The following is a 96,509-nucleotide window of genomic DNA, read 5'->3' as shown; positions in this document are numbered from 1 at the left end:
GAAAATCAGACACACTTTTTGTCACTTAACCCGCACCAGGTTTTCTTGGTGCGGGAGTTTTTCTGTCGGCGCCTCTGCCCTTACGACAGCACCGTCCTACACCGAGCGCTTCGCAACAGCTGCTTTACGACGCGCATTCACACCACCAATGACAACCGGTAGCACGGAAATTGCAATGACCAGCAACATGATCTTGTCGATGGAACTGGTGATTCCCGGAATGTTGCCCAGCAGCACACCAACAGCGACCATACTGGCGACCCAGCCAATCGCACCGGTGACATTCCAGCCGATGAACTTTCCGTAGGGCATATTCGCAGTGCCCGCCGCCAGCGGAACGTAGGTGCGCACAATGGGAACAAATCGCCCCAGCACCAACGACAGTGGTCCGTACTTGGCAAAGAACTTCTCGGCCGCTTCCAGCCGATTAGTTCGGAGCACCTTGGCATTGTCGCTGAACAGTTTGCGGCCGAAGGAGTGGCCTAAGAAGTAACCGACTTGATCACCCAGCACCGCGGCAATAATACCGATAACCAGCACCTGCCAGGTGTGGACATCTAGCTCTGACCTTAAGACGGCAGCAGTGACCAACAGCGAGTCACCGGGCAGAAAAGGAAAGAGCACACCGGACTCAATAAAGATGATGAGTCCAAGCCCCGCAAGCACCCAAGGGCCAAACCCCTGGAGTAGAGCTTCGGGGTCTCCGATACCGGAGAGGAATCCAGAAAAATCCATAACGGCAATCTTTTCAGCAACAACTATCGATTCTGCTGAGCTAATTAGAGTATTTTGCTGAGAGTTTTTCTGGGTACTGTGTTTTAATCGCGCCCCTGATAGTCAAATACCGGCAGCGACCAGCCACGCCAAAGCGCCGCTAGTCGAATGAACAGTGCGGACAGCACCGCACAGATGATGTTGATGTTCTCGTGCAGGCCAACCATGTCGAGCACGTAGTAAAGCGTCGCCGCGACGACTGCGATGGAGGCATAGAGCTCCTTTTGAAACACCAGCGGGACGCGGTCACACATCAGGTCGCGGAGCACACCTCCAAACGCACCGGTAAGAACGGCGCCGACAATAGCGATGATGACGCCGTGCCCCATTTCCATGGCCACGCGGGCACCAATGATGGAAAACGCCGACAAACCGATTGCGTCAGCGACCAAGAACACGACCCGGAAGTGCTTCATCAGGAAGTCGGCCAACAGCACCGTGATCAGTGCTGCACCGACAATAACCAGCAAATACTGTGGGCTTGCAACCCACACCAACGGATAGTGACCGAGAATGACATCGCGCAGGGTACCGCCGCCGATAGCAGTCATGCACGCAATTGTTGAAACTCCAAAGAGATCCATGCGCATTCGACCGGCCGCTAGTGCGCCGGTGACGCCTTCGGCCGTAATTCCGATGACCCAGAGGATGTGGAGCAGCATGATAAGAAATATAAAGGACTTCGCCCGAATCGGTAGAACTATAGGCTAATATCCCGCAATCTTCGCCCCCTCGACTCGGCCCGCTTCATTGCTTCCCGGCTAGCCCTGATCGCGAATTTCCAGCACCGGAATCGAGCGACGAATCCGCTCCACCTCCGCTATATCCACATCGGCCACAAGCAACTGCGGGTCGTAGCCCGCCGAGGCAATAACTCCGCCGTCCGCATTGACCAACATGGAGTGCCCCGCGCCGGTCGGCCCCTCATCTTTCCCCGCGGCCTTCGCCCCACCAGGCCGGGCTGCATCGACTGCCGCAATCACACAAGTGCTATCCAGTGCGCGTGCCGACACCAGCGTCTGCCACTGCCTTACCTTGCCCGGGCCGTCATTCCACGATGCAGGCAGCGCGATGACCTCTGCGCCCAGGTTGGCCAGTTGAATGAATTGCTCCGGGAACCTGATGTCAAAGCATGTCGCAAGACCGAGGGCGACCGACGATCCGTCGGCAAGCGGGACATCACAGACCACGTGCGCGTTGCCCGGCGCGACAGTATCCGATTCGCGAAACCCAAAAGCGTCGAAGAGGTGGAGTTTGTCGTAGAACTCGACACCGGGGCCGTCCTCATCACGCCAAGCCAGAAGCAGCGAATTGAAGACGCGGTGCATCGTCTTACCGTCGCGCTCCACTTCATCTGCCGGCCGGAACATGCCGACCACCACGCTGATTCCGGCATCGTGAGCGGCCTGCGAGACCTCCGCTACGAACCTATCGCTGCTGGACTCCGCCACGACATCCAGGCGACCGGAATTGAACGCCTTCATCGTGGCCTCGGGGAAAACCACCAAATCGGCGTTGTCCTGTGCTGCCCGCGCGATAGTCACCTTCACCGCGTCCAGATTCTCTTCAACCGACGCTGACAATTCCAACTGAGCCAATGCAATACGCATGCCTAAATGCTACCGACTACCCCGGATTGACCGCCCTGAAGTTATCCACAGCGCGGCTTCCTGCGTTGCTTCCGCTCAGAGTTATCCACAGTTCGCTGAAGATGGTCTTCCGCTGCCTTTCGCCACCCAGCAGAATCAAAAACATGGCCGAACACATCACAGTCAATCCAGCTCAACTATCCGCCTTAAGCCGCTCTTACCAGCAGATCTCCACTCGTATTGATGGTCTTTCCACCATCGTCGCAGCTGCCCCGGGAAGTGCCGACCTCACCTCTGCCCTGCCCGGCTCACGGATTGTCCCCGCTGCCTCCACTACTTGTGGGAAGTGGTCGGAATCATTGCTTGCCGCGTGCACAAACATCGACGTTATTGCGCAGGCTGCCGATGCCCTCGCGGTCAGCGCTCTCGCGCACGAGCATGACCAGTCCGCCGCCTTGGAAAAGCCGTCATGGTCACGGTAGGCGAAGCGCTGCTGTGGCGTGTGGATTCGCTGGAGACGCTTGCCCGGGCGCTGCGTTCCGGGGCGCGCGCCCTCACCGATTCCGCCGACAGTTCCCAGGGCGCACTCAACGCGCTTTCAGAGGATGACTTCGCCGGCGACAACCGCAGCGCCGCCGAAGCTTCTGTCACCCACAGCTCCACGCGTCTGCGCCGGAGCAGCGTAGCGCTCGAACGTCTCGCCGCCTGCTGCAGCGATACCGCCGCCATGCTTAACGACGTCATCCGCGAACTTACCGACGCGGTAAACCAGGCAACCAACCTGGGGTTTCAGGTGAATCTGGTTTCTGGTGCGGTGACTCCGCCGGAGGGCATGCTGTCTACGATTGCGCGCAGCCTCGTTCATCCCAAAATTCCTTCCGGGCCTTTCACCATGGCCGAATGGCGTGCAACCTCGCAGCTTCGGATTCAGTCGGCCTTGGCTGAACTCAACCGACTCGATGAGAAGGCGGCGGGCGCAATCTCAGCTCTTTCACCACTGGTGGCAAGCGGAGCTAGTGGCTCGGGTAGATTGCAGCCATCGCAGGCTGGTCGTGGTACTGGCACCACTAGCGACAAAGAGATTGACGGTGGTTGGGACTTGGAAGTTGGGAGCAGATGGGCTGGGGCGTATTCGAGTAGCCCGCTATCAGAGATAGATGCCACCATGTCCGCTCGCGCCAGGGCTTTGGGGCTGCCTCCTGGACAACTATTGGAGTCCTCGCCTGGACATTCTGCGATTGCGTTCGGTGACGTTGAGCGAGCATCGACTGTGATTACTCTCGTCCCCGGCACCAGCTCTAGCGCGGAGGACGCTAGCAGGCAGTTCGAGCGCGTAGCCGCGACCTTCCACGCCGCCGGTGAAGATCCGGAGGATGTGGCGGTGGTGTTGTTTTCCTATGACGCGCCGCCCGACCTCCGTGAGGCCATACGCACCGAGTATCACAATTTTGCCGCTGAGCGCCTGCAGCACTTGCAAGCTGGTTTGATTGAGCGTTCCGGTGGCGTCGATAGTGGTGACACTGCGATCGCCGGTGGCCTTACTAGCCACGGCACGTCTTCTACTCAGCGGCACGTTGTCGCCGGCTATAGCTATGGGGCGACGGTGGTCTCGCAGGCTTCCCTTGGTAGTGGCCTCTACGCGGATAGGGTGCTGCTCATAGCTCCGCCAGGCGTTGGCCCCGGACTGGAGCGCGCAAACGACATGAAACTACTCAAGCCGGACGGCACAGTCCGACCCGAAAATGAGAATAGCCACCGTGTGGCAGTGGCGACGTCCCCGATGGACCCCATTCGTATTCCTGCCGAACTGGGGATTCATGGGAAAACCCAGCGGATAAGGATTTCGGCGCGTACACACTCAACCTGAGTGAGCATGGCCTGTCCATGCGAGATTTGACCGATTTCATGGTCACTCCCGTGCAGGATATTCCTCAAAAGTATCGGCACGTTCAGGGCAACCCGCACATCGAACACTACTTTGACGACGAAGTTTTCACCCGCGAGACCAACCGGTGGCTAACTGACAGCTGACCGGCGTCTCAGATCGGCGGTTGCGAATCCACGGCCCAAATTAACAAGCCAAAAGAAAACGGACTAACCAGGCGACGCTGGTTAGTCCGTTCACTCAGCCGTGTGGGATTACCTTTCCCCACCGCGGTTGTCTTTGTGCCGGCGTCGTGTGCGCGGCTCCCACATCACCACTGCCGTAGAGCGTGGGACGTGAACCAGTTCGCCTCGCGAACGACGAGCCTGTGCCTTTGCTTGATAGAGCTGCTCTCGCAGTTCTGCATTTTCCTGCTCAAGCGAATCCACCCGCTCAGTCAGGTCGATGATGGCCTTAATACCGGCCAGGTTGACGCCGTCTTCCTGACTCAGACGCTGAATCTCACGCAGCAGCGCCACATCGCGTTTGGTGTAGCGCCGACCTCCGCCGGAGGTTCGCTGCGGAGTTACCAACCCGAGTCGGTCATAATTACGCAGCGTCTGCGCATGCATGCCCGCGAGATTCGCGGCTACGGATATGACATAGACCTCAGTGTTGTCGGACATTATTTCGCACCTGCCCAACCCTCACGAGGATTGAACCCACTGGCACGTTCCGCTTCGACGTAGGAACGCAATGCCGAAGTGGCATTGTCGTCCAAATTGGTCGGCACCTTCACACGCACGGTTACCAACAGGTCACCCGGAGTGCCATTGCGCTTCGGGATTCCTCGACCGCGCACACGCAGTGTTCGGCCATCGGCTGTGCCAGCCGGGACACGCACGCGAATCTTGTCACCCAACGTCGGCACAGTAATAGTGCCGCCGAGCGCGAGCTCGCCGAAGCTCACGGGCACCGTGACCTCAAGGTCGTTGCCGCTGCGGGTGAAGACTTCATCCGGACGAACGTGAACGGTGACAAAGAGATCACCGGCCGGACGCCCCCGCAGTCCCGCTTCACCTTGGCCCGCAAGACGGACCTTCTGGCCGTCCACCACACCAGCGGGGACGCGAACGGTGATGGTACGACGGCGGGTGGTCACACCGGTGCCGTTACACTGCGAGCAAGGGTTCTCGATACGAGTGCCCTGGCCACCACAGTCCGCACACGGACTGGAGAAGCCGAAGGCCCCCTTTTGCTCCTTGACATATCCCGAACCATGACAGGTGGTACACGTCACCGGTGAGGTTCCCGGCGCTGCACCCGAACCATTGCAGTTCGTGCATGGCGACGGGTTGGTGAGCTGCAGCGGGATGGTGACACCTTGGGCAGCCTCGCGGAAATCGAGCGTAATCTCTGTCTCCACATCCGCACCACGGCGGGCCTTCTGCCGCCCGGCAGCACCAGCGCCACCATTGCGGTTTACGAAGCCGCCCAGGAAATCACCTAGGCCACCTGCACCACCAGCATTGCCACCGAATCCGGCACCTCCGCCGAAGAGATCCGACACGTCGAAGTCGAATCCACGTGCACCGGCAGCACCGGCTCCGCCGGCACCTGCGGCACCGGGGAATCGGAAACCACCTGCGAGAGCTGCACGCAGCTCATCGTATTCGCGGCGCTTGTCCTCGTCACCGACCACCGAGTATGCCTCGGAGATTCGCTTGAACTTATCTTCAGCGGCCTTGTTACCCGGGTTCTTATCCGGGTGGTTCTCCCGGGCTAACTTGCGGTAGGCCTTTTTAATCTCGTCGAGTGACGCAGACTTAGAGACGCCCAAGTCAGCGTAATAGTCCTTATCTGCCCATTCCCGTTGAGTCATGGTGCATCTCCTCCTTTCAGAAAAACTAATTCAAAGAAATCTGCGTCACTTGTGTCTCCGCTACTGCGGATCGCCGATGATTACCATCGCCGTACGAATGACACGGTCATTAATTCGGTAGCCCTTGCGCAGCACATTGGCTAGAACCTTGTCATCCCCTTCGGAGAGATCCTGGACAGCCTCGTGGATGTCCGGGTTGAACTCCTCTCCTGCGGCACCAAATTCCTCAACACCCTGTGCGGTCAGCACGCCACGGAATTTATCCGCGAAAGCCTTCAGCGGGGTGCCGTCTGCCAAGTCGCCGTGCTCTTCAGCCCGGTCGAGGTCATCAGCCAAAACCAGCAGTTCTCCAGCCAGCTTTGCCTTCGCCTGTACGCGCTCGGCTTCACGGTCTCGGTCAACTCGACGACGGTAGTTTGCGAACTCCGCCGACAGGCGCTGCAGGTCCTCCGTGCGCTCATCCAACTCACGCTGGATGGCTGCAACTGGGTCTGCAGCTTCCTCCGCGGCGGTGTCGCCGGCGGCACCTTCGGTCGCCGGCTCCACGTCGTCGTCAAGCTTGGCCTGCTCGAAGACCTCATTGACCTGATCGGCCAGGTTGGCCGGCTCCTCCGGGGTGGGCTGGTTTCCCTGATCCTGGTCAGTCATTCTTACTTGTCCTTCTCGTCCTCGTCGACGACCTCAGCGTCAACGACGTTGTCGTCAGCGTCAGCGGCCTCAGCACCCTCGGCTGCGGTTGCACCCTCAGCTGCCTGAGCCTCGTAGATAGCCTTACCCATCTCCTGGCTCTCGGTGGACAGCTTCTCGACGGCGGACTTGATGGCCTCGATGTCGGAGCCCTTCAGAGCCTCGTCGACTTCCTTGGCAGCCTCTTCAACGCGGTCGCGGATGTCCTGGGAAACCTTGTCCTCGTTCTCCGATGCGAACTTGCGGGTCTGGTAAGCCATGGACTCAGCCGAGTTGCGGACTTCCTGCTCCTCGCGGCGCTTCTTGTCCTCGTCAGCGTGCTTCTCAGCGTCCTTGATCATCTGGTCGATCTCCTCCTTGGAGAGGCCGGAGCCGTCCTGGATGGTGATCGTGTTTTCCTTACCAGTGCCCTTGTCCTTAGCGGTGACGTGGACAATGCCGTTGGCGTCGATGTCGAAGGTGACCTCAATCTGAGGAACACCACGCGGTGCCGGAGCGATTCCGCCCAGCTCGAAAGAGCCCAGCAGCTTGTTGGCAGCAGCCATCTCGCGCTCGCCCTGGAAGACCTGAATCTGAACGCTCGGCTGGTTATCTTCAGCGGTGGTGAAGGTCTCCGAACGCTTGGTCGGGATTGTGGTGTTGCGCTCGATCAGCTTGGTCATGACACCGCCCTTGGTCTCAATACCCAGCGACAGCGGGGTGACGTCGAGCAGCAGCACGTCCTTGACCTCACCGCGCAGAACGCCGGCCTGCAGAGCAGCACCGACTGCGACAACCTCGTCCGGGTTAACGCCCTTGTTCGGCTCACGACCACCGGTCAGTTCCTTGACCAGCTCAGAGACTGCCGGCATACGGGTGGAACCACCGACCAGCACGACGTGGTCAATGTCGGAAACCGGAACATCAGCGTCAGCAATGACCTGCTGGAACGGCTTACGAGTGCGGTCAAGCAAATCAGAGGTGATGCGCTGGAACTCAGTACGGGACAGGGTCTCGTCCAGGAACAGCGGGTTCTTGTCAGCATCAACGGTGATGTACGGCAGGTTGATAGATGCCTGCTGCGAGGAGGACAGCTCAATCTTGGCCTTCTCAGCAGCCTCACGCAGACGCTGCAGAGCCATCTTGTCCTTGGTCAGGTCAATGCCGTTGCTGGACTGGAACTTCTCAACCAACCAGTCAACGATGCGCTGATCCCAGTCATCGCCACCGAGCTTGTTGTCACCAGCAGTTGCGCGAACCTCAACAACACCGTCGCCAATCTCCAGCAGGGAGACGTCGAAGGTACCGCCACCGAGGTCGAAGACCAGAATGGTCTGCTCCTTGTCGGACTTCTCCAGACCGTAAGCAAGTGCAGCAGCAGTCGGCTCATTGACAATGCGCAGGACGTTCAGGCCAGCAATCTGACCTGCTTCCTTGGTTGCCTGACGCTCAGCGTCGTTGAAGTAAGCCGGAACGGTAATAACCGCATCAGTGACGTCGTCACCCAGGTAAGACTCAGCGTCGCGCTTCAGCTTCATCAGCGTACGAGCGGAAATCTCCTGCGGAGTGTACTTCTTGTCATCGATCTCGATGCTCCAGTCAGTACCCATGTGGCGCTTGACCGAACGAATAGTGCGATCAACGTTAGTGACAGCCTGGTTCTTAGCGGACTGGCCAACCAGGACCTCACCATTCTTTGCAAATGCAACCACCGACGGAGTGGTGCGCGAACCCTCAGCGTTCGCAATCACCTGAGCCTCGCCGCCCTCGAGGACGGAGACACAGGAGTTCGTCGTACCCAAGTCAATACCAACAGCGCGTCCCATGATGAACACCTTTCTAGAAGAGTAAAAGAATTGCCCTTAAGTCTTACGCGCTCAAGTCTGCATTGCCGTAGAAAATCTGTCAAGCAAACTTGAGTGTGTCCGACTCAATGTTTGTCATGCTGTGCAACGGACTATGGGGCAAAGTTATTCCCACCCAACTCAACTTTTCTAGAAAAACCTCCATCACCCCAGGTCAACTCGATAAAAGATTTTTGTAAAACTATGTTCTAAAGCTACTCGCGGTAGCCGACAGCGCAATTTTCTATACAAAATCCTGTCTTCGGCCTCCAGGGGGAATTTCTTAGCACTAGCCCTGGGAACTTTCCTGCAAAGCGAACCGACTAATCCCCTGACGTGTTTTGCAGCCACCGGCTCATCAACAGGCCATGCCCTTTGTTACCCCCCCCCATGACCTGCCACCGAATCAGCCCTGGCGGCTCCACTGATACATGTCTAACTTCTCCCCACTTACGGGGCGATTGAGCCAAGAATTCATCCCACTTTTTAGGAGTTTTTCGTGCCTCAGAATGCACAGCGACACCATTTCCCCTTTTTCCGTGGGCTCGCAGTAGCGTCGGCAAGCGCCGCACTAACCCTCGCCTTCCCTGCCATTGCATCCGCACATGTGCATGCAACCCCGTCGTCTGCCCCGATTGGCGGCTACGCAGATCTGGCTTTCGGGGTCGGCCATGGCTGCGACGGTTCGCCGACGACGAAGGTCGAGTTCACCATCCCGGAGGAGTTCGAAAAGGTTACGCCGAACATGAACGCGAACTGGGATGTCACGAAGGAGTCGACCGGCTCTGGCGAGAATGAAAAGGTGCAGAAGGTCATCTACACCGCAAAGACTCCACTGCCGTCGGACCTGAAGGATTCTCTGACGCTCAGCGTGAAGGTGGCTGATAATGCAAAGCCGTCGACGGTTGAGGTGCCGACGCTGCAAACCTGTGAAAAGGGTTCGATGAACTGGGCTGAAAAGGACCACGATAGCGATTACCCGGTTCCAACCGTGGAGCTGATTGAGAAGTCGGCAGACGATGAACATAGCCACGGTCACGACCACAGCCACAGTCATGGCACCGGCGAGACAGAGCACGGCGATAACCACTCGGGCAACGTGGAGCATTCCGCAGCTACTACCAGCGAGGACTCAAGCAGCACGCTTGGTGGCTGGGGCCTGGGACTCGGCCTCGTGGGCGCACTGACCGGTATTGCCGCATTGGTGATTTCACTGCGTAAGCGAGGTTAAATCGCTTTGACATTTCTTGAACAGTTTTCCCGCCTTTACCCGGCACGGACGAACCATTGAGGTTTTGAAACGGTTTTCTAAGCGAATAAGGATTCAAGGGTCTGGTTTCCGATAGCTAATTGGAACCAGACCCTTTCGTCATTCCGCGACCAAACACCCTCCGCTAGAAAGCTGCCGGACCTCCGGTCCAACCCATCAAGAGCAGCTCAACCTAGCGCGCGAGTCACTGGAGAATGGTCAAATTAAACTGCTTAATCAACGGAGATAGAGCTGCAGCACCATTTGAAATTGCGTCATGAGGGAAGCCGTAACTTGTCATCCCCACTGCATAAATCCGGTTTGGGTCTTCTGGATCCACAGCCCAAACTGCCCCGCCAGAATCGCCATGGTCCGAAATATTTCCGAATCCGAACATGTAACTCCCCACAGTCTCTTTGTAGGGGCCACATGAAAGCCCACTACGGTACCCAAGACGGCAAACGCGAGGTTGTTCTTGCTCGAGCCATTGAGGACTTGCCCAGCCAGCTAACTCCGCCCCCTTAAGCATGGGAGTGCCGTAAACATTCTTAGGGTTAACAGTCAACTCAATCAATGCATGATCTGTCGGGTTGTTCTTAGCCTCCAGGTCAAACGACCTCCAGACAAATTGTCCGACTTTATAGAACTTCCCTTTTTCATCCTCTACGTATACGCTGTCTCCCTTATTCCCGCAGTGCCCAGCACTTGTGATGTAGTGCCGCTGGGGTTCATCCTTGTTGTACACCCACCACGCAAAGGAACAGGATGAAGTCGAATCACCAGCCCCCTTCACAAGAAAACGAGCTCCCGGCGCAATAAGCGCTGAGTTTTCGAGGAACTCCCATCCTTGACTATTGCGGTAGATTTTCTCATTCTCTGGATTACTAGGCTCCAGTTTGGTCGAACCATCACCCATTCCCTCAACATCGGTGCCCGATTCCGCTGAACCGGTGTCCGATTTATCGGAACTATCATCGGGTTTTTCCATCCCCGAACTGGGCGCACTAGTCGAAGATTGGCTGTCATCCCCCTGAGACTGCCCTGCACTTTCTTCCTGCGAAGTTGATGTTGAAGAACTTTCTCCGACCCCCATAGCGTTTTTCAAAGAATCTGCATCGCATGCACTCAACCCCACTGCCAGCAAAGCCGCGATTGTGGAAGCCCAAACTCGTCGCTTGAATGACTTGCCCCTCTTACCGCTTCCCTCGGTAACCAAACCGACACTCGATGATGTAAGCGAGCGTGTCTCCATTTCCGGATTCATATCAATACTCCTGTGACGCTTAAGTCATTTCGATCGATGGACCCACATATGCCCGCGAGTGCAAACTTTTACGTAGGTTTTCGGTCATTTGATGAGCTTTTGTCGCGATTGGACTGCTAGCTTCGTCGTAAGTATAAGAAGAAACCTTCCATTCGGCATCAAAAGGTGAATAAGTTTTCGGCACTTTCTTATAACGTCGTTAGCCCAGCTCCGGCCACAAAACGCCACAAACACAGATTCCCGATCACACTGACCTACCCTGCCGTCGCTTTCCCATCCAGGAAAGCACCGATGTAATCGTCGTAAAGCCCCACCCAAATCCGGCCCCACGGGTAACCTCGCTTACAACCTGATTTCTATTACCGCTTTGGAGACACGAATATGTCCGAGTACACCAACATCCTTACCGAAACCCGAGGTCGCGTCGGCATTATCACCCTGAACCGCCCGAAGGCACTGAACGCCCTGAACCACAAGACCATGGAAGAGATCGGCGCAGCAGCCACCGCTTTCGACAACGACTCGGGAATCGGCGCGATTATCATCACCGGCTCCGAGAAGGCGTTTGCCGCAGGTGCGGACATTAAGGAGATGGCGGACAAGTCCGGCACCGAGATGTATGTCTCTGACTGGTTCGCACGTTGGGATGTTCTGACTTCCGTCCGAACTCCAGTTATCGCCGCCGTCAACGGCTACGCCCTGGGCGGTGGCTGCGAGGTCGCTATGATGGCGGACTTCATCATCGCTGGCGCTAAGGCCAAGTTCGGTCAGCCTGAGGTTAACCTCGGCATCTCTCCGGGCATGGGCGGCTCGCAGCGTCTCACCCGCGCAATCGGCAAGGCTAAGGCAATGGAGATGTGCCTCACCGGCCGCATGATGGGTGCCGAGGAAGCTGAGTGCGCAGGTCTGGTCGCCCGCGTCGTCGAGCCGGAGGCGCTTCTCGACGAGGCCCTGAAGGTCGCCGACACCATTGCGTCGAAGTCACTGGTAGCCACTACTCAGATTAAGGAACAGATCAACCAGGCCTACGAAATGACGCTGTCGCAGGGACTGCTCTTTGAGCGTCGCACCTTCCACTCCCTGTTCTCCTCCAATGACCAGAAGGAAGGCATGGCCGCTTTCACTGAAAAGCGCGAGGCAAACTTCACCAATTCCTAGAAACTGCTAGTTCACAGTCGACGGGACTGCCAGCCACAGAGCCGAGTTGTCGGCGGCAGCATAGGTGTCTCGTGCACGCGGTGTGTGCGTCGGAGAAGTCACAATGACAGCAGCACGAACGCCACGGGCTCCCGATCCTGCAAGGTATGCAGTGCCTGCCGCGTTTTCAACGGTGGAGTCTGAGTTTGTTTCCATCGTGATTCGTCGCTTCCACACTCCCATAGATGCAAGCGCATCACGCATGTACTCAGCCTCAGTCTGGCAGCCCGGCTGAGTACGACCACCCGTGACGACGACCGGGTTAAGCGGATGACGCAGCGCCAGCGAACGTGCAGTTTCCAATCGGGACGTCAAAACAGCAGGAGCACTGCAGTCGGGATTAAGACGGGCCCCGAGCACAATAATCGGCACCTGAGGATCAAGTAACGCAGTCTCCGCAGCTGCACGTCCGACCGGGGACACCACCACTGGAGTCACAAGCGAGCTATTGAACGCCTTGACTGCGACCGCACTGACCGGATTGGCGTTTGCCACTACACCCGAGCCAAAGACCGCACTCGCAGTAAGAATAAGGCCTGCTCCAGCCATAGCGATTGCACGGAAAGATCGCGCCATTAAAGTCCCTCTCAAGAAAAAGTGGCACGGAGAAATCCACACTCCACATGCCATTTAGAATCAGGCGGATAAATCCGCAGTATCACGCTGCTAATACTAGGCGCTACACAAAATGGCGCCTACATAAGAATTACGCGGGGGTGGCCAGGCACTTTCTTCGCCACCAAAATAGCACGCCGCGTACCAGGTAAATTGCGGACGTAGAGGCTTTTAAATCCACTTGGGATTCATAAAAGTGAGTTACATTTAATGACTTTTTCGTTAACTGCCAGCAAATCCCGGGATCCAATAGCAAATTATCCACCAAAACACAGGTACAGAAGTCACTATTGTTATTTATGTTAAGAATGTAACGCATGTGAATACATGTCTGCTTCAGTCAATTTTCGAAGGCCAACACACCACCGAGCACCCCCTCCGTCTCGCGACACAGTCCCGCCCCGACACTCCGGCACTACCCCCACAATGCGTCCGCAAAACATCGAATCGGCAACACTCGACAACTACATACACGCAACGCCGCCGCCACTTCCGCCCATAAAAGCGTGACGACGAAAGTGCCGCGCGCCGTCGTTAAGCGAAGGCGTTAAAACCCGTCGAAACCCTCTCGAATAAAACAACGATTTTTTTGCGTAATTCGTCAAATAACCGCTGGTTACACCGTGTATCGATGAATTCAGCACTATTTTGCACATTAGTTAGGTAAGCGTCCGCGGCTCGTGATAGAACTCACAAGAGAACTATTTTCACTCAGCCATCACCCTGGCTGAGCCAGCCTAGAAGGAACATTATGAGCGTGCTCAACCTCGCCGCGGCGACGGCTGACACGGCGATTCCGGAATCTACCGGATTCACCGTCGCAGTCGGCGTTATTGGCGTCCTGTTGTCCCTGCCCTGCTGGTTCATCTTTATTAAGGGATTCACCCATATGGTGAAGACCATCATGGTGGGCCAAAAGACGTACGGTCACACCGGTGAATGGGGAACCCGTATTTGGACCATGATCCGAGAGATCGTCGGTCACACCAAGATGGCCAAGAAGCCCGGCGTTGCTGTGGCTCACTGGTTCGTCATGGTGGGCTTCCTCCTCGGTTCCCTAGTGTGGTTCGAGGCGTACATTCAGACCTTCTGGCCAGCCGGTGGTTGGCCAATCCTCAGGAATCTGACCGCCTGGCACTTCATCGACGAACTGCTCGGCCTGGGCACCACCCTGGGCATCCTGGCACTGATTCTCGTCCGCCAGACCAACCTGGACAAGGAGCGTCTGAGCCGCTTCTACGGATCCAACGCCAAGGCTGCCTACTTCGTTGAGGCCGTCGTCCTCATCGAGGGCCTGGGCATGATGTTCGTCAAGGCTGCCAAGCTGGCTACCTACGGCGACCACGGTCACACTGGCGCCGAGGTCTGGACCTGGGCGAACTTCGTCACCGGTGGTATCGCACAGATTCTGCCGGCCTCCGAAGTCATGGTGTCCATCTTCGCGCTGATTAAGCTGCTGTCCGGTATGGTCTGGCTCTTCGTTGTTGGCCGCAACCTCACTTGGGGTGTCGCATGGCACCGCTTCCTGGCGTTCGCCAACATCCTGCTCAAGCGCAACGCTGACGGCTACAACGCCCTCGCTGGGGCTAAGCCGATGACCTCTAACGGCGAGATCCTGAACCTGGAAGAGGCTGACCCGGAGGTTGACTCCATGGGCACCGGCGTGGTTACCGACCACTCCTGGAAGGCTCTGCTGGACTTCACCTCTTGTACCGAGTGTGGTCGCTGCCAGGAGCAGTGCCCGGCCTGGAACACTTCCAAGCCGCTGTCCCCGAAGCTGCTGGTTAACCAGCTGCGTGACCACGCTTACGCTTCTGCCCCGTACCTGTTGGCTGGCGAGACCATCGAAACCGCTCGCGAGGGCGAAGGCGCTGGCGCAGCACTCCTGACCAAGCCGCTGGTTGGCGACGGCGATGAGGGCATCATCGACCAGGACGTCCTGTGGTCCTGCACCAACTGTGGCGCCTGTGTCGAGCAGTGTCCGGTTGACATTGAGCACATCGACCACATCGTCGATATGCGTCGTTACCAGGTTCTGGTCGAGTCGGACTTCCCGACCGAATTGGCTGGCCTGTTCAAGAACCTTGAAACCAAGGGCAACCCGTGGGGCCAGAACGCTTCCACTCGCGCCGACTGGATCAATGAGGTCCGCAAGGAAGGCGTCGTTGTCCCGATTTGGGGCGAGGATGTCGAGAGCTTCGACGACACCGAGTACCTGTTCTGGGTCGGTTGTGCCGGTGCCTACGACGACAATGCGAAGAAGACCACCAAGGCTGTTGCAGAGATGCTTTACACCGCAGGTGTGAAGTACGCTGTGCTCTCCCAGGCCGAGGGTTGTACTGGCGACTCCGCTCGCCGTGCTGGTAACGAGTTCCTCTTCCAGATGTTGGCTGAGCAGAACATCGAGCAGCTCGACGAGGTCTTCGACGGTGTGCCGCCGAAGCAGCGCAAGATTGTCGTCACCTGTGCTCACTGCTTCAACACCTTCAAGAACGAGTACCCGGAGCTGGGCGGACAGTACGAAGTTGTCCACCACACCCAGCTGCTGAACAAGCTGGTTCGCGCTAACCGCCTGCAGCCGGTTGCTTCGGGTCAGGGCCGCCAGGTCACCTACCACGACCCATGCTTCCTGGGCCGCCACAACAAGGTATTCGAAGCTCCGCGTGAGCTGATTGGCGCGTCCGGCGCCAACCTCGTCGAAATGCCACGTAATAAGAACACCGGCTTCTGCTGTGGTGCTGGTGGCGCTCGCATGTGGATGGAAGAGACCATCGGTCAGCGCATCAACGTAAACCGCACCGAAGAGGCTGTCGGAACCGGCGCTGAGGCAATTGCCATCGGCTGCCCGTTCTGTAAGACGATGATGAACGATGGCGTCAACAACGTCATCGAGGACGACGAGAAGAAGCCGGAGGTCCTGGACATCGCCCAGATGCTCCGCGACTCCGTGAAGGTCGACGGCGAGCTGCCGCAGGCACGCGAACCGGAGTGGATTGAGCAGCCGGAGCGTGGCTGGGTCGATCCAAAGAAGGCTGAAGAGGAAGAGCGTCAGCGCCTCGAGGAAGAGGAAGCTAAGCGCAAGAAGGCTGAGGCTGCCGAGAAGAAGAAGGCAGAGAAGGCTTCCGCTGCCGGCGCTGGTGCCGCAGCTGCTGGTGCTGCTGCAGGCGCTGCTGCCAAGGGTGGTGCTCCGAAGCCGGGTGGCGCCAAGGGCGGCGCACCGACCCCAGGTGGTGCCAAGAAGGGCGCTCCAGCTCCAGGCGGTGCCAAGGCCGGCGCACCAACTCCGGGTGGCGCCAAGAAGGGTGCTCCTGCTCCGGGTGGCGCTCCGAAGCCAGGCGGTGCCAAGGCCGGCGCACCGGTTCCAGGTGGTGCAAAGGGCGGCGCCCCGACCCCAGGCGGTGCCAAGAAGGGTGCTCCAGCTCCGGGCGGCGCTCCGAAGCCAGGCGGTGCCAAGGGCGGTGCCCCGGTTCCAGGCGGCGCTAAGAAGGGCGCTCCAGTTCCGGGCGGCGCCAAGGCCGCTAAACCGGCCGCGCAGGCAGAGCCAGCAGCTGCAGAAACCGAAGCTCCGACTGAGGCTCCGAAGGCAACGAAGGGCGCTCCGATTCCGGGTGGCGCACGCAAGGGCGCTCCGGTTCCGGGTGGCGCTAAGAAGGCAGCTCCGGCCGCGAAGCCGAAGGCCGAGAAAACCGCTCCCGCCGAGGAAGCCGCTGCTGAAGTAGCGGCCACCGAGTCCGAGCAGCCAGCAGCTGAGCAGCCGAAGACCGCATCCGGTGCTCCGGTTCCGGGCGGCGCACGCAAGGGCGCTCCAATCCCGGGTGGCGCACGCAAGGCCAAGCCAGTCGCTAGCACCCCTGCCCCGGCAGCAGAGGAAACCGAAGCTCAGGAGGCTCCTGCTCAGCCAGAGGCAGAGCAGGCTCCGGCGCAACCAGAGGTTACCGAACAGCAGTCGGCGGAAGATGCTACTTCCACCGAGCAAGCCGCTGAGGCCCCAGCCGAGGAGACGCAGGCACCGTCGGCAAGCGCTAAGAACCTTCCGCGCAACCAGCACGGAGTTCCGCTGCCAGGATCAGCGCGACGTAAGTAACGCTCGCTAAGTAAGCCAAAATCCGCCCGAGAGGTTATTCTTCCCGGGCGGATTTTTTGTGCTTTACGACGATCCCTGCGCCACGGCATTAATCATGCAAATGGCACTCTCAACCGCACTGACAATATATTGATTACTGCATCCCGTTAGAGATGACCGCGTTGTGGTGTGGAAAGAGGTCTTGGCGTAGTGATTAAGAAATCGCTGTCACAGATAAGAGACTTTCTGAGGACTCCGGGGTCAGTGGAGATGGTCATTGCGCTGATCCTCACTGCTCTCGATGCGCTAATTCTCCGCGAGAGCAACTCTGATCTATTGTTGCCAACCATTATCGGTGGCCTTCAGGTCATTCTTGTTGCAGTGGCGACGTATTTGCCGCTCTTTGCCATGGTGGTTGTCCCAGCGAATTTCTTGGCGTTGACTTTCCTTCCTACAGAGCAGGCTCCAATGCAGATTTTCTGCGCGCTTCTCATCGTGGAAGTGATGCGTGCTAACAACAACAAGATGCCGGCGAGAATCACTGCATTGCTCTTGTTGGTAATTTCAAACTACGACGTAAACACAAATACGTTCGCGCGCGACCACGTCGCGACCTTTGTGACAACGCTGCTTTTTGTAATTGCCTACGCCATCGGCATGATGCGCAGTCGCTACAAAGAGCAACGCCGGCAGGCAACGATTGAATCTAACCGCGCCCTGGAAGAACAACGCCTTGAGTTGGCGACCGTGCTGCACGACTCCACCGCCAAGTCCTTTACTCGCGTAACCATGCTGGCGCAGGCGCTCGCCATCGAGCGAGAAGGGACAGATGAAAAGCTTGAAGAGTCCCTGGAGGACATCGCAGAAACCTCCCGAGAAGGTCTGCTACAGCTTCGCCAGTTGCTTTCACTGCTGAAATCCGCTGACAAAGAAAGCTCTTTGACCTCGGCTATTGGCCAAGATGAGCGAGTTCCTAGCATGAACAGGGTGCTCCAACAGGCCAAGGATGAACTGCAGGAAGCTGGGTTTAACGTTTCGCTGGCCACGAGCATTGAAACCGAGCCCTCCTTGACGCAGATTTCAGAAGTTATCTCGCCGGCGCTGTCGGAGTTCTGCACGAATATTCAGAAGTACGGCGAGCCGCAAACGAACGTCCACATTCTGGCGCTGGGCAATGAGGAGGATGGCTTCACGCTCGACATCAGCAATCAGATATCGAAGGCGCTACCGCATTTTCTGCCGCGGGCGATGCTCTCGAGCGGTTTGGGGCTTTCCTCACTGCATCGGCGAGTGCGACCGTGGGACGGTTCCATCACATCAGAACGAGAAGGAAATGTGTGGAATACCAAACTCCACATGCCACCTACCAATCAGTAAGTTACGCTAGCGTAAGATTGGTGTAGTAACCGCCTGTGACGAAGATATCTCTCGAAAAGTCCTGGTTAGCGTAGTAATATCACACGATGACAGATATTGTTCGGTTTTTATAACTTCTATGAAAGGTTCGCGGATGTCTGACATTAAGGTGCTCATTGTCGACGACGACCCACTCGTACTCTCGACGCTGCGAACTTACTTCAAGAAGGCACCGCACATTACCGTGGTCGATGAAGCCAGCGATGGCCACGAGGCCCTCAATATCATTGCCCGCGGTGGCATTGACGTAGTTTTGACCGATATTCATATGCCCAACATGGACGGCGTTGAGCTGCTCGAGCGCATTAAGAAGGTGGAGAATCCACCGAAATTCATCGCTATCACCTCATTTGATACCGATGAAACAATGCTGAAAATCTTGAGTCTCGGCGGAAATGGCTACATTCTCAAAACTGCCCGCCCGGAATCCGTCATTGGCACCGTTGAAGATGTTTTCCAGGGCGGCACCGTCATCTCACCGATTTCTGCGACTCGGCTGATTAAAACCCTGCCGTCCCGCAACATTTCCTCGTACAAGATCACTCAAGCCGAGCGAGAGGTTCTCGGCCTGATCTGCCGCGGTAAGTCAAACCACGACATCGCCAAGGAACTCGGCAAGTCGCCGGGCACTATCAAGAAGCACCTCTCCAGCATGTTCAATAAGTTTGGAGCTACCTCTCGCCTGGACCTGGCGCTGAAAGCAATAGACGCAGGCTTCCACCCGCCGGCATCCGCTGCCGCAGAATAACCAGGGGCTCTGAGATTTGGCCGGTTAGCGGCTCTGAATTGAGCCTTTGCAGGCCCGAGATGGATAGCAAAAAGGGGCATATTCACTTTCGCGAATATGCCCCTTTTACCCGTGCTGAGTGTGGAGAGAGAACTGTGTAACTACTGGATGGTCACCTCGACATGTCGCTCGCGCGGAGCCACACCGAAGTAGGTGCGCCCAATTGGCTCCCACGTCTTCGAGTTGGCGTTGCAGCGAACAGTCTGTCCGGCGAACTCGTCAACCAGGAATCCCCAGCTCAGACGACCAGTTTCACCCTTGCGTACTTCGTATGGCCCGATCTTCTGCCCGAGGCTCCAAACCATCTCTCGGGAGTATTCCCAGGAGTACTTGCGGTTGAGCTCCTTGCTGACCTTCACACTGACAGAGATATTGGTCCACCACTTCTTGGTCTTGGACTCCTTGATGGTCTGCGTCAGCGGAATCGGCTCATCACCGATGTCATTCTTCGTAGAAACAACGCCCTCAACGTCGTAGCGAGAGCCGGTGATTTCCACGAACTCAGCCACCGAACCCGGAGCTTCACAAGTGGTTCCCGGTGCCGGACCGCGGTCAACTGCCGCCGGCTTGGGCACTGGTACCCACTCCTCCGGCGCGAACGGTTCACCGGCTCCTGGATTCGGGGCGGCCACCGCTGTCGGAGCACCGAGTCCGAGCGCAAAGACCGTCGTCAAGCACATGGCGACAACACGCTTTTTCATAACTGCTCCTAGTCGTTAATCGTGGCGGATGCCGGGCCGCCGTCACCGGAGTTACCGCTGACAGGCGCCCACTGCTGACGGTGCTCGCCCTCCTTGGTGGTCTTGTGCCAGACCACGAAGCGAGTCGACGGCCCCTTGCCGTTGTACTCACCGAAGTAGGGCTCACCGCGCCACAGGCCGGTCTTCTGGTCACAGGTGCGAACACGGCCAATGAAGGACTTCATGTGCACGCCGTAGTCTGCGCGAACGGTCTCACCGGGGTTGACGGTCACCGGGCCCAGCTTGTCGCCAACCGACCACTGACTGACCTCGACGATGCCGTACTTGTTCTTCACCCCGTGGAGGAACACGTCCCACATATTTCCGGAGCTCATGGCCTTCACAGACTCGTTGACTCCCTCTGTCACCTCGAGGGTGTACTGAATAGGGCGGTCAGTGCGGTTGGTGAATGAGTTAGTGCCGTTGTAGCGGTCCCATTCGTCGGTAATCCACTGTTCCCAGGGGTGACGCTTGGCATCCTTGACCGGGTCACATTTATCCGTATTGGTGAAACCGGTGTGGTGCTCATCCTGGTCAGGGGTCTGGGTCAGCGGGGTCGCCGCGGCCTGTCCAACGATGCCTGGTGCAAGAAGACTTGCACCCATCACCGCGCAGGCCAGGGCCTTCTTTTTCAGGCTCAACATGGAGAAACTTCCTTCTGCTTCGAGGTCTTAAAGAGGCTCAGCCCGTCTTAGACGGCGTACTCCTTGACCTGTGCCGGAGCAGCACCGTCGACGGAGCGATCAGCTTCGTTGGCGCGCATGGAAACGCGAATGTGGCGCTCCTTCGGGATGGTGCCCCAGTACGGACGACCTGCGTCGATCCACTTTCCGCCCTTACAGGTCAGGTGAGTACCTTCGAAGGACTGGTTCAGGAAGCCATACTCCAGAACACCGGTGTAGCCAGGCTTGACTGGGTACGGGCCGAGGGTCTGGCCAACTTCCCAGGTCTGAGTGGACTGGTAGCCGGCGCTAAAGGTGACATGGAAGAGCTTGAGCAGGTCGAAGTCGACCGAACCGCCGACATTCCAGGACTTGGTCTTGCCCTCCTTCAGGGTCTGGGTCAGCGGCAGGTCGGTGTCGCCGTAGTTAGCGACAGTCGCAGTACCTTCGACCTCGAACTTCGAGCCGGTGATCTTCAGGGACTGGCCGGACTGGCCTTCAACGGAGCAGGTGCCACCGACGGTGCCCGGGGTAGGGGCTGGGGCAGCTTCGGCCATCGGGGCGACAGCCAGCGAGGACATGGTAACCAGGGCTGCAATGGAGCCGGAGAGCAGGGTCTTCTTCACGGCGAAATCCTTTCAGGATGTGACGAGCAACTCGTAAGGAAATACTTGAACTGACACCTGCAAAGGTAAGTCGAAATTCAGCGTTTTGTAATGGAAAATTTTCGACTGGCTTTACGACGGCCGCAGCAATTATCCACATAGTAAAAATGGAATCTCACCGATTTCTGCCACGCGAAAATACGACATCTAATTGACCCTGACCAGCGATTATGGGCGCCACAATAAGATTTCGGCGATCAATTTAAACGCATTAGAACTACACCTTTTGAACCAATTCAAAAATGCCTCGGTCGGCCACTTGGTACTAGACAATCAACATTTCGGCCACTAGCCCACCTACATAAAGACACCAGAGAGTAGCCGAATGGCCACCCCCAGGCGCGGGCAGGTAGAGAGACCTCCACACTTCACACTCTTGATTAAATAGTTATGATTTCTTTATTAATCACTGGCGAAGTCCGGCAGTCCACAAAGCCCTGACACTTTGCCGAGGCAGATATCTTTCGGAGTACTACCTAATGTTTCGACGCACTTCTGTTCTTGCTACCACCATTGCATCCGCAGCACTTTCCCTGGGCGCGCTGACCGGCGCCCCGGCCGCTACCGCAGCACCGACAGCTACGACCAGCAGCGACGACCTGCAGGTTAAGGAATACGCTCTTTCCGATACCTTCTCTTGCGACTACTACAACCTGCCGTGGTGCCGCTAAAGAGCGCTGACGCCGCCCTCCCCTGCCCTCCCTTCACGTGAGCGCACGGCTACTTCGCGGTACCGTCGAGCCCCTCTAGCAGCGTGGCAAAATCCGTGACGTTAGTATCCACCCGCGTGTTTGTACTGCGTCGCCTGTTCGGCGCGCTGGCACCCTGATTCCCCTCGCTGGCCCCGCCCGCTGAATGCGCTGCACCCTTTTCTTCAGCTTCGTTCCCAAAATCTGGACCAAAACCGACTACTGCCGAGCGAACACCGACAAGGTACTCGGCAAGCTCACGAGCTGCACGCACGACGCGATTGTTCATCTCCGCGCCGGACACTCCGCCGGCGCCATTTCCGGCACCATCGCCAGCACCAAAGTCCTCAGTGGCTGCAAATACAGCAGTCGGCATAACCGTGCCGCGCAGGTAGCTAAACAGCGGACGCATCGCATACTCCAGCACCAACGAATGTCGTGCTGTGCCAGCCGTCGCAGCAATAATGACCGGCATAGAAGTCAGCGCATCCTTATCCAGGGCGTCGAAAAACATCTTGAACAACCCCGAGTAAGACGCTGCGAACACCGGGGTCGCGGCAATCAATCCATCAGCACCGCTGACAGTCTCGAGGGCGGCGCGCAATTTTTCGTCGTAAAGCCCTGTGGACATCACAGTGCCGAGGCTGACAGCGAGTTCGCGCAGCTCGACGTACTCAATTTGGAGCCCCTCGCCACGCTTGGAGACCTGCGCCTCGACGGCCTCCGCGATGCGGTCGGCAAGGATGCGCGTGGTTGATGGATCGGAAACACCAGCACTTACGACGACGAGCTTTTTCACTGCTGATTCCTTTCAGCCGGGCGGACGAGAAGGTGCGGGGAATCTACGCCTTCGGCAACCAGCGAGGCATGCGTCGGCGGGTCGGAAGGCACGTGCGCCGGGCGGCGGCGCTCAAACTCTTCACGCAGGACCGGAACGATTTCGGTTCCCAGGATTTCAACCTGCTCCAACGCCATTTCCAGCGGCAGGCCGGCGTGGTCGATGAGGAAGAGCTGTCGCTGGTAGTCGCCAACGGCATCTGCATAGCCCAGGTAACGTTCGATAATTTGCTCAGGCGTGCCGACGGTCAGTGGAGTGATGTTCTCGAATTCTTCCAGAGATGGCCCATGTCCATAGACCGGGGCATTGTCGAAGTATGGGCGGAAAATCTCCTTGGCCTTCTTCTCCGTCTCAGCGGCGAAGACCTGACCGCCAAGCCCGACGATTGCCTGATCAGCAGCACCATGACCGTAGTGCTCAAAGCGCTGGCGGTAGAGGTTGACCATGGCTGTGGTGTGCTCGATATTCCAGAAAATGTGGTTATGGAAGAAGCCGTCCCCATAGAAGGCGGCCTGCTCAGCAATCTCAGTGGAGCGGATTGAGCCGTGCCACACGAAAGGTGCTACACCGTCGAGCGGGCGCGGTGTGGACGTAAAGGACTGCAGCGGAGTGCGGAATTGACCTTGCCAATCCACATTCTCCTCACGCCAAAGAGTGCGCAGCAGGTGATAGTTCTCGATGGCCAGCGGAATTCCCTTGCGAATATCCTTGCCAAACCACGGATAAACAGGCCCGGTGTTGCCGCGGCCCATCATGAGATCAATGCGACCTTCGGAAAGGTGCTGGAGGTAGGCGTAATCCTCGGCGATGCGCACGGGGTCGGTGGTGGTAATCAGCGTTGTCGAAGTCGACAGAATCAGATTTTCGGTCTGTGCTGCGAGGTTGGCTAATAAAATCGGCGGATTCGCCGGTGCCACAAACGGTGGATTGTGGTGCTGGCCAGTAGCAAATACATCGAGGCCGACCTCTTCGGCCTTCTTCGCTAGGGCGACAGTTGCCTTAACTCGCTCATGTTCAGTAGGGATTTGTCCAGTCGTGGGATCTTTTGTGACGTCGCCAATTGTAAAAATTCCGAATTGCATAATTCTCAATCCTAAATAGCGGTTGTTGACATGTCAACGCCTGTTATGCTGGGCATAAGCACTTAAAACGACTCCATATGAACCGCCTCCAACCAAAGGAGCCTCGCCCAGCCATGACAAAACCCCGAACCGATCGCCCGACCGGATGTGCGCTTCTAAAAAATATTCGGCATTTTCTTTGAAATTTGTTGACACATCATCACATCTAGAGTTATCGTTGACACGTCAACACCGGAAGTTGGTTCCGGCGGACAAAAATACTTCGAAACATTCGAGATACTTTTAACTTTTAGGAGATTCACTATGGCTCTTCAGTCTGGCAACTACGTTCTTGATGCACAGCACTCCACCGTTGGATTCACCGTTCGTCACGCAATGATCACTAAGGTCCACGGTCAGTTCACTGAGTTTGAGTCCGTTATTAATTTTGATGCCGACAAGCCGGAGAATTCCACGGCAAAGGCGACCATTCAGGCGAACTCCATCAACACCAACAATGAAGAGCGCGACAACCACCTGCGCTCGAAGGACTTCTTCGGCACCGACGAAAACCCAACCTTCGAATTCGTTTCCACCGCTATCGAGCTCCAGAGCGAAGAAAAGGCCACCGTTACCGGCGACCTGACCATCAACGGCATCATCAAGCCGGTCACCCTGGATGTCGACATTTTCGGCTCCGCTGAAGACCCATGGGGGCAGACTCGCGTTGGCTTCGAGGCAGCCACCAAGATTGACCGCACCGATTTCGGCATCGATTACAACGCTCCTATTAAGACTGGCGGCCTGCTCCTTGGCAACGAGATTTCCCTGCAGATCGACGGCTCCGCAGTTAAGCAGTAACTAGCAGCCAGAACCCCAGCTGCCCGCAACCCAGTAAAGCGTCCTGCATCCTCATGCAGGGCGCTTTTGCGCAATTAATGTGCAATTAATCTGCCCCCGCTGTGAGAAAAGCATGGTGCGGGAGCAAAAAAGTGGCATGCTTAGACAGGTGAGTTCCAGTAAAGACACTTCCCAGGGCACCGAAACCACCAACGAGACAACGCAGGACGCTCAGGCTGCGCAGGCCGCTCAGGCCGAGCAGTCCCGTGCTGCCCGTGTTGCCGCCCGTCGTGGAAACATCAGGGCACCTCGCCGCACTCCACTGAAGACACTGGACCAATCCTCCAAGCTGCAGAACGTCCTCTACGACATTCGCGGTCCGGTGACTACTCTCGCCGAGCAGATGGAGGCCGACGGCCACCGCATCATGATGCTCAACACTGGCAATCCGGCGAAGTTCGGCTTTGATGCACCTGACACCATCGTGCAGGACATGGTCCGCGCTCTCCCCCACGCACAGGGCTATTCCGAGTCCAAGGGTATTTACTCCGCACGCCGTGCCGTCGTCACGCGCTATGAGATGGACCCGGACTTCCCCCGTTTCGACGTCAACGACGTCTGGCTGGGCAACGGCGTCTCCGAGCTGATTTCCATCACCACGCAGGCGCTGCTCAACGAGGGCGATGAGGTCCTCATTCCAGCTCCGGATTACCCGCTCTGGACTGCAGCAACCACCCTCGCCGGCGGCAAGGCCGTCCACTACACGTGCGATGAGGAGAATAACTGGGCCCCGGATGTCGAAGACATTCGCTCGAAGGTGACGGATCGCACGAAGGCGATTGTCATCATCAACCCGAACAATCCGACCGGCGCGGTCTACACACGCCAGACACTCGAAGCCATCGTGGATATCGCTCGTGAGCACTCGCTCCTGCTGCTTTCCGACGAAATCTACGACCGCATCCTCTACGACGATGCAGAGCACATTTCCACTGCCTCCTTGGCCCCGGATTTGCTCTGTATCACCTTCAACGGCTTGTCCAAGACCTACCGTGTGGCCGGTTACCGCGCGGGCTGGATGGTGCTGACTGGCCCGAAGCGCCACGCAGAGGGCTTTATCGAGGGCATCAACTTGCTGGCCAGCACCCGTCTATGCCCGAATGTCCCTGCTCAACACGGCATTCAGGTGGCACTCGGCGGCTACCAGTCCATCGAGGACTTGATCTTGCCAGGCGGTCGCCTGCTGGAGCAGCGCAATGTCGCCTACGAGGGACTGACCTCAATTCCGGGCGTAAGCTGCGTGAAGCCGATGGGAGCAATGTACGCATTCCCGAAGCTGGATCCGAACGTCTACGAAATTCACGATGACGAGAAGCTGATGCTCGACATCCTGCGTGAAGAGAAGATCCTGATGGTCGGCGGCTCTGGCTTCAACTACCCGACGCCGGATCACTTCCGGATTGTCACCCTGCCGTGGGCACGCGACCTGAAGGAAGCTATCGAGCGCCTGGGCAACTTCCTGGTCAGCTACAAGCAATAGCAGTACTTAAGGTTGCGCACGCTACTGGTTCTGCCCTTCTCACATATCGATGCGCTATTCACTTATGGACACACTGGAGCGCATCGATGAGTGAGTATTGCATCGATAGGTGGGCCATAGCGCTGATGACCACGGCTCGGCGCGCCGGAATGGCGGTACGCCTTCCGGTGCTGGTGCAGCTATTAGGTTATTAAGGGTGGGCAGGCATTCAAAAGATTCAATGAACTCTGACAACCAGCAACCTTTTCGCATTGCTGCGGGTTCCGACATAGGCGCGCATCTCGACGTACTGAAGAACTCGAACAGCGGCTCCTCTACCGGCCGGTTCCGGGCTGTCAATACCGCGAATCAACCCAACTCTGCAACCTCGGCTGCCCCAGCACGACATGCAGAACCAGCCGCACATTCAAAACCAGCACCGGTACGGCAAAACGAACCTGCACAAGCCAAACCAAAACCAACGAAACCGCGGCACAACCCCACAAGAGCACGTCGCTTACTGGCCACAGTTCTTACAGTTGCTGGTATTGCCACTTTCCTCGCAGTGATTGGGCTCTGGCCATCGGGTGAAGCTCCGAGCCCAGGGCCGGGATTCCTGCAGTCACAGACGTCAGCTGCAGAGACGGTCAAGGGAACCGTCGTAAAGCACAGCGTCGGCGCGTGCAATTCGCCTGACAACGGACGCGTCTTCGATGACCAGCCGCGGCCAGGACTGGCGGCCTCCCTCAATGACCCCGCGGCGCCGAAATGCCAGCTCTCGGTCATTGAGCTGACCTCGGGCCCAGACGAGGGCAAGAAGACGCTTCTGGAGGCATCCGGCCTGCCCGGAGAAATCGAGCTGGCGGAGGGCGACAAGGTCGTCCTGGCAATTCACCGTCCAAACGCGGCCGGTACCGGAGCTGTCGACAATGGTGCCGTGCCGGATCCGGGGTTGATGACACCGGCTCCCGGCGTTGTTCCCGCGCCTGCCCCTGAGGGCGCAGAGGGTGAGCCTGCTCCTGATGCAGAGGCTCCGGCACCAGCTCCAGCCCCGGAGCAGGAACCAGCACCTGAATCCGACGCAGAAGCCCCCGCTGCCCCCGCTGCCCCCGAAGCTCCTGCTCCTGCCACCGACACTAATGTCGTCGACCTCGCGCCCGATCAGGTTGTCGACACCGCTAGCATCGGCAACACCTACACCTTCCTGGACATGGATCGCACCACGACCATCTGGATGTGGCTCGGCGCAGCGGTGCTGCTCATCATCCTCGTCGGCATGACTCGCGGAGTCTTGAGCCTCATTGGTCTTGGCATCACGCTGGCCGCAGTGATGGGATTCCTGGTTCCGGCACTGCTACGCGGTGGCGATCCTGTGGCCTTAGCCATCACGGCGGGCGCGGCGATCCTCTTCCCGGTGCTCTTCCTCGTACATGGCATCAATTGGAAGTCAGCTTCCGCACTGGCGGGAACACTCACCACGATGGTGTTGGCGGCGGGCCTGGCCAACCTCGCAATCTCCACGTCACAGCTACGTGGTCTCGGCAACGAGGACAACCTGCTCATTCAGCTTTACCTGCCTGACGTCTCCGTCACAGGTCTGCTTCTGGCGGGATTCATCATCGGCGCGTTGGGCGTGCTTAACGACGTCACCATCGCCCAGGCATCGACCGTCCAGGAGCTTTACGAAGCAGCTCCGCGGTCGCGGCCTATGGAGGTCTTCCGCTCGGCAATGCGCGTCGGTCGCGATCACATCGCGTCGATGGTCTACACACTGGTACTGGCGTACCTCGGCACCGCACTACCGCTATCGATTTTGTTAAGCGTCTCCGACCGGCCGCTGATGCAGTCGTTGACCTCCGATGTCGTGGCCACAGAGCTGCTGCGTTCCACCATCGGTGCGGTGGCTTTGGTACTCGCAGTGCCGATTACCACCCTCATCGCCGCCTATACCGTGGCCCCGGAGGGTATGAAGTTTCCGAAGCGCTCGAGGGCGGCTAGCATTTAGCCGCGGCCGAGGCAGGTGACATCCCAGCCTGCGGCACGCCACTGGTCGGCTGGCAGGCAGTTGCGGCCGTCGAGCACTGCTGCACGCTTGACCAGCTTCTTCGCAGCCACCGGGTCGATGTCGCGGAACTGCTGCCACTCGGTGGCGACGACAACCATCTCCGTGCCTTCCAGGGCAGCTTCGATGCTCGGTGCGTACTCCAAGGTCGGGAAATTCTTCTTGGCGTTCTCCATGGCCTGCGGGTCATAAACACTCACCGAAGCGCCCGCCAGAGACAGCGAACCAGCAATCGACAGCGCCGGGGAGTCACGCACATCGTCAGAGTTCGGCTTGAAAGCCGCACCCAGCACGGTCACGGTGTGGCCGAGCAGCGAGCCGCCGAAGCTACCACGCACCAGGTCAACGGTCTTTTCACGGCGACGCATGTTAATCGCATCGACCTCACGCAGGAAGGTCAGCGCCTGGTCAACGCCCAGCTCACCGGCGCGGGCCATGAATGCGCGGATATCCTTCGGCAGGCAACCGCCGCCGAAGCCCAGACCCGCGTTGAGGAAGCGGCGGCCAATTCGGGCATCCATACCGATGGCGTCGGCAAGCGTAGTGATATCCGCACCTGTGACCTCACAGATTTCAGAGACCGCGTTGATGAAGGAAATCTTGGTGGCGAGGAATGCGTTCGCCGACACCTTCACCAGCTCTGCGGTGGCAGTGTCCGCGACGATAAGCGGCGTCTCGCGCTCGAAGATAGGACCGAAGCACTCGCGCAGGCTGTCCTCAGCGATTGACTCGACCTCCTGACCAGCACCATTGAGGATCATGCCCGGCTTCTGGGTGCCCAGCACCACACGGTCCGGCTCCAGGGTGTCCTTTACCGCGAAGCCCTCGCGCAGGAACTCCGGATTCCAGGCGATCTCGAGGCTGGTGTTCTTCAACTGCTCATCACCGGCTGCGGCGCGCTCACCGATCATCTTCGCAGCCAGCTCCTGCAGGCGCGGTGCGGTACCGACGGGCACAGTGGACTTACCAAACACTAAATGCTTGCCGACGACGCGCTTAGCCAATTCGGTAATAGCTGCGTCCACATAGCGAACATCGGCGGCGTACGAGCCCTTAACCTGCGGAGTTCCGACACCTACGAAGTGGACGTTCGCAAATTCAACGGCTTCGTCGTAGTTAGTGGTGAAACGTAGTCGCCCCGACTCAACGTGCTTCTTTAGCAGTTCGGGCAAGCCAGGCTCAAAGAAAGGAACTTGGCCTGCGGACAATGCCTCAATCTTGGCGGGATCAACATCTACGCCGAGAACCTCGTGACCTAACTCCGCCATCGCCGCGGCATGAGTGGCGCCAAGGTAACCCGTACCAATAACCGTAATACGCATAAGGGCTATTATTTATCGAAAGATAAAAGGCCATCAAGCCGATTTAACCCTTAAATGGTGTGAACTAAAGGCCCATATTTAGGCTTTTCACCTGCGAAAACTCTTTATTGAACAATTGTTTCCATTTCTTCACCGAGAATTCACTCGGGGCTATTCACAATTCATTTATATTCCGAGTTCATATCCCGAGTTTCAGGTGCCTTATTCCTCATCGCGGAAGTTCAGGTAAGCACGCGACGGCGTCGGGCCGCGCTGCCCCTGATACTTCGAACCGAGCTTGCCGGAACCGTAAGGCACCTCTGCCGGCGAGGACATCTTGAACAGTGCCAGCTGGCCGACCTTCATGTTCGGCCACAGTGCGATAGGCAAGTTCGCCACATTGGATAGCTCCAGCGTGATGTGGCCTGAAAACCCTGGGTCAATAAAGCCGGCGGTCGAGTGCGTTGCCAGGCCCAGACGCCCCAGCGAAGACTTACCTTCCAGGCGGCCTGCCAGGTGCGGAGGAATAGTGAAGTACTCCAGGGTCGATGCCAGGACGAACTCGCCCGGGTGAAGAATGAAGGGCTGCCCTTCTGGAACCTCGTGCGGGGACGTCAGTTCTTCCTGCGGCAACTTCGGATCGATGTGCGTGTACTGCGAGTTGTTAAAAACTCGGAAGAACTTGTCCAGACGCACGTCGATGGACGAAGGCTGAATCATCTTCGGGTCAAAAGGATCAATGCCGAGATGGCCGGAGCCTTCGGCATCGATAGCGGCACGAATATCACGATCTGAGAGCAACACATAGACCAGCTTAACCGCTCTGTAATGCACAGCGTGTGCGGGTTGCAGGATATGCCCGCACTGAATCCCCCGGGAAGGACTGGATAAGGTCCTACAAGGAGATCAGCGCTTAACCCGAAAAGACGGACAGAGGGTCTTCAAGACCAATTTTTTCGACACGAATCGAGAGTGCTACATTGAAGTTACAGAGGGCGACTGATTGCCTGCATGCCACACCTACTGTGCCAATCCCGTGGCGTGCTTTTAATCATTCCGCCTACTGTGTGCCGATGTAGTTCAATGGTAGAACTCCTGCTTCCCAAGCAGGCGGCGCGGGTTCGATTCCCGTCATCGGCTCCGCCAATGAGGCTCAGCGTCAAGCTGAGCCTCATTTTTGTTTCCGCTGCTTTTCGGCTACATCCCGCGGTGCCACAACAACCAAACAACTCCGATTAGCACATCCGAGTAACGCTTTTGCGCAGTACAACCTAAGCCGACGGCGATGGCGCGGTATATCTCAGCCACCGCAACACTGCTTTGACACGACGGTTGTTATCTTCCGGTTGGAAGCCGAGCTTTAAAAACACATTCGCCACATGTTTACTCACAGCGCCTGCGGTTAGTACCAGGCGTTTTTCCATTTCCTTATTACTGAGCCCCTGCGCCATCAGGTCGAGCACTTCGCGCTCACGTGGAGTCAGCTCGGCGATGCCGTCCTGCTTTGCGGCCAGTAGCGTCGAAACCACTTCAGGATCGACCACGGTACCGCCGCCGCGGACCTCTTCCAGTACTGCGACGAAGTGCTCGACATCTGAGACACGTTCTTTCAGCAAGTACCCAAAGCCACCATGCTGCAGCAGGCAATCCAGGTAGCTGGCCGCCACGTATTGGCTGAGCACGACAACCGGCTGGTCGGGGTTGACCTGGCGAAGTGTGGAGACCGCGAGCAGTCCGTCGTCACGCATGTTCGGCGGCATCCGGACATCGGTGACGATGACATCGAACGCCTGCTCTTCGGCGGTGGCGAGCAGCTGATCTGCATCGCCGACGGCGACAACCTCGTGCCCCAGCGCCCGCAGCAGGCCGGTCAGCCCCTCGCGCAAGAGTACGGAGTCCTCTGCCAGCAGTACTTTCATCGCGTCCTTCCTTGGCGAATCGGCAGTTCCAGCAGCAATTGGGCTCCACCGTCGGCGTTGGTGAGTTCCACGGTTCCACCGAGCGCTGCCGCCCGTTCGCGCAGGCCCGCAATGCCGGTTCCACTGTCATGCTTTACGACGTCTACAGCGTCTGCACTCGTTGGTTTTTCCAGGCCTTCGCCATTGTCGCGCACAGTGACCGTAAGCGTACCCAGATGGGACACGAGCGCCTTCTTCGGAGTCTGAACCGCGAGAGTGATATCAGCTCGATCGGCATGGCCATGCTTGGTGGCGTTGGTCAGCCCCTCCGCTGCGCAGTGGTAAGCGAGCAGCGCTGTGGTTTCATCAATCGGGCCGAAGTCGGAGACACCGTCCTCACGAACAGAAACCTCCATGCCAGAGTGCGCTGCCAATTCCTCTACTGCTGCGACTAGGCCATTTTCGAAAAGCACTGGCGGGGCAACGCCAAGCACCACGGAGCGCAGCTGCGCAAGAGCCTGCGTTGCATTGCGGTCGGCGGCGGAGAGTGCCTCGGCTACTTCTTCTTCAGTCTTACCCATGCGAGCAGCAGCGATGTTGAGTTTCAAGGCGGTCAGGTGTTGCTGTGGACCGTCGTGAAGCTCGCGCTCAATGCGACGGCGCTCGCCTGAGAAAGAGTCGATGAGCACATCGCGGGACTGGCTGACTTCCTCACTGGATGGTGCGAGGATGACGCGAGAGAGCCAAATGGACAGCAGGCCAGCACCGAGGTTGATGGCGATGGTCAGCACCAAAAAGACGATGGCGAAAACCCAGGCAACCCCGATTTTCTGTGTGGGGTCAGTCAGAGTCCAGCTGAAAAACTGCACTTCATCAACCAGGAATGGTGCAGCGAAGAGCACTCCGACAGTGAACCCGCCGCCGACCCACGCTGTGAAGGTGACAAAGCCAATGGCCAACTGCACGAGCAGGTTGACGAAGTTGCGGATGTCGAACCAGCGATTGGTCACGCGGTTGGCGATTGGGGTGCCGGACCACGATGCTGCCCACCGGGAGAGCCAATCGGCACCGCGGCCAATGAGCGGAATCCAGGGCAGAAGAAAAGCGGAGACAATCAATCCCGGAATGAACAGCAGTCCGAGAATAAAACTCCAGGCCAGCGCGATTAAATTCTTTTTCTTTGTCATAGTTTCAAAGCTAAGTTGGCCCGTGTCCAAATACAGTGGAGCTAACTCCCCTAAATTCAGTCGAGCTGAATACGTCCCGGCTTCTTTTCGCCGATACCACGGTCGGCCAGTTCGTCATCAATGTACGTTGGCCGACCGACAATCAACCCAAGCACTGCTAGCACCACCGTGGTGCCAAGCAGCACGACCAGAATCGGTGTCCATGTTTCCGCGGTTCCGGCGGCTACGCCTACCAGGAGGGGCCCGACTGCGGAGAAAACGTAGCCGATTGGCTGCACGAAGCCGGACAGTCGCGCGGTCAGCTCGTGACTGCGCGTGCGGCCCGGAATCAGTGCGATGGCCATGGGGAAACAAAAACCACCCACACCCAGCAGGAACGCAGCGCCAATCGCATACCCCACACCAGTTTCCGCCGCTCCCCGCTGGTCGATCAGAATCATCAACGCATACCCGAGGAAGAAAAGGCAGCCGAGAACAAAGGCAACGTAGGACATGGTGCGGAGCCGTGCAATCAGCGGCGGCATCAGCAGTCCGCCGATGATGCCCAACCCTTGAACAATCATGGACGCTGCAGTGGCTATGTTTACGCTGATACCTGCGTCGATAAGCATTTTCGGCATCCAGCCCATGAGCACGTAGGCGTTCATCGACTGCACGCCGAAGAAAACTGCCAGTGCAATGGCTGTCGGTGACTTCCAGATTGGTGTGCTTGCCGAGGCACTGACCGGCGCCTTCGGGTAGTCGAATCCGATGCGTGCACGCAGCGGCAACCACACGACGAGCTGCACCAGGGCGGTGATTGCCCATGCGGCAAGCGCCCAGCGCCACATTTCGATACCACCTGCAGATGTCTCGGGAGAATCGCTAATCAAAAATGCCGTCGCTGGCCCCAGTCCACCGCCGAGGGCGAGCATGCTGGAGTACAGCATCATCAGCACGACCGTATGGCGACCACCGTGCACCTTAATCCACGCAGGTAGCAGCACATTTCCCAGCGCAATGCCCGCAACCGATAACGCAGTAAACAACAGCAATAGCCAGATGCTGCTCACCCACGGGCGCACCGCAAGGCCGACAAATAGCAACGTCGCAGACAGTGTAAGCGCGCCGCTTAAGCCCATCCGCTTGCCGACGGACACCGCGGACAACCCAATCGCGAAAAACGCGAGCCCCGGAATGGCCGTAATCAGACCACCAAAGGCGGAGGATGCGCCGAGGTCGGAGAGGAGCTGATCGAGCACCGGACCGATCGACGCGATACTCGGTCGCAAGTTCAGCGCCGCAACGATTACGGCTATGACAAGGACGGGGACGCCGAGTGCAATGGCGTTCTTCGAGGACCCAGGAACTTTTGATTGAGGTTGCCCTGGATTTTGTTCTGCTGCCATAACAGTGGACGTTACCGCTTTCTGTTAATGACTCTCTATCTGATTCAAGCCGCTCGTTCGGAGTAGCTTTAAAGATTGACGTACTCGATGTCGCTGTTGTCCTATCCTGGACTACAGCGACATCTCTTTTTCTGTATCTATTGACAGTCTTTCGGCTATCTCTGACGTAAGGATTGAACTGAAAATGGTTGAACCGATTTCTGATTCCATGCTCATTGCCTATGACGGCTCCGACGAAGCCAAGCGGGCGCTGGCCTACGCCGGAAAACTGCTGCGCGTTAAGAAGGCCTACATTCTGACTGCCTGGGAGCCTCTACAGCGTGCTGCTGCTCGCACTGCTGGCGCCTCCGGCATGATGCAGCCCGACTGGGATGCCACTACTGAAGACGGCGATCCGGCACACGACGAGGCTGTTCGTATTTGCCGTGAGGGTGTGCAGATTGCCGCTGAGGCCGGCTTCGTCGCCGAGCCTTACTTGGTAGAGACCGAAACTACTATCTGGTCGGCCATCGTCGATGCAGCTCACGACCTCGATGCGGGCGTGATTATCTCCGGCACTCGCGGTGTGACTGGTTTGCGTGGTCTGTTTACCGCCTCGACCTCTGACGCGTTGCTGAAGAATGCTGGCCGCCCGGTCCTTGTCGTTCCGGGGGAAAAGGAATAATTTCTAGAAAATTTTTAAAAACTTACTTAGCTGATAGAAAATGGGTTAATCTCTCAACTAAGAAAACTCAATGACCGCTGAAACCACCCAAAATTCAAGGCAGGGAGAGATTCCCAGCTGTTCCACTGGTTTACAGATGTCACAGAGTGTAGTTTTATAAACAGTATTGACTTAATGCACACGAGGAGTCCTCAACATGGCATACGAAACTGATTCCGAGCAGCGTCGTAGCGTTGGCCCTGCCCTGGCCTCGGCGCTCATTGGCGCCCTTCTCGGTGGTGCCGCTATCTTCGGCATCGGCCAGGCTCTGACCGAAGACCGAATTCCGGAAGCACAGGCTGTTTCCACCGATGACGCTCTGCTTGGCGGTGTCGAGTACGGTCAGCGTTAAGCCCTTAACGCTAACCCTCCTTTAACGCTATGCCCACCTTTGTTCGAGCGCGTAAGCGCGTGCTTGTACCTTGGTGGGTTTTGCTGTGCCTGCTGGCATTCATCCAGTCCCCCGGCAAGACTGTCGCTGACACAAAGCACGACCTGACAGAAGACCCCATCGGGTTTTTGTCCGCCTCGCTCAACATGTGGTCAGACACCATGCCACTGGGACAGCTCCAAAACCAGGCATATGGCTATCTCTTTCCGCAGGGCGCATTCTTCGCGCTGTTCAGCTTGCTGCCCGATGTCCTAGCGCCCGGCTGGCTGATCCAGGCGCTGTGGTGGAGCCTTACTCTCTGCTTGGCTTTTACCGGCGCATATCGCGTGGCCGAAGCTATAGGCGTCGGCACGCATACCTCTCGCGTACTGGCGGCGTTATTGTACGCGTTGTCGCCGCGTGTGATTACGACGTTGGGCGCGATTTCGTCCGAGACCTGGCCCGTAGCGCTGGCACCGTGGATTCTGCTTCCGCTCCTACGGGTCGCGGCCCGGCGCGAGGAACTGCCCTGGCGTGCGACTGCCCGTGCCGTATTGCTGTCCGGTCTAGCGGTACTGTGCACTGGCGCGGTCAATGCGGTCAGTACAGCTGCGGCTTGCATCCCCGCAGGTCTGATGCTGCTCTTCTTCGCTTTTACGGGGCCTCGCCGCGGGCGTGCGTGGGCGATGCTCGGCGGTTGGCTGGCTGCGTGTGCAGCGGTCAGCATGTGGTGGATTGTGCCACTACTGCTGCTGGGCAAGTACTCACCACCGTTTACGGACTACATCGAGTCCTCCGGCGTGACCACTCGTTGGTTGAGTCTCGGCGAGACGCTCCGCGGCTCCACTTCGTGGACCCCGTTTGTCTCTTTCGAGCGAGTGGGCGGAAATGCGCTGGTCGCGGAGCCCATTCTCATTTACGCCACTCTGGCCGTAGCGGCGATTGGTCTGCTTGGCTTGGTCATGCGCTCACTGCCGCTGCGTCGGATGTGGCTGATGATGCTGCTCATCGGGCTTGTCATCGTGGCGGCCTGGACGGAGCCATTCGGGCTGGTGTGGGAATCGGCTCGAGAGGTGCTCGATTCCACGCTCGCAGCAGTACGCAACCTGCACAAATTCGACACAATTGTGCGCCTGCCACTTGTTATCGGCTTCGCTCATGCGACAGCCCAGCTGCCATGGCCGTGGCGAGAGCCGGCGAACGAGCACAAGAACGAGCGCGCTGACCAGTCGCCGAGCGATTCAGCAGCCACTGGCTGGCAGCAGTGGCTGCACCCTGAGAAGCACCCGCGCGCTATCGCATCGATGCTGGTTCTGGTGGTTATCGCCAGTGCCACCGCCCCTGCGTGGAGCGCCCGCCTCGCTCCGGCAGGCGGTTTTTCCGAGGTTCCGGGCTACTGGCACGAAGCTGCCGACTGGCTGAATGAGCAGGGCGAGGACACCCGCACGCTGGTGGTGCCATCATCGCCGTTTGCTGATCAGACATGGGGCAATACTCGCGACGAACCGCTCCAGCCGCTTGCCGACGTGCCTTGGGCCGTCCGCGATACCGTGCCACTAGTGCCCCCAGAGGCGATTCGCGGCCTCGATGGTCTGCGCGATTCGCTGACTCGGGGCCGCGAGGTACCGGCACTGGATGCCACCCTGCGCAACAATGGCATCGGCTATGTGCTGGTCCGCCACGACTTGAGAGTTACCTCGAGGGGCGATTCGCTGCGCGCCATCACCTCCACGCTGCAGGACTCCCCGACCATGGAAAAGGTGGCGGAGTTCACGGACGAGGACGGCCATACCGCTATCCAGATTTGGGGCGCGGGCCCGAAGGAGCTGCGCAATCACGCCCTTTCGCCGCGGTTGGTGGACACTACACAGGTGCCGCTGGTCGCCGGTGGTCCTGAAGTGCTCCCGCGGCTTGATGAGGTCGATTCCGATGCCCCGGTGCGCATCCTGTCCGGTAAGAACGCCGGCACTGTCACCGACACTCCCGCACGCCGCGGCCGCAACTATGGTGAAGTCGTCGGAGCGGAGTCGGCAATCCTGGCCGAAGACGAGGACTCATATGTCCGCAACCTCGTTCCGGACTACCCCGTCGCGGGACTGCCGCTAACCCAGACAGCAACGGGTCGCGCCACAATTGAGGTTTCATCGTCGGCCTCTGAGCCATACAACGTCGGTGGTGCATCGGCTGACCACTCGGTCAACGCAATGCTCGACGGCGACACCTCCACCTGGTGGGAACCCCTGGCAGGCAAGAGTCAGGCTGAGTGGGTCAAGCTGTCGTGGAAGGAACCGACCGATAACGCAGTGCTCAGCCTGACCGGTGCTCGCGTTCCGGCGCAACTGCGCATCCAGACCGATACAGCTTCCAGCTCCGTACAGTTGGTCCCGGGTGAGACGACCCGCATTCCGCTGCCCGGCGGCAAGACCACATCTGTGCTCATCACAGCAAAGATTGCTCCTGTGGGCTTTGCTATCTCCGAGCTAGGACTGGTGATTCCAAAGCGGGATACCGGCTTCGACGCATTCGAATCCAGCAACCCCGATTCCGATGAAGAGGCGGAACTTTCCGCCGAGGATATAGCGGAGGACCTCACGCCGGTTCGTGTCCCGGTGGTACCGAATTCCTCGTCGCTGGCTCAGCGTTGGGTCTTTGGCCAGGAGATTCACGAGGGCACGCTGGTGCGCCTGTTCACCGTTCCGAAGCCGGTAAAGGTGAAGGTCGATGCTGATACCTGCCGCAGCAGCATCGGAGACCCGTGGGCCAGCCTCCAACGAGGTGACGGTTCTGATCACCGCGAGCTGACCTGTGGTGAAGAGATTGAGCTCTCGCCGGGGCCATGGCGCATCGATGCCAAGTCCGATTGGGTGTCGCTCACCTCGACTGACTACTTTGCGCCGTCAGCTGAGCAGCAGAAGGTCACGCCAATCGACCTGAACAATCCCATTGAGGCTGCCGACCACGATCGCATCGTGTGGCTGCCAATCTCTGTCAATGCTGGCCACGAACTTCGTGTCGGAGGTGCCGCCATGAAGCCGGTAACGGTCTCTGGTTGGCAGCAGGGTTGGACGATTCCGGCTGGAATTGGTGGTGCCGTCGAGCTGACCTATCCACCGCAGCAGACCTGGCGTACTGGAATCCTCGCAGGCGGCGCACTCGCAGCCGTGTACGCGCTGGTCGCTGTGGGGCTGGCTTTCGCTTGGCGACGATTCGCTCTCACCACCCCGATTCCCGCATCTTCGCTGAGCAAGGACTTGCCGCGGGCGGCTATTGGCATTGCGGCTGCCGCGACAGTGACCCTGGTATCCAGCTGGCCTGGCGTGGTCGTTGCCCTCGTGGTGGTTGCCGCTACCCTTGGTGCGGTTTTCTGGGCACGGAAGCGTGGGGACGTCGTCAAGCCATGGCTGAACGTGCGAAACGGACTAATTGTGGCACTTGCTGCGACGATGTCGATTGCGGGCTTGGTGCTGGCGGCGAACCCATGGCCAAAGGATGACTACGCCGGTGCCGGCTGGCCGCTTCAGTTACTGCTGACGGCGGCGCTGACGATCGTGGCGTGCTGCTCGGTGCTTTCCGGTGGCGGTGCAGATGACAACACCGACAACACCGCTGATTAAAAGCCGTTAGCGGTTGACCCAGACGCGTGCGAAGAAGCGGCGGGCAGGTTCCTCGACGAGCGCGTAGGAGGCGGCGGCCACCGGAATCGACAGTGCGACCGTGACAATGGTGACACTGAGCAGATGTCCGGTGAACAGCTTCACGCCAAGCAGCGGGAATGCAATGGAGAGCATCGCCACGTGCCAGAGGAAGATACCGTACGACCAGCGCCCTAGCGCCTGCATGATGGGGTGTTCAAGGAAGCGAGACTCCGGCGCTATCGTCCAGGGGCCGATGATGGCGGCACCGAAGACCAGACCGCACAGCAGGCGGCGGGTGAATTCCCAGTTGGTGAGCTCGACTAGCCCTTCGGGACCCAGGTAGGAAGCCAGAACCAGCGCACCAACGGCGATCGCCAGCCACAGCGAACGGCGGCGTGCCCAGCGCTGCATGGTCTCCACCTTCGCGCGGGCGGCATCGGTATCGACGCCCTGGAGCGATTCCAGCTCGGCGAGAATCATGCCAGCTGCGAACCAGGAAAAGTAGGCAATCGGCTGAATATGCGGGTTAACGCCTTCTGGGTACGGCAGTGGCAGGTAGGGCCAGCCGAAGCTCAAGATCGCAAGCAGGGAAATTGCCACTATGCGGCGCCCCTGCTGGCGATGCGGGTCCAACCGGCTAAGCCCAATGGCAAACAGCGGCAGCGAGATGTAGAACGCGACCTCCACCGACAACGACCACAGGTGCGTCAACCCACCGTGCAGCGAGCCGGAGAAATACACCTGTGTCAGCGTCAGATTTGTTAGCCAAATCTTGAGATCCGCGCCGCGCCCCACCGGCAGTGCGATGAGCACAATAAGCACTAGCACCCAGTACGCGGGCATAATGCGCGCGACGCGCTTCTTGTAGTACTTCGCCCAGCTCTTCTTCCGTCCGCCGTCGGTATCGGACAATGCTTTACGACGGGGAATTCCGCCGTAACCCGAGCGGTGAGAACGCCACAACAGGAATCCGGACAGCACGAAGAAAACGGCCACGAAGAAGTCGAAGCGGCCGAGGATGCGCTCCCACAGGGCTCCCACATCATGCCCGGTCTGGAATGCGACGTGCGTGCCGATGATGCCCATCGAAGCCACAGCTCGCAGGCCCTCCAGCGAAGGCAGGAAGCCTGGGCGGAATGTGGTGGCAGAGCTCGATGCAGTGCTGGATCCCGAGCTGGATACAGTGTTCGGCGTAGAGTTCGGCACAGAGCTCGACACTGTGTCTTGCCCAGCGTTTGGCGCTGCCGCATATGCCTTGGACGTCATAGTACTTTCTTACACGGATACCGGAATGAGTAAAATCACTTGTATTTTATTATGAAATAAGTCCTGTTCAGGCCGGTTTTTCCAAAACTCTTTTGTTTTCCCGACAAGTTATTTTTAAAAAACACACCACATAACTCCTAACTTCCTGCTAGGTTTTGCAGCAGAAAGTTACGTACAGTTAAAGGACTATCCGCTGATGAAGAGAACTCTCGGACATGCACTGATTATTATCGGTGCTGCATTGATTGTCATTGCCGTCCTTCTGCCAACCTTCCTGGTGCCTCGCCTCCGGGTCATCCCACTTGACACTGTGAGCGATACCATCACGGAGGTGCGCGACGGCACTCTGTTGGACTCCAGCCAGCTGGGCAAGAATGAGCCAACGCCAAACCGCAAGAATGACCCGCGCTGCAAGGCAGAGACGGACGAAGAGAAGCGCGATCTCCCGGTCCACTGCTTCATCAACGACAAGACTCCGATGCAGTCGAAGCGCCACGTTGAGATTGAGGAGCCGGCTGACGACAAGATTGCAACCCTCCAGGTCGGTACCACTCTGCTGCGCGATGACCGCGAAGAGCCGAAGAACCTCATCAATGCGACCCTCGACCGCATCACTGTTGACCGCAGCACTGCGTACCCGGTAGATGACCCGATCTCCAGCGTTGCTATTAACGCACCGCAGGGTGGTTCGGACACCAAGCCGCCGACGTTCACCCGTCCGGGCATCCAGTACCAGTTCCCGTTTGGTGCTGAGAAGAAGTCCTACCCGTACTACGACGTCCAGGCGATGCGTAACTTCGAGATTGACTTTGTCGGTGAGGAAACTCAGGATGGCGTCAAGGTCTACAAGTACTCCATGACCATTCCGCCGCAGAACCTCTACGAGTCCCTGACCGAGCACTTCACTCGCGACGGCCGCAAGCTCACTGAGGCTGACAAGTCCTCGCTGGCTTCCATGCGCCTGAGCTTCCCGGCTCACAAGTGGGGCCTGGAGGGTGACGACGACGTCGAGCTGGATCGTTACTACACCAACGTCCGTACTGTCCGCGTCGAGCCGACTTCTGGCGTGATCGTCAACGGTACTGAAGAGATGTTCATGTTCTACGCCAAGGACGACAAGGAAGCTGAAGAAATTGCTTCCAAGGCTGGCCGTGAAAAGGAAGCCAAGGAGCAGAACCGTACCGCGATGAAGTACACCGCTCAGTGGGACGAAGGCTCCAAGGGCCGCCAGATGGACCGCGCTAAGGAAGCACGTAAGTCGCTGACTATCGGCGGCACTGTCGCACCGTGGATCCTCGGTATCCTCGGCCTGGTTCTCATCGTGATTGGCTTCCGTGTTCGCAGCAAGTCCGCCTAAGACGCGAAACTACGGTGCCACAGGCTCTCGCTTACCCTAAGTTTCACTGAGGAAAGCGAAAAATAATTTAATATAGGGCACGTGACACAACGTTTCCGCACTACTCTGACCCAGTCGGCTCACTCTCATTCGGAGCGAGTCGCCTGGGTTTTTGTGTTGTCGTGGATTCTCCTGCTGACCGCTGCCGTGTGCTGGCCGCTCTTTGTGCCCCACAAGGCCCCGGCCGATGGTCGCTTTGGGGCACCGATGTTTCTGCTGCGCGACATGGTCATCCCCAATCACCCACCGCTTACCGACGCGGCCCTGGGACTCGGCCCCGCTGCGGCACGAGCTGTTCCGCAGGACACCGCACTGTGGGCACTGGGCTACTTTGTGGATGCCAGCCATTGGGTGCGCTTCGGCATGGTGGGCGCCTGTTTGATTGGTGGTCTTGCAGCTGCTGAGCTCGCCCGCAGGTTCACTCGCCACGGCTCGGGCACCAGTAGCGCATCCGGTGCGGGCCTTGTACCCATGACTCCGAGCTTAGCCAGCCAGCTGATTGCACCGACGATGCTGCTCTGGAACCCGTTTGTGGTCGAGCGTTTGCTCCAGGGACAGTGGTCACTGGTCATCGCCGTATTGCTGCTTCCGGCAGTTGTTCTGGCAACGCAGATGGGTAGTGCCTTGTGGCGCACCAGCGCAATTGCCGCTGCGGGTCTCACGCCGACCGGTGCCCTTTTGGCTGGTATCACCGGCATTGTTACCGCTCGCAATAGCCGCGACCGCGCTTGGATTGTGGCCACAACAGTAGCGGTCAGTTCACCGTGGCTAGTGGCATCTTTGCTGAACCCGAGTGCAGCTGGGTCCTCCGATGCGGCTGGCGCTGCCGCATTTGCGGCCAGAGCAGAGGCACACGTCGGCACGCTCGGCAGCCTGTTGGGATTGGGTGGCATCTGGAATAAGCAGGCTGTGCCACTGACGCGCGAGGTTGGTTTTTCGGCGATTATGGTGCTGGCACTCCTGGTGCTTATGGGTCTGGGATTCCGTCGTGCCTGGCATTCGCAAGAGCGCTGGCGGGGGCTGATTATCACTGGCGCCACGGCCATCATGCTCGTCGCTCTCGCCGCAACAACGCCGGGCATTTTGATGATGAGTTGGGCGCTGGAGCACATCCCGGGCGCGGGCCTGCTTCGTGATACGCAAAAGTGGATCGCGCTCGCCGTCCCCGCCTATGTCATCCTCGCCGCAAGCGGTGCGGAATACCTGGCACGCCGCGCTCGCAGCGCCACCGCCAACATCGGCCAGTGGTTGGCTACTGGCGTCAGCGCGCTCATCATCATCGCCGCTGTCCCCACGCTGCCCGCCGATGTCGCTCCACTCCGCCCCATTCCGTCATGGGAAGGCTGGTCGGCGGTTTCCGGTGTCGTCGCGCTTGACGACGATCGCGTTGCGGTTCTACCTGCCGGTTCTTACCGCATCATTAATGGGCGCCCTGTCCTCGACCCGGCTACGAAGATTTTGCCCGCTCCGGTGGTGAGCTCCGGCGAATTGATCGTGTCTGGGCAGTCGGTGTCTGGCGAGGGAGCCACAACCGTTGAGCGCACGCTGCTCGGCGGTGCAAAGAGGCAGGAGGAGCTTGCGTCTGCGCTCCAGAGCCTTCGGGACCAGGGCGTTGGCTGGGTCCTAGTGGAGAATTCGCCCGGCAACTTCGGCGATTCAGCTGACATTGTGGCCGCGCTAGATCCCGTCTATGAAACACCTGACCTGCAGCTATACCATGTTCCCGGCGTTATCAATCCGACCACAGAACCAAGCCAGGGGGCCTATGCAGCTGCGTGGATAGCCTTTGGAATCTGGACTCTTTGCCTGCTCGCTGGGCTACTGGCGGGACTATTGGCTGGAGTAAAGGAAGCGCTACTGCCCCGCCGCAGGTAGCAGATTGTCCAGAGTTGGGTTTTCCAAGACATTCAGAACTGCCTCGCCGGTTTTGTCCCAGCCAAATTCTGCGGCACGGGCGACGCATGCCTTGGACATGGCGCGATGCAGTTCGCCGTTATCGAGAATCTGTCGTGTCTTGGCAATTAGGTCAGCTTCATCGCTGGCCAGCAGGCCAGTTTCACCGTCGTTGACCGAGTCGCGCAATCCCGCCGAGGAACGGTAACCGACCGTCGGCACGCCGTGCTGCGCCGATTCGATGACGGCGAGCCCCCAGCCCTCCTTGCGGGAAGGCATCAGATGCAGACACGCCTTGGAGAGGATGCGGTGTTTATCCGCCTCTGTGACCTGCCCGTGGAAGACCACGTGATCCGAAACACCCTTGTCACGGGCATATTCCACGAGGTTGTCGTGCCACCACCCCGAGCCAATAACATCGAGAATCGCACCTGGACGATCCTGCACAAGATCTGCGAGCACATCGATGGCGTGCTCAATCTGCTTATGCGGGACCAATCGCGACAGCGTCACCAGATGCGCTGCCGGACCGTCGCACTCGGATAGATCTGCCATGATTTCGGTCGACTGCAACTCCCCCGGAATCGGGTCCACACCATTGCGAATCACCGCGATGCGCCCCGGCGACACTCCGAGTTCTACCAGTTCAGCGGCACTTGGTTCGGAAACCGTGATGTAGCGGCTGCGGCGGTGAATCATCGGCGACAGACGCGACTCGATGAACCACCCCAGCTGGCTAATAATCGGCCCCGCCACTGGCCACTGCTCGCGGTGGCAGTGATGTGTCAGGAGCACCGTCGGTGCGCCGGAGAAAATCCGCGCGAAAAAGGGGACACCGTTTTGGGTATCGACCACGACATCCGGCTTGCCGCCGAGCGCCTTGGCAAGTGGCCCCACGCCAAATCTAGCCCCCAGCATCGCGGTCCAGGAACGCACGTAGACGGAGAAGTTTCCACCAGCGCGGGAGAAAGTCACGCCGTCACGACGTGAAAGGGCCGGTGCGCCTGGGTAGCTGGCCGTGCGGAACACCACAGTGTGGCCTTGGTCGGCAAGGTAACCTGCGACGCGCTCCAAATAGCGCTCACTACCTCCACCTTCGGGATGACCAGTGTCGCGCCAACACAACAATAAGATTTTCATAACAATATGAGCCTAACGCTCGGCACGGCTTTCGTTGCCGCTTTAGCTCAAATCCATACTCCCAGACCCAACCAGTCCATTAGATTGTTTGACGTGACCAGCTTTCGCTTTCCCGCTTTTATCGTCCCGCCCGCTCTGAAAGAGCTGCGCAGCTTTGCTACACTGTCGCGCTCATTTGAGCTGCTCAACGACTTCAAATACGAGCAAACCGATCCCGATATCTTCTACGGGCACCTTGCCGAAGACACCATCGGCCTCCTAGAAGGCATCGCGGCTGGCGCGGATGGTTCAGTGGGCGCGGTGGATGCGAGGGGCACCGCCGGTACGGCGGAGCCGCCGGGCGCAGGGGGGCCGGCGGGCACGTCGTCAAGCGTTACGACGAATACCGCACTGCGTGGCAATCGCATCCTTGATGTCGGCGGCGGACCCGGGTACTTTGGCCGAGCATTTGCCCAGCGTGGCGTGGAATATTACACCTGCGAACCAGATGTGGGCGAGATGGCGGCGGCGGGTATCAAGCTGGAGTCATCGGTACGCGGATCGGGGCTGGAACTGCCGTTTCGCGATGATGCTTTTGACCTGACATACTCATCGAACGTTGCCGAGCATGTGCCCGAGCCATGGACGATGGGCGAGGAAATGCTGCGTGTGACCAAGCCGGGCGGGCTGGTCGTCTACTCCTACACCATTTGGTACGGCCCATTCGGTGGTCACGAGATGGGGATGACACATTACCTGGGCGGCGACCGCGCGCGGCGCATGTATGAGAAGAAGCACGGCAAGCGACCGAAGAACTACTTTGGCGAGTCCCTGTTCAAGGTCGGTTGCGGTGAAGGGTTGAAGTGGGCGCGCGCTGCGGCGGAGGCTGGCGACTGTGAACTGCTAGCCGCGTTTCCGCGTTACCACCCGTGGTGGGCCTGGTGGATGGTGCACGTACCGGGGCTGCGCGAGTTCGCGGTGTCGAACCTGGTGCTGGTGCTGCGGAAGCGGTAGGGGGCCAGTTTCTCTCGGAGCGTGCTCCCCTGACTTCGTATCGTCTGCCACTAGACTGGGAGCTCAAGCATTTTTACTGATTGAGCGGGGATTTTCACTATGAGCGACGCGGACCGGGCACAGCTGCACAGGACTATTTGGAACATCGCCAACGACTTGCGTGGCAGCGTGGACGGTTGGGATTTTAAGTCTTATGTGCTCGGCATGATGTTCTACCGCTTCATCTCAGAGAAGCTCTCCGAGTACATCGATGACGGCGAACGTGACGCCGGAAATGAGGACGCGGATTACGCTTCCCTTTCTGACAAGGATGCTGAGTGGGGACGCACCAGTATCGTCGAGGAAAAGGGCTACTTCATTTTGCCCTCTGAGTTGTTTACGAATGTCTGCAAGCAGGCGGCTGACGAACACTACCGCGAGAACCTCAATGAGCGACTGCAGCAGGTATTCAAAAATATCGAAGCATCTGCAAAAGGCACCGCTAGCGAAAGCGATCTTCAAGGGCTTTTCGACGACATCAACCTGGACAGCAACAAGCTTGGCAACTCGGTCATCGAACGCAATAACAAGATCTACGATCTGATGAAGCATATCGGCAATATGCCTCTCACCGTTAAAGCCGATGACAACTCCATCGACCTATTCGGTGATGCCTACGAATACTTGATGGGCATGTACGCCTCTCAGGCAGGCAAGTCCGGTGGCGAGTACTACACGCCGCAGGAAGTCTCTGAGCTGCTGACTCGAATCACTGTGGTGGGCAAGAAGAGTGTGAACAGGGTGTATGACCCGGCTGTTGGCTCCGGTTCGCTGCTGCTGAAATTCAAGAAAGTGCTTGGCGAAGGCGGCGTCCGCGAGGGCTACTACGGCCAGGAAATCAACCTGACCACCTATAACCTTGCGCGCATCAACATGTTCTTGCACGATGTGAACTTCAACAATTTCGACATTGCGCTGGGCAATACACTCACTGAACCTGCGCACTGGGATAACCAGCCGTTTGAGGCAATCGTTTCCAATCCGCCCTACTCCATCAAGTGGGAGGGCGATAACAATCCTCTGCTGATTAACGATCCGCGCTACGCACCGGCAGGCGTCCTGGCTCCGAAGTCGAAGGCTGACTTGGCTTTCACGATGCATATTCTCTCCTGGCTTGCGACGAATGGCACTGCCGCAATTGTTGAGTTCCCCGGTGTGCTTTACCGTGGCGGCGCGGAGAAGAAGATTCGCAAGTACCTGGTGGATAACAACTATGTGGATACGGTTATTCAGTTGCCGCCGGATCTTTTCTTCGGCACCACCATCGCGACCTGCATCATCGTGTTGAAGAAGTCGAAGAAGGACAATTCGGTTCTCTTCATTGATGCCTCCGCAGAGTTTGAGCGCAGTGGCAACAAGAACCGACTGAATGACAAGAACCAGAAGAAGATTCTGGATGCCTTCACTGCCCGCGAGGATGTGGAGTATTTCACCAAGCTGGTGCCCGCTGAGGAGATTGCAGAAAACGACTACAACATCGCAGTTTCCTCCTATGTCGAGCCCGAGGACACCCGCGAGGTCATTGACATCGTAGAGCTGAATAAGCAGATCGTTGGCATTGTGGAGCGCCAGCGCCAGCTGCGCGAGGCAATCGATGAGATTGTGGCAGATCTTGAGGGAACCCGCACCGATGTCTGACACGAACGGCGACATGAGCATGGCGTCTGCGGGCGAGCTGGTGATGTTCCGCACGGACGACGGCGCTACTCGCATTGAGGTACGGCTTGTCGACGAAACCGTCTGGCTCACCCAGGCCCAAATGGTGGAGCTGTTTCAGTCGTCGAAGGCGAACGTCTCCGAACATATTAGGAATGTCTTTGCGGAAGGCGAGCTCGAAGAGGATTCAGTTGTTCGGAAATTCCGAACAACTGCGGCCGACGGAAAGAATTACCAGGTCAAACACTACAACCTCGACGTGATTATCTCCGTGGGCTACCGAGTGAGGTCCTTGCGGGGTACTCAGTTCCGACAGTGGGCACTAGGCGTTTTGCGCGAATACCTGATTAAGGGCTTCGCCATGGACGATGAGCGCCTGAAAGAGGGCGGTGGCGGAACATACTGGCGTGAATTGCTGGAGCGCATCCGCGATATTCGCTCTAGTGAGAAGGTCATTCATCGCCAGGTTCTAGATTTGTACGCCACCAGCGTGGATTACGATCCGCGGGCTGCTGTGAGTAAGCAGTTCTTTGCGACGGTCCAGAATAAACTTCATTTTGGTGCTCACGGCCACACGGCAGCCGAGGTGGTTTACGAGCGTTCGGATGCCACAAAGCCAAACATGGGGTTGACCAATTGGAAGGGCGAGCGCATCACCAAGGCCGAGGTGGAGATTGCCAAAAACTACCTTGCCGAGGATGAGCTAAAACGCCTAAATACCTTGGTTTCTGCCTACTTCGATGCGGCAGAATTCCGTGCGCAGATGCACCAGCCGACGTATATGACGGACTGGATGGATCACCTCACCACAATGATTGCGGCCATGGGCGGTAAATCCTTGGAGGGAGCAGGAACGGTTTCCCACCGCCAAGCAGTACAGAAGGCCCATGAGGAATACGAGAAGTACAAAACTGTGATGGATGCCCAACCCAGTGATGTGGAGCGGGACTACCTCAAGGAAATCACTGCAGTTCAGAAACAGATTCAGCAACCACCGAAGGAGCAGAAGTGAACCAGATCGAAAAACTCATCGAGGAACTCTGCCCGAATGGTGTGGAGTACAAACCGCTGGGCGAATTAACGATCGCACTACCCGGCCTCAAAGGTAAAAAGAAAACAGACTTTTCAAACGGAAACGCACCATTCATTAGTTACAAGAATGTATTTTCCAATATTTCTACTCAGTTAGATTCTTCTGATTACGTTAAAGTAGGAAATCAAGAAAAGCAGAATCATCTGCTTTTAGGCGATATTCTCATCACAGGGTCATCAGAATCCACTGAAGATGTAGGACTTACATCAGTCGTAACTAAAGCGCCTTCGAAACCAATTTATCTCAATAGTTTTTGCTTCATACTTCGTCCCATAAGTAATGAATTTTTCAACCCTGATTTCGCTAAGCATCTATTCAGATCGGAGTACATAAGACAGCAAATTAGAAGGTGCTCGAACGGTGTCACCAGGATAAACATCTCCAAACCCCGCCTCGCGAGAATAACAATCCCGGTTCCACCTCTAGAAATTCAGAATGAAATTGTAAAAATCCTCGATACCTTCCAATCGCTGGAAGCGGAGCTGGAAGCGGAGCTGGAAGCGGAGCTGGAAGCTAGGAAAAAGCAGTATGAATTTTATCGTGACCAACTGCTGACATTTACCGAGAGAGAGAGAGTCCGGTGGGCAACATTAGGCGAGGTTTCCCAGCGGGTCAGCTCAGGCGCAACTCCGGCAAAATCAAACAGAGGTTTTTACCAAGGTGGAAAGATACCTTGGCTTCGAACTCAAGAGGTCGTTTTCAACGAGATTTACTCAACCAACGAATTCATTACCGAGCAAGCTGTCGCGCAAACAGGGGCGCACTGGATTCCAGAAAATTGTCTGATTGTTGCAATTTCAGGAGCAAGCGCCGGCCGTTGTGCAGTGAATAAAATCCCCCTAACCACTAATCAACATTGTTGCAACATAGAACTCGACGAAACAGCTGTTAATTTTAAGTTCGCTTTCTACTGGACAGCTGCTCACTATGAAGAATTGAAGGCATTAGGACGCGGTGCGCGTTCCGACCTTAACTCCAAAATTATTAAGAACTTCCCCATCCCCGTCCCTCCCCTCGAAGAACAGCAGCGCATCGTGAATATTCTCGACAAGTTCGATGCACTCGTGAACGACCTCACCTCCGGTCTGCCTGCCGAAATTGAAGCTCGCCGGAAGCAGTACGAGTTCTACCGGGATCAACTACTCACATTTAAGGAGCTTTCGGCATAAACCAGGACGGCGTCGGCGAGTCCCAGCGGGACGTCGGACTTCCCTCGCTCCATCAGGTCAGCAATACTTCCGCATTCATCGCCCACCTCCGGATTGTCAGATTAGGCAGTGCCTAATCTGACAATGATTTCGGTTTCTACAGGGACCTTGACGGATTAGTGAGCCGATACCTGCGCGATCGGCCGTTGCCAATGGCAGTGACAATGCCGGTTTCTACCATGACGTCGATACAGGCCTTCACTGTGCCGCGGGAGCTTCCAGACAGAACCATGAGGTCACTTGTAGCGATATCCCCAACCTCACACAGCCACAACATCGCTGCTTTCTGGAGTTCATCCTGATCGGTGGTGAGGTACCGCGCAGGCAAGAATGGCGTCGGTTCAGCTTTGCGCAAGATTGCTCGGCATGTTTCGCCAAGCACCCACACTCCAGCATGGGGGACAATCAGCGGTTCACCCAGTACCGTCGTTTGTCGGGCTGCATCCAGGGCATTGTGAGCCGATTCAGGCCCGGCTTGCAGCCCACGCGCTACCTCCGCAACCGTGACAAATGGGCGCTGAAAAAGTAGATACAACACGATTGCAATGCGGTAATCTTCCTGCCGTGCTTGCGGGATTATCCTTGACATCAGCTCAAGAACGGGCAGCACGGGACTGCCACCCACCAAAGTCGTTTCCACAAACGGGCCCGCTACTTCTTCAATGGTGGGCGGCCGATGCCCCAGGGCAATCATCGATTGGTACATGCGATCCACCCCAACACCCTGCTTGTCTACGAGCCCAATTGCGCGATACACATCAGCCAGAGCGGGGTAACGAGCAGAACGGTTACTTAACACATTGTTTTCGGTGATTGCTCCTGGAAAACCACCGGGGCTTCGCACAATCAAGGTGCTGTCGAGCTCAATCCATCGCACATCAATGGCTTCGCTTCGATTCCAATCGCGGTGAATCATGGCATTTAGCATCGCCTCACGCACTGCACCGCGTGGAATCTCTGGTACCGGCTTATGTACGAACCCCTCCACCACAGTGTTGTTTTTATTCACCACATTCAGAGCCTGCTCTATGTACGCAAGCTGCTCAAGACACGACTTCTCAGGTTCCGGCACCACTCTGTTAAGCACCTGACCACCGTGAACATCAAAAATGCTGAGCTCAATAACCATACGCCCCGCCGAAGTAAATAGCTGCTTTCCTGCCATTGATAGGAATCCATTGGCATCAAGAGCACCAATACCGTGCAGCACTTCTTGGTCGGTAAGCTCGGCAAACACTGGGTCCCATTTCCTGGCCAACGCCAGGGCACCGGGACGGACATCGGAAAGTGTTGCGGCACTAACCTGCGCCATTGAATCAAAGCCGTCCTGTGCACGCCGATACTCCCACCATTCCGACCGGTCCACCGGCTTGCACGAATCACCAACACGCCAACGCAGCCTGTTCCCAGTATCTTCAACGGGTTCAGAGGCTGCCGCAACATAGATGACAAGCACTCGCTGGCCCTGCACACGCTTTTCGACAACATCAGGCGCAATATCAATCCGGCTATAGATAGCCTGCCGCAACCAATCTATGTCCAGTTCGGTACCGATAATCCGCCCTGTTTTATCCTCGATTCCAACAATCAAGGCACCGCCACCAGGAGTATTGGCCATGCAGGCCACTTCGTCGGCAAGTTTGTCGGCAGCTGTCGGATTCTCCGACTTACCAGGTTCAATCTGGGAACCTCTACGTCGGCCAGCTTCCTCTTTGAAATCAATCGACTGGGTCTCTTTGGTTTTACGCACACAATCGTCGATTGCCGACTCCAAAATAGCGTCAACTTGAGCTATCAGCTGCTCCCGGCGAACTTCCATTCCCGGCAAAGTCGGAGCCACAGCGAACCACCACCTGGGGATTGTTAGATTAGAGCCCCCTTATTCTAACAGCGGTTGTGGTTTTTGTGGGAACCTTGGTGGATTAGCTGCACGACCCCGTGCTACCCCGGACTCTCTAAGATAGAGACTCATAAAAGTAACGATTCAAATTAACACTATGGAAAAGGTGCTGGCAGCATGAACCAGGACGGCGTCGGCAAGCGACGAGTAACCAAGTACGACCCGATCGCTGTCGGTGAGCAGAGCACCGTCGTCGCGGAGTACCAGGCCGAGGAGCGCACCTCGGAGGACTACCAAACCGAGGCGCAACTGGAGCAGGAACTCATCGACATCCTCCAGTCACAGGCCTACGACTACCTGCCTATCCACAGCGAAGCAGATCTCGTTGCCAACCTTCGCCGCCAACTAGAAACCCTCAACCACGTCACCTTCAGCGACGCGGAATGGGAACGGTTCTATCGCACCTGCATCACCAGCGCCAACGACGGCATCAAGGAAAAGACCCGTCGCATCCACGAAGACCACATTCAGGTTCTTACGCGTGACGACGGCACGAGCAAAAACATCCGACTGCTGGATAAAGCAAATATCCATAACAACCGGCTGCAGGTCATTAACCAGTACGAGGTGGAAAAGGGCGAAGGTGGTGCGAAACACTCCAATCGTTACGACGTCACCATCCTGGTCAATGGCCTTCCCATGGTGCATATCGAACTCAAGCGTCGTGGCGTAGAGCTGCGTGAAGCCTTTAACCAGATCAGGCGCTACCAGCGCGACTCTTTCTGGTCTGGTGACGGTTTGTTCGATTATGTGCAGCTGTTTGTCATCAGTAACGGCACTCTGACCAAGTACTACTCCAACACCACCCGTGAACTGCACATCAAGGAAACGGGAGGAAAAGGCCGCCCAGCACGCGGTGCTAAGAGCTTTGAATTCACATCGTGGTGGGCTGACGCAAACAACCAACCCATCCGGGATCTTGTTGGCTTCACTAAGACATTCCTGTCCAAGCACTCGCTTCTCAATATTCTGACTAAGTTCTGCGTCTTCACCGCTGCGGAAGAACTACTGGTGATGCGCCCGTACCAGATCGTCGCCGCTGAGAAGATTCTGCAACGAATTGAGATTTCCAATAACTATCGTGAACGCCTGGGCACCACGGAGGCCGGCGGCTACATCTGGCACACGACCGGTTCGGGGAAAACCCTCACCTCATTCAAAGCCGCACAGCTGGCTAGCAAACTTTCGCATGTCGATAAGGTCCTTTTTGTCGTCGACCGCAAGGACCTCGACTACCAAACCATGCGTGAGTACGACCGCTTCCAAAAGGGTGCTGCCAACTCCAACACCTCGACCGCCGTGCTGAAGAAGCAGCTGGAAGACGACGATGCGGCCATCATCATCACCACAATTCAGAAGCTGTCGAACTTCATCGCAGGCAACAAGCACCACGATGTCTACAGCAAGCACGTAGTCATCATCTTCGACGAATGCCACCGCTCCCAATTTGGCGACATGCACACTGCCATCACTAAGGCATTCAAGAAGTACAACCTCTTCGGTTTCACCGGAACGCCCATCTTCGCCGACAACTCCACCAGCGGCACCAAGGCCAACCTCAAAACCACCGAGCAGGCTTTCGGCAAACGACTCCACGCCTACACCATCGTTGACGCCATCACCGATAAAAATGTCCTGCCCTTCCGGATCGACTACGTCAACACCATCTCGGTTGGAAACGTTAAAGACAAGGAAGTCACAGGCATCGACACCGAAGGCGCACTCCTGGCGGAACCACGCCTGAAAAACGTCGTCGACTACACGCTCGAACACTTCGCGCAGAAAACGAAGCGGGAAACCTTCTACGAACACCGCGTTGTCGAGAACGTATCCGCCTCAGCAAAGGCCCGACACCGCGGTCGAATCAAGGAAATAAAGAAAAATCAACGAGTTCGTGGCTTCAATGCTATCTTCGCCACCGCTTCTGTTGAGGCTGCCTACACCTATTACAACCTCTTCAAAGAAGCGCAAGCGTCACTGCCGGAAGCAGAGCGGCTGAAGATCGCCATGATTTACTCATTCGCGCCAAATGAGGCCGAAAAGGATGAGTCACCGACGATTCCGTCGTCAAGCGAAAAGAAAAGCGCTGCGGCAGCTACTGCCGTGGCCGACGAGACAGGCTTGCTCCTTGAAGAAGACATGGAGCCCGAGCAGCTACCCAAGGTTGCGCGCGATTACCTGGAAGCGGCGATTGCCGACTACAACGGGTATTTCAAGACCAACTACGACACCACTGCCGAGAAATTCCAGAACTACTACAAAGACCTCTCCCTGCGAATGAAAAACAGGGAAGTCGATATGACCATCGTGGTCAACATGTTCCTCACCGGATTCGATGCCACCACCTTGAACACCCTGTTCGTGGACAAGAACCTGAAGTACCACGGATTGATTCAGGCATTCTCGCGTACCAACCGAATCCTCAACTCAGTCAAGACGTACGGCAACATTGTCTGCTTCCGAGACCTCGAAGATGCCACGAATGAGGCGCTGCGGCTCTTCGGCGACACCGATGCGCAAAGCGTAGTGCTGCTCAAGCCCTACGCGGATTACTTTGCGGAATACGCCAAGTTGGTGAATCAGCTGCTCCAGGAATATCCACTGAACAAGGTCATTGTTGGCGAGAAGGCGAAGAAGGAGTTCATCAAGCTTTTCGGCGCGATTCTGCGTGTCCAAAACATCCTGACCTCCTTCGACCAATTCGCCGATGACGCGCTGCTGACGCCTCGCCAGGAGCAGGACTACCGCAGTATCTACCTCGACCTTTTTGCGGAATTCCGTACTGAAAGCGACGGGGAACGGGAGTCCATCAACGAAGATGTGGTCTTCGAGATGGAGCTGATTAAGCAGGTAGAGATCAATGTCGACTACATTCTCATGCTCGTCGAGCAATACCGCGAAACCCACGGCAGTGACGAGAGAGAAGAAATTCGTGCCCAGATTTCTCGCGCTGCAAACTCCAGCCCATCACTGCGGAACAAGCGCGATCTGATTGAAGAATTTGTCAACACCGTGAGCCTGACACAGCCCGTTGACGAGCAGTGGGAAGAATTCATCAGGACCAAACGCACGGAAGAACTCAATGCGATCATCACTGAAGAAAAGCTGCGGATGCCCACTGCGCAATCTTTCATTGAAGAGGCGCTGACCACCGGCATTGTCAGCACGCTTGGCACCGGAATTGTTCGAGTTCTTCCGCCAATGTCGCGGTTTACTCCAGGTAATGAGCGCGAGAAGGTCAAGACGCGGGTGCTGCAGCGCATCCAGGCCTTTGTCGAGCGCTATCGGAACTTGGGGTTCGCGCAGGATGATGGAGAGGCGGCTTGATGGTTGCGGACGGGCGTAACGATTGGGCCTTCACATGGCAGACCGTTACCGCCTCGCTTCCGCGAAGCTGTGTTTAAAAATACTTATGTAATTACCCCCGGTTTCTCCCATAACCGCAGGTGAAATGGTGCGGTTGGCCGCTTTTCCCTACAACACCCCTCAAATCACCCCCGCCAGTCCGCCTTTCGTTATAGAGTGACGCACGACACTTTACGACGAATCTGTGAGGTAAAAACACATGACTTCCGCCACCATTCAGCCGGGCGGCGAAGCCTTCATCTACGAGGCAATTCGCACCCCGCGCGGCAAGGGCAAGAAGGACGGCTCCCTCCACGAGGTACGCCCGGTATCGCTTCTCGTCGGCCTCATCGACGAAATCCGCAATCGTTTCCCTGACCTGGACGAAGAGCGCATCAGCGACCTCATCGTGGGCTGCGTCAGCCCAGTCGGCGACCAGGGTGCGGATATTGCCCGTACCGCAGCACTCACCGCAGGTCTGCCGTACCGCACTGGCGGTGTCCAGATCAACCGCTTCTGCGCTTCCGGCCTCTCCGCCATCAACCTGGCTGCTCAGAAGGTCCGCTCCGGCATGGACGAGCTCGTTCTCGCCGGTGGCGTGGAGTCCATGTCCCGCGTGCCAATGATGTCCGACGGTGGCGCAATGGCAATGGACGCACAGGTCTCGTTCGCGACCGACTTCGTCCCGCAGGGTATCTCCGCTGACCTGATCGCATCGCTCGACGGCTTTGACCGCGAGTCCCTCGACGAGATGGCAGCACTCTCCCACGCTCGTGCTGCAAAGGCATGGTCTGAGGGTCGCTTCGACCGCTCGGTCGTCCCAGTCAAGGACGCTAACGGTCTGACCATCCTCGACCGCGATGAAACCATTCGCGAAGGCGTCTCCGCAGAGTCCCTCTCCGGCCTGCGCGCAGCCTTCACCATGATGGGCGAGCAGGGCGGCTTCGACGCAGTTGCTCTGAAGAAGTACCCGCAGCTCGAGCGCATCAACCACGTCCACCACGCAGGTAACTCCTCCGGCATCGTCGACGGCGCTGCACTGACCTTGGTTGGTTCTGAGAAGGCCGGCGCAGACATGGGTCTGACCCCACGCGCACGCGTTGTCGCCACCGCAGTCAATGGTGTCGAGCCGACCATCATGCTGACCGGCATCGAGCCGGCTGTCCGCGAGGCTCTGGCCAAGGCAAACCTGACCGTCGACGATATCGACGTGTGGGAAATCAACGAGGCGTTTGCCGCCGTCGTCAAGCACGCTCAGCAGAACCTGGGCATCGACTACGACAAGCTCAACATCAACGGTGGCGCAATGGCCATGGGTCACCCGCTGGGTGCAACCGGTGCCATGATCACCGGCGCCGCAATCGACGAGCTGCACCGCACCGGTGGCCGCTACGCCCTCATCTCGCTCTGCGTGGCTGGCGGCATGGGTGTTGCAACCATCATCGAGCGCGTCTAAAGCAAACCGGAACGAAACTCACAGCGACAATTGCCGCGGTCACACCGCGATAACCACAAAGGACTGACTGATTTATGAGCACAGATAACATGTTCCGGTGGGATCAGGACGACGCCGGAATCGTCACCCTCACCATGGATGACCCGAATGCACCGGTCAACACCATGAACCAGACCTTCCAGGACGACATCCGCGCCACCGTGGAGCGCCTGGAAAACGAAATTGGCGACGGCTCTGAGACCTCCATCAAGGGCATTATCATCACCTCTGCGAAGAAGACTTTCTTCGCAGGTGGCGACATCAAGCAGATGTCCAAGGCCACTGAGGACGATGCAGCTGACATGTTCAACATGGTCGAGGACATGAAGGCTTCCCTGCGTCGCCTGGAGAAGCTCCCGGTGCCGATTGTTGCTGCCATCAACGGCGCAGCACTGGGCGGCGGCCTCGAGGTCGCACTGGCTGCTAACCACCGCGTTGCTGCCGATGCCCGCGGTTCCAAGATTGGCCTGCCGGAGGTCACCCTCGGTCTGCTGCCGGGTGGCGGCGGCGTCTCCCGCGTCGTTCGCATGCTGGGCATTCAGGACGCGCTGATGAAGGTCATTCTGACCGGCGCGCAGATGAACCCGGGCAAGGCTCTCGCAGCTGGCCTCGTTGACGAGGTTGTTGCTCCGGAGCAGCTCATTGACACTGCTCGTGCATGGCTGACCAGCGAAGATGCCAAGGCAGCACAGCCGTGGGACGAGAAGGGCTTCAAGATCCCGGGTGGCGACCCGAAGACTCCTAAGTTCGCAATGAACCTGCCGTCCTTCCCGGCAAACCTGACCAAGCAGCTCAAGGGCTCCCCGATGAAGGCTCCGCGCCTTGCTATGCAGGCTGCCATCGAGGGCTCTCAGGTCGACATCGACACCGCACTGCGTATCGAGTCCCGCTACTTCACCGAGCTGGTCACCGGTACCCAGTCGAAGAACATGATGCAGGCGTTCTTCTTCGACCTCAACCACGCTCAGGGCGGCGGCTCCCGTCCGCTGCAAGCTGACGGCACCCCGTACCCGAAGCGCGAGTTCAAGAAGGTTGCCGTTGTCGGCGCCGGCATGATGGGCGCAGGTATTGCATACGTGTGTGCAAAGGCTGGCATGGAAGTTGTCCTGAAGGACATTTCCCTGGAGAACGCCGAGCGCGGCAAGGCCTACTCCGAGGGTCTGGAGGCCAAGGCTCTCAAGCGCGGTCGCACCACTGAGAAGAAGTCCGCAGCACTGCTGAACCGCATCAAGCCGACCGAATCCTACGATGACCTGTCCGACGTCGACCTGGTCATCGAGGCCGTCTTCGAGAACACCGACCTCAAGCACAAGGTTCACGCCGAGATCGAGGCCGCAGTTCCGGAGACCTGCATCCTGGGCTCCAACACCTCCACCCTGCCGATTACCGAGCTGGCTTCCCACGTCAAGCGTGAGAAGGACTTCATCGGTCTGCACTTCTTCTCCCCGGTGGACAAGATGCAGCTGATTGAGATCATCTCCGGCGACAACACCGACCCGGCTATCCTCGCCGCTTCGCTGGACTTCGCTGTTGCAATCCGCAAGATCCCGATTGTTGTCACCGACTCCCGCGGTTTCTACACCTCCCGCGTCATCGGCACCGTCATCAACGAGGCCCTGCGCATGGTCGCTGAGGGCTACGACCCGGCCATCATCGAGGCCGCTGGTCGCCAGGCTGGTTACCCGGCACCGCAGCTCCAGCTTGCCGACGAGCTGAACCTCAAGCTCATGGAGAAGATCGCTGGCGAGACCCGCGCTGCCGCCGAGGCTGCAGGCCAGACCCTGGACGAGGGCGGCGTGCCGGCTCTGGTAGAGGCCATGCTGCACAAGTTCGAGCGCCCGGGCAAGCTCGAGGGCAAGGGCTTTTACGAGTACGTCGACGGCAAGCGCTCCGGTCTCTGGCCGGGCCTGTTCAACGAGCTCCGCGAGGAGCTGAACATCACCCCGATCGCTCCGGAGGACACCGACCTGCAGGAGCTGGTCGACCGCATGCTCTTCATCGAGGCCATCGAGACTCAGAAGTGCGTCGACGAGGGCGTTCTGCTTCACGACGCCGACGGCAACATCGGCTCCATCTTCGGTATCGGCTACCCGGCCTGGACCGGTGGTACTCGCCAGTTCATTAAGAACTACGACGGCGCCACTGTTATCGACCCGGCCGCAGCTCACCCAGAGCGCCGCGGTGTCGCAGGCTTCGTCGAGCGCGCCGAAGAGCTGGCCGCTAAGCACGGCGAGCGCTTCAACGCTCCGGAGTCCCTGAAGAAGTAAGTTTCTTCGCGCATCCACCCCAGTTGCTGGAATTGTTCCAGTAACCGGGGTTTTCTGCCTTCGAGGCCCTGCAAGGCGCATAGCACCGCTGAACGCACGAGCGCGGCAACACCTGTAAGGACATCCCCGTTAAACTGCGCACATGGCTAGAAACGTCGTTGATCTGCCCTCCGCACTGCCTGAACTCGCTATCGACCAGCAGGGGTTTGACGCCCCATCGCCGCAGCTCGTCATGCTTAACGACGAACTCGCGAGCCAGCTCGGTCTCTCCCCACAGTGGCTCCGGTCAGACGCTGGCCTGAAGTTCCTCACTGGCCGCGGAGTCGGCAAGGAAACCGATACCCCACCCGGCGCATACACAACCCCGGTGTCCACGGCCTACGCCGGCCACCAGTTCGGTAACTTCGCAGGCCTACTCGGTGATGGTCGCGCGCTCTTGCTTGCCACAGTTGAGGCTGAACCGGGGCTGACTGGACTGCCGGATTACCCCAAAGAGACAACCCACAGCGACAACACCCAGGCCTACGAGATTCAGGCGAAAGGCACCGGCCCCACACCCTTCTCCCGTGGCGGTGACGGCAAAGCCACGCTGACCTCCGCCCTGCGGGAGTACCTCATCAGCGAAGCCATGTATGCGCTCGGCATCCCCACCACCCGCGCGCTGGCGGTCATCAAAACCGGCGAAGAGATTTACCGCGGCTCGCAAACCCCATTCGACAACACCGACCCCACCACCGAACTTCAACCGGGCGGCATTGTCGTGCGCGTAGCATCCAGCCACCTGCGAGTCGGCACGTTCGAGCTGGTCGCACGCTCCGGAGCGGACACCGGAATCATGGACCGGCTCATCGACTTCGCCGCGCAGCGGCATGGCTACGAGGGTTCGGCGGAATCGGTTCTCCGGGACGTCGTCAAGCGGCAAGCCAATCTCGTTGCGGCGTGGCTGGCCTGCGGTTTTGTCCACGGCGTGATGAACACCGACAATGCCAGCATCGCGGGCGAGACCATCGACTTTGGGCCGTGTGCGTTTCTGGATGCGCACGATCCGCGGGCGGTGTTTAGCAGCATTGATCGCGGCGGTCGATACGCGTTCGGCGCGCAGCCAACAATCGCGGGGTGGAACATGTCGAAGCTCGCGGAGACTTTGCTACCGCATTTCGCAGGCACCCCGGAGGATGCCCTCGCACGCGCCCGCGACATCCTGGGAGAATTCGCCGACGAGTTCACCGATGCGCTCAGCCGCAGGTGGCTGCCCAAGTTGGGGATTCTCCCCTCGCTTTACGACGACCCGCTGGCCATCCCCTTGGTACAGCAGTGGCAGGCGTTGCTGGCGAAGTTTGGGCTCGACCACGCGAATGCTCATCGGGCGCTGATTGAGGCTCTGGCCGATGGTGATGGGCAGGATTTCACTGCGCTGACCGCGCTGACCAGGCTGTCTGATGATCCTGCGTTCCCCGCTGCTGCGACTGAGTGGGGGCAGTTGTGGCAGCGGACGCGGGAGGAGCTGGGAATCGACCAGACGACGGCCCTGGCACTTATGGAGGAAACAAACCCACTGTATATTCCGCGAAACTACCTGGTCACGGAAGCGTTAGCGAAGGCAGGGGCGACAGGAGAAGCAGGGGCGGGGGATTTGGCCTCCTACCGGCACCTGCTGGAGGCGGTAACCAACCCCTTTGAGTTGCAAGACGTCCCAGCGGGGTTCACTGAGCCGGCACCGCGGGAGTTGGGGGCTTTCCACTCGTACTGCGGGACTTAATGCGCTGGCTTGGCGGCGCTCCGGCGCCCCTCTACCAAGCCCCAAAGCCCACTTCACGACACGGGTGTCACCTCGTGCCAGCTGTGGAGGTGGCATGAGGTGACATAGCTGTCGTGAAGTCGCGGATGGGGCCTGGCTGAGCGCCAGCGTCGCGGAGAGCCAGAGGGCAACCCCTGCGGGGGTGCCAGGATGTTACAACGTTTCACCACTGCACAGGATTAACTCCCCAATCGAGGGTAAAAGACACCGTCAAATAAGGGATGGTTCGCCTGATTAATACTCATATGTTTTTTGGACTTGTAAGGTTAGAGACTGTATTGAACGGTCGTATCCAAACCTTAGAGTCCGTCACAACCAAAGGTTTCACCACCGCCATTGCTAAGCAGCTGGGAGGTGGGTATCTAAGCCATTTGGAGTGAGCCGATCACCAAATTCATATCGCCTATCTGGCAGAATCTAGAAAGGCTCGCGATGCATAGACCCGTTGCCTCCGGCCCCTTCCACACCCGGCAGAAACTCCGGCGGAAGCTCCGACAGCGAGAGAAGTCCCGTGCCACAAAACTGCACGCAACAACGCTCAGCGGAAAAGGAAGGTTCACGCTGCATGTCCGCCAGATCCTGGCGGCTTTGCTGGTAATCGCCTTGCCAGGAGCCACGCTCGCTGCCTGCAGCACTGACCAGCAACAGGTCGGCGCGGGGTTCATTGTGGTCCAGAACTCCGAACCACAGTCGCCGCTGTACACCACTGACACCAATGAAACCGGTGGTGGCGATATCCTCCGCATGCTCTACTCGGGTCTGGTGCGCTACGACACCGACGGCTCGATGATCCTGGATCATGCGGCAGAAATTAAGCCCAACGAGGACTCGACCCATTTCGACATCACGCTGAAACCGGGCTGGACCTTCCACAACGGCGAACCAGTCACCGCGCAGAGCTACATCGATGCCTGGAATTACGCTGCCTACGGACCGAACCTGCAGAAGCAGCAGTCCTTCTTCGCCAACGTGCAGGGTTTTGATGCTGTTTCGGGAGAAAAGGCCACGGAGAAAACACTCTCCGGCCTGAAAAAGGTCGATGACCTGAGGTTCACCGTGGATCTGACCAACCCAGATTCTTCCTTCCCGCTCAGCCTCGGCTATGTCGCGTTTATGCCGCTGCCGAAGGCCGCGTTCGAAGACAAGAAGGCTTTCGGTGAACACCCAATCGGCAATGGACCGTACAAGATGGCCGAAGGCCGCGCTTGGCTGCACAACAACCAGCTAACTGTGGTTCGCAATGATGACTTCGCCGGTGAGCACAAGGCCCGTAACAACGGCCTGGTATACCGCTTCTACTCGGACGTGGACACCGCATATGCAGACCTCCAGGCCGGCCGCCTGGACACGCTGCCACGCACAATTCCACCAACGGCTCTCGCCAGCTTCCAAACCGACTTCCCCGACTCCAGCGCAAACGTCCCGACCTCCTCTTCGCAGTACTTCGCAATTCCGCGAAATCTGCCAGGTTTTTCGGGTGAAGAGGGCAAGCTTCGTCGTCAAGCGATTTCCATGGCGATTGACCGGAAACTAATCACTGAGAAGATTTTCTTCGACACCCGCACCCCGGCGCGCGAGTTCAGCTCGTTGACGCTCGGCGACCTTGACCCGAACGTACCTGGCCAAGAGGTGCTGGAATACAACCCGAAGAAGGCCCGCCAACTGTGGGCCGAAGCCAACAAAATTGCGCCGTTTACCGGCTCGTTCGACATCGCCTACAACGCCGACGGCGGACACCAGCAGTGGGTCGAAGCGGTGACCAACATGATTGGCGAGACCCTCGGCATCGATTCCCACGGCAAGGCCTACCCGACCTTCAAGCAGCTGCGCGATGAAATCTCCAACGAGACCATCACCAGCGGCTACCGCACTGGCTGGGCAGCTGACTACCCATCTGTGGCCAACTACATGCTTCCGCAGTTCGTCACCGGTGGCTCCTCGAATGACAACCACTACTCCAACCCGGAGTTCGACAAGCTGATTCAGGAGGCGGCCTCGGCAAAGAGCGCAGACGATGCCAAGCCAATTTATGTCAAGGCTCAGTCTGTGCTGATGGAGGACCTGCCAGCGATTCCGCTGTGGTACCCCAATGCTTCGGTGGCGTGGAACCCGAAGCTGCGCAATGCCGTAGTGATGTGGGACGGCATCTTGGACTACCCAATGATTGAGAAGGACTAGCACCATGGGTTGGTATATCGGAAAGAGACTCCTACAGATGGTGCCGGTATTCTTCGGTGCCACACTGCTGATTTATGCAATGGTCTTCGCCATGCCAGGCGACCCCATCGCTGCACTGGCTGGCGATAAGCAGCTGCCACCGGAGCAGGTCGCAGCACTGCGCGCTCACTACCACCTGGATGAGCCTTTCCTCGTCCAGTACTGGGAGTACCTCAAGGGCCTGTTCACCCTGGATATGGGCGAGACCTTCTCCGGCCGCTCGGTCGGCGAGGAAATTGCGCTGGCCTTCCCTGTTACGATTCGCCTGGCGCTGATGGCCGTTGCCATTGAGGCCATTTTCGGTATCGGCCTCGGCGTTATTGCCGGTATGCGCAAGGGCGGCTTCTTCGACTCCACCGTTCTGGTGATGTCCCTGCTGGTTATCGCAACTCCGACCTTCGTGCTCGGCTTCGTGGCCCGCTACCTCTTCGGTGTGCGCTGGGAGATTGTCTCCCCCACCGTTGGTAGCGATGCCTCCTTTACCTCCCTGCTGCTGCCGGCATTCGTGCTGGGTCTCGTTTCGGTTGCTTATGTTCTGCGACTGACGCGCTCCGAGGTCTCGTCGGCACGCCATGCTGACTTCGTACGCACTGCCCGCGCCAAGGGCTTGCCAACCTCTGAAGTCACCCGTCGCCACATCTTGCGCAACTCGCTAATTCCCGTTGTGACCTTCATCGGCGCTGATCTCGCGGCTCTGATGGGCGGCGCAATTGTCACCGAGGGCATCTTCAACGTGCCAGGTATCGGTGGCCTGATCTTCCACGCCGTCCAGATTGGTGAAGCTCCCACCGTGGTCAGCATCGTGACCATCCTGGTGGTTATTTACATGTTCGCCAACTTGCTCATCGACTTGCTCTACGCAGTCCTGGATCCGAGGATTCGTTATGCCTAAGCCAGATTCGACGCAGTTAGATTCGACTCAGCCAGAAAAGCAGGCCAACGCCGTGCATACCGGCACCGCACAGTCCGGCACCGCGCAGTCCGGCACCGCGCAGGCGACGAACCCCGACCACAAGCAGTTGCCGGATACCCCACCACTGGGGCTCTGGGGTTCGGCCTGGCAGAACCTGCGTTACCGCCCACTGTTCTGGGTTTCCGCATTCATTATTTTGCTCTCCATCGCAGTGGCCGCATTCCCGTCGCTGTTCACCTCTGTGGACCCGACGGCGGCAAACCTGCGTGACTCGCTGGCCCCAGCCCGCGACGGCCACCCGATGGGCTTCACTCAGCAGGGCTACGACGTCTACGCCCGTGTCATCTACGGTGCCCGCGCCTCGGTCATCGTCGGCATCGGCGTCACCCTTGCCGTGACCGTGGTGGGCATCATCCTCGGTGCCATCGCTGGCTATCTCGGCGGTTGGGTCGACGCGGTGCTCTCCCGCATCACGGACATGTTCTTTGCCATCCCCCTGATTCTCGCCGGCATCGTGCTGATGCAGCTGTTTACCGAACGCACCATTTGGTCCGTGGTCTTCGTGCTCGCTGCTTTCGGCTGGCCGCAGATGGCGCGCGTGGTGCGCTCCTCGGTGATCTCAGTGAAAAACGAGGAATACGTCACCGCCTCCAAGGCGCTCGGTCTGTCCAGCACTGGCATTCTCTTCCGCCATGTGCTGCCGAACTGCCTCGCCCCTGTCATCGTCATGGCCACGACCTCGCTGGGTATTTACATCGTCGCCGAGGCCACGCTGTCCTACTTGGGCATTGGCTTGCCGACGACCACCGTTTCCTGGGGCAACGACATCTCTGTCGCACAGCAGGTGCTCCGCCAGGCCCCGTCCAACCTGTTCTGGCCAGCACTCGCCCTGGCGATTACCGTTCTCGGCTTCATCCTCATGGGTGACGCTTTGAAGGATTCTCTCGACCCGAAGGAGCGTCGTCGATGAGCACCGACACCAATACTTCCGCAGCGCCCATTCTCACCTTGAAGGATGTCTGCATTGGCTTTCCGACGACCACAGCGTCCGGCCGCCGCAGTAAATCGTTGACCGATGTGGTGCATGACGTCAACCTGGAGGTTTTCCCCGGTGAGACGGTCGCCATTGTCGGCGAGTCCGGCTCGGGTAAGTCCACCACTGTCCACGCCGCGCTGGGGCTGTTGCCCGGTGATGGTGAAGTCACCGGTGGCACCATCACCTTCGATGGCCGTGACATCACACACCTGACCGACCGCGAGTTTGTTAGCATCCGCGGCAACGGCATTGGCCTGGTCCCCCAGGATCCGATGACCAACCTCAATCCGGTGTGGACTATCGGTTCCCAGATTAAGGAGGCGCTGCGCGCCAATAACATCGCCACTGGCTCTGAAGCCCACAAAAAGTCGATTGAGCTGCTGGAACAGGCCGGCCTGCCGAATGCTAAAAAGCGCATCGACCAATACCCGCACGAGTTCTCCGGTGGTATGCGCCAGCGCGCACTTATCGCGATGGGCTTGGCCGCGCACCCAAAGCTACTGATTGCCGATGAGCCCACTTCCGCGCTCGACGTGACCGTGGCGAAGAAGATCCTCGACCACCTCGACAAGCTCACTAGCGAACTCGGCACGTCCGTGGTGCTTATTACTCATGACCTCGGTTTGGCTGCCGAGCGCGCTGACCGACTCGTCGTTATGCAAGCAGGACGTGTCGTGGAGACCGGCCCTGCCCTGGAAGTCCTCACTCGCCCGCAGCATCCATACACCAAGCAGCTGATCGCGGCGGCTCCGTCGCTGGCTGCCCGGCGCGGTGATCGCGTGGTGGCGGCGCCGACGACATCGGATGCGGATCAGAAGGAGATTCTGGTCGCGAAGAACTTGGTGCGCGACTTTGCCATCCCCGGCGACCGTCCGTGGCGCAAGGATTCCTTCCGCGCCGTCGATGACATCAGCTTTACGCTGCGCCGCGGTCGCACCATCGGTATCGTGGGCGAGTCCGGTTCCGGCAAGTCCACCGTGGCCAACATGGCGCTGGGGCTACTCGATCCCACCGAGGGCGAAGTGCTTTTCGACGGTAACCGCGTCCAGGGCCGGAATCGTAAAGAAGAGCTGGAACTGCGGCGTCGCATTCAGCCGATTTTCCAGAACCCGTATGCGACGCTGGACCCGATGCGTACAGTGCACTCCTCCATTGAGGAGCCGCTGCGGATTCACAAGATTGGCACCAAGAAGGAACGTGAACAGCGCGTATTCGAGCTGCTCGACCGCGTCGCGCTGCCCGCGGAGATGGGTCGCCGCTTCCCCGGTGAACTGTCGGGTGGTCAGCGACAGCGCGTGGCCGTCGCGCGTGCACTGGCGCTAAACCCTGAAGTTGTGGTCTGTGATGAGGCCGTGTCCGCCCTGGACGTAGTGGTCCAAGCGCAGGTGCTCGAATTGCTCGCTGAGCTGCAGGAAGAGATGGATTTGGCCTACCTCTTTATTACGCATGACCTCGCTGTGGTGCGGCAGGTGGCTGATGAGGTCATCGTGATGGAGCACGGCAAGATGGTTGAGCACCGTCCTACCGACGATCTCTTCGACCACCCGGAGGAGGAGTACACCCAGCGGCTGCTGGACGCCATCCCTGGTGCGTCGTTGGATTTGGATCTGTAGCTGGGCGGTGGCCTGTTTCCCCAGGGCACTTCGCTCCGCCCCCCTTCTGGGCCACTTCACGACACAGGCGTCACCTCGTACCAGCTGTGGAGGTGGCATGAGGTGACATAGGTGTCGTGAAGTGGCTGGGCGATTTTGAGTCGGAGCGGATTGAGCGGGAGAAGAGAGAAAGCTATCCGGAAAGACCGTCCAGACAGCCTGCTAGTCCTCCGGAGCAAGCTCGCTTTCAGTAACCCACTTGTGGTTCTTCATGGTCATGCCATCATCGTCAATATCGACCATGTACACCGGCTCCTGGGTGGAGTAGTCAACAGTGCCCTTGGCCCCCTTCATGCCCGCCATATGCTCGGCGTTGATGGTGATCTCGGAGCCGTCGGCAAGCGGTGCTTCGCCTGGGTTCTCCAGCTCCTCATGAACGACCCAGCGGTGGTCCTTCACCGGCTCACTGCCATCGGTCGGGGTGTAGGAAACGGAGTAGGTTGTGGTGGTGAAAACACCAACAACCTTGCCTTCTGCACCCTTCATGCCCGGCATATGATCGGCGAGAACCTGCACTTCACTGCCGACCGGGAACTTCGCGTTGTCCGCCGCAATCATTCCCTCTGGAGCCGGACCACCATCGGCCGGATGGTCATGGCCGGCCATCGCGTCATCACCATGGTCACCATGACCGCCATGCTCATCGGCATCGTCCATATCATCCATGTCGTCATGGCCCTCAGTGCTGGTGGCCGACACGGAAGAGCTGGTCTCGCTAACAGTGCTGCTTGCCTCAGTACTAGCCGAATCATCGGAGGAGCAACCGGCCAGCACAAGGACGCTGGCGGCACCCGCGACTATGAGAGCATCTAGTGGTCGAATATTCTTTGCCATGGTTGAGCTCCTTTGTTGTTGGTGTCAATCAACCTATGCCCTCACCCTAACAACGCTCTCCCGCCGTCACCATGCCTTACTTCCCGCGGCGGACGGAAATCGTCCAGCCAGCTTCACCGGTCTGCTCAAAGTTGGTGACCTCGTGGCCATCCTTCGCAGCCCAGCGCGGAATCGCATCCGTGGCCTGGGTGCAGTCGAATGGGATCACCAGCTCCTCGCCGACCTCAATCTTGTTGATCGCGTCCTTGGCCTCGATCAGCGGGAAGGGGCACACCGCGCCGACGGTGTCGAGCTCGTAACGCCCATCGCCCAGTGGCTTAAGCTTGCCGTCTTCCTGCTTGACGACGCTCCGGTCGAGCAATGCCACCGGAGCGACAGCAAAGGCACCCGCCAGCGGGGAGGCCTCGGTGCCAGCGGCACCTTCGCTACCCGGCAGGGACACAGGCGAAGTAGCAGTCGAAGTGACCGGAGAAATTGCCGATACCGCCGTGTCGTTGGTGGTGGAAGGGGTGCTCGGGACGTCGTTAAGCGAAGGTGCGGACGGCTTCAGCCAGAGCTTTGCGGCGATAGCGACACCTGCGGCGATGGACGCCAGTGCGAGCCAACCCTGGTAGCTGAACAGCGAGGTCTGAACCATGCCGTTACCGACGGTGCAGCCGCCGGCCCACGCAGCGCCGACACCCATGAAGATGCCGCCGACGACCGAGCGTGCACCCTGGGTGGCGTCCGGGACGCGGAGGCGGAATTCACCGGAGGCCTTGGCCGCGATGAAGGAGCCGACGAGGATGCCGAGGACGAGGAGGACGCCCCAGTCGAAACGCTCGGTGTCACCAGTGACAACGTAGTTGGCGAGGTTGGAGGACGGAGTCGTGATGCCGAGGCCGTCGTTGCGGCCGGTGGCGGCGGACAGCGGCCATGCGATAACGCCAAGTACACCGACGATGGCGGCGGTGGCGTACACGTGCCAGGTCTTTTCAGTCAGAATGTGCGCGAGACCGGACTTGCGCGGCGCCAGAGTGGCCGGGCGCGGACCGGAGAATTCTTCGCGCAGGAAGCGGACAGCGAAGTATGCCGTGACGGCGCTCAGCGCGATGACCAGTGGCCAGATACTAATGCCCAGAGAGGCGTGGATGCTGGTCAGGCCGACGGTGCGGTCCTTCAGGGAATCCTGCAGGCCGTTGAGGAAGCCAGTCTTCATGGCAGCAGCGGATAGGGCGTAAAAGACCAGTGCGATCCAGGAGCCGATCAGGCCCTCACCGGAGCGGTACCAGGTACCCGAGGCGCAGCCACCGGCCAGGACGATACCCAGTCCGAAGATAACGCCACCAATAATGACAGCCAGCGGTGCCAATTCCTTGTATTCGGGAGTAATCACGCCGGCGCTGGTCAGTGCGGCCAGACCGATGGCGTGGACGGAAATAACAATCAGCAGGGCGACAAATCCGCGCCAGCTGCGCTGAGTGAAGATGTCGCGCAAGAAGCCGGTGACGCAGAAGCGTCCTCGCTGCATAACAAAGCCGAGCACGGCACCCAGCGCTAGTCCTGAAATGAGCATGAGAGTGTTTCTCCTAAATCTATGAGCCAGTCCGCCATCAAAGCCATAATGAACAGACCTGTCTATTAGTGGATTAGAAGCTACTCTACACAGCGAAAAAAGTCCAACTTAATGAAGTTTTCACAGGGTAGAACACCTGCCAATAGACAGACCGAACCGTATAGTTGCTGGTGAGAAGCGCAAGTTGTGGCAAGCTAAAACACTATGAGCGCACAGAATTCAGCCCTGGTTGGACACCAGCGACACCAGCGGCTCCTTGCGATGCGCTCGATACTCGACCTTCCTTTTACCCATGCTTTCGCCCTTGACCCTCAGGCGGTCATCGATATTTCCGGCGTGGCCCGCCTCAACGAGCTCAATGCCAAAAATGTCGTGACAATCGACAGCTTGCGTTCACTCGCCCACACCAACACGCAGGACTTTTACGCCATCGATGACGCGGCAGAAGCTCTGGGCACCGCCTTGCGGATGGCAATTTCCTCCCGGCAGCTACTCTGGTTCAGCTCGCTGCCCGAAAGTGATGTGGACAAGGTACAAAACATCCTCGGTAGCGACATCGTTCATGTGGTGGGCCCGGAACTGGCCGTCGATAAGCTCGATGGCAGTACCCTCGAGCTTCCCACTGCGCTGAAACAGCGCGGAGAACCACTGGTGCCCATCGCTATCTCGCCAAGCGAGCTGGTACAGGCCTGGGCACACGGCAGTCGCGTGCAGCAAAAACTGCTCGCTTACCTGCTGGAGGGAACAAATACGCTGGTCATGCAGCAAAAGGATCTGCATGCACTACGCAAAGTCGGGACCAAACTCATCGAGCGCAACCCCGTGTGGCGCCTGCTCTACAACCCGAAAGTGTTGGCCTATCTGGTGGTAATGGTCTACTCTTCGCTCCGCGCGCTACCTGTGGTTTTCGTCCCCGGATTCCATGGCAATGTCTGGGTGCTGTGGAGCATCGACATCATTACCGCTATCCCCTACACCTGGGGAATTGTCGAGATGATCACCGGCCGCTCATTCGGCCGAAGAATGCTGGGGCTCCTGATTACCCTAGTGACTTTCGTCTCGCCTTACGTCTACTTCTGGGCCAATGGGCGCGATTATCCGATGTGGGTCACCATCTTTGTCATCGCGTTAATTGTCGCAGCCTGCGCCGTCGAATACGTCCGCTGGCTGCGCGACCGCGCCATCTCCGCAATCCTGCGCCAACCACCCACCAACTGCCGCTAGCGACCGCTAAGCGAGCGCCGCACGCCGCCAATAATCAGCCAGGCACCGGCGGCGACGTTGACAGCCACAAGCCCGTGGATAGAGGTCATGCTTAACGACGCTACCGCCGTCTCACCTGCGATAAGCATGCCGGTCGAGACAATCCAGATGAACGTTGCGGCAATGTTGGCAATCCGGCCGCGTTCCACGCGGAATAGATGCGTGTAGTGCAGCGGCACCAACGTCATTGCGCTGAAGATAAAAATGGCAGAGATACACACCGCCATGGGCGCGTTCCATACCCACAGCAAGACCGCCACGATATTCCACGCGGCGGGGAAACCAACGAAGTAGTAGTCGCCAGACTTGGCGGCTTCGTTGGCATAGCAGAACATCGACGACACCAGAACCAAAACGATCAGGGCAATCGCCAACGGCCGTGGCCCCAGCGGCAGATACATAACCATGAAAGCCGCGGGTATGGCGGTCCAGGTGAGATAGTCGACGATGTTGTCCACCACTGCGCCGTTAAACCACGGGACGACTTCCTTGATGTGATGCTTACGCGCCATATTGCCGTCGACACCATCGACGACGAGGGCAATGCCCAGCCAGAGCCACATCCAATGTGGGCGGCCCTCCAGCAGTGCGACCGCAGCCAGCGTTGCCCACACCAAACCGGTCAGCGTGAAGGCATGCACAGCCCAGGCGATGACATGCTGGCGCCGGGTGAAGCGGGTAAAGGTCGCGGCGGTGCCGGCAGTATCGGCGCAGGCAGTATCTGGCCCACTGGCGGTACTAGAACTGGCATTGTCGGAGCGGGTAGTAGCGTTCACGGCAGATGTCCTTTAGAAAACACAACGCGCACAACTGCAAACCTTTATCGCAGTTGTGCGCAGAGTCGATTTTTTCAATCGGTGAGTATAACGGCCGATGGGTCGTTTTCCCGTATTATTGCTCGGGCTTGTGCCGAGTTATTTAACGACGATCCTCGAACCAACCGGTAACCGCCGGTGCTGTGTTCTCGTAGACCAGCTTGGCTTCGGTGTACTCCTCCAGGCCGGTCGGGCCCAGCTCACGGCCAATACCGGACTGACCAAAGCCACCCCACTCGGCCTGTGGCAGGTAGGGGCCAAAGTCGTTGATCCAGACGGTACCGTGACGCAGCTCGCGGGAAACGCGCTCAGACACCTCGCGGTTGGATGACCACACCGCACCGGCCAGGCCGTATTCGGTGTCGTTGCCGATCTCGATGGCCTCGTCAACCGTGGTGAAGGTCTCCACCGTCACCACCGGTCCAAAGGCTTCGTCGTGAACGCAGTCCATATCGCGGGTGACCTGGTCAATCACGGTTGGGAGGTAGAAGTAGCCGTCGGCAAGCGAGGCGGAACCATCGGCGGTGGTACCTGCGGCGATCTCGCCGCCTACGCGCACACGAGCGCCCTGCTCACGAGCTCGATCGACGTATGCCGCGACCTTATCCAAGTGCTGCTTCGAAATCAGCGCACCGGTCTCGGCCTTCTCATCGAGTGGACCGCCGAGCTGGATGTGCCCGGCGCGCTCAACCAGATCGTCGACGAACTTCTCGGCGATGGACTCCTCCACAATCAAGCGAGCGCCCGCCGAGCAGACCTGACCGGAGTGCAGGAACGCAGCATTGAGGGCATTGTCCAAAGCGGCTTCGTAGTCAGCGTCGGCGAAGATGATGTTCGGGTTCTTGCCGCCGAGCTCAAGCGCAACCTTCTTCACGGACTTAGCCGCTTCACCAGCAATAATCTTGCCAGTGACAAGACCGCCAGTGAAGGAGACCATGTCCACCTTCGGATGCGAGGACAGCGGTGCGCCCGCTTCGGCACCGGCTCCGGTAATGAGGTTGGCAACGCCCGCCGGAACACCCAGATCATCGATGACGTGCATGAGCAGAATTGCTGTGTGCGGAGTCAGCTCCGCCGGCTTGAGCACAAAGGTATTGCCCGTGGCCAGCGCCGGTGCGACCTTCCATGCGGTCTGCAGCAGTGGGTAGTTCCACGGCGTAATCAGACCACAGACACCGACGGGCTCACGCACAATACGCGCGACGACGGACGGGTCATCCGCATCCACGAGACGACCGGCATCATTGCCCGCGAGCTTCCCGAAGTACTCAAAGCAGGCGATGATGTCATCCATATCGGCTGCCGCCTCAGGCAGGCGCTTGCCGGTATCCATAGCCTCTGCCCAGGCAAATTCGTCCTTGCGCTGCCTGATGGCAGCACCGATATCGAGTACCAACTTGCTGCGCTCAGCTGTGCTCCAGGATGCCCAGGAACCTTCTCCGGTACGTCGGAAAGCAGCGTCGGCGGCGGCGATGGCACGCTCGGTGTCGGTTGCGTCTGCTTCTGCGACCTCGGCGATGAAAGAGCCGTCGGCCGGGCACTCGATGGTGCGAGTGTTGCCAGCGGCTGCAGCGGACCAGGTGCCGTTGATAAACAGCGTGGCGGCCCCTTCGTGAGATTTGGCGGTCTCGGGTGCGAGAGCCTTATCAGTAGTGGAAGGCTTAAAGGTCATTTAGGAATCCTCCTTGGCGTAGTCATCAGACCATTCGCGGACAGGTTCGGCATTATCGGACAGATCTGAGGTGCCCGGGAGATCAGACTGCATATGCAGGAACTCCAAGTGCCGTTCGTAGAGGTCGAGGACGTCGGAAATCAGCTGCTCTTGGGTGTAGCCATAGACGTCGTAGCCGAGCGAGCCGGTAAGCGTGAAGACCTCGAGACGGTAGTAGTAAATATCAGCATCACTGTCCAGGTGTACCAGGCCAGCGAAAGACGGCGTCAAGTGTTCAACCGGATAGACCTGGTAGCGGAAGCTCATCTCCTCGCCGAAACCGACCTGCAGGTCAATCTGGTCGATGCCAACTTCTTCAGCAGGTTCACGGTGCAGCGTCACTTCGCCGCCACGGTCCCTGATAGCTTCTGCCACCTGTTCAAGCGCGGGCTGTACCACTCGGTCGAGGTAGCGCATGACTGGCTTCTTGCCCGGGAAGGACATGGAGCGGGCAAGTCGCTTACGCCAGTCGCCCTGTTCGCCATCTACGGCGCGGCCCGACATCGCCCCATGGAGGGCTCGACGTGTCGAATCCTGTTGCAGCAGCTCCAGTCGCAGCGACTTAAAGAGGCCATACATCACCAGATAGATGACAAAGGCGAACGGCAGGCCCATCACAATCGTCGCGGACTGCAGTGTCGGAATACCACCGACGTAGAGCATCGCGATGGTCAGCACACCGACCACGACAGCCCAGAAAATACGGGTCCACTTCTTACCGTCCTGCTGTGTGTCGGTGATCTTCGAAGTGAAGTTACTCATCACCAGTGCTGCCGAGTCAGCCGAGGTGATGTAGAGCAGCAGACCGATCAGGGAGGCGACTGCCGCCACCAACATCGGTGCCGGGTACTGCTCTAGCAGAAGGTAGAAGGCGCGCTCCGGGTAATCCAATGCAGTCTGCCCAAACTCCGAATCGCCACCGATAACCAGGTCCAGAGCCGAGTTACCGAACACCGATACCCACATCAGAACGAAGAGGAATGGAATGGTCAGCGTGCCGACGACAAACTGACGCAGACTACGGCCACGGGAAATGCGAGCCAGGAACAAACCGACGAACGGTGCCCAGGCCACCCACCAAGCCCAGAAGAACAGGGTCCAGGAGTTCAACCATTCCTGCGCTCCGGAGAACGCGTAGGTATCCATAGTCATGGACGGGAACTTCGAGACGTACTCACCGACGTTCATCACCAGTGCGTCAAACAGGAACGCGGTGCGGCCGGTAACCAGGATGTAGAGCATCAAGCAGATGGCCAGGCCAACGTTGAGCTCCGAGAGACGACGAATTCCCTTGTCGACACCGGAAACTGCGGAGGCGATAGCCACCGATACGGCCACGACGATTAGAGCGATCTGCCAGGACGTACTCTCATCCACCCCGAACAGCACACGCAGGCCGTAATTCAGCTGGACGACGCCGATACCCAGCGAGGTTGCGACACCGAAAACGGTACCCAGCATCGCCGCGATTTCGACCGCTTCACCAGCGGGGCCGTGGATGCGCTTGCCGATAATCGGATAGAGCGCCGAACGAATGGTCAGCGGCATGTTCAGGCGATACGCGAAGTAGCCGAATGCCATACCCATCAGGGCGTAGAGTGCCCAACCGGTCACGCCATAGTGGAAGAGCGTGAACACCACTGCCTGACGTGCAGCTTCGATGGTCTCCGCGTCTCCGGTCGGCGGGCCATAAAACTGTGCCACCGGCTCCGCTACCGAGAAGAAGAGCAGGTCAATGCCGATACCCGCCGCAAAGAGCATAGAGGCCCAGGAGAACAGACCAAACTGAGGCTTGGCGTGATCGGGGCCGAGCTTAATCTGTCCCGTTCGCGAGATAGCGACGTAGAGCATGAAGAGCACTGCCACCGTCGCGGTCACAATATAGAACCAGCCGAAGTTCTTCGATACCCAGGCGACAATGCCAGCTAGGGTGTCCGCTGCATTGTCCGGGGCAAAAATAGCCCACAGGGCAATGGCAAGAATGCCAACACCTGAAATAATAAATACAGGCCAGTTGACCTCAGGCTCGGAGGTCACACTCGCTTGCGCTTGTTGTGGAGGGGCCGACTGCGATCGCTGCATTCCTTGCGACGATCCAGATTTTTCCTCCGTTACCTTCTCAGTTGGCGGAGTATCAGACATAGGAAAATCCTTCAGATTCGGGAACTAACCCAGCATACCTAGTTTGAATAATCCCTCAAGTTTAAGAATCGATTCAGAAGAATTCTCCAATACCAACATCAACACCTTCACCTGCATATTTACCCAGTTTTCAAGACGTTTAAAATCATTCCAACTGGAATTGAATACCAATTGTGTGGCATTCTATATAGGTGAAGGGGATTTGAGATACGCCTCCGGCCACTTATTCCAATATCAATATATAGGGCCCGCCTTTAAATATTACTTGGGGCTTATCGGGGCTTATCACAGTCCTTGAAAACCATTCCGATATACATCGGCAAACAACCTACGGAGGTACACCAGAACATGGGAGCTTTCCCGGCTGTCTTCAACTTCGGTAAAAAGAATGGCAACACCACAGTCGAACACCGCGACGTCGTCATCGTTGGCGCGGGCTCTGCCGGCTCTGTGCTGGCTAACCGGCTGTCCGCAGACCACACTCAGCAGGTGCTCGTACTCGAGGCCGGCCGCATGGACTCCCTCTGGGATCTCTACATTCACATGCCTTCGGCGTTCTCCTTCCCAATCGGTAACAAGTACTACGACTGGAAGTACGAATCCGAGCCAGAACCGGAGATGAACGGTCGCCGCATCTACCACGCCCGCGGCAAGGTCGTCGGCGGCTCCTCCTCCATCAACGGCCAAATTTACCAGCGCGGTAACCCCATGGACTACGACAAGTGGGGCGACACCAAGGGGCTGGAGAACTGGGGCTGGAACCACGTTCTGCCGTACTTCAAGCGCATGGAAAATGCGCTCGGCTCCGACAAGGACGACCCGCGCCGTGGCCACGACGGGCCGCTGCGCATGAAGCGCGGTCCGGCCGATTCTCCGCTGTTCAAGGCCTTCTTCAGGTCTGTTCAGCAGGCCGGCTACAACTACACGCCGGACGTCAACGGCTACCGCCAGGAGGGCTTCGGTCCCTTCGACGCGAACATCGACAAGGGCCGTCGCCTCTCCGCTGCCCGCGCATACCTGCACCCAGCCCTGCAGCGTCCAAACCTGGAGCTTCGCACCCGCGCAGAAGCCACCCGCATCCTCTTCGAGGGAACCAAGGCCGTCGGCGTGGAGTACACCTGGAAGGGTCGTACACACCAGGTGCGAGCAGACAAGGTCATCCTCTGCGGTGGCGCTTTCAACTCTCCGCAGCTGCTCGAGGTCTCCGGCGTTGGCGATGAGAAGATTCTGAATGCCGCCGGAGTGAACGTCGTCAAGCACCTGCCTGGTGTCGGCGAAAACCTGCAGGACCACCTGGAGGTCTACATTCAGTACAACGCCACCCAGCCGGTGTCTTCACAGCCGTACCTGGAGAAGTGGCGTTGGCCGTTCATTGGCCTGTGGTGGCTGCTCACCCACAAGGGCCCGGTGGCAACGTCGCACTTCGAGGGTGGCGGTTTCGCGCGCTCCAACGACAACGAGCCCTACCCGAACCTGATGTTCCACTTCCTGCCGCTGGCCATGCGTTACGACGGCACGAAGATCGATAGCCCGCACGGTTTCCAGTTCCACGTTGGTCCGATGTACTCGGATGCCCGTGGCCATGTCCACATCACCTCCTCGGACATCAAGGTCAAGCCGTCGATCCTGTTCAACTACCTGTCCACTGATCAGGACCGCCGTGAATGGGTCGAGGCTGTGAAGGTCTCCCGTAAGCTGCTGGACACTCCGGCAATGAAGGAGTACACCGACGGCGAGATTTCCCCGGGTGCAGATGTGCAGACCGACGAGGAAATCCTCGAGTGGGTCCGCAAGGATGCCGAGACCGCACTGCACCCATCCTGCACCTGCAAGATGGGCCCGGCCTCCGACGAGATGGCCGTGGTCGATCCGGAGACCATGCAGGTCCACGGCACCGAGGGCCTCTACGTGGTTGACGCTTCGGTCATGCCGGGCATCACCAACGGCAATATCTACGCACCGACTATGATGATTGCCGAAAAGGCCGCTGACCTCATCGCCGGCAAGACCCCGCTGGCACCGCAGGACATTCCGTTCTACCGCGCTGGCCAGGGTATGCCGCTGGATCCGCCGGAGAGCACCAAGTAGTTCTTGAGTTCTTGAGGCGGTAGCGCGGCGTCTATTGCGCAACGTCGTTCGTCGGCATTGGCCGGGTTCTCCCACGCGGGGGAATCCGGCCTTAGTGTTACTCTCGCCCCTATGAGCAGTACAACCTCGCAGACACTCGAAAACCTCCGACGCTCATCAATCATTTTGGCGCCGATGGCCGGTGGCCCATCCACGCCCGAACTCGTCGCTGCCGTTTCCAATGCTGGCGGGGTTGGCACCCTTGCCGCCGGATATCTCACTGTCGAAAAGCTCACTGAACAAGCACGGAAGACGTGCGCACTGCTTGACGACGGCAAAGGTTTCGGCATCAACCTCTTCTGCCCCAACACTGCTGACGCCGGTATCGGAACCTCAGAGGAGGAACTTGCTCAGTGGACCGCTTTTCGTAATCGTCTGGCGCCGGCCGCTGCCCACTTCGACATCGACTTGCCTGACACTCCGACCTGGTCAGATGACTACTTCTCGGCGAAAGTCGAGGCAATTCTCGCTGATGACTTTCTGCCCAATCCCGATGCCCTGAAGTTCGTCTCCTTTACCTTTGGCTATCCAGATAAAGAGGTCATTGCTCGGGTAAAGGAATCAGGCCGCAAAGTGATTTTGAATGCGACCTCAATTGAGGGTGTACAGGCGGCGGCGAAGGCTGGCGCTGATCGCATTGTCCTGCAGGGACTAGCTGCGGGTGGGCACCGCGCATTTGTGAAGGGGAAGGATTCGTCCGACAGCATTGGGGCCTCTGTGGAAGAGCTCGCCCAAGCAGTCACCGAAGCATGTGCAGTTACCAATGTTCCCATCATCGCCGCTGGTGGGGTGGGTAACCGAGAGGACGTCGTCAAGCTTGTGGAAGCCGGCGCGGTGGCTGTGCAAGCTGGCACACGGTTCCTCACCACCGCGGAGGCGGGTACGAAGGAGACGCACCGACGGGCACTGCGTGATTTGGTGGGGCGTGACACCGTTTTGACTCATGCTTTTTCCGGCAAGCCAGCGCGTGCCATCGAGAACACGTTTACCCGGGAGTTTTCTAGGGTCGCGCCGGAGCTTTACCCGCAACTGCACTACTTGACCACACCGCTTCGCGGCGCGGCGAATAAGGCCGTCGATCCCGAGTATCTCAATTTGTGGGCAGGTATTGCGTTTGCGCAGTGCACGAATCAATATGCGGCGGATGTTGTTGCGGAGCTTTCCGGCTTGGCCGAGTAATACGAAGCCGCCGATGCTACAAACTGCAAAATGACCAGCCCCGGACATATATCGCGGCTGGTCATTTGGCTTTATTTGTGACGACGACTTTTATGGCGACGGCGCGGTTGTGGCGTTAAGCGTCTAGCAGCCAATCGTTCGGGCTGAACAGCTCGAAGTGAACGTTATCGCGAGCAACACCGCGATCGGCGAGCTGCTGGCGAATGGCCTGCAGGAAGCCGTTGCCACCACAGAGGTAGAACTGAGCGCCCTCCGGCAGCTCCGCATCCGCCAGATTCATCAAATCCGGCTCGTACCACACCTGCTGGCGAGCATTGGTCAGAGCGGCGACAGCATTGTCACGCTCTGCGCGCAGGGCATCTGCGGTTTCTGCACGGTCCGCGTGGAGGACGACAACATCTCGCTTAGAGTCGCCAGCCACCAGGGCATCCAACATGCCGATCATGGGAGTGGCACCAATACCTGCGGAAATGAGCACCACCGGGTCATCGGACTTGGTGTCCAACACCAGGTCGCCTGCAGGCAGAGAGATCTCGATGGCATCGCCCGGCTGCACCTTTTCCCACAGCTGTGTGGAAACTTCGCCAGCCGGCAGGTCCTCGGAGGCATCGACACGACGAACCGCGAAGGTCAGAACACCTTCCTCGCCGCCGACCAGAGAGTATTGCCGTAGCTGGCCGGCGCCGTCCGGCATGGTCTGGCGCACAGAGATGTACTGTCCTGGGAGGTAGGAAACGGGGGTTTCGTCGTCAAGCTTGACGGAGAACACTGCGACGTCATCACCGCGCTCTTCACGGGAGACGACGTGAGCGGCGCGGAAGACATCGCCTGCTTCGACACCGAGGTCGTCATAGAGCCCCTTCTCGAAGTTGATGAGAACACGCTCCATCTCCAGGTAGACGGCATCCCACGCATCGCGGACAGCTCCCTGAAAGACCTCTGGGGTGAGGATTTCCTCGATGGCATCGAAGAGGTGCTTGTGTACGATTGGGTACTGCTCCGGCTTGATACCAACGGAGATGTGCTTGTGGCCGATGCGGGAAAGCAGTTCTTCCGGGGCGGGAGCATCTGGGTCGACCAGGGTAGCTGCGAAGGTAGCGACGGATGCCGCCAGCGCCTTCTGCTGAGCACCCTGCTTCTGGTTGCCGCGGTTGAAGGTATCGGCAATGAGCTCCGGGTGAGCAGCGAACATCCGGTTATAGAAGTTCGGCGTGATTTTCTCGATGTTGGCACCGACAACGGGCAGGGTTTGGGTGATGACTTCAGCCTGCTCTGGGGTCAGGCCGTTCTTGTTGACATTCAGGTTTGGCATGACTTCACAATAACACCATATTGCGCATTCCGTTTGCGTATTATCACCCAATGGTGTCCCTAACTACTCTATGCGGTTGAGTTTTACCCGTCTTGAACTGCACAAATGGCAATGTCGAAAACTTCACCAGAAAACTTCGACAGCACCATTTTTAGCTTTTTCAACCCGCGGTCAGGCCTTCAGCTCTGCACCTAAACCGGACGAATATTGAGCTGGGTACTCCCCTGCGGACCGCCTCCCTCGGGGCGATTGGCATCCACACCATTAGCCGATTTGGGCGGAATGAGATCAGCAATCAACACTGGATCCAGTGCGGCAAAGAACGCCTCCTGCGCAGCCGCTAACTTGCCACGCAACAGGCACGTCGGCAGTAATGGGCAGTCAGTGCCGACACAATCGACGACCTCGTTGTTTTCCAAAGTGCGCAGCAGCTTGCCGACGGATTTTTCCGTAGCCGACTCGCGCAGATAGATGCCACCATTGCGCCCCTTGACCGCCTCCAAGAAGCCGAGCTCCACAAGTCGTGAGACAACCTTGGAAACATGCGCGCGAGACGCATTGAGAGACTCCGCCACCTCGGCAGCGGTGTACTTGCGCCCCGGCTCCCCCATCGCCATCAAAGTGATGACACGCAGGCTCAAATCAGAGAAAAGCGTTAATTGCATTGCGTGTCACCCTTCATCGTTGTACTGCACAAACCACCCCCTTGCCAGCCACTTCGGGCAACAAGGGGGTGGTTCTATGTTCTAGCTTTTAGCAAGGCTAGCTAGCAAGATCTTAGTCCTGCAGGCTCTTCTCGATACGAGCCTTCAGAGCCTCGAACTCGTCCCAGACTTCCTGCGGAACGCGGTCGCCGAGGAACTTCAGCCACTCCTCGTTGTCCGGCAGGTCACCCTGCCACTTAGCAGCCGGTGCCTTCAGGGCTTCCTTGACATCTTCAAAGTCGATGTCCAGGCCAGTCAGGTCCAGGTCCTCTGCCTTAGCGGTGTGACCAACAACGGTCTCCTTGGCGCCAACACGGCCCTCAATGCGGTCGATGATCCACTTGAGAACGCGAGAGTTGTCACCGAAGCCCGGCCACAGGAAGCGGCCGTCTTCGCCACGGCGGAACCAGTTGACCAGGAAGACCTCTGGCATCTTGTCGCCGCCCTTGGCGCCCATGTCGATCCAGTGCTGCAGGTAGTCACCGACGTTGTAGCCAATGAACGGCAGCATTGCCATCGGGTCGTGACGCAGGGAACCGACCTTGGCCTCAGCGGAAGCAGCGGTCTGGCCGGAAGCCAGGGTTGCACCGATGAAGGTTGCGTGGTTCCAGGACAGTGCCTGGGTCACCAGCGGCACAGTGTCCGGGCGGCGGCCACCGAACAGGATGGCGTCAATCGGAACACCCTGCGGGTCGTCGTACTCCGGTGCGGCGACCGGGCACTGCGAAATCGGGGTGCAGTAACGGGAGTTCGGGTGCGAGGACAGCTCGTCGGAATCCGGAGTCCAGTCATTGCCCTTCCAGTCAATGAGGTGATCCGGCTTGCCTTCCATGCCTTCCCACCAGACGTCACCATCGTCGGTCAGTGCGACGTTGGTGAACAGGGTGTTACCGGCCTCCATGGTCTTCATGGCGTTCGGGTTGGAGGAGTAGTTGGTGCCCGGCGCAACACCGAAGAAGCCGTTCTCCGGGTTAACAGCGTACAGGCGACCGTCCTCACCGAACTTCAGCCATGCAATGTCGTCGCCGACGACCTCGGCCTTCCAGCCCTCGATGGTCGGAGTCAGCATAGCCAGGTTGGTCTTACCACATGCAGACGGGAATGCAGCGGCGATGTGGTAGGCCTTGCCCTCCGGATTAGTGAGCTTCAGGATGAGCATGTGCTCAGCCATCCAGCCCTCTTCCTTAGCCATGACCGAAGCGATACGCAGTGCGTAGCACTTCTTGGCCAGGATGGCGTTTCCGCCGTAGCCGGAACCGTAGGACCAAATCTCCTTGGTCTCCGGGAACTGGGTGATGTACTTCTCATCGTTGCACGGCCATGCAACGTCCTCCTGGCCCTCCTCCAGCGGAGCGCCAACGGAGTGCAGAGCGTGGACGAAGTCTCCGTCCGGGCCAATCTTGTCCAGGGCATCCTGACCCATGCGGGTCATGATTCGCATGGAGAGAACCACGTACTCCGAGTCGGTCAGCTGAACACCCAGCTTTGGCTCCGGGTCGGTGATCGGACCCATGCAGAACGGAACGGCGAACATGGTGCGGCCCTTCATGGAACCGCGGTAGTGCTCGGTCATTTCCTTCTTCAGCTCGACCGGATCCGCCCAGTTGTTGGTCGGGCCAGCGTCCTCTTCCTTTTCAGAAGCGATGAACGTGCGGGACTCCACACGAGCAACGTCCTTCGGGTTAGAGCGGGCAAGGAAAGAGTTCGGGCGCTTTTCCTCATTCAGCTTGATAAGAGTTCCCTTATCAACCAGGTCCTGGGTAAGGCGGTTCCACTCTTCTTCCGAGCCATCAGCAAAGACAACCTTGTCTGGCTGGGTCAGTTCTACGACCTCAGCAATCCAGCGCAGCAGTTCGGCGTTCTCGGTCGGGGCCTGGCCCTCGAGACCAGGAATAGAAGGTGCGGACATCAGTTCTCCTGACTCATTGATTCGCGTCTTAATTTAAGGCTACCTGGGGATACCGAAAGTTGCCGGGCCCCACATCGACAATCTGCTCGTTCCCGCATTTGCAAGCCGTGACATCACAGCTTTACAACAAATAATTTTCCTCGCCCCATTCTTGCGACCTGTTCATTTACGGCCATAACCAGTGAATAAGGCCAGCCTCACCACATAAATTTACAACCATTAGCCCTTTGGGTGCAGTTACCCCCATTTGTAAGCAACCGAGACACGGGTACCCCCGCGCACCGTGGTTCCAAAGTCGTTAGTCCCAGCTGCCCCGAGCGGATTGCTCCCATGAGTACGCATCCCACTTCCCCGCGGCTGATGCCGGTTCCACTGCTGCTTCGCCCATCGCGTCAGCAGCCCTCACATCATCACTGCTCCAAGACTCCCAAGTGCCGTCAAAACGGACCGTCGTAACGTGATCCACCGTGCCGTCACCGTCCAGATCTGAATAGATTGACAACCCGGAATCGTCGGCAAGCGTAATTGACCCCTCGTCGTCGCCGAGGTCGTAGAGCTGCCCATCGACCTCCACAACCAGCCCGGCGCCACCAACGTCCACCGACTGCCCATCAATCGGTGTCGCCGCCTCCAAACCACACGGCGTAGCGGGCGAACGCGCCTCCACCCCGCCATCGGACGCGGGTTGATCGGAAAAGTACTGCAGTAAAGAAAACTCATCCATCGTGATATCCCCCTATTTCTTTTCGCTGTCACAGCTATCGTGCAGGCGTTCCGGTGTACTCCGCCAGCTGCTCTATTCGCCATCCCGGACCCCGCGCACCAATGGCTTCACGCACCGTCATCTCCACGGACTGTGTCCATTTTTGCCGCAGATGGGCAAGATAATTTGCCCGCCACTGCGCGGTGCGTTGGCGTGCGTTACGACGAATCGTTGCGCCCACCGCCGCCACCGCAACACCGAGGCCTATTGCAAGTGCGACCAGCTGCGCCGCAGGCGTCGGCACCCCAATCCACATCAGCAATCCGTGGACGATCCGCACTGCGCCGACCGCCACGCCAAGCGATGCCACCGCCACCAGAGCGTCCATGGCATAACTGGGGCGAGCTGGGCTTGCTGGAGCGGGCACTGAGATTTCCACACGAAGACCCAATTCGTCGCCACACCGCTGTTGCAGCCGCGTCGCTGCGACCTCGGCACGACCCTGAAGTTCCGCTTGATCACCTGCGGGGCCGTCAGCCACTTCCTGGAGTGCATCCCGCACCGCGCTCTCAGCTGCCAACTGCATCTTCCGCTGCAATCGCGCCGCCGCCCCGGCTCCGCGCGATCGCTCCTGTGTCAGCTGAGCTCGCACATTTCGAGCCCGGCGCGCACTCAGTGTTTCCCCCGGGTTTCTGGGCGGACCTTCTGCCAGCAGAACCAGGGTTCTGGCCATCCTCGCGTCCAGCGCTCCCATTGGGATTGTGCTGTCGATTTCCTGACGCCAGGCCTCGGCATACTCACCATTGCCAATCAGGCCAACTGCAACACGGCCGGTGGCTTGGCTAATGGCTGCAACCGTGCTGACGCACTCCCGCGTGGGCTGCACCTCGCTGTCTGCAACATAGAGCACGACGGCGCTGCGTTTATCCACAAACTCCAGGCGTCGTGGCGGAGTCGCAGTATCGACAATCTGCGAGAAGTCCGCGCGGTCCGCTGCGTCCCCGGCTTTGGTGACAAGAAGCGGTGGCTGCTCCGGCCCCTCGGCCGAGACCGGGCGTGGCTCAACTACCTCCGGTGCTGCCATAACAGCTCCTCCAGGCTGTCTCTAGCAGCGGGAAAGGCCGCCGCAATCTCAGTCAACTGCACTGCGAGTAGCCCGTCATCATTGCGTGATCCGCCTTTCGCACCGTGGCGTTCAGCAATCTTCCGCAACGCGGAGCTGAACAAAAAGGCGTGTTCAGCTGTCTCGTTTGTGGCGATGTCGCAATACTCGTCGGCAAGCGAATGGCGAATCGGTTGTTGCTCGATGACCAGCGCGACAGGGACGGACAGCTTGTCGGTCAGCTCCGCGTGACATTGCGAAAACGCCTCGCGCACAGCGGTTTCGCGCACGCCCCTGCGCAATCGCGCGCAGATTATCGATGGCCGTTTCTCACGCTCAAGCGCCTTGGCGACGCACACCTCCGCGCCGCTCGTGTTAGCGGTGTCCGAGTGCGCGGCCTGCCGTGATGACAGCCAGTCCACCACAGCACCGCGCAACGACGACGATGTAGATCCCGTTGTCGGCTGTGTTGTTTCCGTGACATCAGTTGCGGAAATAAGGTCCATCCGGCCTAGTCCCCTCCCATAAATCCCCTGCGTGGTTTAGTTAAAACCTGCGTAACCCCCATACGACCCGTAGGCCAGATTCCGCGCCCTGAAACGCTGCGCTAGGCAGACCCCAAGCACCGCTTCAACCAACGAATAAGCGCGGCTTCGCGTTCAGCCTACAGCGGACCGCGGATTCGGCAAGTCGACAAAACAACTTTCCCCGCCGTGCCGCCTATTCAGGACGACGCGGCATCGTCAACCGGCGTGAAACCGCCAGGACAACAACAAAAATCCTAGGGGCAATGATTGGATAGTTGGCCGATGTCGTGGACAATAGGGAACGTGACTACTTCTGATTTTTCTGAAAATATCGAACAGCCTGCGGTTTCGCAGGAATCCGAACCATTGCCAACTCGCGCAGACGAGCAGGCGGAACAACCGCATGAGCGCCAGCCGAAAAAGGGCGAATTGCCTGCAGGTCGTCCGGAAAAGACCCAATTCGACGATGGTCTTGACTACCCGCGCATCGGCAATCTGTCCTTCCGCCGTGGCACTTTGACTCCCAACCAGGAAAAGATCTGGGAAGACAACTGGGACACGTACGGCAAGGTCCTCTCCGACGAAGTCATTGACGTGGAGGAATGGTTCGGTCGCAAGGGACCGACCATCGTCGAGATTGGCTGCGGCACCGGCACGTCCACCGTGGCAATGGCTCCGCAGGAACCGGACCACAACATCATCGCCGTTGAGCTTTACCGCCCTGGCCTGGCGAAACTACTCTCCGCCACCGTGCGCAATGAGGTGTCGAACATCCGCATGGTCCGCGGCGACGGCGTCGAGGTTTTGCAGCGCATGATCGAGCCGGAGTCGCTGGCCGGCGTGCGCCTGTTCTTCCCGGACCCGTGGCCGAAGGCACGCCACCACAAGCGCCGCATTGTGCAGTCTGGCACGTTGCGCCTGATTTCTTCGCGTCTGAAGCCCGGCGGCATTTTCCACGCCGCCACCGACCATGCGGACTACGCAGAGTGGATCGAGGAGCTCCGCGAGGTCGAGCCGACGCTCGAGCCTATCGCCTGGCCCTGGCCGGAATCCCCCATGCTTCTCGACCGACCGACGACCAAGTTCGAAGCCCGCGGCCTGAACCTCGACCACGACATCCACGAGTTCATCTGGCGCAAGAAAGAGGCATAGGAACATGAGCACTACCCAAAACACCTCTGCCAGCTACAACACCACTGAGACGCACCCGACCGCACTACTCGTGTGGGACGCCCCGAACTTGGACATGGGGCTCGGCGCCATTTTGGGATCCCGCCCGACCTCCGCACACCGCCCGCGCTTCGACGCCGTGGGCAAATGGCTTATCGACGAAGCCGAGCGCGTATCCCACAACATCGGTTCCGATGTCCTCCCCGAGGCCACGGTATTCACCAACGTCAACCCGGGCTCAGCGGAGATTGTCCGCCCCTGGGTCGAGGCTCTGCGCAATGTCGGTTTCGCGGTCTTCGCAAAGCCGAAGATCGAAGAGGACACCGACGTTGACCCCGACATGATTGCGCACATCCAACGGCGTTACGACGAAGGCGTGTTGCGCAGTGTCGTCGTTGCGTCCGCCGATGGCCAGAATTTCCAGGAGCTGTTGGAAAAGCTCGCATCCGAGGGGATTCGGGTAACCGTCATCGGTTTTCACGAGCACGCTTCCTGGGCGCTGGCCTCCGATGCGATTCGCTTCGTTGACCTGGAGGAAATCAAGGGCGTCTTCCGCGAGCCGCTACCGCGTATCGATCTCGACCGCCTGCCTGATGACGGTGCGTGGCTGCAGCCGTTCCGTCCGCTCACGTCGTTGCTCAAGGAGCGCGACGGCAAGAACGACGACTAGGGAGACCACCGCGGCGACGTCTAGGGAGACGAACAGGAAGACGAACAGGCTTCTTATTTATGTCACGACTTAAAAAAGTCCTCAAAACCGGCAATTCGAGCTGGCTACGATCGATAATCCTCGTGGCCCTCGTGATTGCCGGTATCGTCCTGACGGTAAGAAACTGGGACAGCGTCGTCCAGGGGCTCCAAATCCTTGCGGATGTCGATGCTAAGTGGCTGTTCATCGCCATTTTTTCCGTGGCTTTTTCGCTCTACGCGATGGCGGAAGTGATGCGTCTGCTGTTGCGAGCTGGAGGCGTAAAAGCAGCCACTCGCCGTAGCACCAATGCGCTAACCCTCGCATCCAACGCGTGGGCGGTCACCGTTCCCGGTGGTGCCGCATTCTCCACGGCGCTGCAGATTAAGCGCATGATGCAGTGGGGCGCATCCGCGGTCCTTGTCAGCTGGTTCGTGCTTTTTTCGGGCGCGTTGTCGTTTTTAGGTCTGGCATTTCTGGGGCTTGGCAGCCTCTTCTTCGTCGGACAGGGTGGCACGACCGCAGTGCTCATCGCTATGGCAATTGCGGTTTTACTAGCCACCATTTTGCTGTGGCGGATTTCGCAGAACCCGGCTTTTCTCAACAAGACAGGCGCGTGGTGTCTGCGTGTCTTTAACAAGATTCGAAAGAAGCCCGCGGACACCGATGTCGACCGACTTGAAGAGTCCGTCAAACAGCTGACCAGCGTGAAGTTGCCCGTGCAAACTTTGGCTCTTTCCTTCACCTGGTCCTTTATCAACTGGGTCGCGGAAATTGTCTGTCTCTACGCCGCCATCCGTGCCGTTGGTGTCGATGACATCTCCGCTACGAAGGTGCTGCTGGCCTTCGTAACCGGCAAGCTCGCAGGTTTCATCCAGGCCACACCGGGCGGCATCGGCACTGTCGAGGCCGCTTTGACCGCGGCTCTCATCGCAGGCGGCACCACCGGCGCCGAGGCCTTTGCAGCGGTGCTGGTCTACCGCATCGTTTCCTTCGTCCTGGTGGCAATTGTGGGCTGGATTATCTACGCCCTCGGCTTCGACCACAAGGATCAGCCCGAGCATCAGCCAGTCGCTGACCGCTAATGGCTTCCTCGCCGCTGGTCGCTGGTCACCCACCAATCTGAGGGGTCGCTAGACTAAGAAGCATGAACACACGCGTATCGACGTTCTTGATTGACATCCTCGCCATCTTTATTTTCGCCGTGTTGGCACGTCTGGCTCACAACACTCCCGAGGATCCTTTTACCTTCATCAATATCCTCGATACCTGGTGGCCGTTCGCATTCGGTGTCCTCCTGGGCACCGCGCTGATTAAGAACGAGCCGAACCCGCGTGCAGTGAGTTCAGGCGCAATTGTGTGGCTCGGCACTGTCGTCGTCGGCCTAGCTGTGTGGGCCACCCGCAATTCGGCAGTCCCGCACTGGTCCTTCATTCTGGTTGCCTCAGTCATGAGCGCCTTGCTGCTGCTGGGTTGGCGAGCAGCGTCGAATGCGGTTGCTCGTAAGTCTCTGGACTAAGCCTTTGGCCCCGTTCCTAACCCTTCGATTTAGTTCACTGACTAAATCTGGTTTTTAATTTTTGCACTCCGCCTCGATAATTGAAGAATGGACAAATCTTCAGACGAGGCTCTCGGCAATCAACCAACTGCTGAGACCCAACGAACTCATAACCCCGCAGGGTCCAGCGAAGACCGCACCTTCATGGGCCAACCGTGGGGTCTCGCCAACCTCTTCGGCATCGAAATGTGGGAGCGCTTCAGCTTCTACGGCATGCAGGCCATCCTGGCTTTCTACATGTACTACGAGACCACTCAGGGCGGTCTCGGCCTGGACAAGGGTGCTGCTACCTCTATCGTCGGTGCTTACGGCGGTCTTGTCTACATGGCCGCACTCGTTGCCTCTCTGGTTGCTGACCGTATCCTTGGCTCGGAGCGGACACTGTTCTACTCCGCCATCCTGGTCATGTTTGGCCACATCTCCTTGGCATTCATCCCCGGCGTGATTGGCCTGGCTATTGGCCTTGTCTCCATCGCAATCGGCTCCGGCGGCGTGAAGACCAACGCACAGGTCGTGCTGGGTCAGCTCTACGCAAAGGACGACCCGCGTCGTGACGCCGGCTTCTCCATCTTCTACATGGGCGTCAATATCGGTGCCCTGTTCGGCCCACTGCTCACCGGCTGGATCTGGGGAATGAAGGGCTTCCACTGGGGCTTCGGCCTGGCCGCTATCGGTATGGCTGCCGGTCTGATTCAGTACATCCTGATGCGCAAGTCCACCATCGCCGAGGCTGGCCATGAGATTCCGAACCCGCTGCCGAAGAAGCAGTACCCGGTATGGATTGGCATCGCAGTGGTCATCACTGTTGTCTCGGTTACGCTGGTTTCCACCGGAATTGTTCCGGTCACGACTCTTTCCACTGTGGTCACAGTGATTGCACTGATCGCCGCTGTGGTGCTGTGGTGGCAGATGTACTCCTCGCCACTTACGACGAAATCGGAGAAGACTCGCCTGGTCGGCTTCATCCCGATGTTCGTCTCAGGCGTGCTGTTCTTCGGTATCTTCCAGCAGCAGTTCACGGTGCTGGCCATCTACTCGGACATCCGCCTCGACCGCGAGATCTTCGGTTGGGAAATGTCCCCGGCCTGGATTAACTCGATCAACCCGATCTTCATCATCGCCTTCTCGATGGTCTTTGCAGCCGCCTGGTCCAAGCTTGGTGACCGCCAGTGGTCCACCCCAGTGAAGTTCGGTGTCGCCAACATCATCATCGGTATCTCGCTGTTCTTCTTCATCCCATTCTCCGGTGGCGGTGAGAACTCCACTCCGCTGTATGCGATTATCTGGATTCTCTTCCTGTTCACCATGGGTGAGCTCATGCTGAGCCCGGTCGGCAACGCCCTTGCTACCAAGGTCGCTCCGGCGGCATTCCCGTCGCGCATGATGGCCGTCTGGCTGATGGCAGTCGCTATGGGTACTTCACTGGCAGGCACCCTGGCCGGCTTCTACAACTACGAGGATGCCGCTGCTGAGAACACCTTCTTCATCACCCTGGGTATCGCCTCGGTTGTCCTGGGCTTGATTCTGCTCGCCCTGCGCAAGTGGATTGTCAAGGAGTTCGTCGACGTCCGATAGGGCTGGCTCCGTAAGGCTGGCCCCCGCTCTGGCACAGCCCACGCCCACGCCCCCTCCCCTCCTCCCCACTTCACGACACCTATGTCACCTCATGCCGCCTCCACAGATGGCACGAGGTGACATAGGTGTCGTGAAGTGTTTTTGGGTGGCCCTGAACATGCTTCGCCACAAACTTGCCACCAGCACAACCGCCATCCACAGATTTTCCCCACCTCCCCACCAGCTAAAATTGAGGCCATGTTTGCCATCATTACCGTCACCGGCGAGGATCACACCGGCATCATCGCCGCCGTCACCACTGCTCTGGCGGAGCAGGACGTCAACATCGTCGATGTTTCCCAGACCCTCATGGATAAATGGTTCACCATGATCCTGCGGGTGGAGTTCAACGAGAAGGCCACCCCCATCAGCACGCTGCAGGGTTACATGGATTCCGTCGGCAAGCGGGAGGGGCTTGTCATTCGAATCCAGTCTGAGGCGCTGTTCAACGCCGTCAACGAGATTTAAAGGGCGCGACCAGGATGGATTTCAACTTCGCGCAATCTAAGTTCCTCGACACCATTGACATGATCGAGAAGTACCGTCTGGATATCCGGACGGTCACTATGGGAATTTCCCTGCTCGAGTGCTCTCGCTCTGAAATGGAAGCCACCGCACAGGCGGTGTATGACCGCGTAACCAGGCAGGCCGCTCGCCTCGTGGAGGTCTGCGAGGGTATCGAGGCGGAGCTGGGCATTCCGATTGTCAATAAGCGTATCTCCGTCACACCAGTTTCCCTCATCACGGCCGGTTGCGAAGGCGATCCCACCGTGGTGGCCAAGGCCCTCGACCGCGCCGCCCGCGATTCTGGCGTGAACTTCCTCGGCGGCTACTCGGCGCTCGTCGAAAAGGGTGCGACGACCAGCGAGAAGCGGCTCATCGACTCCATTCCCCACGCTCTGAGCGAGACCGAATTGGTGTGCAGCTCGGTCAACGTAGCGTCGTCACGCGCGGGCATCAACATGGATGCAGTGCGTCGCATGGGCGAGGTAGTAAAGGAAGCCGCGGCGCAAACCGCTGACCGCAGCTCGATTGCCTGCGCCAAGCTGGTGGTTTTCGCCAATGCGGTGGGCGACAATCCGTTCATGGCCGGCGCGTTCCACGGCGTCGGGGAACCCGATTGTGTCGTGTCCGTCGGCGTTTCGGGTCCGGGGGTGGTCGATCGCGCGCTCGGCGATCTGCAGGGCGCCAGCTTCAACGAAGTCGCCGAGGAGATTAAGAAGGCGGCGTTCAAGATTACCCGTACGGGTCAGCTGGTCGGCACGATGGCGTCGGAGCGCCTGGGCGTGCCTTTTGGCATCGTGGATCTCTCGCTCGCGCCGACCGCTGAGATGGGTGACTCCGTCGCTCACATCCTCGAGCACATGGGGTTGGAGCAGGTCGGTACGCACGGCACCACTGCCGCGCTCGCACTGCTTAACGACGCCGTCAAGAAAGGCGGCCTGATGGCTTGTTCACGCGTCGGTGGACTGTCCGGGTCGTTCATCCCGGTCTCTGAGGACAAGGGCATGATTGATGCTGTCCGTGCGGGGTCGATCAGCATGGACAAGCTGGAGGCGATGACCTCTATTTGTTCGGTGGGCTTCGACATGATTGCAATTCCTGGTGACACGCCTGCGACCACGATTTCCGGCATGATTGCCGACGAAGCCGCCATCGGTGTGATGAACCACAAAACCACCGCAGCCCGCCTCATTCCGGTGCCGGGTACCAAGCCGGGCGATGAGGTGAACTTCGGTGGTCTGCTCGGATATGCGCCGGTCATTGATGTCAATGCCAAGGGCAATGCCGAGTTCATTGCCCGTGGCGGCTACATCCCCGCCCCGGTGCACGGGTTCAGGAACTAGCGGCTTCGGACGAGGCTCCTACGATTGCAGGCGGCGCCCATTAGCGTCATAGGCGTAGGAGCCACTACCGACGAGAATCAAAATGAACTCGATAAATGCCCAAATGCTGACGCCGATGATTAGGAAGAATCCGACCAGAAGGATAGCCGTAATCCAGCCGAATACCGTCAGTGCTAGTTGAATAGCACCACGCGAGTTGTGCCCCAGGTAGAAGTTGTGAACACCGAGGGTACCCAGGAAGAAGGCAAGCAGAGCCGCTGCAATCTTGGACTTATCCGAGACAGGAGCACCTGCGCCTCCGTAGCCCTGGTGCGGGTTTGGGCCACCGAAGCCAGCGGAATACGCCGGCGCCTGCTGGTTTGGGTAACCACTCTGATACGGGTTCGAGTACCCGTTGTGGAAATTGTGCTGGCTCGGGTCCTCATAGCCCTGCCCCATGTTCGGCTGCTGCGGTGGGTACGGATCCGAGTACGGCATACCGGAGCTGTAAGCACCCGAGCTGTCAGCGAACTTTCCCCGGGACCTCGGCATACCGTCTTCGTCGAAATCTCCATATGGGTTTGTCGGATTCGTCATTGCACCCTACCTTTTCGACTAGATTATCCGGTCATGAACAGCAGTTCCTTGGGCGATAATAGCCGGTCCTGTCAGACTGCTTCCTGCAATTTTTGTCAATTTCTTTCGAAACTTTAGCGAACCTGTTGTTTTGAAACGTTAAACACCAGTTCTTGAGCAAGATTCTAACAGCAAGTACCCGTCGAGGTCGGGCGCGTCTCGCACATTTTTGAGCTGCCTCTACCGTCGCGCCAGCGATTGTTCAATCAGTTCGCGAGTCCAGCCCTCAGTCCAGGCCAGCGGAGTCGTCCCCGGGATTGCTACGTCATTCGTGGCGTAGGTCGCATGCGCACCCGCGCCGGCAATCATCTCCTGCGCGCGTGCGATCGCATCGGCTACTGCCGGAGGAACATCACAGAAGGAATCCGATGGCACGCAGACATTCTGGACCTTGTCATTAAGAGGCCCAAAGCCGTCTCGTGGACCGCGCATCGTTGCGCCCGGAACCACAGCCTGCACAATGCCGCCAAGCGGCTGCAACGACAGCTCGACACCCACACCAGCCAGCGGAACGCCCTGGTTCACGCCCTGATTGGGGTCACGCCGCGGGTCGCCCAACAGAGCCACGCCCGCGATGCGCTCGGCCGGAACGACACCGCGACCATTGCCGATGTCAGAGGCCAAGTCACCTGCAATAGCCGCACCCTGGGAGAAGCCCATCAGGACGAAGTCCGTCAGCGGGCACTGTCCGTGTACGTCAGCCATTTCCTTAGCGGTGACATCGCGCCCGACTGCCTGCGAATCATCGTAGGTGAGCTGGTCAGGCATCTGATGCGTTTTAATCTGTGCCGGGTACGGCGTAGTCCAGACCTTGACATCACCCTCCGAGTAGGACTGCGAAATCGAGTTTGTCAGGCCAAGCAGCAGCGAATGTGGGTTCGCGGTCGGGGCCATTGGGTCATCGTCAGCACGCGATTCCGCAGTTCCGGGCACCGCGATAACTTCTACCGCCGGGCACCACTCGGGCTGTTCGGCCAGAATCCCACCATCGTCGCCGGGGGGCGGTGGGGTTTGACCGCCTTGGTCGTCGTTAAGCCATTGCACTACGCCGAAGCCAATAGCGGCCACCAGCACAATGACCGCCAGAATTGTCAGCACTTTACGCATGAGTGCTAGCAATACGCCTTTTTAGCGGAGCTTGCAATAGTCTTCGCCACTTCTTCGGCACTTTCCTGTGAGCGCCCCTGTGCGACCAGCTGTCCGGCAATCGCCAGCGCGATGACCTGACGCTCCTCCTCCGGTGCGTCTGCGCATGCCGCGCGACCTGTGCCGATGAGCTGATCCTCCACCCCAGCAACATCAATTCCCGCTTTTTCCAGCGCTTCGAGGTATGAATCGTCCGCCTCACTGAGCTTCATCTGTCCATCGGGCGCTTCGTCCACGCGCTTAGCTTGGGGATCTGTGATCTCCGGCGCAGACTTTTCGCTCGACTTCGGCGCAGAAGTTTTCGTGCTTGACGACGTCGTGGAGGTCTTCGTAGTCGTCGACGAGGTGACCTCCGAAGACTCCACTGTGGAACTGCCACAGGCGGCCACTCCGAAGGTCAGCAGCGCAACAGCTGTGGTTGTAGCCAGTGTCCGGAAGGACTTGTTCATGGACATTTGTCTATCCCTTATTCAGTGCCCTGCTTTGGTTGGCTTACTTGTCATCACCGTTGTCGGCGGTTGGGGCTGGTGCTTCTGGCTTATTGCGCTCTTCAACAATCTTGCCGTTGAGCTGGCGAATCCAGCCACCCTCGAACTGCTGTTCAAGACCGCCGGCCTTGACTGGCTGCAGTGGGCCGACCGGGTAACCGAACGGGCCATTTTCGTAGCCAGTGCTGCCCCAGTGGTCAGTGATGTCGTTGGAGCGCACCGGTTGTGCGCCAGTTTCCGGAGTCCAGTAAATGGCACCGTGCTCAAAGCGCTGGAAAGCGCCGCGAGCGAGCTTGACCTCGTCGCCGTCGACAGGCAGACCCAAATCGGACTCGGCGCCACCGAGCTCCTTGTAGACACGGCCGATTTCACCACGCACGATGCGAGGTTCTTCGCCGCCGATCTTGACGATGGTGCCACCCTGGAAGTCCTGGGCGACACCGCCCGGAATATCGCGGTGGTTGGCGACTGGGTAGCCCAGCGGACCGGTCTCGAAGCCGGCCTTGCCCCAGACGTTCATAATGTCACCGGTGACTTCGTGGGCTCCGCCTTCCGGAGTCCAGTAAATCGAGCCCTTTTCAAAGTGGACGAATCGTCCCGAGCCATCCGGCGTAGCCAATTCGTTGGTCACTGGGTAGCCGAGCGGCGAGGACGGACCGCCGAGCTCGTTGTAACGCGAACCGATGCGCCCCCAGACCACATGTGCCCCGGAATCCGGGTGCCAGTAGGCGGTACCGCCGGTGAAGTCCTGAGCCACGCCATTCTTGGCGACACCATACTCATCCGACAGGCAGGTGCCGATTCCCGGCAGCGATGCGACGGCCTTTTCAATCTCGCCGCCTACACGGCAGACCGCGCCACGATCGGACTCCGGCAACTGGAGTGCATCGGCCAGCGTTGGCCAGGCCTGACTGACCTCGAATTGCCAGTACGGCCAGGTGTGAGTACCCGAGCTCCGGAAGTTCACAACCGGCTCGACGCCCTTTTCACGAGCATTCCGGATGAAGGTCTCACTGGTCATGCGGGAAAGCACTTCCAATGCGTAACCGGTCGGATTGTCCGGCTTCGTCGGATCGATCTGCGACGGCACGTCCCACTCACCGGTGTTGCCGTTACCCGCCGAGATGTACAGCGACATGCCCTTGAGCTTGTCGATGTTCAGCTTCGGATCATTGTCCTTCCAACGCTGCGAACCGAGCGGGCCCCACATCTTCGTCGCGTCATAGCCACCGGTGTTCTTCATCGCCAGAGCGATTGCCTGCGGCATGCCGGGCGAAGTCATGTCTAGGTAACCTGAGAGGCTACCGGCAAACTTCCACAGCTCCGGCGAGTGTGCTGCGACGTTGTAAGCACCGGTAGCGCCCATGGAGATACCGATGATGCCGCGTTCATCGTTGCCGCGGAAGCCGTTGGTGATAACCGGCACGAGCTCCTTGGTAATGAAGCTCTCCCACTTGTAGTTCTGACCGTTATCCGGCTGATCCCAGTCAGAGTAGAAGGACGATGTACCGCCGGCGGGCATAACCACCAGGACATTCTTGTCCTCGTAGAAGCGTTCGATATTGGTAGCGCGAATCCAACCGGAGTAGTCATCAAACGATGCCATACCGTCAAGGTGGTAGACGCTCGGGAATGTGCGCTCCTTGTCGCGGTACCAATCGCGCGGCAGCAAAATCTCAACCTGAATTGGCTTCTCCGGCATGGCAGCCGAGCGAATGTGCGCAATGACGTGGTGATCTGTGTACCACTCGACTTTGTCTACGCTGACTCCGCTGGGCAGGTTCGCCACTGCGGGAGTATCGACTTTAAATGGCGTACGCTCCGGCCCTGGCATCGGCTTCGGCATGCCCAGGCCAGGTAGCTGCGCACCAGCAGCTTGCGCTGCTTCAGCGGCCTTAGCAAGGTCTCCCAGGTCTCCAGATTGAGCTAACTGCCCCTGAACGGCCTGAAGTTCCTCGTAGCTGGGCAGACCTGGCTGAGCTGGCTCGGGAGCCGCCACTGCAGCAGGGGCACCGAGAGCGAGAGTCAACGGTAGTGCCAAAAGTGCGGTCAACGCCCGCGATGACTTCCGGCTGTTGCCGAGGCCACCACGGAGGAATCTAGCGGTTACGCGCATAAGAGGGCTTCCCTTTACAAAGTCGCTGGTTGAAATTATTTGAGACGTTGAGTGTTGCACCGGCGCCGATTAGGCACCTGCAGATAGCATCACGCGGTGCTAGAGCTATGCGTTTACCGTTCGGCTTCGCAGAATTACGTAGTGACCAGCAACGTATCCGAAGGTTCCCCTCCTCCGGCGTGCCGCTGCAAGAAGAATCTCACACACGTTCTGCGAAACAAACGGTATAGCTACCTGAATAGCTTCACCCTTTACTTTAAGGTTCGACTCTCATGTTTACCCTCTTACGGGTAAAAACCGTGGAGACACACGCAAAAGGAACTGAATTCAAGCTTTGACAGCGCAACTCTTTGCGCCCCTCTAAGCCGTTACCCACACCTTCCGCTCAGCATCCAAACCCGGACTCGACACAGAAAAAAGACCAATCCCAACAAAAGGATTGGTCTTTTTTCAAAATTGAGACTTCTTAAGAAGCTAGCCCCTTTACGCAGTTATCCAGCACCAGAGCTAGGTCAGCACACGAGGGCACCAGAGCGCTCTGAAACAAATACCGACTTAAAGCCCCAGCGCCCCAAGAATGTGCGGGCGAGCAAGCGCGGCATCACGGCCCCACAGCTCCCACGAGTGGATACCGTTGGGGCTGTAGACAAACTGCGCATTGAGGCCGGCAGCGCGAGCATCCTGCTCAAAGCGCTGCGTCGAAGCGCGGGAGACGGACTCCATCACGGCACGCCAGACGGTGTCAGGGAGCTGTGGCACCGGACGGTTCAAAACCTCCGGATCACTCCACAGGCTCTGAACACCCTGGGCGGAGGAAACATACATCGGCAGCCCCTTGAGCTGGTCGAGCAGCATCGAAGGGTCATGGGCCTGGCGTTCCGCCGAGGCCGGAACCGGAAGACCCCACATGCCAGTCGGATTCACTACACCAGTGCTAGCCACCATTGCAGTGGTACCCGTAGCAACAACTGGGTTGGACATCTGGTAGTAACCGGACAGCGAAGTAACCTGCTTGAACTGATCACGGTGGCGGGCCGCCAGAGAAACCGCCGCAGCCGCACCCATGGACAGACCAGCGATTGCGTTGCGGTTCGGGTTGACACCAAACTCACGCTGCAGATAGACCGGCAGCTCCTGAGTCAGGAAGGTTTCCCACTTCTGAGTCTTGACCCCTTCGGAAGTCACGGCCGGATCGCTCCAGTCGGCATAGAAGGAGCCGTCGCCAGCAGCCGGCGCAACCAGAGTGATGTTGTCATTGGCGAAGGTCTGAGCAATGTGACCCGACCAAATCCAACCGGACGCGCCCTTA

General features: G+C 58.5%; 77 protein-coding genes and 1 tRNA gene (1 of these 78 only partly in view). 40 read left to right on the top strand and 38 right to left on the bottom strand.

Going from position 1 to position 96,509, the window contains the following annotated elements; genetic code table 11:
- Window positions 1-96: 96 nt before the first annotated feature.
- The 3 genes from HMPREF2849_RS01160 to HMPREF2849_RS01150 form a co-directional block, all read right to left on the bottom strand.
- Window positions 97-735 carry a DedA family protein gene (locus HMPREF2849_RS01160; protein WP_016421557.1) on the bottom strand — a complete coding sequence of 213 codons (639 nt, stop codon included), beginning with the start codon at window positions 733-735 and terminating at the stop codon, window positions 97-99.
- A gap of 83 nt (window positions 736-818) precedes the next feature.
- Window positions 819-1,436: a trimeric intracellular cation channel family protein gene (locus tag HMPREF2849_RS01155; protein ID WP_016421558.1), complete on the bottom strand. Its 618-nt coding sequence runs from the start codon at window positions 1,434-1,436 to the stop codon at window positions 819-821.
- Between the two features lie 99 nt (window positions 1,437-1,535).
- On the bottom strand, window positions 1,536-2,384 hold the full coding sequence (locus tag HMPREF2849_RS01150) for a carbon-nitrogen hydrolase family protein (protein ID WP_049193760.1): 849 nt from the start codon (window positions 2,382-2,384) through the stop codon (window positions 1,536-1,538).
- A 143-nt stretch (window positions 2,385-2,527) separates the two neighbouring features.
- Here HMPREF2849_RS01150 and HMPREF2849_RS01145 point away from each other — a divergent pair, with 143 nt between their 5' ends.
- The 3 genes from HMPREF2849_RS01145 to HMPREF2849_RS11270 are packed head-to-tail and all read left to right on the top strand — an operon-like array spanning window position 2,528 to window position 4,394.
- Complete coding sequence (locus tag HMPREF2849_RS01145) at window positions 2,528-2,845, top strand: hypothetical protein (RefSeq protein WP_038626786.1); 318 nt, start codon at window positions 2,528-2,530, stop codon at window positions 2,843-2,845.
- A complete protein-coding gene (locus HMPREF2849_RS01140) occupies window positions 2,833-4,230 on the top strand; it encodes an alpha/beta hydrolase (protein ID WP_246822074.1) in 1,398 nt (465 codons plus the stop codon). Before HMPREF2849_RS01145 ends, HMPREF2849_RS01140 begins: the two co-directional genes overlap by 13 nt.
- Window positions 4,231-4,247: 17 nt before the next feature.
- Window positions 4,248-4,394 carry a hypothetical protein gene (locus HMPREF2849_RS11270; protein WP_246822073.1) on the top strand — a complete coding sequence of 49 codons (147 nt, stop codon included), beginning with the start codon at window positions 4,248-4,250 and terminating at the stop codon, window positions 4,392-4,394.
- Between the two features lie 108 nt (window positions 4,395-4,502).
- Here HMPREF2849_RS11270 and HMPREF2849_RS01135 read toward each other — a convergent pair whose 3' ends face one another.
- The 4 genes from HMPREF2849_RS01135 to dnaK are packed head-to-tail and all read right to left on the bottom strand — an operon-like array spanning window position 4,503 to window position 8,601.
- Window positions 4,503-4,913, bottom strand: coding sequence for a heat shock protein transcriptional repressor HspR (locus HMPREF2849_RS01135; RefSeq protein WP_016421562.1), 411 nt, complete (start codon window positions 4,911-4,913; stop codon window positions 4,503-4,505).
- On the bottom strand, window positions 4,913-6,109 hold the full coding sequence (gene dnaJ, locus HMPREF2849_RS01130; protein ID WP_005511752.1) for a molecular chaperone DnaJ: 1,197 nt from the start codon (window positions 6,107-6,109) through the stop codon (window positions 4,913-4,915). The genes HMPREF2849_RS01135 and dnaJ overlap by 1 nt, the downstream gene beginning before the upstream one ends.
- 60 nt (window positions 6,110-6,169) lie before the next feature.
- On the bottom strand, window positions 6,170-6,757 hold the full coding sequence (grpE, locus tag HMPREF2849_RS01125; RefSeq protein ID WP_016421563.1) for a nucleotide exchange factor GrpE: 588 nt from the start codon (window positions 6,755-6,757) through the stop codon (window positions 6,170-6,172).
- A gap of 2 nt (window positions 6,758-6,759) precedes the next feature.
- A complete protein-coding gene (gene dnaK / locus HMPREF2849_RS01120; protein ID WP_016421564.1) occupies window positions 6,760-8,601 on the bottom strand; it encodes a molecular chaperone DnaK in 1,842 nt (613 codons plus the stop codon).
- A gap of 517 nt (window positions 8,602-9,118) precedes the next feature.
- Between dnaK and HMPREF2849_RS01115 the strand changes: the two genes are divergently transcribed.
- Window positions 9,119-9,850, top strand: a complete 732-nt coding sequence (locus HMPREF2849_RS01115; protein WP_016421565.1) for a YcnI family protein — start codon at window positions 9,119-9,121, stop codon at window positions 9,848-9,850.
- Window positions 9,851-10,073: 223 nt separating this feature from the next.
- Here HMPREF2849_RS01115 and HMPREF2849_RS01110 read toward each other — a convergent pair whose 3' ends face one another.
- Entirely contained in the window at window positions 10,074-11,132 is a 1,059-nt protein-coding gene (locus HMPREF2849_RS01110; protein ID WP_016421566.1) for a chymotrypsin family serine protease, read from the bottom strand.
- Window positions 11,133-11,513: 381 nt separating this feature from the next.
- Here HMPREF2849_RS01110 and HMPREF2849_RS01105 point away from each other — a divergent pair, with 381 nt between their 5' ends.
- Window positions 11,514-12,290: an enoyl-CoA hydratase gene (locus HMPREF2849_RS01105; RefSeq protein WP_016421567.1), complete on the top strand. Its 777-nt coding sequence runs from the start codon at window positions 11,514-11,516 to the stop codon at window positions 12,288-12,290.
- A gap of 6 nt (window positions 12,291-12,296) precedes the next feature.
- On the opposite strand, the gene HMPREF2849_RS01100 is transcribed toward HMPREF2849_RS01105, so the two are convergent.
- Window positions 12,297-12,905, bottom strand: a complete 609-nt coding sequence (locus HMPREF2849_RS01100) for a YdcF family protein (RefSeq protein ID WP_016421568.1) — start codon at window positions 12,903-12,905, stop codon at window positions 12,297-12,299.
- 790 nt (window positions 12,906-13,695) lie between these two features.
- Between HMPREF2849_RS01100 and HMPREF2849_RS01095 the strand changes: the two genes are divergently transcribed.
- The 3 genes from HMPREF2849_RS01095 to HMPREF2849_RS01085 all read left to right on the top strand — a co-directional run bounded on the left by HMPREF2849_RS01095 (window position 13,696) and on the right by HMPREF2849_RS01085 (window position 19,171).
- The gene (locus HMPREF2849_RS01095; protein ID WP_070862480.1) at window positions 13,696-17,028 is read left to right on the top strand and encodes a (Fe-S)-binding protein; all 3,333 of its coding nucleotides are present in this window, start codon (window positions 13,696-13,698) and stop codon (window positions 17,026-17,028) included.
- 249 nt (window positions 17,029-17,277) lie between these two features.
- Window positions 17,278-18,384, top strand: coding sequence for a histidine kinase (locus HMPREF2849_RS01090; RefSeq protein ID WP_246820044.1), 1,107 nt, complete (start codon window positions 17,278-17,280; stop codon window positions 18,382-18,384).
- A gap of 133 nt (window positions 18,385-18,517) precedes the next feature.
- Window positions 18,518-19,171: a response regulator transcription factor gene (locus tag HMPREF2849_RS01085; RefSeq protein ID WP_070862479.1), complete on the top strand. Its 654-nt coding sequence runs from the start codon at window positions 18,518-18,520 to the stop codon at window positions 19,169-19,171.
- 140 nt (window positions 19,172-19,311) lie between these two features.
- Here the strand turns inward: HMPREF2849_RS01085 and HMPREF2849_RS01080 are convergent, their stop codons facing one another.
- Genes HMPREF2849_RS01080 through HMPREF2849_RS01070 form a run of 3 tightly spaced genes read right to left on the bottom strand, consistent with a single transcriptional unit; the run spans window position 19,312 to window position 21,238 of the window.
- A complete protein-coding gene (locus tag HMPREF2849_RS01080) occupies window positions 19,312-19,911 on the bottom strand; it encodes a hypothetical protein (RefSeq protein WP_016421572.1) in 600 nt (199 codons plus the stop codon).
- An 8-nt stretch (window positions 19,912-19,919) separates the two neighbouring features.
- Entirely contained in the window at window positions 19,920-20,594 is a 675-nt protein-coding gene (locus HMPREF2849_RS01075) for a hypothetical protein (RefSeq protein WP_005511744.1), read from the bottom strand.
- 47 nt (window positions 20,595-20,641) lie between these two features.
- Complete coding sequence (locus HMPREF2849_RS01070) at window positions 20,642-21,238, bottom strand: hypothetical protein (protein WP_048734421.1); 597 nt, start codon at window positions 21,236-21,238, stop codon at window positions 20,642-20,644.
- Window positions 21,239-21,756: 518 nt separating this feature from the next.
- Here HMPREF2849_RS01070 and HMPREF2849_RS01065 point away from each other — a divergent pair.
- Complete coding sequence (locus HMPREF2849_RS01065; RefSeq protein WP_048734418.1) at window positions 21,757-21,948, top strand: hypothetical protein; 192 nt, start codon at window positions 21,757-21,759, stop codon at window positions 21,946-21,948.
- 49 nt (window positions 21,949-21,997) lie between these two features.
- Here HMPREF2849_RS01065 and HMPREF2849_RS01060 read toward each other — a convergent pair whose 3' ends face one another.
- Both HMPREF2849_RS01060 and HMPREF2849_RS01055 read right to left on the bottom strand, forming a co-directional pair.
- Window positions 21,998-22,765, bottom strand: coding sequence for an FMN reductase (locus HMPREF2849_RS01060; protein WP_070862478.1), 768 nt, complete (start codon window positions 22,763-22,765; stop codon window positions 21,998-22,000).
- Window positions 22,762-23,886, bottom strand: coding sequence for a CE1758 family FMN-dependent luciferase-like monooxygenase (locus HMPREF2849_RS01055; protein ID WP_070862477.1), 1,125 nt, complete (start codon window positions 23,884-23,886; stop codon window positions 22,762-22,764). Before HMPREF2849_RS01055 ends, HMPREF2849_RS01060 begins: the two co-directional genes overlap by 4 nt.
- Before the next feature lie 303 nt (window positions 23,887-24,189).
- Between HMPREF2849_RS01055 and HMPREF2849_RS01050 the strand changes: the two genes are divergently transcribed.
- The 3 genes from HMPREF2849_RS01050 to HMPREF2849_RS01040 all read left to right on the top strand — a co-directional run bounded on the left by HMPREF2849_RS01050 (window position 24,190) and on the right by HMPREF2849_RS01040 (window position 28,229).
- Window positions 24,190-24,726 (top strand): YceI family protein, encoded by a 537-nt coding sequence (locus tag HMPREF2849_RS01050; protein ID WP_070595697.1) that lies wholly within the window; start codon window positions 24,190-24,192, stop codon window positions 24,724-24,726.
- Window positions 24,727-24,874: 148 nt separating this feature from the next.
- Window positions 24,875-26,245: a pyridoxal phosphate-dependent aminotransferase gene (locus tag HMPREF2849_RS01045; RefSeq protein WP_370449407.1), complete on the top strand. Its 1,371-nt coding sequence runs from the start codon at window positions 24,875-24,877 to the stop codon at window positions 26,243-26,245.
- A gap of 544 nt (window positions 26,246-26,789) precedes the next feature.
- Complete coding sequence (locus HMPREF2849_RS01040) at window positions 26,790-28,229, top strand: YibE/F family protein (RefSeq protein ID WP_070862476.1); 1,440 nt, start codon at window positions 26,790-26,792, stop codon at window positions 28,227-28,229.
- On the opposite strand, the gene HMPREF2849_RS01035 is transcribed toward HMPREF2849_RS01040, so the two are convergent.
- Together HMPREF2849_RS01035 and dcd are read right to left on the bottom strand one after the other, a co-directional pair.
- Window positions 28,226-29,608 carry a UDP-glucose dehydrogenase family protein gene (locus tag HMPREF2849_RS01035; RefSeq protein ID WP_070602390.1) on the bottom strand — a complete coding sequence of 461 codons (1,383 nt, stop codon included), beginning with the start codon at window positions 29,606-29,608 and terminating at the stop codon, window positions 28,226-28,228. The genes HMPREF2849_RS01040 and HMPREF2849_RS01035 overlap by 4 nt on opposite strands.
- 201 nt (window positions 29,609-29,809) lie before the next feature.
- Window positions 29,810-30,391, bottom strand: coding sequence for a dCTP deaminase (gene dcd, locus HMPREF2849_RS01030; protein ID WP_005511764.1), 582 nt, complete (start codon window positions 30,389-30,391; stop codon window positions 29,810-29,812).
- Window positions 30,392-30,656: 265 nt separating this feature from the next.
- On the opposite strand from dcd, the gene HMPREF2849_RS01025 reads away from it, so the two are divergent.
- A tRNA-Gly gene (locus tag HMPREF2849_RS01025) sits at window positions 30,657-30,727 on the top strand.
- Window positions 30,728-30,858: 131 nt separating this feature from the next.
- On the opposite strand, the gene HMPREF2849_RS01020 is transcribed toward HMPREF2849_RS01025, so the two are convergent.
- Genes HMPREF2849_RS01020 through HMPREF2849_RS01010 form a run of 3 tightly spaced genes read right to left on the bottom strand, consistent with a single transcriptional unit; the run spans window position 30,859 to window position 34,060 of the window.
- A complete protein-coding gene (locus tag HMPREF2849_RS01020) occupies window positions 30,859-31,506 on the bottom strand; it encodes a response regulator transcription factor (protein WP_070862475.1) in 648 nt (215 codons plus the stop codon).
- Window positions 31,503-32,672, bottom strand: coding sequence for a sensor histidine kinase (locus HMPREF2849_RS01015; RefSeq protein ID WP_070566712.1), 1,170 nt, complete (start codon window positions 32,670-32,672; stop codon window positions 31,503-31,505). Before HMPREF2849_RS01015 ends, HMPREF2849_RS01020 begins: the two co-directional genes overlap by 4 nt.
- A 56-nt stretch (window positions 32,673-32,728) precedes the next feature.
- A complete protein-coding gene (locus HMPREF2849_RS01010; protein ID WP_049193191.1) occupies window positions 32,729-34,060 on the bottom strand; it encodes an MFS transporter in 1,332 nt (443 codons plus the stop codon).
- A gap of 184 nt (window positions 34,061-34,244) precedes the next feature.
- Here HMPREF2849_RS01010 and HMPREF2849_RS01005 point away from each other — a divergent pair, with 184 nt between their 5' ends.
- From HMPREF2849_RS01005 to HMPREF2849_RS00995, 3 genes are all read left to right on the top strand, one after another.
- A complete protein-coding gene (locus HMPREF2849_RS01005) occupies window positions 34,245-34,724 on the top strand; it encodes a universal stress protein (RefSeq protein ID WP_005510532.1) in 480 nt (159 codons plus the stop codon).
- 196 nt (window positions 34,725-34,920) lie between these two features.
- The gene (locus tag HMPREF2849_RS01000; RefSeq protein WP_005510537.1) at window positions 34,921-35,115 is read left to right on the top strand and encodes a DUF2613 domain-containing protein; all 195 of its coding nucleotides are present in this window, start codon (window positions 34,921-34,923) and stop codon (window positions 35,113-35,115) included.
- 29 nt (window positions 35,116-35,144) lie between these two features.
- Complete coding sequence (locus HMPREF2849_RS00995) at window positions 35,145-38,747, top strand: alpha-(1->3)-arabinofuranosyltransferase domain-containing protein (RefSeq protein WP_070862474.1); 3,603 nt, start codon at window positions 35,145-35,147, stop codon at window positions 38,745-38,747.
- Window positions 38,748-38,753: 6 nt separating this feature from the next.
- On the opposite strand, the gene HMPREF2849_RS00990 is transcribed toward HMPREF2849_RS00995, so the two are convergent.
- Complete coding sequence (locus tag HMPREF2849_RS00990) at window positions 38,754-39,974, bottom strand: acyltransferase family protein (protein WP_246822071.1); 1,221 nt, start codon at window positions 39,972-39,974, stop codon at window positions 38,754-38,756.
- Between the two features lie 256 nt (window positions 39,975-40,230).
- Between HMPREF2849_RS00990 and HMPREF2849_RS00985 the strand changes: the two genes are divergently transcribed.
- Window positions 40,231-41,391 carry a cell envelope lipid trafficking protein PgfA gene (locus HMPREF2849_RS00985; protein WP_048734381.1) on the top strand — a complete coding sequence of 387 codons (1,161 nt, stop codon included), beginning with the start codon at window positions 40,231-40,233 and terminating at the stop codon, window positions 41,389-41,391.
- Window positions 41,392-41,472: 81 nt separating this feature from the next.
- Entirely contained in the window at window positions 41,473-43,305 is a 1,833-nt protein-coding gene (locus tag HMPREF2849_RS00980; RefSeq protein WP_070862472.1) for an MmpA family trehalose lipid delivery protein, read from the top strand.
- Here the strand turns inward: HMPREF2849_RS00980 and HMPREF2849_RS00975 are convergent.
- Window positions 43,285-44,463: a glycosyltransferase family 4 protein gene (locus HMPREF2849_RS00975; RefSeq protein ID WP_070862471.1), complete on the bottom strand. Its 1,179-nt coding sequence runs from the start codon at window positions 44,461-44,463 to the stop codon at window positions 43,285-43,287. The two genes, HMPREF2849_RS00980 and HMPREF2849_RS00975, sit on opposite strands and share 21 nt — an antisense overlap.
- Before the next feature lie 93 nt (window positions 44,464-44,556).
- Here HMPREF2849_RS00975 and HMPREF2849_RS00970 point away from each other — a divergent pair, with 93 nt between their 5' ends.
- The 4 genes from HMPREF2849_RS00970 to HMPREF2849_RS00955 all read left to right on the top strand — a co-directional run bounded on the left by HMPREF2849_RS00970 (window position 44,557) and on the right by HMPREF2849_RS00955 (window position 49,413).
- Entirely contained in the window at window positions 44,557-45,456 is a 900-nt protein-coding gene (locus HMPREF2849_RS00970; RefSeq protein WP_246822069.1) for a class I SAM-dependent methyltransferase, read from the top strand.
- A gap of 99 nt (window positions 45,457-45,555) precedes the next feature.
- Entirely contained in the window at window positions 45,556-47,133 is a 1,578-nt protein-coding gene (locus HMPREF2849_RS00965; RefSeq protein WP_070862470.1) for a type I restriction-modification system subunit M, read from the top strand.
- The gene (locus tag HMPREF2849_RS00960) at window positions 47,126-48,163 is read left to right on the top strand and encodes a virulence RhuM family protein (RefSeq protein ID WP_070862469.1); all 1,038 of its coding nucleotides are present in this window, start codon (window positions 47,126-47,128) and stop codon (window positions 48,161-48,163) included. The genes HMPREF2849_RS00965 and HMPREF2849_RS00960 overlap by 8 nt, the downstream gene beginning before the upstream one ends.
- A complete protein-coding gene (locus HMPREF2849_RS00955; protein ID WP_070862468.1) occupies window positions 48,160-49,413 on the top strand; it encodes a restriction endonuclease subunit S in 1,254 nt (417 codons plus the stop codon). The genes HMPREF2849_RS00960 and HMPREF2849_RS00955 overlap by 4 nt, the downstream gene beginning before the upstream one ends.
- A 136-nt stretch (window positions 49,414-49,549) precedes the next feature.
- Here the strand turns inward: HMPREF2849_RS00955 and HMPREF2849_RS00950 are convergent, their stop codons facing one another.
- Window positions 49,550-51,271, bottom strand: coding sequence for a DUF5635 domain-containing protein (locus HMPREF2849_RS00950; RefSeq protein ID WP_070862485.1), 1,722 nt, complete (start codon window positions 51,269-51,271; stop codon window positions 49,550-49,552).
- Window positions 51,272-51,469: 198 nt separating this feature from the next.
- Here HMPREF2849_RS00950 and HMPREF2849_RS00945 point away from each other — a divergent pair, with 198 nt between their 5' ends.
- The 8 genes from HMPREF2849_RS00945 to HMPREF2849_RS00910 all read left to right on the top strand — a co-directional run bounded on the left by HMPREF2849_RS00945 (window position 51,470) and on the right by HMPREF2849_RS00910 (window position 66,036).
- Window positions 51,470-54,679 (top strand): type I restriction endonuclease subunit R, encoded by a 3,210-nt coding sequence (locus HMPREF2849_RS00945; protein ID WP_070862467.1) that lies wholly within the window; start codon window positions 51,470-51,472, stop codon window positions 54,677-54,679.
- A 238-nt stretch (window positions 54,680-54,917) separates the two neighbouring features.
- Window positions 54,918-56,153: an acetyl-CoA C-acetyltransferase gene (locus tag HMPREF2849_RS00940; protein ID WP_048760224.1), complete on the top strand. Its 1,236-nt coding sequence runs from the start codon at window positions 54,918-54,920 to the stop codon at window positions 56,151-56,153.
- A 74-nt stretch (window positions 56,154-56,227) separates the two neighbouring features.
- A complete protein-coding gene (locus tag HMPREF2849_RS00935) occupies window positions 56,228-58,459 on the top strand; it encodes a 3-hydroxyacyl-CoA dehydrogenase NAD-binding domain-containing protein (protein WP_070862466.1) in 2,232 nt (743 codons plus the stop codon).
- Window positions 58,460-58,601: 142 nt separating this feature from the next.
- Window positions 58,602-60,218, top strand: coding sequence for a protein adenylyltransferase SelO family protein (locus HMPREF2849_RS00930; protein WP_070862465.1), 1,617 nt, complete (start codon window positions 58,602-58,604; stop codon window positions 60,216-60,218).
- A 471-nt stretch (window positions 60,219-60,689) separates the two neighbouring features.
- Complete coding sequence (locus HMPREF2849_RS00925) at window positions 60,690-62,435, top strand: peptide ABC transporter substrate-binding protein (RefSeq protein ID WP_070862464.1); 1,746 nt, start codon at window positions 60,690-60,692, stop codon at window positions 62,433-62,435.
- A 4-nt stretch (window positions 62,436-62,439) separates the two neighbouring features.
- The gene (locus HMPREF2849_RS00920) at window positions 62,440-63,366 is read left to right on the top strand and encodes an ABC transporter permease (protein WP_070862463.1); all 927 of its coding nucleotides are present in this window, start codon (window positions 62,440-62,442) and stop codon (window positions 63,364-63,366) included.
- Window positions 63,359-64,357: an ABC transporter permease gene (locus HMPREF2849_RS00915; RefSeq protein ID WP_070862462.1), complete on the top strand. Its 999-nt coding sequence runs from the start codon at window positions 63,359-63,361 to the stop codon at window positions 64,355-64,357. Before HMPREF2849_RS00920 ends, HMPREF2849_RS00915 begins: the two co-directional genes overlap by 8 nt.
- Window positions 64,354-66,036: a dipeptide ABC transporter ATP-binding protein gene (locus tag HMPREF2849_RS00910; RefSeq protein ID WP_070862461.1), complete on the top strand. Its 1,683-nt coding sequence runs from the start codon at window positions 64,354-64,356 to the stop codon at window positions 66,034-66,036. The genes HMPREF2849_RS00915 and HMPREF2849_RS00910 overlap by 4 nt, the downstream gene beginning before the upstream one ends.
- 201 nt (window positions 66,037-66,237) lie before the next feature.
- On the opposite strand, the gene HMPREF2849_RS00905 is transcribed toward HMPREF2849_RS00910, so the two are convergent.
- Entirely contained in the window at window positions 66,238-66,909 is a 672-nt protein-coding gene (locus HMPREF2849_RS00905; RefSeq protein WP_083327244.1) for a YdhK family protein, read from the bottom strand.
- 76 nt (window positions 66,910-66,985) lie between these two features.
- Entirely contained in the window at window positions 66,986-68,464 is a 1,479-nt protein-coding gene (locus HMPREF2849_RS00900; RefSeq protein ID WP_070862460.1) for a YeeE/YedE thiosulfate transporter family protein, read from the bottom strand.
- Window positions 68,465-68,668: 204 nt separating this feature from the next.
- On the opposite strand from HMPREF2849_RS00900, the gene HMPREF2849_RS00895 reads away from it, so the two are divergent.
- Entirely contained in the window at window positions 68,669-69,688 is a 1,020-nt protein-coding gene (locus HMPREF2849_RS00895) for a hypothetical protein (RefSeq protein ID WP_070862459.1), read from the top strand.
- Here the strand turns inward: HMPREF2849_RS00895 and HMPREF2849_RS00890 are convergent.
- The 3 genes from HMPREF2849_RS00890 to betT all read right to left on the bottom strand — a co-directional run bounded on the left by HMPREF2849_RS00890 (window position 69,685) and on the right by betT (window position 74,395).
- Window positions 69,685-70,503, bottom strand: a complete 819-nt coding sequence (locus tag HMPREF2849_RS00890) for a CDP-alcohol phosphatidyltransferase family protein (RefSeq protein WP_083327245.1) — start codon at window positions 70,501-70,503, stop codon at window positions 69,685-69,687. The two genes, HMPREF2849_RS00895 and HMPREF2849_RS00890, sit on opposite strands and share 4 nt — an antisense overlap.
- A 142-nt stretch (window positions 70,504-70,645) precedes the next feature.
- Window positions 70,646-72,214 (bottom strand): aldehyde dehydrogenase family protein, encoded by a 1,569-nt coding sequence (locus tag HMPREF2849_RS00885; RefSeq protein ID WP_070862458.1) that lies wholly within the window; start codon window positions 72,212-72,214, stop codon window positions 70,646-70,648.
- The gene (betT, locus tag HMPREF2849_RS00880; RefSeq protein ID WP_049190998.1) at window positions 72,215-74,395 is read right to left on the bottom strand and encodes a choline BCCT transporter BetT; all 2,181 of its coding nucleotides are present in this window, start codon (window positions 74,393-74,395) and stop codon (window positions 72,215-72,217) included. It abuts the gene before it with no gap.
- Between the two features lie 348 nt (window positions 74,396-74,743).
- On the opposite strand from betT, the gene betA reads away from it, so the two are divergent.
- Together betA and HMPREF2849_RS00870 are read left to right on the top strand one after the other, a co-directional pair.
- On the top strand, window positions 74,744-76,483 hold the full coding sequence (gene betA, locus HMPREF2849_RS00875) for a choline dehydrogenase (RefSeq protein WP_016421625.1): 1,740 nt from the start codon (window positions 74,744-74,746) through the stop codon (window positions 76,481-76,483).
- Between the two features lie 111 nt (window positions 76,484-76,594).
- Window positions 76,595-77,701: an NAD(P)H-dependent flavin oxidoreductase gene (locus HMPREF2849_RS00870; protein ID WP_070862457.1), complete on the top strand. Its 1,107-nt coding sequence runs from the start codon at window positions 76,595-76,597 to the stop codon at window positions 77,699-77,701.
- Window positions 77,702-77,816: 115 nt separating this feature from the next.
- On the opposite strand, the gene HMPREF2849_RS00865 is transcribed toward HMPREF2849_RS00870, so the two are convergent.
- The 6 genes from HMPREF2849_RS00865 to HMPREF2849_RS00840 all read right to left on the bottom strand — a co-directional run bounded on the left by HMPREF2849_RS00865 (window position 77,817) and on the right by HMPREF2849_RS00840 (window position 83,937).
- Window positions 77,817-79,013, bottom strand: coding sequence for a globin domain-containing protein (locus HMPREF2849_RS00865; RefSeq protein WP_070862456.1), 1,197 nt, complete (start codon window positions 79,011-79,013; stop codon window positions 77,817-77,819).
- A gap of 191 nt (window positions 79,014-79,204) precedes the next feature.
- The gene (locus HMPREF2849_RS00860; protein WP_070549952.1) at window positions 79,205-79,678 is read right to left on the bottom strand and encodes an Rrf2 family transcriptional regulator; all 474 of its coding nucleotides are present in this window, start codon (window positions 79,676-79,678) and stop codon (window positions 79,205-79,207) included.
- Between the two features lie 112 nt (window positions 79,679-79,790).
- Window positions 79,791-81,626: a phosphoenolpyruvate carboxykinase (GTP) gene (locus tag HMPREF2849_RS00855; RefSeq protein WP_048734283.1), complete on the bottom strand. Its 1,836-nt coding sequence runs from the start codon at window positions 81,624-81,626 to the stop codon at window positions 79,791-79,793.
- A 298-nt stretch (window positions 81,627-81,924) separates the two neighbouring features.
- Window positions 81,925-82,350 carry a DUF6802 family protein gene (locus tag HMPREF2849_RS00850; protein WP_070549951.1) on the bottom strand — a complete coding sequence of 142 codons (426 nt, stop codon included), beginning with the start codon at window positions 82,348-82,350 and terminating at the stop codon, window positions 81,925-81,927.
- Between the two features lie 34 nt (window positions 82,351-82,384).
- Window positions 82,385-83,413 carry a hypothetical protein gene (locus HMPREF2849_RS00845; protein WP_070851464.1) on the bottom strand — a complete coding sequence of 343 codons (1,029 nt, stop codon included), beginning with the start codon at window positions 83,411-83,413 and terminating at the stop codon, window positions 82,385-82,387.
- A complete protein-coding gene (locus HMPREF2849_RS00840; protein ID WP_070862455.1) occupies window positions 83,395-83,937 on the bottom strand; it encodes a hypothetical protein in 543 nt (180 codons plus the stop codon). Before HMPREF2849_RS00840 ends, HMPREF2849_RS00845 begins: the two co-directional genes overlap by 19 nt.
- A gap of 324 nt (window positions 83,938-84,261) precedes the next feature.
- On the opposite strand from HMPREF2849_RS00840, the gene trmB reads away from it, so the two are divergent.
- The 7 genes from trmB to HMPREF2849_RS00805 all read left to right on the top strand — a co-directional run bounded on the left by trmB (window position 84,262) and on the right by HMPREF2849_RS00805 (window position 90,835).
- Window positions 84,262-85,110: a tRNA (guanosine(46)-N7)-methyltransferase TrmB gene (trmB, locus tag HMPREF2849_RS00835; RefSeq protein ID WP_224433347.1), complete on the top strand. Its 849-nt coding sequence runs from the start codon at window positions 84,262-84,264 to the stop codon at window positions 85,108-85,110.
- Window positions 85,111-85,114: 4 nt separating this feature from the next.
- The gene (locus tag HMPREF2849_RS00830) at window positions 85,115-85,798 is read left to right on the top strand and encodes an NYN domain-containing protein (protein WP_070862454.1); all 684 of its coding nucleotides are present in this window, start codon (window positions 85,115-85,117) and stop codon (window positions 85,796-85,798) included.
- Window positions 85,799-85,857: 59 nt separating this feature from the next.
- Window positions 85,858-86,901 (top strand): lysylphosphatidylglycerol synthase transmembrane domain-containing protein, encoded by a 1,044-nt coding sequence (locus HMPREF2849_RS00825; protein WP_016421635.1) that lies wholly within the window; start codon window positions 85,858-85,860, stop codon window positions 86,899-86,901.
- 62 nt (window positions 86,902-86,963) lie between these two features.
- A complete protein-coding gene (locus HMPREF2849_RS00820) occupies window positions 86,964-87,335 on the top strand; it encodes a DUF3054 domain-containing protein (RefSeq protein WP_016421636.1) in 372 nt (123 codons plus the stop codon).
- Between the two features lie 87 nt (window positions 87,336-87,422).
- On the top strand, window positions 87,423-88,949 hold the full coding sequence (locus HMPREF2849_RS00815) for a peptide MFS transporter (protein ID WP_016421637.1): 1,527 nt from the start codon (window positions 87,423-87,425) through the stop codon (window positions 88,947-88,949).
- 237 nt (window positions 88,950-89,186) lie between these two features.
- Entirely contained in the window at window positions 89,187-89,456 is a 270-nt protein-coding gene (locus HMPREF2849_RS00810) for an ACT domain-containing protein (protein WP_016421638.1), read from the top strand.
- A 14-nt stretch (window positions 89,457-89,470) separates the two neighbouring features.
- Window positions 89,471-90,835: a PFL family protein gene (locus HMPREF2849_RS00805; protein ID WP_069359737.1), complete on the top strand. Its 1,365-nt coding sequence runs from the start codon at window positions 89,471-89,473 to the stop codon at window positions 90,833-90,835.
- Between the two features lie 18 nt (window positions 90,836-90,853).
- Here HMPREF2849_RS00805 and HMPREF2849_RS00800 read toward each other — a convergent pair whose 3' ends face one another.
- The 5 genes from HMPREF2849_RS00800 to HMPREF2849_RS00780 all read right to left on the bottom strand — a co-directional run.
- Window positions 90,854-91,411 (bottom strand): TM2 domain-containing protein, encoded by a 558-nt coding sequence (locus HMPREF2849_RS00800; protein WP_070559861.1) that lies wholly within the window; start codon window positions 91,409-91,411, stop codon window positions 90,854-90,856.
- 219 nt (window positions 91,412-91,630) lie between these two features.
- On the bottom strand, window positions 91,631-92,557 hold the full coding sequence (locus tag HMPREF2849_RS00795) for a cutinase family protein (protein ID WP_070862453.1): 927 nt from the start codon (window positions 92,555-92,557) through the stop codon (window positions 91,631-91,633).
- Window positions 92,558-92,562: 5 nt separating this feature from the next.
- Window positions 92,563-93,051 carry a DUF732 domain-containing protein gene (locus HMPREF2849_RS00790; RefSeq protein WP_049190969.1) on the bottom strand — a complete coding sequence of 163 codons (489 nt, stop codon included), beginning with the start codon at window positions 93,049-93,051 and terminating at the stop codon, window positions 92,563-92,565.
- A 37-nt stretch (window positions 93,052-93,088) separates the two neighbouring features.
- Window positions 93,089-95,200: an alpha/beta hydrolase-fold protein gene (locus HMPREF2849_RS00785; RefSeq protein ID WP_070851468.1), complete on the bottom strand. Its 2,112-nt coding sequence runs from the start codon at window positions 95,198-95,200 to the stop codon at window positions 93,089-93,091.
- A 555-nt stretch (window positions 95,201-95,755) separates the two neighbouring features.
- On the bottom strand, window positions 95,756-96,509 hold the 3' portion of the coding sequence (locus HMPREF2849_RS00780) for an alpha/beta hydrolase (RefSeq protein ID WP_070862452.1). Its footprint extends 290 nt past the window's final position; 754 of the gene's 1,044 nt are visible here — the last part of the coding sequence; the start codon falls outside the window, past its right edge; the stop codon is at window positions 95,756-95,758.

The organism is Corynebacterium sp. HMSC073B01, from assembly GCF_001838255.1.
Classification (GTDB): Bacteria; Actinomycetota; Actinomycetes; order Mycobacteriales; family Mycobacteriaceae; genus Corynebacterium; species Corynebacterium jeikeium_D.
The sequence above is the reverse complement of the archived record's forward strand: the minus strand, read 5'-3'. Positions and strand labels throughout refer to the sequence as shown.

What these genes read in the sequence shown, in the direction of transcription:
- HMPREF2849_RS01160 (WP_016421557.1), bottom strand. Translation starts at nt 735, where the DNA reads ATGGATTTTTCTGGATTCCTCTCCGGTATCGGAGACCCCGAAGCTCTA.
- HMPREF2849_RS01155 (WP_016421558.1), bottom strand. Translation starts at nt 1,436, where the DNA reads ATGCTGCTCCACATCCTCTGGGTCATCGGAATTACGGCCGAAGGCGTC.
- HMPREF2849_RS01150 (WP_049193760.1), bottom strand. Translation starts at nt 2,384, where the DNA reads ATGCGTATTGCATTGGCTCAGTTGGAATTGTCAGCGTCGGTTGAAGAG.
- HMPREF2849_RS01145 (WP_038626786.1), top strand. Translation starts at nt 2,528, where the DNA reads ATGGCCGAACACATCACAGTCAATCCAGCTCAACTATCCGCCTTAAGC.
- HMPREF2849_RS01140 (WP_246822074.1), top strand. Translation starts at nt 2,833, where the DNA reads ATGGTCACGGTAGGCGAAGCGCTGCTGTGGCGTGTGGATTCGCTGGAG.
- HMPREF2849_RS11270 (WP_246822073.1), top strand. Translation starts at nt 4,248, where the DNA reads ATGCGAGATTTGACCGATTTCATGGTCACTCCCGTGCAGGATATTCCT.
- HMPREF2849_RS01135 (WP_016421562.1), bottom strand. Translation starts at nt 4,913, where the DNA reads ATGTCCGACAACACTGAGGTCTATGTCATATCCGTAGCCGCGAATCTC.
- dnaJ (WP_005511752.1), bottom strand. Translation starts at nt 6,109, where the DNA reads ATGACTCAACGGGAATGGGCAGATAAGGACTATTACGCTGACTTGGGC.
- grpE (WP_016421563.1), bottom strand. Translation starts at nt 6,757, where the DNA reads ATGACTGACCAGGATCAGGGAAACCAGCCCACCCCGGAGGAGCCGGCC.
- dnaK (WP_016421564.1), bottom strand. Translation starts at nt 8,601, where the DNA reads ATGGGACGCGCTGTTGGTATTGACTTGGGTACGACGAACTCCTGTGTC.
- HMPREF2849_RS01110 (WP_016421566.1), bottom strand. Translation starts at nt 11,132, where the DNA reads ATGAATCCGGAAATGGAGACACGCTCGCTTACATCATCGAGTGTCGGT.
- HMPREF2849_RS01105 (WP_016421567.1), top strand. Translation starts at nt 11,514, where the DNA reads ATGTCCGAGTACACCAACATCCTTACCGAAACCCGAGGTCGCGTCGGC.
- HMPREF2849_RS01100 (WP_016421568.1), bottom strand. Translation starts at nt 12,905, where the DNA reads ATGGCGCGATCTTTCCGTGCAATCGCTATGGCTGGAGCAGGCCTTATT.
- HMPREF2849_RS01095 (WP_070862480.1), top strand. Translation starts at nt 13,696, where the DNA reads ATGAGCGTGCTCAACCTCGCCGCGGCGACGGCTGACACGGCGATTCCG.
- HMPREF2849_RS01090 (WP_246820044.1), top strand. Translation starts at nt 17,278, where the DNA reads ATGGTCATTGCGCTGATCCTCACTGCTCTCGATGCGCTAATTCTCCGC.
- HMPREF2849_RS01085 (WP_070862479.1), top strand. Translation starts at nt 18,518, where the DNA reads ATGTCTGACATTAAGGTGCTCATTGTCGACGACGACCCACTCGTACTC.
- HMPREF2849_RS01080 (WP_016421572.1), bottom strand. Translation starts at nt 19,911, where the DNA reads ATGAAAAAGCGTGTTGTCGCCATGTGCTTGACGACGGTCTTTGCGCTC.
- HMPREF2849_RS01075 (WP_005511744.1), bottom strand. Translation starts at nt 20,594, where the DNA reads ATGTTGAGCCTGAAAAAGAAGGCCCTGGCCTGCGCGGTGATGGGTGCA.
- HMPREF2849_RS01065 (WP_048734418.1), top strand. Translation starts at nt 21,757, where the DNA reads ATGTTTCGACGCACTTCTGTTCTTGCTACCACCATTGCATCCGCAGCA.
- HMPREF2849_RS01055 (WP_070862477.1), bottom strand. Translation starts at nt 23,886, where the DNA reads ATGCAATTCGGAATTTTTACAATTGGCGACGTCACAAAAGATCCCACG.
- HMPREF2849_RS01050 (WP_070595697.1), top strand. Translation starts at nt 24,190, where the DNA reads ATGGCTCTTCAGTCTGGCAACTACGTTCTTGATGCACAGCACTCCACC.
- HMPREF2849_RS01035 (WP_070602390.1), bottom strand. Translation starts at nt 29,608, where the DNA reads ATGCGTATTACGGTTATTGGTACGGGTTACCTTGGCGCCACTCATGCC.
- HMPREF2849_RS01020 (WP_070862475.1), bottom strand. Translation starts at nt 31,506, where the DNA reads ATGAAAGTACTGCTGGCAGAGGACTCCGTACTCTTGCGCGAGGGGCTG.
- HMPREF2849_RS01015 (WP_070566712.1), bottom strand. Translation starts at nt 32,672, where the DNA reads ATGACAAAGAAAAAGAATTTAATCGCGCTGGCCTGGAGTTTTATTCTC.
- HMPREF2849_RS01010 (WP_049193191.1), bottom strand. Translation starts at nt 34,060, where the DNA reads ATGGCAGCAGAACAAAATCCAGGGCAACCTCAATCAAAAGTTCCTGGG.
- HMPREF2849_RS01005 (WP_005510532.1), top strand. Translation starts at nt 34,245, where the DNA reads ATGGTTGAACCGATTTCTGATTCCATGCTCATTGCCTATGACGGCTCC.
- HMPREF2849_RS01000 (WP_005510537.1), top strand. Translation starts at nt 34,921, where the DNA reads ATGGCATACGAAACTGATTCCGAGCAGCGTCGTAGCGTTGGCCCTGCC.
- HMPREF2849_RS00995 (WP_070862474.1), top strand. Translation starts at nt 35,145, where the DNA reads ATGCCCACCTTTGTTCGAGCGCGTAAGCGCGTGCTTGTACCTTGGTGG.
- HMPREF2849_RS00985 (WP_048734381.1), top strand. Translation starts at nt 40,231, where the DNA reads ATGAAGAGAACTCTCGGACATGCACTGATTATTATCGGTGCTGCATTG.
- HMPREF2849_RS00975 (WP_070862471.1), bottom strand. Translation starts at nt 44,463, where the DNA reads ATGAAAATCTTATTGTTGTGTTGGCGCGACACTGGTCATCCCGAAGGT.
- HMPREF2849_RS00965 (WP_070862470.1), top strand. Translation starts at nt 45,556, where the DNA reads ATGAGCGACGCGGACCGGGCACAGCTGCACAGGACTATTTGGAACATC.
- HMPREF2849_RS00960 (WP_070862469.1), top strand. Translation starts at nt 47,126, where the DNA reads ATGTCTGACACGAACGGCGACATGAGCATGGCGTCTGCGGGCGAGCTG.
- HMPREF2849_RS00950 (WP_070862485.1), bottom strand. Translation starts at nt 51,271, where the DNA reads ATGGAAGTTCGCCGGGAGCAGCTGATAGCTCAAGTTGACGCTATTTTG.
- HMPREF2849_RS00945 (WP_070862467.1), top strand. Translation starts at nt 51,470, where the DNA reads ATGAACCAGGACGGCGTCGGCAAGCGACGAGTAACCAAGTACGACCCG.
- HMPREF2849_RS00940 (WP_048760224.1), top strand. Translation starts at nt 54,918, where the DNA reads ATGACTTCCGCCACCATTCAGCCGGGCGGCGAAGCCTTCATCTACGAG.
- HMPREF2849_RS00935 (WP_070862466.1), top strand. Translation starts at nt 56,228, where the DNA reads ATGAGCACAGATAACATGTTCCGGTGGGATCAGGACGACGCCGGAATC.
- HMPREF2849_RS00930 (WP_070862465.1), top strand. Translation starts at nt 58,602, where the DNA reads ATGGCTAGAAACGTCGTTGATCTGCCCTCCGCACTGCCTGAACTCGCT.
- HMPREF2849_RS00925 (WP_070862464.1), top strand. Translation starts at nt 60,690, where the DNA reads ATGCATAGACCCGTTGCCTCCGGCCCCTTCCACACCCGGCAGAAACTC.
- HMPREF2849_RS00920 (WP_070862463.1), top strand. Translation starts at nt 62,440, where the DNA reads ATGGGTTGGTATATCGGAAAGAGACTCCTACAGATGGTGCCGGTATTC.
- HMPREF2849_RS00915 (WP_070862462.1), top strand. Translation starts at nt 63,359, where the DNA reads ATGCCTAAGCCAGATTCGACGCAGTTAGATTCGACTCAGCCAGAAAAG.
- HMPREF2849_RS00910 (WP_070862461.1), top strand. Translation starts at nt 64,354, where the DNA reads ATGAGCACCGACACCAATACTTCCGCAGCGCCCATTCTCACCTTGAAG.
- HMPREF2849_RS00905 (WP_083327244.1), bottom strand. Translation starts at nt 66,909, where the DNA reads ATGGCAAAGAATATTCGACCACTAGATGCTCTCATAGTCGCGGGTGCC.
- HMPREF2849_RS00900 (WP_070862460.1), bottom strand. Translation starts at nt 68,464, where the DNA reads ATGCTCATTTCAGGACTAGCGCTGGGTGCCGTGCTCGGCTTTGTTATG.
- HMPREF2849_RS00895 (WP_070862459.1), top strand. Translation starts at nt 68,669, where the DNA reads ATGAGCGCACAGAATTCAGCCCTGGTTGGACACCAGCGACACCAGCGG.
- HMPREF2849_RS00885 (WP_070862458.1), bottom strand. Translation starts at nt 72,214, where the DNA reads ATGACCTTTAAGCCTTCCACTACTGATAAGGCTCTCGCACCCGAGACC.
- betT (WP_049190998.1), bottom strand. Translation starts at nt 74,395, where the DNA reads ATGTCTGATACTCCGCCAACTGAGAAGGTAACGGAGGAAAAATCTGGA.
- betA (WP_016421625.1), top strand. Translation starts at nt 74,744, where the DNA reads ATGGGAGCTTTCCCGGCTGTCTTCAACTTCGGTAAAAAGAATGGCAAC.
- HMPREF2849_RS00870 (WP_070862457.1), top strand. Translation starts at nt 76,595, where the DNA reads ATGAGCAGTACAACCTCGCAGACACTCGAAAACCTCCGACGCTCATCA.
- HMPREF2849_RS00865 (WP_070862456.1), bottom strand. Translation starts at nt 79,013, where the DNA reads ATGCCAAACCTGAATGTCAACAAGAACGGCCTGACCCCAGAGCAGGCT.
- HMPREF2849_RS00860 (WP_070549952.1), bottom strand. Translation starts at nt 79,678, where the DNA reads ATGCAATTAACGCTTTTCTCTGATTTGAGCCTGCGTGTCATCACTTTG.
- HMPREF2849_RS00855 (WP_048734283.1), bottom strand. Translation starts at nt 81,626, where the DNA reads ATGTCCGCACCTTCTATTCCTGGTCTCGAGGGCCAGGCCCCGACCGAG.
- HMPREF2849_RS00850 (WP_070549951.1), bottom strand. Translation starts at nt 82,350, where the DNA reads ATGGATGAGTTTTCTTTACTGCAGTACTTTTCCGATCAACCCGCGTCC.
- HMPREF2849_RS00845 (WP_070851464.1), bottom strand. Translation starts at nt 83,413, where the DNA reads ATGGCAGCACCGGAGGTAGTTGAGCCACGCCCGGTCTCGGCCGAGGGG.
- HMPREF2849_RS00840 (WP_070862455.1), bottom strand. Translation starts at nt 83,937, where the DNA reads ATGGACCTTATTTCCGCAACTGATGTCACGGAAACAACACAGCCGACA.
- HMPREF2849_RS00830 (WP_070862454.1), top strand. Translation starts at nt 85,115, where the DNA reads ATGAGCACTACCCAAAACACCTCTGCCAGCTACAACACCACTGAGACG.
- HMPREF2849_RS00825 (WP_016421635.1), top strand. Translation starts at nt 85,858, where the DNA reads ATGTCACGACTTAAAAAAGTCCTCAAAACCGGCAATTCGAGCTGGCTA.
- HMPREF2849_RS00820 (WP_016421636.1), top strand. Translation starts at nt 86,964, where the DNA reads ATGAACACACGCGTATCGACGTTCTTGATTGACATCCTCGCCATCTTT.
- HMPREF2849_RS00815 (WP_016421637.1), top strand. Translation starts at nt 87,423, where the DNA reads ATGGACAAATCTTCAGACGAGGCTCTCGGCAATCAACCAACTGCTGAG.
- HMPREF2849_RS00810 (WP_016421638.1), top strand. Translation starts at nt 89,187, where the DNA reads ATGTTTGCCATCATTACCGTCACCGGCGAGGATCACACCGGCATCATC.
- HMPREF2849_RS00805 (WP_069359737.1), top strand. Translation starts at nt 89,471, where the DNA reads ATGGATTTCAACTTCGCGCAATCTAAGTTCCTCGACACCATTGACATG.
- HMPREF2849_RS00800 (WP_070559861.1), bottom strand. Translation starts at nt 91,411, where the DNA reads ATGACGAATCCGACAAACCCATATGGAGATTTCGACGAAGACGGTATG.
- HMPREF2849_RS00795 (WP_070862453.1), bottom strand. Translation starts at nt 92,557, where the DNA reads ATGCGTAAAGTGCTGACAATTCTGGCGGTCATTGTGCTGGTGGCCGCT.
- HMPREF2849_RS00790 (WP_049190969.1), bottom strand. Translation starts at nt 93,051, where the DNA reads ATGTCCATGAACAAGTCCTTCCGGACACTGGCTACAACCACAGCTGTT.
- HMPREF2849_RS00785 (WP_070851468.1), bottom strand. Translation starts at nt 95,200, where the DNA reads ATGCGCGTAACCGCTAGATTCCTCCGTGGTGGCCTCGGCAACAGCCGG.